The sequence below is a fragment of the Chelatococcus reniformis genome, assembly GCF_014640075.1.
GTDB classification, from domain to species: domain Bacteria; phylum Pseudomonadota; class Alphaproteobacteria; order Rhizobiales; family Beijerinckiaceae; genus Camelimonas; species Camelimonas reniformis.
Window position 1 is genome coordinate 1 of sequence record NZ_BMGG01000006.1, and the last position, 104,164, is coordinate 104,164.

Genomic DNA, 104,164 nt, shown 5'->3' on the forward strand with positions numbered 1-104,164 from the left:
GGCCACCCCATCCGCGACCTGGTGACGGTGAACGGCGTGCGGATCACCACCGACGACGGCACCTGGGGGCTGGTGCGCGCCTCCTCCAACAAGCCCGAGCTGGTGGTCGTCGTCGAGAGCCCGGTTTCCGAGCCCCGCCTCCACCAGATGTTCCACGCCCTCGACGCCATCCTCCGCGAAAACCCCGAGGTCGGACCCTACAACCAGACGCTCGGCCACTCATCGGAGACCACGCCTTGACCACCGGCCCGCGAAGGCTCCGCACACCATCCTCGCAACGCGAGCAAGCGCCATCGAACGGCGGCTGCGGCGACGGGAGCCTGCACGGAGGATCCAGCGGCAAGCGTGCTTGGGATCACGTCTGGCGTCCAGATGACGACCGAGAGCGCTTTCGAGCGAAGTGGACGCCGGTTCGCGTGACGAAAACGCGACAAATCAAACAGATAGAGCATTTTGGCGATTCGAAGAAACGCGGAATTGCTCTAGCGACAGACGCAGCCGCGAGCGACGCCCATTTCGTGTCGGCCAAGCGGATCGAACTCGACCTGCGCCGGCCGGGCCTCTCCGCGGGATCGTATTCTACCCACCTTGATGAGGCGACGAACCCAAAGCCGAGGCGCTCCTCCTACTTCGATAGGTTCGTACTTGTCACAACGCCCGCTCTATCGCGACGAATTCTATCCTCTTCCGCGTCGACGAAGGCAGGCTTCACACACCACGCCATCAAATGCATGCTCACCTGACATCGCCGGCGTCCAGCCGCGCCGCTCGCGGCGGCTCTCGGGGCTAGGCGGCTGATGACGATCAAACGCACCGCATCAGGCGCGGCCCTGCTGATAGCCGGTCGCATGATCGCGCGCATGCTCGACTTCATCACTCTACTGGTCCTCGCGCGGATTCTGAGCCCGGCGGACTTCGGCATCGTGGCGATCGCCACGACAGTCGTGGTCATCGTCGAGGCGCTCCTGGAGTTGCCGGTCGGGCTGGTGCTCGTTCGTCTGCCCAGGGTCGATCGAGCCGACGTCGACACGGCCTTCACCCTGGCAACCCTCCGCGCCATCACGGTTGCCGCGACATTGGCACTTCTGGCCTGGCCGGTTTCGGCGTTCTATGGCGACCCACGCCTGTTCGCTCTCATCTGTGCAATCGGACTTGCTCCGGCGGCGCGCAGCCTCTGCAGCCCGCGCCTGGCGCTCTTCGCGCGCGATCTCAACTTCAAGCCCGACTTCGCGCTCGAGGTCATCGGCAAGTCGACCTCGCTCGTCGTCGCCATCGGCTGGGCCCTTCTCACCACGAGCTATTGGGCCCTGGTCGCCGGCACGCTGGCGGCGCCGCTCGCCATGATCGTCGCCTCGTATGTCATCGCCCCCTGTCGTCCCCGGCTCTCATTGCGGAACTGGCGCCCATTCGCATCCTTCCTGGGCTGGACGAGTGCCTCGCAGCTCGCCAGCGCCATCAACTGGCAGTGCGACCGGCTGCTCCTGGCCCGCTTCGTCACGCCGACGCAGTTCGGCCAATTCTCGATGGCGACCGATCTGTCATACATGCCGACGCAAGCACTCGTGGTGCCGGCCATGCGTTCGGTCATGCCCGGCTTCGTGACGCTCAGCGCCGATGCCCAGGCGATCCGAACTGCCTATCAGAATGCCGTGTTCGCCATTTGCGCCATTGTGATGCCCGCCACGGTCGGTTTGGCGCTGCTGTCCGAACCTGTGATCCGCATTGCGCTGAGCGACAAATGGCTTCCCGCTGCGCCCATTCTCGTTTGGATGGCGCTGGCGACGATTCCCGAACTGCTGGTGGCGCCGCTGGGCGCATTGGCGATGGCCCTGAACCAGACGAATGTGTTGCTCCGCCGCAGTCTGGCCGAGCTTTCGATCAAGTTGCCGCTCACCGCAATCGCCGCTGCCTTCTACGGCATCTCCGGCGTCGTCCTCGTGCGTGTCGCGGTGTCAAGTATAATTTGCCTCGTCTCCATGGTATTGGTGCGCAAGCTCATCGCTCTTCCCGTCCGAAATCAGCTTGTCGGGCCGTGGCGTATATACTTGAGCTCCGGCCTCATGGCATGCGTTGTCCTGGTGGTGCGGCCATGGGTCCTTGACGCGTCGAGAGAACAACTACCGCTGCACCTCGCTGCCGCCGTCGCCTTGGGCGCCCTGGCATACGGCGCATCCCTCTTCGGACTGTGGCTGGCCGCGGGGCGCCCCGCAGGGGTCGAAGCCGCCGTCGTGAGGGGCCTTCAGCAGCAAATCCATACTCTGAAGCCAATTTATGATAAGCTTTTCGGACCGGCCACAGCGCGATGACTAAGCAGCAGTATCCCCATCGACAGATACAGAAAAACGACCAGGCGGACGCCTTTGCAATCGCGGCACCGACCTGCGCAATGAAGATCGTATCCGGGAGGGTCAGATGAGCACCTCGGCAATGAGTAATCCTCCGGTCGCGCCGGAAGCCCAGCCGGATATTCTCCACTTCCCGTGTTCCTCGTCGCAGCAACGTTGCTGGTTCATCGATGCGCTGGATCCCGGCAGCGCCGCACTCAACGTCGCGCTGCGCTGGGAGCTGACCGGTCTGATCAACGAGACACTCATCGAGCGGGCCTTCAACGTCATCGTCGAGCGTCACGAGGTGCTGCGGACGCGCTTCATCGAGGTCGACGGCGAGCCGATGCAGGAGGTGGTGCCCAGGCTGCGGCTGAAGCTGTCGAATATCGACCTGCGCCACCTACCCGAGGAGTTGCGGGACGGCGAGGCACGGAAGCTGGCCGAGCGCGAGGCGCATACCCCGTTCGACATCCACGAACTACCGCTGATCCGGGTCACGTTGCTGCGGTTAGCGGCCGATCGCGCCAACCTTTTGCTCACCGTGCACCAGATCGCCTTCGACGGCTGGTCGATCCGCATCGTCGCCGCCGAGTTCGGCGAGATCGCCGCGGCTTACGAGCAGGGCCGGTCCAGCCCGCTGCCGGAGCTACCGCTGCAATACGGCGACTATGCCCGCTGGCAAACGGAATACCTGGCAAGCCAGGCCAAGCGCTACGAGCGTTACTGGTACGACCAGCTGATCCATGCGCCTTATTTCGAGGTGCCCGGCGATTTCGAGAAGCCAGCCCGGCCGACCCACCGGGGCAACATACTGGCGGAGATGCTGAGCCCGGAGATGGGCGAGCGTATGGAGGAGACGGCGCGCCGTCTCGGCGTCACGTCATTCGCGCTCGGCTGCGCGGCGACTGTTGCGCTGCTCAAGCGCCTGACCGGCCACACCGACATCATCCTGGGCACGCAGGTCGCCGGGCGAGACGAGACCGACCTCGAGCCGCTGATCGGCGTCTTCATCAACAACCTGGTGCTGCGGGTCGATACGCGCCATGCGCACACGTTCGACACGCTGCTGGCGCGGACCAACGAGACGGTCAGTGAGGCCCTGATCCATCAGCGCATGCCGTTCCATCGGCTGGTCGAGCTGATCAATCCGCCGCGCGATCCGGCCAGGACGCCGCTGATCTCGATCAACTTCACGATGCTGAAGGAAGTGCTCGACCACAAGCAGTATGGCGGCCTGTTCCTGCATGGTCTGCCGTCCGTTTCGGCGGGATCGCTCTACGACCTCAATTTCTTCGTCGTAAAATGGCCCGACGGCTGGCGCATGGCCATGGAGTACAATCCGGACATCTTCCGCGATGACACCGCGCGCGCCTTCATCAAGCTCTGGCGGCAGGCGCTGGAGAGCGCAGTTGCCGATCCGGCCTTCCCGCTCGACAGCCTCGAGCCGCCGGCGCGGACCGCGCCTGTGCCCACATCGCCGCGCCGGGCCCTATCAGCGGCCGCCCTTCCCGTCGCGGGGGCGCGGCTAGGCCCCATGCCTGACCCGGCGACGGAACTGGCGCTGGCGGACATTTGGCGCGACGTCCTCGGAGCCGAGGAGGTCACCGCCGACTCCCACTTCTTCGAGCTTGGCGGACACTCATTGCTCGCTGTGCGCATGCTGGCGCGGGTTCACGCCAGGTTCGGTCGGCGCATCGACCCGCTCACGCTGTTCGAGGCCCCGACCCTGCGCCAGCTCGCACTCCGGTTGAGCGACGCGCAAGAGGCGGTCCCGGCATGGAGCCTTGTACCGATTCAGCCGCAAGGGACCGGAACGCCCGTCATCGCGATCAACAACACGCTCGCCTACTACAACGTGGCGCGGGCGATTGGCGCCGACCGGCCGTTCATCGGCGTTCAGCTGTTCGATCCGAATGCGCCCCGGGAATTGGAGGATCGTCCGCTCGAGGACATCGCACGTGACTATGTGAAGCTGATCCGCCGAGCTCGGCCGCGCGGACCGTATGTTCTGATCGGGCTGTGCGTGGCCGGCGCCATCGCCTATGAGGCGGCCCGCCAGCTTGAGGAGGATGGCGAGGACGTGCCGCTCGTCGTTCTGGCCGATCTGTGGCTGCCCGGCTATCTCGCCAACCTGCCGAAACGCCGAAAGGCAAGGTTCCGCCAAGCCTATCGTTGGCACGTGATCAAGCACCACCGCATGCAGTTGGCGACCGGCAACACGACGCTGCCGGATGTGCTGGCGACATACTCGATCGTCCGCAAAACGCGGCTGCTCGAGGCGGCAGCCGGCCTCGGGCTGATTGAGAACAGGCCCTACAATCAGGATGACTGGGGTAACCGCTGGTTCGTGCCTGCGCTGCAGCGGGCGCGTGAGGTCTATCGGGCGCGCCCGTTCCGAGGCCGCGTTGTGCTCCTGCGGAGCGACGAGATGATCCTCGCCGGCCTCGGCGAAGACATGGGATGGACGACAGTCCTGCCCAAGCCACCCTCGTCCTATGCCATCCCCGGATGGCATGCGGACATGTTCCAGGACGAGGGCGCGCGGGTGATCGCCGAGAAGCTCCGGCCCTTCCTCGAGGAGGTCGATGCCGAAGCGAAAGCGGCGGAGCCATCGGCGGCCACGTGATGGCCACGGTCTGGACGAATCGCGGAGCGTTGATCGCGGCGGGCGCGGCGACCGTCGCTTTCGTCGCGGCCGCTTGGCCGGGGACTTTCGCCATGTATGCGCATGCCCTGCGGGCAAGCACCGTCATCGCATCATCCCTCGTCTCCCGTCTCGGCACCCTGGTCGCGCCACCAGGCGCCGACGTGATCCACATCACTCAGATCCTCGCCGCGGACAGGGGAGAAGATCGCCTGCCGATCACCGTCGACGTGTGGTCCAGCAGCACTCAGGCGCCGGCCCCGCCGGCGCCATCGATGAATGGAACCACGGGCCCGCTGCGCACGCTCTTGCTGTATACAGCCGGCGGCGCTCACACACGGGCCGACAATGCCGCGACGGCTGCGGCCTTGGCGCGACGCGGCTACACCGTCGTCGCCCTCGACGATATCGAGCGCGCGCCCGAACATGAGGCCCGCAGGATCGAACCGCTGAGCTTCGATTTCAGTTCGGCGGAGGGGTACGAGCGTACGCTGCGGCGCAGCGACGCCAAGGTGCACCAGCAGGCCATTCGGCTCGTCGAGACGCTGAATCTGCTCACCGCGCAGTCGCGCCGACCGGGAGCGCCCGCATGGATGACGGGGCTGCGTCTTGACGCCGTGGGCGCCTTCGGCTGGTCGCTCGGCGGTGCGACGGCGGCGGAGGCCAGCATCCTGGACAGTCGCGTGCGGGCGGCCGCCAATCTCGACGGCTGGCTGTTCGGCCAGGCGGCGCGGGGGCGCGTCCGCGTACCCTACATGCTCGTCATGAGCGACTATCCCATCCCGAGCGACAACGAGCTCGACGATCCGGTCGCCAGTCGGCGGTATGAGGCCCGGCTCACGCGCCGCGACCTCACCGAGGAGCGACGGCTCATTGGCCGGCCCGGCAGCCTGGGGCTTCGCCTTCCGCATGCGGTGCATGAGAACCTCTCGGACAGCGCGCTCGGCCTTGCATTCTGGCGCACATGGTTCCGCGTCGATCCGATCCGCGCCAAGGCTCTGGTCAACGGGTGCCTCGACGCCTTCTTCGACCACCACCTCAAAGGCGCGGCGCCGCGTGGCTGCCTGGACGAGGCCTATGCAGCTCAAGGCATCCAGCGTCTGACCACGATCGAGTGGCCCGGCGCGGGCACCGCGACGGCGCCCATATAGCCGGCGGCGGGCTCAAAGTGGAAGAGTTCCCATTGGGACGATGCTTCGGGTGCACCGGCAAGACGCAGAAGGCGAGGCTCCTCGGAGGGCCCCAAGGTCACATCGAAAGCGTCGAGCGGTTGGGCAAGGCCGAGCCCGAGCGCCTTGATGACAGCCTCCTTTCGCGTCCAGCAACGATAAAAGCAGGCCAGCCATTCGGCGCCGCCATAGACGGCTAGCGCGGACCTTTCCGCTGGCGAGAACGAGATCTCCGCAACGCCGGCCTCGATCTGTACGATCTGCTCGATGTCGAGGCCGAACGGCACGCTCCGCCCTATGCCCAAAGCGGCAAGGGCGCCGGAATGGCTCAAGTTGAAGTGAGGCCCCGCGTCGCCGGCCAGCGTCGGCTTGCCGTGCGCGTTATAGGCGAAGCCAAGTGAAGCTGGATCCCGGTCGACCTCCGCGCCGAGAATACGCCGCAACATGCCCCTCGCCGCCGTGAAACGCAGACGATCCCGCGCACGGACGAAGCGAGCCGCCCTGTCCCGCTCGTCCGGGGACAGCCATCGTTCCAAATGGCACATCTCGTCGAGCGCGCGGTCCAGGCCGAAGAGCCACACATCGATCTGGCTGGTCACCCCACAACGCCTCGCATTGGCCCAACACCCCAGCTTGGCACTGTGCACCAGGCAAGGCGGCGCTGGCCAGCTGGCCGTTCACAAAGCGAACAGACCGGGGGCGGACTCGGCCAGTGACCTCATCGCGGCATATTGGGGTCCGAACGAGAAATGCCCGGCGAACGCGCGCGTGGTGACCACGCCCGGCCGAGACAGGCTGACAGCATTCCTGCAGATGTGCGCCTCGTCGGCACCAAGCGTGCTCTGCCCGGCCAGCAGCCTCCTGCGGAAGACGGGAAAATGACCTATCGCGTCCCACAGCGAGCGTTCGAACGCAATCAAGCCGATGCTGAACTGAATCGGGCAGAGCAGCGTCCGGGGCGTTGCAGAGAGCCGGGCCGCGGTCTCCTCGAGGGGGGCGGTGTGCTCCCACATCCAGATGGCTGCGGCCGGGTCCGTCTGGATCGGAACCCCCGAGGCCGCCACGCGAGCGCGACCGAACCGCTGTTCGAACTCGCCCAGCAATCCCAGCATTTTGAGCAGATAGCGATAGCAGAAACCGTTGACCGGAATCATTGGCGCCACGAACCCGGGATCGACAATACCCTCGGCTTTAATTCGGTGATATTCCTCGACCAACTTGGAGATCGTGTTCTCCAGCAAGAACATATCCTCATCCAGCTTGATGAAGAGCTCCGCCTTGTCGTGCAGGGCGAAACCAATATTCTGTGCCAGCGAAACATCGTTGGTCGCCGTACTGAGATAGCTCCAACCTTCACTCAGGCATAGGCTCGCCAATTCATCGCTGTACATGCCGGGCGACACGATGCAGACATCCGCATCGATCAGCGCCGCCTTGAAACGGGGCATGACGAAGGGCCACAAATCTCGTTTGTAGCCTGCCAGCATGCAGATGAGCTGGGTCGAACCACGGCTGCGATCCTCGAATCGCACGCGATCAAGAGAACCGAGCCGACGGTCGATGCCTTTCGCCCACGTCTTGAGACCACTATAGACCGATGGGATGACATTGCGCGCCTGGCGCGATGTCACGGTCCCACGCGCCACCAACTCAGCTGCCATTGTGGCCCCTTTGTCTCGCGCGCTTCACGCGGTCCTGTGCGGCTCCGCGTCCGACTCGATAACAAGGCGAGCCGACCTGAACCGGCCGACGGAGCGCGCGTCAGCTCATTGTCGGCCCCCGTCCCTATTTCGCTAGTGCGAAAACGACGGACACCCCGCCGTCATAATGAGTAGCCCAAACGGCGGCTCCGCTGGCTGCGGAATGCGAACGGCCAGCCGCCTGCACCGCCTATGTCCGCCGCAGCGCCAATGGCCGGGCCGTGCCTCGGCGTGGGCCTGACGTGTGGTCAGGCCCACGTTGTCGCCGCAGGAATGATGCCCGCCGTATTCGCCTTGCGGGGCCTGGAGGGACGTGCGGCGTCAACCGACCGCAGCGCGCGCTGAAGCCGGGCGCGCACGGGCCCCCTCCCTATTATCCGGGCGCTGCGCGCGGGCCGTTGAGGGGCTGGAGGCCCTGTGAATTTCGGTCCCGAAGAACAGCGCATCCTGCTCGGCCCGCAGTCGAACGCTCAGTCTTCCCGACGGCAGCTCCACATCATTGTACGTGACGACCTGATCCCTTGGTATGTCGCGCTTCAATCTGCATCCCTCGGCAATCCCCATCGGAAGCAGCCGCTCGGTAACCACCACGTCCGCCCTCTCGGCAAGGCCGTAGGTCATGTAATGGCCGATCCCGTCGATGACCTCACCGGCGCTGAGGTCGCGTTTCGCGGCAGCGACCACGTCGACGCACGGCGGCCCGATCGGTGCTATGGCCGCGTCGCCGAACAGGACCGCACGCGCGATCGTCGTTGGCACCTCGAAATGGCAAAGATGGTAAGGCCAGTAGAAGCAATAGAGCGGCCCCGGGCCCATCTTGTATAGCGAGAGGTAATGCTTCTCCGTACGATCGTCCGTGGTGCCGAGCACGAAGACCCCTGGATTTGGCATCGCGCCGACGACGTAGTCCACGATCCCGGGCCCTTCGAGGAGATCCTCGGCAGGATACCAACCGACCGCCCCCTGGATCGGCGTGCCCGGCTCGACGGTTGGCCCGTACATTCCCCTCTTGGCGACGGTCATCCCGGTCGCATTTGCCACAATGGCATTCTCGAACGAGATCTTCGTGCCATCGGCGAAGGAGGTTACCATCGGAGCCTTCATGCCCCAGGTCTTCGCGAAGCCCTCCTGCGTCGTCGGATTACGATATGGATCGTGCAGCCCCTTGATGTTGCCGCACAGCACCGGCCTGATCCCAAGCCCCCGGACCCAGCGGAAGAGATTCATGATTACGCCCGGCTGATCCCCCTCCGTGTTCGTAATCACGACCCCCGCGCGGTCGGCATAGACCTTGAGCAACGGGCCGATGGTGCTGTCGAGCTCCGCGTTCATCAGCGCGACATGCTTGCCCTGCGTGATCGCGCGCACCGCCACGAGCGCCGAGAATTCCACCGCGCCGGTTACCTCTACGATAGCATCTATGTTGCCGGCATCGCACAGGAGCATCGGATCGTCAGTCACGGCGCGGCGACCGGCCGCGATCGCGCTCTCGAGCTGCTGGACGCTGGACACCGAAACAATATCGGTGGCACCTGCATCGGAATAAGCGCTGCGCGCGTTCTCAACGTTCCGGTTGGAGATGGCGACCAGCTCCATGCCGGAGAAATAGCGCAGGAGCTGCATGGCGATCCCGCGCGCCATGAAGCCAGCTCCGACCATCCCGACCCGAATGGGCCGGCCTTCGGCCGCCCGCTTTGCGAGCGCGTTGTCAACGATGAACATCGATCTCTCCCGCCCCTATGAGGTCGCCAGCGCGTGGGGTATCGGCATAAGTTCCGGCTCTTCGGCGAAGTCCGGCCAGTTCGAATCCTTCGCCGAAATGACCTTCGGCTCGACCGGCCACGAGATCCCGAACGACGGATCGTTCCAGCGAATGCCTCGTTCAGCTCCGGGTGCATAGAACTGCGATACGAGATATGTGACTTCGGTGTCGTCCTCCATCGTGAGGAATGCGTTGGCACAGCCCTTGGGCACCAGAAGCATCGCATAGTTCGCGCCTGTCAGCGCGACGCTGATATGCTTCTTGAAGGTCGGCGATTGCGGCCTCAGATCGATCACGACATCATGCACGGCACCGCGCGTACAACGCAGGAACTTGTCTTCCTGGTGGGGCGCGAGCTGGTGGTGAAAGCCGCGCAGCGTATGCTTGCTCCGGTTGAACGAGATATTCGTCTGGGCCACCTCGCCGCTCAGCCCGTGCGCCTCAAACTCCTTCCTGCACCACCCGCGCGCAAAGAAGCCGCGCTCGTCGGTGAAGGGCTGCAATCGCACGAGCTTGACGCCCGCGATCGCCGTGTCTTCGAACTGCATGTAAGCTCCCTCTTAGCTGGGGCGGAGCCCTGAACGATCCGAAATCCGCCGGCAGCCGAAACGGCTCAGCACTGGACGACTTCGGAAGCGGCAGAGCGGCTTCGAGCACTTCGCCATTGGATGAGATCATCCAATTGCACCGAAACGCTCCGACTCGCTGAACCTGGAGCACTTCTTTTGCGATTGAGTGTTGCCGCCCAACCGCGAGGCATTCTAGAGCGTTTCCGCGTTTCTTCGAATCGCCGAAATGCTCTATCTGTTTGTTTTGTCGCGTTTTCTTCACGCGAACCGGCGTCCACTTCGCTCGAAAACGCTCTAGAGCCCGAAGAGTACGCGCGAACCGTGTGCTTCATATCCAAGGTGGACGAACTTCATGTCCGACAAGGCGCTGGCAACGCGCTCGCGGTGTTCGGGTCGAACGACGAACATCAGGAAGCCGCCACCTCCGGCGCCGCATAGCTTGCCGCCTTCCGCACCGGCGGCCATGGCCCGCTCGTACCGGTCGTCGATGAACGGATTCGAGACGGCCGACGCAAGCTCCCGCTTCATCTCCCAGTTCTTCTTGAGGGCACGGCCGAACTCAATGGGGTCGATGGCGTGATCCGTGCAACGCTCATGCAGCGCGTAGGCGTCATCGCGCATCTGACGCAGGACGTCGAGCTTCTTGCGCGTGTTCGCCTTCTGCTCGGTGAGGACGGAGCTCGCAGCCCGCTGATGACCGGTCCAGAACATCATCAGATGATCGAAAAGATGTACGACGGCCCGATGGGTGACGCGCTGCGGCTCGACCGAAACTGCGCCACCACGCCTGAAGCTAAGGAGATTGAGGCCGCCGAATGCTGCTGCGTACTGGTCCTGCTTGCCGATCGGCTCCCCGAGCACGTCCATCTCGATGTGACAAGCTTCTTCCGCCAGTTGGCCGGCAGTGATCCGCTCGCCCCTGAAAGCATGCAACGCGTTCAACAGACCAACCGTAAACGAGCTCGATCCGCCCATCCCTGATGACGCCGGCATGTCGCCGACCGAGCTGATATAGATCGGCGGGTCGACATCGAGATAACGAAGGCATTCGCGCGCGATGTTGTTCTTCAGCTCGTCGATGGTGTTCGCCTGCTCCGTCTGCGAGTAGTTCAAGCGGATCGGTTCGTTGAACAATTCACTGTGGCGTTTCACCGTCACGAAGACATATTTGTCGACGGACGCACTGAGTACGGCTCCGGTCTCAATGTTGTAGAAATCCGGCAGGTCGGTGCCACCGCCGGCGAAGCTGATCCTCAGCGGTGTCCGCGTCAACACCATCGAGGGTGTCGACTGCCGCAGGATGCTCGGCAGCTCGAGCCCGTGTCCCAGCGACACGGAGCTCGGTGCGTCTTCCACCAGGACTGCCATCGCGTCATCTCCCTCGAGCCGGGACCGGAGGCGCACCGGCCCCGCAGGCGGCATGCACACGCTACGCTTGAGGATCACGCCGCCATTGCGGCCCAGCGCAGCTGGCCGTCGACCTGCCCGCTGTCGATCAGATGCCGCAGCCAGTGCAGCCGTGTGAACCGCTTGTCCTTGAAGTCGGCAGCGGTCAGGCCGATCCTCGTAAAGGCCTCGTAAAGCTCTCGCGCGCCGTCCCGTGGGGTCCACAAGAATTGGAACGCGGGGAACGTTCGCTTGAACTTACCAAACCCGGCCTTGTACGTACGCTGGTCCGCGCCCGGTTGGGGCACCATCTCCAGCGTGCAGCCCGGCACGGTTTCGGTGACGATCCGGGCAAGGTCGGCGATCTGATGATTGAGATGGTCGGCGCCCATGTTGAACGCCTGGTCATGAATGTCGGCACGCGGCGCTTCGAGGATCGTCTGAAAGGACCGCGCCACATCCTGGACGTGGACAACCGGACGCCAGGGGGTGCCGTCGCTGAAGACCTGGACGCGGCCCGCGCTCACAGCCATGCCCATCAGGTTGTTCAACACGGTGTCGAAGCGCATGCGCGGGGAGAGGCCGTAGACCGTTCCGTTCCGGCAGAAGACTGGCGAGAAGCTGTCGTCGGCCAACTCGCTGAGCGCGGCCTCTGCCGTAACCTTGGACCGGGCGTACTCGGTCTGTGGAGCCAGCGGAGCATCCTCGTTCGCCTCGGCGACCTCCGACATCCCGTACATGATGCAGGACGAGGAGAAGACGAAGCGCTTGACGCCCGCTTGCTTGGCGCATCTGGCAAGGCGCACGCTACCGGTGTGATTGATGTCGCGGGTCCAGTCTTCCCTGAGGTTGCCGATCGGATCGTTGCTCAATGCCGCCAGGTGGACGATGGCGTCGAACCCATCGAGATCTCGCGGCGTCACCTCCCGCAGGTCCTTCTCGATTGTCGGGATGTTGTCCTTGTCAGGGACGAGCGAGCACTGCTGGAAGAGATTGCTGTCGAGGCCGACGACATCGAAGCCGGCTCTCTTGAACCACGGTCCCATGACGGAACCGATATACCCATTGTTCCCCGTTATCAGGATGCGTTCCGGCTTGCTGTCAACTTGGGTCATGGCGTCATCCGGCAGAGGCCAGGTTCGTCGCTGAGGCTCGACAATCTCGCTTCAAGACGTGGCTGGCGATGTGGAGCAGTGATCGATCGGCGGTCACTTGCAGGAAGGGGCACTCGGCCGCATCGGCGGCCAGCTTGTCGCGTTCATCGTCACCGATGAACAGCGTTCTACTCATGTCGAGGGAGAACTCCCTTTGCGCCTGAAACAACATGCCAGGCTTCGGCTTACGACAGTCGCAGCCCTCGTCCCAGTCGTGCGGGCAATAATAGATCGCATCTATACGCCCGCCTGACTGAGCGATGTCACGCTTCATCCGGTCATGGATGACCTCGACATCGCCCCTCGTCATCGCGCCCCTGTTGACGCCCGCCTGGTTCGAGACGATGAGCACCCGATACCCGGCCTGGGTAAACCGTGCGACCGCGTCCCTGGAACCGGGCAGCCACTCCCATTCATCCCAAGACCGGACATAGTGGGCGCGCGCCGGCTTCCTGTTGAGGACCCCATCGCGGTCGAGGATAACGGTCGGCTGCCGCATGAAGAATGTTTCGGTGGCCGGGAGCCGTTCGAGCGAACCGACGCTGTAGTAGCGGTGGTCGCTCACATAGGCGGAAAGCCTTCCCTGCGCGGCGAGCGGCGTGTAGACCGCTTCTTCGAACAGCAGATCCTCCTCCGGCAGCAGGTCGAGGGTGCGGTCGGTGAGAATGGCGTAGCTGATCTCGACGCCCTGAAGTCCCGGCGTTGTTCGAAGGCGGTCGAACACCGTGACGTTGTCGTCCTCGTCGAGGATCACGCTGCCGCGCGAATATGCGTCCTTGTTGCTGTACACTGTTATCATGCCCGGCTTTTGTGCCTGCAGGAACCGCTGCCACATGCGGTCCATGTTCATGGGCCAATAATTGTCGCAGTAAAGCATCAGAAAGCACGGGTCGATCAGGTGACGAGCGGTCCGCACACGACTACTGGTCAGATCGTCCGGTCCGGTCACGGAATACTCGATCTGCATGCCCCAGTCACGCCCGTCCCCGAAATAATCCTGGATCACATGCGGAAGATAGCCGAGCAGCAGCAGCACGCGTTCGAAGCCCTGATTGCGCAGCTGCTCGAGCTGGTAGGCGAGGAATGGACGCCCGAGAACCGGGACCATTGGCTTGGGCCGATCGGCCGTCAGGGGTCGCATCCGGGTCCCGCGCCCCCCGGCAAGGATGACTGCCTGGCGTGGCCGCTCGTAGTTTCGTCCTTCGATCAAGGTCACTGCATCCGCCCCCCGGATCGCTCGCGTCAGGCATTCACGGCAAGGGTTGCAACTGGGGGCAGGCGCACGATCACGTCCTCCTCGGTCACGACGTCGGCAATGAGATACTTGGTAATGGAATGCATCAGAGCCGAATGCACATCCTCGACAAGCTCGTAGGCACCTTTCTCGGAATCGACGAGAACGATGTCGTCACAGAGGCCCTTAAGCTTGCCGCCATCGAAGCCCAGCAGAGCAAGCGTCGTCATGCCACGGTCCTTCGCCAATTCGACCGCCGAAATCAAATTGGGAGAGTTGCCGCTGGCCGAGATGACGACCAGCACGTCGCCCCGCTCGGCGAAGTTCTCGAGCTGGCCTGAAAAGACCCGCTCATAGCCTTCGTCGTTGCCGAGCGCCGTCAGCCACGAGATGTTGTCGCTGAGGCTCGTGACGCGGAATGGAGGCCGTCCCGAGCGCTTGGCTGCCTTGCCGAGGTCGTTGACCCAATGTGATGCCGTCGCCGCACTGCCGCCGTTGCCCGCAATGAAGACGCGTGCGCGCCGGTCGCGCGCCTCGCGCAGGGTTTGGCAAACGCGTTCAACAGCACCCGTGTCGACATCAGCAAGCATCGCGCCCAGGGAGCGAAGGTAGGTGGTCGTTGCATGTCGAATGGATCGTTGCTGTTTCATGATGGCACTTTGGCTGCTTGCAACTGCGAAAGATCGTTGCGCTTTCCGCAAGTGAGAGCGAGACCGCCTATCGGCCAGGGGATTAACCATTTAGATGGATGCTCGAACTCAGCTTCCGAGTTGGACGAGCGTTCCCGTCGTCGCAAGTGGCGGACGCTCCCGCCAACAGTTCGCTCGCGCACCCTTCGACCGGTCCGAATGCAGCAACGCGCCGTCACCCATCTGATTTGACGATGCGGATACGTCTTTCGAACATGGGCACCTTCCTTTGAGAGGGAGACACTTGTCGCTTGAGACGCGCATTTTCATCATGATCTGCGCAGAATATTCGACGCCCATGCCGGGACGCATTGCCTACAAGGAGGCTCTCGGCAAATGCAAAGTTCCACGACCCCTTCATACATGCCGCGGAGCCAGAAGGGAGCCATACGATGCACGACCGGTCCGCTCGGCCCCTCGTCGCCATCTCCACTCCAGTTTACAATGGCGCGCGCTATCTTGCTGAGACGATGGCGTGCGTCCAGGCGCAGACGTATGGCAATCTCATTCACCTGGTCGTCGATAACGCCAGCACGGATGAGACGCCTCGGATTATCGACAGCTTCAAGGGCGGGCGAGTGCCGGTCGTCTCGCTGCGCAATCCCGTGACCGTGCCGATGACCGACAACTGGAACGCTGCCGCCCGCCTCGCACCGGCGCAGGCAGCCTATTTCCGGATCCTACCTGCGGACGACCTTATCCTTCCGCAAGGCATCGAGAAGATGGTTGCCGTCGGCGAGCGCCACCCGGAAGTGGGTATCATCGGCTGCCAGGAGTACATGGGAACCGCGCTTGTGGGCAACGGCCTGTGCCCCGACCACGAAGTGTTCGACGGGCGCGCGATCGTCCGCGGCTCCCTGCTCAACGCGATCCACGGCTTCCCTCACCTTCATTGCCTTTACAGAGTGCCGCCGGGAGGGCTCGCCGACCCGTTCTACGAGACGGAGTTTCGCGGCGCGGAGTTGTTGTGCATCGATTCCGACGCGGCCATGCGGGCGCTCGCCCGCGGTCCCTATGGCTTCGTTCACGAGCCACTGGTCGTCACCCGGCTTCACGAAGGCTCTCAAACGTCCACGGTGGTGAGCCCGACGCGCATGAAGATGTGGCAGGAATTGCAGTTGATCGATCGCTGGGGACCGATCGTCTTTGATAGCGAGCAGGCCTACCGTCGGTGCCGCGCAAAGCATTTGCGATACTACTACAGGTACCTCTTGATGTGGCGCGCAAAGCGACAGCGGGCCCACATAGAGCAGCATTCGGGCCTGCTGCGCTGTGCCGCCGCCGTTCCCCGGTTGATCGACTACGCCGCGGCCGTCGCCGAATGGCCGATACGGCACCTCGCGAAGGGGCTGCGTCGCGCCGCGGTCGGCACGGGCCTTGCCCCCCGATATCAGAGGTTCTGAAGGGAGCTCCTTAGATGGTCAGCGTTGACAAGCCGAGTCGTGGCGCGCCTGAGCTTAAGGCAGGCGCGCCACTTTCGAGACCCGACGCTGACCACGTGCCGACGCGAACGGAAGCGGTTCGGCCCGCGGACTATCCCGTAGGCTCGCACGCAGGGCCGACGGGAGCACACTCCCCTTCCCACGCCGTGCGAAGCAGCGCTCGCGTGCTGGAGGTCGATGGCCTGCGGGCGCTGGCGATGATCGCCGTCGTCGCTCAGCACTGCCTTATCTTTCCGCCTGGCTGGGCCGGCGTGTGGCTGTTCTACGTCATCTCTGGCTACGTCATCACGCGCGTTTTGCTGGAGGAGGTGGCTACCGCGGCTCCGGTCGCCCGTCTCAGGGCATTCGTATGGCGCCGCGTATTTCGCATTGTTCCGGTCTACCTTCTCTATATCGCGATCGCCGGGGTGATCGTCAGCGCCCTCGGCTACGCCTCATACCTGAGAGACCTGCCGGCGCTGCTTACGTTTCTTTACAACTGGCAAACAGCCATCGTTCCCGGGCAGCCGGTCTTCAATCACTTGTGGTCACTCAGCGTCGAAGAGCAGTTTTACTTGATTTACCCGCTGCTCTTTTTGTTTCTGCCGCGACGGACCTATCTTTGGGCCATCGCGGCCATCGTGTTATGTGGCCCACTGATCCGCGCAGCCACGGTTCTTCTCATATCGCAGACGGACCTGCCGGTGGAGCGATATCCGTGGTTCATCTATCACGGGTCCATCTGCCATTTCGATGCGTTTCTGGCCGGCGCGCTGATTGCGAACTTCGAGCCCAGATTGAAGAATGATCGCCGCGTCGTCCCCATATTGATCGCGGCGACGATTATTGCGGCGCTTTCGTATCTTGCATTCTGTACGTCGTGGGACCGCGTCGGACAAGTTGGGGTCTTCAAGCTGCTTACGGAGCACGCGTTCCCGGAGAATCTCATTGGCAGAGGACGCGAACTCTTCGCCTACTCAGTCATTAATCTTGCATCGGTAACGGCCTTGTGCTTCGCGATCAACGGGGCGGGGAAGGCTAAGTTGCTCGCATTCCGCTGGCTGGTTCAAGTTGGCAAGATATCCTATGGCGGATACCTCTATCATAATCTCGTGCTGTGGATCTTCATTACACTGATCATGCCATTTCCATTCAAGGACATGGGCGTGATGCAAAGACTCCCCTGGTTCCTCGTCGTCTTGGCAGTAACGGTCGCAGCTGCTTACGTATCGTTTTACAGATTCGAGCTGCCGATCATGCAGCGGCGCCGTCTGCGGATGGGGCCAAGGCCCGGGCTGGACGCCATGCCCGATGAACTGTCGGTAGGTCGAAGTGCCGACCTCGCCGGCGTTCCCCTGCCTCTTCGAGGCCGCTGACGGAAGCGCGGTCCTGGCCGGTCAGGAGGTCGCCAGGGCCGTGCGCAATGGGAGGCCGCTGGCGCGAAGCGCGATCGTGTCCCGCAAAGTGGTGTAGCTGGAGTGGGCATCGGCGGTTGCCGGTTAGGTTCGCGTTGCTAGGACCGGCACCCGACCGTAGCCCTGCGGCGCGGCACCGCCGTTGCGCTTCGGCCTCCGCGGCCTTCGCCGTCCGCTGGCCCTCGGCCCGCCTTCACGAGCGGGTCAATGCATCCTTCCGCCCGCGCTCTCACGAAGAGGTTGCGGTGATCGCCCCGGTGCGACGCGCGGCAGCGTGCAGGTGGGGCAGGATCGCCGCCAGGTGGTCGTCGGTCAGCCGCGCGTGGACGGCGACGACGCTGAGCGACAGCACCGGCGCCCCGGCCCGCGTCGGCACGGCTACGCCGATGCCTCGCACCCCCGGTATCGGCTTGTCGGAAATATCGGCGAAGCCGTCCCTGCGCGCCTGCGCGACGCGGGCGCGGAGCTCCGCGACCGGGATCGGCGTCGCCGCGTAGGCGGCCGAGCCGAGGATCTCCTCCGCCTCGTGCGGCCGCATCGCCGCGAGCAGCGCCACACCGCCGGTGCCGATGCCAAGCATCAGCCGCGAGCCCACCTCCCACACCGCCGCGCGGATCGGATAGCCGCCGTCCGCCCGATCGAGGCACACGGTCTCGATGCCCGTGCGCATCGCCAGGAACACCGAGTCGCCGGTCTCAAGCGCCAGCTGCCGCAGGCGCGGGCGGCAGCTCTCGACGAGCTGAGCATGCGAGCCGGCGGCGAGCCCGAGCTCGAAGGCGAGCGCGCCGAGCCGATAGAGCCTGGTGACGGGATCCTGCACGACGAACTGCTCGTGGACGAGCGCCTTGAGGATGCGGTGCGTCGTCGGTTCCGTCAGCCCCGCCGACAGCGCCAGGTCACGCAGCCGCCGCCCCTCCACCGCGCCGCGCGGAATGGCGCGCAGGATCTCCGCGGCCCTGGCGATGAGCTGTGCCCCCTGCGGGGCGCCAGCTGTTTCGGTCGATCCCACGAAAACTCCATAATGTGGAACTAACTAGGCCTGACGGTTCGTCCGCTCGATGGCCCCTATCAACAGTTACGCTTGAACTTCCAGCGAAAGTGGCACAGACTTAGCAACATAAACATCCACTATGTGGAAGTTGTCAATTCCCCGCGTTGGACGCCTTGGCCAACCGACGCGCGCCGGACCCCGGCGGGATCGTTGTGAGGAGGAGTTCGCCCGTGAAGGTGCATTGGTTCGCGGAGGCCAGTTATCCGCATCTGCCGCCGAATTTCCGCGAGACCGGCCTGTCGAGCTGGGTGACCACCCCGGCGCATCTGCACGATCCCTACGAGGTGGGCGAAATGTGCCGGATGTTCATCCGGCTGATGCAACAGGCGGATCGCGAGGGCTTCGACGGCCTGGCCGTCAACGAGCATCACCAGACGCCCTTCGCGGTGACGCCGTCGCCGAACCTGCTCGCCGCGACCCTGGCGACGACGACCGAGAAGGCGGCGCTGCTGATCATCGGCGACTCGCTCGCCCTCTACAACCCGCCGATGCGCGTGGCCGAGGAGATGGCCTGGCTCGATTGCCTGTCCAACGGCCGCGTCATCGCCGGCTTCGTCTTCGGCACGCCGATGGATTCGCTCTATTGCTACGGCGTGCCGCCGCTGGAACTGCGGGAACGCTTCCACGAGGCGCGCGATCTCATCACCCGGGCCTGGAGCGAGCCGGAGCCCTTCGCCTTCAACGGCAAATACACCAAGCTGCGTTACGTGAACCTGTGGCCGCGGCCGCTTCAGCCGCGCATGCCGATGTGGGTGCCCGGCTCCGGCAGCGTCGAGACCTGGGACCTCGCCCTCGACAACGACTATTGCTACGGCCACCTGTCGTTCTCGGGCCTGCATTCGGCCAAGCCGCTCGTCGACGCCTTCTGGGACTACGTCGACGAGAAGGGCATCGAGGCCAATCCCTACCGCATGGCCTTCACGCAGCTCATCTGCTGCGCGGAAACCGATGCCGAAGCCGAGGCGAAATACGCCGAGGCGGTGAAATACTTCTACCGCAACCGCTATGTGCATCCGGGCTTCGAGTCCGTGCCGGGCTACCGGACGGCGAAGTCGATGCAGTCCATGGCGCAGCACGCCCAGCAGACCACCTCGAAGCTGTCGCCGGAGGACAAGGCGCGTGCCGGCCGCGGCGAGATGGGCTTCTGGGAGTACGACAAGCACGGCTTCATCGTCGCGGGCTCGCCGGAGACGGTGCGCCAGCGCCTCGAGGAGCTCGCCAAGGACCTGAAGATCGGCCAGCTCATCGGTTGCCTGCACATGGGCAACCTCGCGGAGGAGGTTGCGGTGGAGAACACGCACCTGCTCGGCACGCGCGTCATCCCCAAGCTGAAGCACCTGTGGACGGAGTTCGAGGACCGCTGGACGCCTACGCCGCCCGCGCGGGGCGTGCGCGCATCCGCGACGCCGGCCCTGGTCCGCAACCGCGAGCTGGCGAGGGCATGATGCAGATCGTTCTGGAGACCATCGGCACGACACCCGTCCGCTCCTGGACCGGTGGCCAGGGCGCGCCGCTCTTCTACCTGCACGGCTTCGAGCAGCATCCGGGCGCCGCCTCCTTCCTGCGGCGCCTGACCGAGGACCGCGCCGTCCGCGCCCCCGAACATCCCGGCTTCGGCCGGAGCGGCGGCTTCGAAGCGCTCGTCGACATCAGCGACCTCGTCCTGCACTACCGCGCGGTGATCGAGGCGGCGGCCGCGCAGCACGGGTCGGTCGATCTCGTCGGGCATTCGCTCGGCGGCATGTTCGCCGCGGAGATCGCCGCCTTCTGCCCCGACTTGGTGCGCAAGCTGGTGCTCGTCGCGCCCTACGGCCTCTGGCTGGACGAGGCGCCGCTGCCGGACCCGTTCGCCATCACGCTGCCGGAACTCACCAAGGCCAAGTGGTCCGATCCCGAGGCCTGGACCGCGCGGGAGCCGAACGGCTTCGCCGCGGGAGACGCGCCGAGCTACGACGCCTATCGCCAGCAGAACCTGGGGGCCGCCACCAAATACATGTGGCCCATTCCCGACCGCGGCCTCGCCCGCCGCCTGCCCCGTGTGCGGGCGCAGACGCTCATCATCTACGGCGCCGACGACCGCCTGGTGCCGCCAGTCTACGCCGACGCTTTCAGCCGTCTGCTGCCGAACGCCCGCAGCGTCATCCTCCCCCGTTGCGGCCATCTGCCGATGATCGAGGCCGAGGATGCCTTCCTCGCCGAAGTCCGATCCTTCCTGGGCTGAGACGGAGGCAGAGAGGTGAGCGACCACCCCGATCCGGTTGCCGGCACTGCTCGGGTGAACGGCATCGAGCTGCATTTCGAGATCGGCGGCGACGGCCCGCCGCTGCTGCTCATCAGCGGGCTCGGGCAGCATTCGGGCGCCTGGGCCGGGGTGCTGCCGCGCCTGCGCCAGCGCTTCCGCACGTTGGTCTTCGACAATCGCGGCACCGGGCGCAGCGCCGTGCCGCCCGGGCCCTACCCCATCGACGCGATGGCCGACGATGCGGCGGCGCTGCTGGAGCATCTCGGCATTCCCGTAACCGCGGCCGTCGGCTGGTCGCTGGGCGGCTCGGTGCTGCAGTCCATGCTGATCCGCCACGGGCGGCGGCTCTCAGCCGCCGTCTTGCTCAACGCCTTCCCGAGCTACACCGAGCTCCAGCACATCTGGCTGGATGCGCTGATCGCGCTGCGCCGCAGCGACGCGTCGCCGGAGGCCAAGGCGGCGTTCGCCATGCCATGGGGGCTGACGCCGCTCGGGCTCGCCGACCACGCGCTCGCCATGCAGGGCGTGCGGGCGGCGGCCGCCGATCCCTACCCCACGAGCCATGCCGCCTTCGAGGCGCAGGCGGCAGGACTGCGCGTCTACGACGCCCGCCCCGGCCTGCCCACGGTAAAGACGCCGACGCTGGTGCTCGCCGGCGCCGAGGACGTGCTGACGCCGGTGGCACAATCGGCGGAGATCGCGTCGCTCATTCCCGGCGCGCGGCTGCACGTGATGGGAAAAGGCGGCCACCGCATGATCGTCGAGTATCCCGACGAGGTGCTCCGTCTCATCGACGGTTTCGTGCGGTAGGGCCCGATCCGCTCGAAACAGAGGCTTGGAGCGCGGCCGATCGGGTGGAGGCACCGGCAGGCGGCGCTGCAGACGACACGACGACCACAACGAAGGGCGGCCGGGGCCAACCGGCGCCCGCATCAGGAAACCAAGAGGAGAGCCATTCCATGAAGCGCAGGCAGCTTCTCCAGTCGGCCGCCGTGATGGCCGCCGGAGCCATGCTTCCCAGGAGCGCCTGGGCGAACAAGGCCGCCGATACGCTGAACGTGCCGCTGACCTTCGGCATCGAGAACATCGACCGCTACTACAACAGCGTCGTCGACGGCGGCATCCTGGCCCGGCACATCTGGGACACGCTGATCTATCGCGACCCCGTGACCTTCGCCTACAAGCCGGCGCTCGCCACGGCCTGGCGCTGGACCGACGACAAGACGCTGGAGTTCGACCTGCGCCAGGGCGTCAAGTTTCACAACGGCGACGACTTCAGCGCCGACGACGTGATCTTCACGCTGAATTTTGTCTCGAATCCCGCCAACAAGGCCACCGGCCAGGACAACGTCAACTTCATCGAGAAGGCCGAGAAGCTCTCCGACTACAAGGTGCGCGTGCAGCTGAAGCACTCCTTCCCGCCGGCGCTCGAATATGTCTCCGGCGAGTGGCCCATCTACCCAGGCAAATACTACGAGCGCGTCGGGCCGCGCGGCATGGGCGAGAAGCCGGTCGGCACCGGCCCCTATCGCGTGGTTTCGCTGGTGCCGTCGCGCGAATTCGTGCTCGAGCGCTTCGACGAGCACTATAAGGACAGCCCGAAGCTGGAGAAGGGCGGCAACATCCCCCGCATCAAGGCCCGGCTGCTGCCGGATATGGCGACGCAGGTGGCCGAGCTGCTCGGCGGCGGCATCGACTGGATGTGGTACGTGCCGGCCGACCAGGCCGAGCAACTGGCGCAGATGCCGAACCTCACCGTGGTCAACGAGGAGGTCTTCCGCACCGGCTCGCTGGTCATCGACGCCACCGGCCGCAGCGGCGTGCCGGCGCTGAAGGACAAGCGGGTGCGCAAGGCCATCGCCTATGCGATCAACCGCCAGGAAATGATCGACAACCTGGTGAAGGGCAAGTCGAAGCGCCTCGACGTGCCGTGCTACCCGACCCAGTTCGGCTGCAACGCTGCCAAGGCCGTGGTCTATGACTTCAATGTCCAGAAGGCCAAGGACCTGATGAAGGAGGCTGGCTTCGCCGACGGCTTCAGCGTCGACATGTACGCCTGGCGCAGCCGCGAATGGTCGGAGGCCATCGTCGCCTATCTCGCCGCCATCGGCATCCGTGTGAACCTGCAGCAGATGGACTATTTCGCCATCCGCGACCTGATGCGCTCCGGCAAGACGCCGATCACCTTCATCGACGACGGCTACTACCGGCTGAACGATTCCGCCACCATCTGGCAGCGCTTCTTCGCCAAGGCGCCGGACGACCAGGCCCATGACGACGAAGTGAAGGCGTGGGTCGAGGCGGCCGCCCGCATCAACGACCCGGCCAAGCGCCAGGAGTTCTACGACCGCATCATCGCCAAGGTGACGGACGAGGCCTACTGGGCGCCGCTGTTCACCTTCTCCACCAACTATGCCTTCACCAAGGATCTCGCCTTCACGCCGAACATCGACGAGATGCCGCGCTGGTATAATGCGCGCTGGACGTAAGCAACGCACGTACAGAGCGTGATCGAGACAGACGTGGAGCAGGATGGTTCGAAGCTGAATCATCTCGCTCCGGATGCCTGAGGGGAAGGACGGCGACCGGTCATGGCGCGCTATCTTGTGCAGAGGCTGCTGCTGGCGCTCGGCGTGATCGTCTTCGTGTCGGCGCTCACCTTCGCCCTGACGGAGGCGACCGTCGATCCGGCGCTCGCCGTCGCGGGTGAGGGCGCGACCGAGGAGGCCATCCAGCAGATCCGCCGGCAGTACGGCTTCGACCGCCCCCTCGTCGAACGCTACCTCGGCTGGCTCGGCGGCATCGCCTCCGGCGATCTCGGCGAGTCCTACCGCATGCGCCGGCCCGTCGCCGACATCATCGGCGAGCATCTGCCGGTAACCTTGAAGCTCGGCTTCCTCAGCCTGGCCTTCGCCATCCTCGTCGCCATCCCCCTGGGGGTGCTGGCGGCGGTGAGGCAGAACACCTGGATCGACCGCTTCGCCCTCTCGGTCTCGGTCATCGGCCAGGCCCTGCCCAACTTCCTGTTCGCGCTCCTGCTCATCATCGTCTTCGGCGTCAACCTACGCTGGCTGCCGATCTCCGGCTCCGGCACCTGGCAGCATTTCGTCATGCCGACCATCGCGCTCGGCTACTATGCCATGCCCGCGCTGATGCGCCTCACCCGCTCGGGCATGATCGAGGCGCTGGAGGCCGATTACGTGCGCACGGCGCTGGCCAAGGGCCTGTCGCCAGGCACGGTGGTCTTCCGCCACGCGCTGCAGAACGCCATCCTGCCGGTGGTCTCGCTTGGCGCGGTGCAGTTCGGCTTCATGTTGGGCGGCTCGGTCATCATCGAGGTGGTGTTCGGCCTCAACGGCCTCGGCTATCTCGCCCGCGAATCCATCCGCCGCGCCGACCTGCCGGTGGTCCAGTCCATCGTCCTGCTGATCTCGTTCTTCTACGTGGTGCTGATCCTACTCGCCGACGTCCTCAACGGCCTGCTCGATCCGCGCATCAGGAGCACCGGCGCATGAACGATGCCACCGCCACCGCCGCGCCGGCCCCTGCCGCCCCGGAATCGCCCACGGCGGCCACGCTGCACCGCATGCGGCGCCACAAGGGCTTCATGATCGGCGCCGGCATCCTCGCCGTCATGGTGCTGGTGGGACTACTGGCGCCGCTGCTCGCCCCGCACGACCCCTACCTGCAGAGCCTGGCCAAGCGGCGCATCCCGCCGATCTGGCATGCCTGGTTCTACGGCAGCCCGCGCGCCACCACGCTGCACCTGCTGGGGACCGACCAACTCGGCCGCGACTATCTCAGCCGCATGCTCTATGGCGCCCGCATCTCGCTTGCCATCGGCCTCTCCACCGCCCTTATCTCGGCCGTCATCGGCACGGCGCTCGGCATGCTGGCGGGCTACTTTCGCGGACACGTCGATGCGGTCGTCAGCTTCCTCATCTCGGCCCGGCTCTGCGTGCCCCTGATCCTCGTGGCACTCACCGTCGTGGCCCTGGTCGGCAGCTCGCTGATGACGCTGATCCTGGTGCTCGGGCTCCTGCTGTGGGATCGCTTCGCGGTGATCACCCGCACCGCCACCATGCAACTCGCCAACGCCGATTTCGTCCTGGCGTCACGGGCGGCGGGGTCGTCGTGGCTGCGCATCCTCGCTAGCGAGATCTTCCCCAACCTCGCCAATGCCTGGATCGTCGTGCTGACCCTGGAGATGGCCAACGCCATCGTCATCGAGGCGGCCCTGTCCTTCCTCGGGCTCGGCGTGCAGGCGCCGCTGCCGTCCTGGGGGCTGATGCTGGCCGAAGGCCGCAACGACATGTTCTTCAACCCGTGGATCATCGCCATCCCCGGGGCGGCGCTGTTCGCGCTGGTGCTGGCCATCAACCTGCTGGGCGACGGGCTGCGCGACGTGACCGCGCCGGAAGGGCGGGGAGGCGCGCTTGCTTGACGTGGCCAACCTCAGCGTGACCATCGCCGGACGAGGAGGCGCCATACGCCCGGTGCGCGACTTGTCGTTCAGCGTGGCGCGCGGCGAGACCTTCTGCATCGTCGGCGAATCCGGCTGCGGCAAGTCGATGACGTCGCTGGCGCTGATGGGCCTGCTGCCCCGCGCCGCCGCCCGCTCGGCCACGCGGCTGGCGCTCGACGGCACGGATCTGCGATCGCTGCCGCGCCGGGCCATGGCCGACATCCGCGGCAACCGCATGGCCATGATCTTCCAGGAGCCGATGACCTCGCTGAACCCGGTGCACACCATCGGCAGCCAGTTGCGCGAGGTGTGGTACCGCCACCGCGGCCGGAACCGCGCGGCGGGGGAGGCGCGGGCGCTGTGGCTGCTCGACCGGGTCGGCATGTCCTCGCCGCGCGAGCGGCTGGCGCAATACCCGCACGAACTCTCCGGCGGCCTGCGCCAGCGCGTGATGATCGCCATGGCGCTGATGTGCGAGCCGGCGTTGCTCATCGCCGACGAGCCGACGACCGCCCTCGACGTCACCATCCAGGCGCAGATCCTCTCCCTGCTGCGCTCACTCCAGGACGAACTCGGCCTCGCCATGATCTTCATCACCCACGACCTCGGCGTCGTCTCGCGCATCGCCGACCGGGTGGCGGTAATGTATGCCGGCCGCATCGTCGAGACGGCCGCCACCGCCGACATCTTCCGCCGCCCGGCCCATCCCTATACGCGCGGACTGCTTGAGTGCATCCCAGTGCCGGGGCGCATCGCCCGGCGCCAGCCGCTTCCGGCCATTCCCGGGCAGGTGCCCTCCCCCGCTCAGGACATCGCCGGCTGCGCCTTCGCCAACCGCTGCGACCAGGTACGGGACGCCTGCGCGACGGCCCGCCCGCCCGAGGCCGGTGTGGCCGCCGGCCATCTCGTCCAGTGCGTGCTCTATGGCCAGGCGGGGAGCGAGCTGTCATGCCCGTCGTGAGCGAGGGCCCCGCGCACGGCCATGCACCGGCACTGGAAGTGCGCGGCATCGTCAAGACCTATCGGCTGCGCGGCGCGCTGTTCCAGCCCAAGCGCACCCTGACGGCGCTCGGCAGCGTCGACCTGGCGGTGCAGCGGGGCGAATCGGTCGGCATCGTCGGCGAATCCGGCTGCGGCAAGTCCACCCTCGCCAAGATCATGCTCGGCCTGCTGGCGCCGGACAGCGGCGAAGTGCTGATGAACGGCCGGCCCCTCGCCGCCATGGGCCGGCTGGAGATCGGCCGCCATGTCCAGCCGATCCTCCAGGATCCCTATTCCTCGCTCAATCCGCGCAAGTGCCTCGGCGACATCATCGCCCTGCCGCTGGTGCTGCACAGCGGCAAGACCAAGACCGAGATCCGCGAGGAGGTGCTGGCCATGCTGGAGACGGTGGGACTGTCGCGTGGTTACGCGCAACGATATCCCAACCAGCTCTCCGGCGGGCAGCGCCAGCGGGTCGCCATCGCCCGCGCGCTCATCCTCAAGCCGAGCCTGGTCATCTGCGACGAGCCCACATCGGCGCTCGACGTCTCGGTGCAGGCGCAGATCATCAACCTGCTGATCGATCTGCAAAACCGGCTGGGGCTGGCTTATGTCTTCATCAGCCACAACCTCGCCGTCGTCGAACATCTGTGCACGCGCGTCGCGGTCATGCAGACGGGCCAGATCGTGGAAGAAGCCGATACAGACCGGCTCTTCCGCCGGCCGCAGCATCCGTATACGCGCACGCTGCTCGATGCCGCAATGACGCAGGTCGGCAGGGATGGTGCGTGCGCAGCGGCCCCGGCGCAGACGTCGCCGGCCTGACGTCGAGCGCCGCGCCCGCCCACCGCGGCTTTGCTCTCCTCGCCCTCAGAGCACGTCTACCCTTGGCTCAACGTCGACGAGAATGTGGCCGGTATCGCGGTCCCGGAGGAACCTCACGGCAAGGCTCTACACGACGTCAACACCCCCCGCCGTTCACCGATCAACCCACAGGCGTCCGTCCGCGTTGATGATCGTCTCGCCGCCGGAGAGGGCGTCCATGAAACGTGCGATCGCCGGTCCGAGCGCAGTGCGCTTCTCTGGCTGCCCTTCCAGCCAAATGTCCGCAAGGGCTGTGTTCCGTCGGTAGTGAACGCCCCGTGCCCACCGAGAACCGTATCATCGTCCAGGTCGAGTAGTCGCCTCTGGCCCTCCGATCGGCCGCGGCTCGATCCTGCGTGGATGGCCAGAAGCACCGCCGCGGCGTTGACGCGTACGAGACGCCTCACGCGGCACTGCCGAGGGTCTCCGGCATACGCCGATCATCCGACCCTCGCCATCGGGTGCACGTTGTCACGCCGGAAGCTGCTGAGCGACGGCGGAACCGGAAAGGCCTCGTCGTTCTCGGTCATCGCGTCGGCCACGCGGGCAAGCTCCGCTACCGTCGGGTGCCGGATCAGGTGCTTGGCCTCGAGGCCGAGGCCCTGGTCCAGCATACGTGCTGCGATCCTGAAGACGTGGATCGAATCGGCGCCGAGCATGAACAGATTATCTTCGACGCCAACGTCGTCGATCTGCAAGACGTCGCCCCAAATGCCCGCCAGGATTCGTTCCGTAGCATTGCGGGGCGCGACCGGTGTACGAATGTCACGCGGACGGGCTACCTCCGGCTTGGGCAGGGCCTTGCGATCGAGCTTGCCATTGGGTGTCAGCGGCAGAGCGTCCAGACGCACCCACTGCGCCGGCAGCATATAGTCCGGAAGGCGCTTGCTCAGGTGGGCCTGCAACTGGGCGATGTCCGCCATCGATCCCGGCTGTCCCACGTAGTAGCCGACGAGCCGCGTGGTCGAGCCTTCGCCGACAAGGCCCACCGCGGCCGCCGCGACCCCGGAGCAGTCCCGCGCGACACACTCGATGTCTTCAAGCTCGATGCGGAAGCCGCGCAACTTGATCTGAAGGTCGCGCCGGCCGAGGTGCTGGATGCGCCCGTCGGGCAACCGCCGCGCCAAATCACCGGTGTGGTAGAACAGACGCGGGAAGCCGCCGGCGATCGTCTCCTCGCGGAAAGCCGCCGCGGTCAGCTGCGGCTGGCCGAAATAACCATTCGCCAGCCCCTGGCCACCGATGATGAGCTCGCCTGGCACGCCGATGGGGGCGACCTGGCCGCTGGCGTCGAGCACGTGCAGCTCGGTGTTCAGCACGGGATCACCGATGGTGATCGGGCCGTCGTCGAGCACGACGCGTCCGGCGCTCGACCAGATCGTCGTCTCCGTCGGGCCATAGACGTTCCACAGCTCCCCCGCCCCGCTCCCGAGCTGCTCGGCCAGATCGCGCGGAAGCGGCTCGCCGCCGCAGAGCATGCGCAGCCCCTCGTACGGCCTGAAGCCGGCTTCCAGCAGCATGCGCCAAAGCGACGGCGTGGCTTGGATATGCGTCGGCCGCAGCCGGTCGATGGAGCCGGCCAGCCCAAAGCCGCTGCGCACCTCCTCCCGATCGGCGATCACGACGGTCCCGCCGGTGATCAACGGCAGGAACAGCTCGAGGAGGGCAATGTCGAACGTCACCGTGGTCACGGCCAACAACGTGTCGCCCGCCGTGAACCCGGGCCGCGCGGCAAACGACCACAGCAGGTTGGCGAGAGCGAGGTGGCTGACCTCCACCCCCTTCGGCGCGCCCGTCGAGCCCGACGTGAAGATGACGTAGGCGGAGTCGGCGGGCCGCACCGCCGGCAGATCGATCGGGCGCAGCTGCATATGGCTGCCGGCAGCCATGGCAAGATCCACGAGCGGCAGGCCCGGCGCGAGCGCACCGTGGCGGGCATCGTCGGTGACGATGGCGGCCAGGCCTGCATTGTCGGCGATCAGCCGCAGCCGTGCCTCCGGATGGTCCGGGTCGAGCGGTACGAAGGCGTGACCGGCCTTCATGATCCCGACGAGGCCGACCATGAGGTCGAGCGAGCGCTTGGCGAGGATCGCGACGCGGCTGCCGGCCTGCGGCACCAGCTCACGCAGGCGCTTGGCCAGCGTGTCCGATGCCCGATCGAGCTCCCAGTAGGTGAGCGACCGATCGCGCCATTGCACGGCCTTGGCATCGGGCGTGCGCCTGGCTTGGGCGTGGACGAGCTCGGGCAGCGCGCGCAGATCGAGCGCCTCGCGGACGGTGTCGTTGAGCTCCCTGGTCAACCAGCCGAGCGTGGCGGCGTTGTCGATGGCGACATCGCGAACGTGCTGTGCAGCATCCTCGGCCAAGGACCGCAGCGCCTGCTCGAAATGTCCGAGCCAACGCGCAATCGTCGCAGCGTCAAACAGATCGGTGTTGTAGTCGCAGTCGAGGCGCAGCCCGTCGGGGCCCTCGATTACGTTGAGGAACAGATCGAAATTGGTGAAGGCCTTGGCATTGGGCGCCACGCGAGCAGTCGCGTCGCCGAATTTCAGCGCATCGCCAAGCCGCTCCAGGTTGAATTGCACTTGGGTGAGCGGCAGTCGCGCCGGCTGGCGGGCGATGTCGAGCTTGCGCACCAACGTGCCGAACGTGAAATCCTGGTGCTCGTTGAGGTCCACCATCGCCCGCTGCACGGATTTGAGCAGGTCGCCTGCCGGCGCATTTGGATCGATTTGCGTCCTGAGCGGCAGGAAGTTGACGCAGTGACCGACGAGGGGACCGCCGTCCACCAGGCTTTGTCCGGCCGTTGGGATGGCGACCACCTGATCGCTCTCGCCGGTCAGGTGCCACATCACGATCTGAAAGGCGCTGGCGAGGGTCGTGAACAGCGTCGCCCCCTGACGAGCTCCCGCCTTCTTGACCGTGCGATAGAGCTCAGCGTCGATCTCGGCCCGGTAGGTATCGCCCTTGTAAGTCCTCATCGCGGCGCGGGGCCGGTCCGAGGGCAGCTCGGCGTCCGGCGGCAGGCGCTCGAACCGCTTCAACCAGTAGGTTTCACTCGCTGTCGGCGCCGTGCCCCCCCGCGCCTGGCCGAGGGCGTAGCGGCGGAACGGCAGCGCCGGCTCCAGCACCGGCAGCGCCGCCCCGCGCTCCGCCTCGTAGAGGTGCGCCAGCTCCTGGAGGATGATGTTCATCGACCAGCCGTCGCACACGATATGGTGGGCCGTCAGCACCAGCACGTGGCGCTTCGGCGCCAGCGCCACGAGCGTGGCGCGCACGAGCGGCCCGTCGATCAGATCGAACGGTGTAGCCGCATCCGCCGCCAGGATAGCCGCCAGCTCGGCCTCTGCGTCACTCGCCGCGCCGTCGCCTCGCTGCTCGATCGTAACCTTCAGGTCGGGATCGACCACGAACATCTCACCGGTTCGCTCGAAGCGACCGCGCAGCGCGTCGTGCCGCGACACCACTTCGTCGAGCGCGCGCTGCAGGGCCGCGGCATCCAATGCCCCGTCGAACCGGATGCTGACCGATTCGTTGAACGCGCACGAGATCTCGTCGCCGCCCTGGGCCGCCAGCCAGATCTCGCGCTGCGGCTCGGTCGGAGCGACCTCGTCCGGCAGCGGTCGCTCGGCCGGCGCGGCCGCAATCGTCGCCGCTGGCGCAAGGGGGGCGTCGGCGAGGATGCCCGCCGCCTGAAGCGCATCGAGGCTCTGCGAAAAGATGCGGGCGATGGTCTCGATCTCCTCGTCGCCGTGAGCCGTCGTCAGGAAGGCGGGGAAGCCGTCCTGGATATGCAGGCCGAGCGACCGCGCCTGCTGGAAGAACAGGCCGCCGAGACGATCCTCGTCGTTGAAGTTCAGGTAGAACCAGCTGCTGTAGGTCTCGGCCCGGCTGGTGATGCCGCGCCGCTCCAGGTCCGCGTTGATGCGGGCGACGAGGCGGCCGGTACGCGCCGCCAGTTGCTGCTGGAGCGCCGGCCCGGCGTCGCGCAGGTGCAGCAGCACGGCACGGGCGGCGGCCAGCGCCAGCGGGTGGCGCACGAAGGTGCCGGCGAAGAAGGTCGGCGCGACCTCGGGAACGGAATCGTCGCCGTAGCGCCATTGGCCGCCGTCGAGCGCATCCATGAAGCGCGCCGAGCCGGCCAGCACGCCGATGGGCAGGCCTCCGCCGACGACCTTGCCGTAGGTCGCAAGGTCCGCCTTCAGGCCGAGCACGGCCTGCATGCCGCCCGGATGGGTGCGGAAGCCCGTCACCACCTCGTCCAGGACGAATGCGGTACCGGACTGCTCCGTGACGGTGCGCAGCTCGCGCAGGAATTCGATGGGCAGCAGCCCGGGATGGCGGCTCTGCACCGGTTCGGTGATGACCGCCGCGATCGAGTCCGCGTTGGCCTTGATCCACTCAAGGCTGTCGGGCGCGGCGTAGGGCAGCACGACCATATTGCCGACCGAGCCGCGCGGGATACCCGGCGCCACGGGCAGAGCGCGAGGCGGCGCCGTACGGCCGCCGCCCTTCACCAGCACTTCGTCGAACTGGCCATGGTAGCCACCGCCGAACAGCACGACGCGGTCACGGCCCGTGACGGTGCGGGCGATGCGCATCGCCGCCATCACGGCCTCGGACCCGGTGTTGCAGAAGGTGACGCGCTCGTTGCCGGTGAGTTCGCAGAGCAGCTCGGCCACCTCTCCTGCCAGCGGCGATTGTGGGCCGATGGCGAAGCCCTCGCCCATCTGCGCCGCCACGGCATCGAGGACGAAGTCCGGCGCGTGACCGAAGGCGGTCTGGCCGTAGCCGTTGACCAGATCGATGTACTCGTTGCCGTCCACGTCCCAGAACCGGGCTCCCTTCGAGCGGGCGCAGACGATCGGAAATACGAGCTCCTTCCACTCGGCGCGAAAGCCGGCGGCGGCGCGCGGATCGGCCAGTGCGGCGCGATGCGTCTGGGTGTAGGCCTTGGAGCCCGCGGCCCGGCCGCTCAGCCGGCGCGCCAAGTCCTCGATGAAGTCCTGCTGCACGGGGCTCAGGGCGGCGGCCGCCGCCTTGCCCGGCCGATAGACCTGGAAGCGCGAGCCGGCGTCGGCCGTTGTCAGAGATGCCTCGGCCAGCTGCGCCTCGGTGGAGGACGGCTCGGCGGAGGTCGGCACGGCTGCGATCGCCGCGAGAGGTCCTCCGGCCGAGGACGGCTGCACCGCCGCGACCGCCGCGACCGCCGCGACCGCCGGTCGAGCCACCGTGGCGCTGGCAGAGCCGGCGGCCCCGTCGAGGCCCGCGCCCGCTCCTTGCAGAACGGCGATCTGCTGGCTGATGACCTGCTGCATCGCGCCGAGCTGCTGGCGAAACAGATCGGCGATTCCTCCTGCTGGCTCCGCCGCCGTCGCAAGGACCACGGGCGCCGGCGGTAGGGCGACGGGCTGAGCCTGCGCCGGCGCGGCGGCCGGAGCTTGCGTGGGCGTTGCTTGCCGAGCTGGTGCGGGCGCCACGACCGCTGCGGCGCGCGGCGGCAGGTGCGGGGCGAGGTAGGCGCCAAGGGCGGCGATGGACGGCAGATCGCCAAGCAGCTGCCGGAACGTCAGCGGCACCTTGAACGTCTGCTGTACGCGTGTCGCGACCTGGGCGAGAAACAGGGAATCGAAGCCGAGCTCCAGAAACGACGCATGGTGATCGTCGTCGGCGATCGGCTCGCCTGAGAGATCCTCGAGAATGGCGACGATCTCGGCCGCAAGACCGGTGTCTGCGATGGTGATAGGCGCAGGCGACGGCTCGGCCTGATCGGACATGGAGGGCGTTCCTTCTGTGCTGTTCGTATTGATCTCTGCAGACGGCTGCTGCACCGCAGCGGGCGGCTCGATCCAATGCCGCTGGCGCTGAAACCGGTAGGTGGGCAGGGAGACGCGGCGACGGCCGGTGCCGGTCAGCGCGTTCCAATCGGGCTCGCTGCCGTGGGCCCAGAGAGCGCCTACTGCGTCGCGCACCGCAATGACGTCGTCGCCGTCCGCCGGCAACGTCGTGAGGATGGCGGCATACTGCTCCTTACGGAGCGATTGCCGGGCCAGCGTGGCCAGCGTCTGGCCCGGACCGACCTCGAGCAGAATGGGCCTGTCGAGCTCCCCCAGCGTCGCCATCGCCCGGCCGAAGACCACCGCCGCCCGGCACTGGCGGCCCCAATAGTCGGGGGCGCCGGCCTCGGCATCGGTGATCCAGGTCCCGCTCACACTGGACACGTAGGGAATGGCAGGGCGCTCCGCCGGCATGGCGGCGAAGCGCTGGCGAAGCGGCTCGACCACCGGCTCCATCATGGCGGAGTGGAACGCGTGCGTCGTTCGTAGCTGCCGGCAGGCGATCCCGCGGCCGGCCAGCGACGCCTCCAAGGCCCCGATCGCCTCGCTGCTGCCGGCCGCGACGCTGTGCTTCGGCCCGTTGGCGGCGGCAATGTCCGCGCCCGGCGGCAGCAGCGCCGCGAGCTCATCGGCCGCCAGTCTGACCGACAGCATGACGCCGCGGGGCTGCGCCTGCATCAGGCGGCCGCGATCGGCGATCGCTCGCGCGGCGTCCTCATAGCTGAACACGCCCGCGATCGTGGCCGCCACGAGCTCGCCGATGCTGTGGCCGACCATGGCGTCCGGCTTGAGGCCCCAGCTCATCAGCAGGCGGGCGGTAGCGTGCTCGATCAGGAACAACGCCGGCTGGGTGTTCGCCGTGGCGTCGAGCGGATCGTCGTCGCCCACCGCGGCATCCGAGAACATCAGTTCACGTACGTCCGCCCCGGTCACCTCGGCCACGCAGGCCGCCCCCCGGTCGACGAAGTGGCGAAACAGCGCCTCGGACTCGTAAAGCCCCCGTCCCATGTTCCTTGCCTGCGCGCCCTGACCGGGAAACATGAAGACCAGCGGGCGTCCCGGCTCGGCCGTGGCAGTGACGGCCTGCTCACGCAGCCGCGCCGCCAGCTCGCCAGCCGAACGGGCGGCCACCGCCGAGCGGTGGGCGAAGGCGCGACGGCCAACCTGAAGGGTGTGAGCGACGTCGCCCAACCGCACCTCGCCAGGGCGCTCCATATGATCGGCCAGCGCTGCCCGAGCGTCGATCAGCGCCTGGTCGCTCTTGCCGGAGAGCGGGAAGACGAACGCCATTCCCTCCGGGTCGGGCGTCCGCGCCGGACCGGCCGGCGCCTCCTCCATGACCACGTGCACGTTGGTGCCACCGACGCCGAGGGCACTGGTGCCGGTCCGTCGTGGCGCCGCCCCGGCCGGCCATGCCTGGAGCTCGCGATTGACGTAGAAGGGACTTGCCGCCAGATCGATGCCCGGATTTGGCCGGTCGAAGTGGAGCAGCGGGGGGATCTCGCCGTGCCGCAGCACAAGCGCCGCCTTGATCAGGCCGGTCACGCCGGCCGCGGCATCGAGATGCCCGACGTTGGCCTTGACCGAACCGAGGGCGCAGAAGCCGCTCTTGTCCGTGCTGGCGCGGAAGGCCTTGCCGAGCCCGGCGAACTCGATCGGATCGCCCAGCGGCGTGGCGGTGCCGTGAGCCTCGACGAAGCCGATCGTGTCGGCGGTGATGCCCGCCTGCTGATGCGCCAGGGCGACGACGCGCGCCTGCCAATCGACGCTCGGCGAGGTGAAGCCGACCTTGCCCGAACCGTCGTTGTTGACGGCACAGCCGCGAATGACCGCATAGACCTGGTCGCCGTCGGCGATGGCATCCTCGAGCCGTCGCAGCACGACGAGCGCAGCACCGCTGCCGAACACCGTGCCGCCGGCAGCCGCATCGAAGGGCCGGCAGCGCCCATCGGGCGACACCATGCCGCCCTCCTGGTGCAGGTAGCCGCGCTGCTGCGGAAACGAGATCGAGACGCCCCCGGCGATCGCCATGTCGCACTGGTAGGTCTGCAGGCTTTGCGCTGCCTGGGCCACGGCGAGCAGCGACGTCGAGCAAGCGCTCGCGACGGTCATGGCGGGCCCGTGCAGATCGAGCTTGTAGGCGACGCGCGTCGCGATGAAATCGTGCCCGGCGCCGACCAGCAACGGATATTGGCCAACCTGAAATTCGTTGGTGAAATCCTCGATGACGCGGCGGTCGGCGCAGACGTTGCGAAGAAAGTAGGTGTTGAGCGAGCAGCCGGCGAACACGCCGATGGCGCCTGCGAAGGTAGCGGGGTCGTGGCCTGCGTCCTCGAGCCCTTGCCACGCGCACTCCAGGAAGACGCGGTGCTGCGGGTCGGTGAGCGCAGCCTCGCGAGCGTGCATGCCGAAGAACGACGCGTCGAACGTGTCCACGTTCGTGAGGATCGGGCGGGCGGCGACGTAGCTGGCGTCGGCACGCACTTGCGAAGCGAAGCTGTCGTCGATGTCGGCGGGATCGAAGCGGGAGATGGACTCCACGCCCTGGCGCAGGTTCTGCCAGAAGGCCTCCACCGACCCCGCCCCGGGAAAGCGCCCGGCAACCCCGACGATGGCGACGGCGCCCAGGTCGAGAAGCTCGCGCGCGGCGCAGTCGTTCGGCTCCGTATCAGCCACAGTCGTCATAGTGTCCGCTCCAGGCTGCGCCGGCGAAAGCGTTGCAGCGCCGCTTGGCGGGCGGCGCCACGCACCCCCGGATCGTCGACAAGCCGGTCGCGCGCCGGCTCGTCACCGCCGAGGCGCGCCGCCAAGCTTGCTATGGTGGGGTTCTCGAACAGCGCGACCAGCGGCAGGTTCGGCAGGCCGAGCGCCCGCAGACGCGCATGCACGTTCATCAAGAGCAGCGACGTGCCGCCCAGATCGAAGAAGTTCACGTCGCGCGGCACTTGCGCCCGCCCGAGCACGGCGGCCCACACGCCGCCGACGGTGACCTCCAGCTCTGCCGTCGGGACGGCGCCGGGCGCGACGCCGACAGGTGCGTCGAGGGCCGCGGGCGCCGCCGCGGCGAGCTTCGCGCGGTCGATCTTGCCGTTCGTGGTCAGCGGAAACCCATCCACCACGCTGAAGGCCGAAGGTACCATGTAGGCCGGCAGCGCCCGCCGCAGCCGCTCTCCCAAGCCGGCGGCAGCGATATCGTCGCGGGAGCCCCCCGCGGTGGCGTTGAGGAAGGCGACAAGGCGGCGGGCCCCCGCCGGCCCCTCGCACACCACGACGGCGGCATCCGCTACGCCGGGCTCGGCGCGCAGCGCCGTCTCGATCTCCTCGATCTCGACACGCTTGCCATCGAGCTTGATCTGGCGATCCATCCGGCCGAGGAACTCGTAGGCTCCGTCCGGCCGGCGGCGAGCCAGGTCCCCGGTGAGGTAGAGCCGCTTGCCGATGGCCGGCACATGGACGAACTTGCTGGCGGTGAGTTCGGGCGCATTCAGGTAGCCGAGCGCGAGCCCGTCGCCGCCGACGCACAGCTGTCCCGGCTGGTCGGCGGCAACGGGGCGTAGATCGTCGCCCAGGAGGTGGACGGTTCCGTGGGCGATCGGCCGTCCGATGGGGATCGGGCCGTCGTCATCCGTCCCGATCGCGTGGCAGCACGAGAAGGTGGTGTTTTCGGTGGGCCCATAGCCGTTGACGAAGCGACAGTGCGGCAGCGCCTGCCGCGCGCGCTGCATGTGGGACGGCGAAAGCACGTCGCCGCCGGCGAGGATCTGGCGCAGCGGGCGCAGCCCGTCGAGCCGTTGGTCGACCAGCAGGTGAAAGAGCCCTGCGGTAAACCACGCCGTCGTGGCGCCGTAGGCGGCGATCGCCGTAACGATGTCGTCAACGGACGGCCGCGTCTCGTGCACGATTCCGAGCTTTGCGCCGTTCAGCAGCGCCCCCCAGATTTCGAACGTGCTGGCGTCGAAGGCGAGCGGCGCCAGATGAAGAAAGGTCTCGTCCGCTTCGAAGCGCGCGTAGGTTTGGCCGCGAACCAGCCGAACGATGGCGCGATGCGGCACGACCACGCCCTTCGGCCGACCGGTCGATCCCGACGTGTACATGACATAGGCGGCGTCCCCCGGCCCTCCGACGTCCGGCTGCGTATCGCCCGGCAGCGACGCGGCCTCGGCCAGCGCCTGGTCGAGGTCTATGAAGCGGCTCCCTTGCGCCGGCGCCAGAGCCGCGCGTCCGACCACGAGCGCCGGCCTCGCGTCGTCCAGCATCGCCGCGAGGCGCGCGTGGGGATAGACGGGATCGAGGGGGACGAAGGCGGCGCCGAGCTTGAGCACCGCGAGCATGGCCACGACGGCGCCGGCCGACCGCTCCGCCAGCAGAGCCACCCGGTCGCCCTGCCCGACGCCCTTGATTGCCAGGTACCGGGCCAGCCTGTTCGATAGCTGTTCGATGTCCGCGTAGCTATACTGGCGTGAACACTCGATGACCGCCGTCGCAAATGGCGTTTCCGAAGCTTGCCGAGCGAAGGCGCCGTGGACGGTCGCCTCGCGATCGAAATGATGCATGTCTGAAATCTTCTGGCAGTCGTGGAACTCGGGAACGTCGTCGGACCGGACTCGCTCCGTTCTGGTTGCAGCCAGTGTGACTTCAATCGTGACCTGGGCGCTCGATGCAAACGGCGGATCGCCGACCCTCTTTCGGCGTAGGCCGATCCGCCTTAAGAGCCGCGCGATTTCCTCGTTTGGAGACGGCTCGAAATGACGTCGCTGCGGGCATCCTACGGTGCATGAACCGGGCCACGGCCCGGCGGTCCGCTTTGCCGGGAGACACGATGCTCCGTTACTTGCGCCGCGCGCTCTTCGTCGCCTGTACGACGGCTGCGCCCCTGCTCGCGCCTTGCGCCCACGCGGGCGATCTGCTCTGGGGCCTCAACGGCCACCCGCTCGTATCCTATCCGGGCGTGACGTTCGACCAGCAGATCGAGCTGGTCAAGCAGCTCGGCGCCAAGTCCTACCGCGTGGACGTCGTGCGGCTCGACGCGATGGAAGGCTTGGCGAGGCTGGTGGACACCGCGGCCGCGCGCGGCGTTGCAGTGCTGCCGGTGCTCCTTCCACCGCTTGATCTGAAAAGCGAGTCGGCTGGCGACCTGAAGCGCAAGAGTGCCCAGTTTGCCGAGGCCTTCGTACGGCGGTTTCCGCAGATCGAGGTTTGGGAGCTCGGCAACGAGCTGGAGAACTATGCTATTCTTCAGCCCTGCGAAACAATGGACGATGGCAGGAAGTATCCATGCGAATGGGGCCCCGCGGGCGGCGTCACCGCACTTGAGTATTATGGCCCCCGCTACGCCAAGGTCGCCGCGGTTCTCGGCGGGCTGGCGGAAGGCGTACGGGCCGCAAGCGCCACGGCCAAGCGTGCGATAGGATCAGCGGGATGGGGCCACCTCGGCATCTTCGAGCGCCTGAAGCAGGACGGTATACCTTGGGAAATCACGGTCTGGCACTGGTACGACGGCGACCCGGAGCCGTCGTTCAAGGCCCTGGCCCAATATGGCAAGCCCATCTGGGTCACCGAATTCAACCATTCGTACGGAAGCCAGCGTGACGGCGAAGACGGGCAGGCCCGCGGTCTCGCCGACAAGATGGCGTTGCTGCGCAAGCTGGCGCCCACTTACGGCATTCAGGCGGCGCACGTCTATGAATTGCTCGACGAGACCTATTGGGCGCCGAGCTTCGAGGCCTTCATGGGTCTGATCCGTCTCGAGCGAACGCCGGATGGCAAAGGCTGGATGCTCGGAAGCCCCAAGCCGGCCTTCTACACCTATCGCGACGCCGCCACGCAGAAGTAATCGGCGGTGCAGACCACGGGGTGGTAGATGGAAGCCGTACGCCTTACCTCTTCCTCCTTATCGGCGTACACGTTCGTTCCATTGGCTACCTCTTCTAAGCGCTTGGTCACGTGACCGTCTCAGGCGGAAAATCCATGGGCACGCTCGGAGGAGACCAGCTTCAAGTGTTGGACGATCAGCCATTCCCCGTCATGTCGGCGCCGCCTTTCGCCGGGCCGAGAACCCGCGACTCATCGGCCGCAAGGCATGCGCGCGGCGGTCTCGCCAAGCGCGCCTTCGACATTTGCGTCGCCGCAACGGCGATCATACTGTTGCTGCCGCTCATGGCGATTGTCGCGATCTTGATCATGGGGTCGATGGGAGCCCCCATCTTCTTCGGCCACCAACGCATCGGCCTCGGCGGCAAAGTATTTCGCTGCTACAAATTCCGAACCATGGTGCGTGACGGTGATCGCGTTCTCCAGGAGCACCTGCGCACCAATCCCGAGGCGGCTGCCGAGTGGCGGGATACCCGCAAGCTTGCCGACGATCCGCGCATCACCTTCGTCGGTCGGGTGCTTCGCAGCTCCAGCCTGGACGAGCTGCCGCAACTCGTGAATGTCCTGCGCGGCGACATGAGCTGCGTCGGGCCACGCCCTATCGTCCACGACGAGATTACTCTTTACGGCCCGAGCGCCGACGACTATCTGCGCACGCGCCCCGGCATAACCGGTGCCTGGCAGGTCAGTGGACGCAGCAGCCTGTCCTATGCGGAGCGCGTCGCCATCGATTCGGACTATGTGCGCAACTGGTCGTTCTGGACCGACTTGACGATCATCGTGCGGACGATCCCGGCGCTCGTCCGCACCCACCAGACGTCCTGAGCACAAGTGTCGGCGCCGCCGCGGGCCTTCCGCCAGGACGTCGCCTCGATCAGGGCATCCGGCCGGACTGGCGCGCTGCGCCTGCCTGAAGCCGGGACAGCTGTGCCGCAACCTCGGACATCGCCCGGTGCCGACGCACGCTCAGCGCCGCGGTCGCCGTTGCCTGAACTGCCGCCAGCCTGCCGAGATGAGCAGGCCTACGATGTATCCCGCCTGGAGGCACACGATGGCGACGAGCGATCGGCCCAAGGTCGGCAGGATGGGTTCGCCTGCCATCAAGCCGATCCCGACGCCCACCGCTGCGACAATGGCCGTCGCGGCCAGGAGGGCAGGCGCCCGGAACCGCAGCCCGATCGCTGCGCCGAGCAAGCCGGCCAGCCCCCACACTCCGCTCACCGCGGCGCTCCGCCGCCGCGGCGCCGACCCGGCCGCGGCGTGACATGACCCCGTCCCTTGAAGGGTTCCTGGTCTGCGGTGTGCTGCTCCTGGTCGGACACGCTCTGGGCTCCCCGGTCCTCGTCGCACTCATGGCATCCCTGGCCTTAGGCTCGACCGCGTTCGCCAGTTTGTCGAGCCTCGGCGGCTCGTCACCGCTGATCTATACACTGTTCTCGATCATTCTCATCGCGAAGCTCGTCCTTCGACCCGGAGGCCTGCGCGATGTCCACGCCGAACTGGTGCGCCATCCCATCAGCGTGATCATTCTACTGCTCGTTGTTTACACGGCCGGAACGGCATTGGTTCTGCCGCGGCTGTTTCAGGGCGACCATAGCGCAATCGTCCCGGTCAACGGGGCGCCTATGGAAGTCCCCCTGGCGCCCGTGTCGGGCAACATCACGCAACCGGCCTACTTTGCACTCGGTGCCCTGACCTGCATCACCCTCTGCATCGCCCTTCGCGAGCCAGGGGCCCTCATGACCATTCGACGCGCCTTCTTCGCGTGGGTCGTCCTGAACGGCGCTCTCGGCATTCTCGATCTGCTCGGCAAGGCGGCCGGCGCCGGCGACGTCCTGCTGCCCATCCGCACGGCGAACTACTCCCTGCTTACGGACGCGGAGCAGTCCGGGTTCTCGAGGATTGCGGGAGGCCATCCCGAGGCTTCCTCGTTTGCCGCAGCAATGTTCGCCGGACTGGCTTTCCTCGCGACCTATTGGCGGGTCACGCAGCAGCGCGTCGTCTTCGTCCTCACGATGATCGCCATCATCCTCCTCCTGCTGTCGACCTCGACGACGGCCTACGCCTGCGTCGGTGCCTACGCGGCCTTGCTGGGGGCTTCGGCCGGCCTGTCGCTGCTCAAGGGGCACATCCGCCGCACCGATCTGATCCTTGCCGGCACGGTGCTCGTGGGCGTGACAGCGTGCCTGGGCATCTATCTCGTCGACGATACCGCATTCGCTGATGCGCAGCGCCTATTCGAAACCACGGTGCTGACGAAGTCCCAATCCGCGTCCGCGATCGAGCGCAACTATTTCAACGCACTCAGCCTGCAGACGTTTTTCGATACGGGCGGTCTCGGTATCGGCATGGGAAGCTCCCGCGCATCGAACTGGCTCATCGCGGTGGTGAGCCAGATCGGCATCATCGGCGCGACGCTTCAGCTCGTGCTCGTCGGGGTGCTGCTGCGCCCTCCGCCGCGATCGGCACGCGTCGACGTGGGCCTCCTTGCCTTGCACGAAGGCGCCCGAGCGGCGGGCCTGGCATCGCTGTTCGGCAACCTGGTGTCCGGCGGCAGCGCCGACCCCGGCGTCTTGTTCTTCATCTGCCTGGCTACGGTGATCTCGTGCCGCGATGCTCTCGCTGTGCAGAGCCCGGCAAACCTGCCCCGGCTGCCGGCCAGCCGACCGCAAGCAATCTAGAACCCGTCGCAATTGAATGAGCACCACCCAATTGCAGATAGGCGCCCAACGTCTTCGAACTTGTGGAAATTTTCTTGCGATCGTGGGATTCCACCGAACGCGAAGCGCCTGAGAGCCGCAGAAGCGTGCACCGCTTCTGCGTCCGGGACTGCGCCAGAACAAAGTGATAGAGCACGTTCGGCAAAAGCGGGCTTCGCCGGACATGCTCCAGCGAGGGCGGCGCACCCCGCTCGCACGGAACTCCCCACGACGGATGGCTTGGCCGCCGCAAGTGCCGGTCTTCACCGGCACAGGGCCGGAGGCAGGCGCCCGTGCGCAGGCCGCCACGGCCGTGCCGCCATTCCCGTTTGGCCACCATCACGCTGTCACCCACCGCCCGATCCCAGATCGGTGGAAGCGCGGCTTTGGCTGGTCAAAGCTGGATCCGCACCACTCTCCAGGCCGGCAGGCCCCGGGGGCAAGCCAAGGAGCCCCGGGGCTCCGATCGGTCGCATCCAGGAGGGCTCCAGCTTGTTGAATCTGGAATGCTCTTCCCTCACTCGATTCCATCCGATCGGCAGACGCTCCGGCGTGGCGCAGAGCTCTCGCCCGATCACTTGATGGCGATCGTAAAGGCGTAGTTTGCCAGCGGCTTGAAGTTGGTGGATTTGCACCAGCGCGTCACCTGGGCCGAGATCTCCCGCAATATCGGCACCTTGCGGTAATATGCATGTCCATAGAAGGGTAGGACTGCAACATCCCGGAAGCCGAGCGCCTTGATTCTTGACGGCACATCGTCGGTGGCTCGGCACCACGAATACCAGGCGGGAAATTTGGGGTGCGTATCGTCATTGCGCTCATTGAAAACAAACCTGAGCACCGATCGCGACAACGTTTCAGGCATGAAACGATTCACGACAAATGGCGGACTATACAGTATCGGATGGAAGTTCAGAACGACTCCATTGGGATTTAGGAGTCGGCTCAAGTTCGAATAGGCCATTCGGGCATCACGGACGTGCTCGAAGACCATCTTCGAAAATATGAGGTCGAACTTCTCGTTGTGCGCAGCCGGCCCGGCGATATCGAAGCAGGACTTTTCCACATAGGCAGGTGCGCGGTCGAGCTCCTTCTGCTCGATGTCATTGACGGTGTAGGCGACGTTGAGATCGGCGATCTCCTGCTGCGAGAACAGGGGAAAGCGTCCTCCACCGATTTCCAACACCCGCTCCGGCCGATACGCCCGAACGAGTGACACGACGGAGGGCTTGTAGTTCGCCCAGGCCCAGCCAGCATCGTTCTCGTAGCCGATGCGCTTACGAATCTCCTCCACAGTGGCGACCGCCGGTGTCTCCCGCACGCTCATATCAGGTTGCCGGCGCAGGGCCTTCGACATGCTTATCTCCCATCCGTCGAGCCGTAGGGCCCAGGTAACATCGCCTCCCCGCCGATCGCCGACGGGGCCGCCGCTGTCCCGATCAGGTCGGTGCGGCCATCGATCCGCGCCATCAGCTCGAGGTAGGTCTCGGCCACGCGCCTCCAGGTGAACTGCCGCGAGCGTTGATAGCCGGCCCGGCGCAGCCTCGACCGCAGAGCGGGATTGTGGTGCAGCGATGCCACGGCGCGCACCCAGCCGGGCTCGTCGTCCGGATCGGCATAGAGCGCGGCGTCGCCACAGACTTCGGGGATCGCCGGCGCGGTCGACGCGACCACGGCGCAACCGCGTGCCATCGCTTCGGCCGCTGGCAGGCCAAAGCCCTCGATTCGGGAGGGAAACAGAAAGCACACGGCGTTCGACATCGCCGCCGCGAGCTCGTCGTCGTCAACGCGCCCGATGAAATGCACGTTGTCACTCGGCGTGGGCCCAGCGCTCCCGACGTCACCCGCCACCAGGACATCGAGCCCGAGTTGCTTCAGCGCCGGCGCGATGCGCCAGATGAGCGACATGTTCTTGTATGGCTGATCGCGCCCGATGCAGAGGACGAAAGGCTTCCGCTCGATGTAGCTGCGCGCGGAGCGCGCCGGCCGCCAGCGATCCGCATGATCACTGCCGTTGTACGCGACGACGATCTTGTCGCGCGGCACGATACCGAGCGTATCGAGGTGGTCGCGCGACAGCCCCGACACCGTCGTCACGAGTCGCACACGCCGCCCCAGCACCGGCAGAATGAGACGGTGAGCCAGCCTGAACATCCTTCCGTAGCTTTGAGGCATGACGTAGGTGTGGGCATCGTGAATGCAGAGCACCTGCTGCCTGACGCTCATCGGGGCCAGATTGCAGAAGCTGAGCAGCCCTCCCTCGACGTGCCTGGGCAACTGCAATTGCGACCAGACCTGCGGCAGGCGCGGCGTGCGGAACTCGGGCACCACCTTCACCGCCATCCGCCGGAGCGGCAGGTCGAGCGGCTCCCGCGGCGCGATGAGCGTCAGGTCCAGATCGCGCGCCAGTGGATGGCGCTCGGCGACCAGGGCGTCGAGCGCCGACGTCACCTCCCTGGCGTAACGTGCCACCCCTGTCGGCTTGAGGTTCACGAAGTCGCCATTGACGGTCCAAACGCGGCGCTCAGATGCCCTCGACCATTGGGCGTCGGCATTCACCTTCGAAAACCTCCATGCTCGCATCCGCCTTGATCGAGGCACTGGCGAACGGCGTCAACACGGCAATCGGAGGGTGGCTTTACGCTATGGATCGAGGTCATCGTGCAGAAGGGGTATGCTCTCTCGACTTCCTACGCCCAATGCTAGCTGGCGCAGAACTCGGCTGTGAAAGACATTCGCCGAGCGCGACTTCCACGTGCCCGCGCGCCTGTGAACAAGGCCAATTCAAAGAATGACCCGATGCTGGACGATCAACGGACGCTTCCTGACGCAACCGCTCACTGGCGTTCAGCGCTATGCTCACGAGATCGTCGCCAGCCTGGATCGTCTGATCCGTGATGGACATCCCCTCGCGCAGGGGCTCGATGTCGAGCTGGTCATGCCCAAGCACGGCAACCAAGTCTCGCTGGAGCAGATCGCAGTGCGTCGCGCCGGTAATTTCGGCGGCCACCTGTGGGAACAGCTGGTGCTCCCGGGCCAGGCGCGAGAAGGGCTGCTCAGCCTGTGCAATACCGGCCCCATCCTCGCCTCCAAGCAGATCCTGTGCATCCACGACGTCAACACGCGCGCCTTCCCGCAGAGTTACTCGCGCCAGTTTCGCCTGCTGCACAGATTGCTCATCCCGCTCATCGCCAAGCGGGCAGCGCGCGTCACCACGGTCTCAGCGTTCTCGGCAGCCGAGATTGTCAGGGAGGGAATCTGCCCGCCGGGCAGCGTCACCGTCATTCCCAACGGGCATGAGCATGCGTTGGCGTGGTCACCGAAACACTCCGACGAAACACGTCGGGTCGCAGGCCCCAATACGATCGTCGTGATCGGCAGCCCGGCGCCGCACAAGAACGTCGGCATGCTGCTGGCCCTGGCACCGCGGTTGGCCGCAGCGGGCTTCCGCCTGGCCCTCGTCGGCGGGCTGGACTCCAGGGTGTTTCAGGCGGGCGCCGGGCCGAGCGACGATGTCAATGTCGCCGCTCTCGGCCGACTGTCCGACAACGAGCTCGCGGCCTTGCTGTCGAGCTCACTGTGCCTCGCCTTTCCATCGTTCGTGGAGGGGTTCGGCCTACCACCGCTGGAGGCGATGGTGATCGGCTGTCCCGTCGTCGTCTCCGACCGGGCCAGCCTGCCGGAGCTCTGTGCCGATGCGGCGATTTACGCACCGCCGGACCAGCCGGACGCCTGGATCGAAGCGTTCAAGCGGCTGCGCGCCGATCCCACGCTCCGCTTCAGAATGGCGGCTACCGGCCGGGCTCGCGCCCAGGAGTTCAGATGGTCGGTATCGGCGGAGGCCTACCTCAAGGAGATGGCGGTCGCAGACGGCTTGATCACGGCGGCGGAGGCAGCCAGCATGACCGGCTCGAAATCCGCATCGCTGGGCGGCGGAGCCGAATTCAGGGCGACGCGCCCAGAGGCGCGCGTCGCTGCCGCGCGCGGTCTCTAGAGCGTTTTCGAGCGAAGTGGACGCCGGTTCGCGTGAAGAAAACGCGACAAACCAAACAGATAGAGCATTTCGGCGATTCGAAGAAACGCGGAAATGCCCTAGGGCGTTCCGAGGCCGAAGCAGGGCTGATCGGGCAAGGGATCGCTCCTGCTCAAAGAACCCTCTCGTTTCCATAGGTTTGGAAGATCTCATCCAATTGCCGCGTGCTCGCGCTGCGGCAGGCATGGGCCACGCCTACCGCTCGTCCGAGCAGATCGTGCCCGGCGCGAGATGGTCCGGGACGATGGAAGGGACGGTCATCGCGCCAAGTCGTAAACCAGGCGCAAAGCTGGGCCGTGTTGCCGCAATGGGGCGCGAACCACGCGTTGCCCCCGTCAGCGGAAGCTGGCGCGATGGACCTCCATGGTCATGTCGAAGGCCCGGGTGATGCCCTGATGGAAGCGCTCAGTGGAGAATCGGCTCGCGCGCTGGCGGCACGCGTCGGGCGAGAAATTGGCCCGGCACGTCTCGAAGGCGGCGACGGCATCGATCAGTGTGGCCTCGTCCTGACGGTCGAACAGGATGCCCGTGGGCTCATGCCCTCCCCCAAACGGGACGACGATGTCGCGGGCGCCGCCGCGGCCGAAGGCGACGAGGGGCGTGCCGAGCGCCTGGGCCTCGGCGAGCGCGATGCCGAAATCCTCGCAGCCGGCGAATACCAGTGCACGGGCCCGGGCGACGGTGCGCAGGTAAGCGGCGCGCGAGAGATATCCGGTGAACTCGACGTTAGGGCCCGCCATGGACCGAAGCGCACGCGACTGCTGACCTTCGCCGACCACGAGCAGCCGCCGGTTCGGCATCGCGTTGAAGGCGCGGATGACGAGATCGGTCCGCTTGTAAGGCGCCAGGAAGGATGCGGTGACGTAGTAGTCGTCCTTGTCGCGGCTGAATGCCTCCTGCGCGACGTCCACAGGCGGAAAGACGACCTCTGCGTCGCGACCGTAGATGCGCCGTATGCGCGCCCTGACGAAATTCGAGTTTGCCACCATCACGTCCGGCGCGTGAGCGGTGCGCGTGTCCCAGGTCCTCATGTGGTGCATGAGGATCCTGAACAGGAGCCCCCCGGCTTTTCCCATGCGCATCTGGTCGATGTAGGAGAACTGCTCGTCCCACGCGTACCGCATGGGACTGTGCACGTAGCACAGGTGCGGCTGATCGGGGCGTGTGATGATGCCCCGCGCGAACGCAGCCGACGAGCTCACCACGGCGTCGAAGCCGGTCACGTCGAACTGCTCCATGAGAAAGGGACAGAGGGGGAAGAGGTGGCGATAGAACTTGCGCACGCCGGGCCAGTTGTTAGCAGCCGACGTGTGAAACTCAGTCTCAGGGAAATGGGCGTCCAGGACGTCCCGCTCCAGAAACTGGAACAGCGTGAAGATATGGTCGGCCTCGAATACCCTGCGCAACTCCGCGAGCACGCGTTCCCCGCCGCGGAAGGAGGGGCACCAGTCGTGGACCAGAGCGACCGAGCCATAGGCATTCAACGACTTCGTGGGGGGAGCGGAACCAACATCACTGCTTCGCGTCGCCGCGTCCGCCGCCACAAACTGGTTCATTGCATGCCTCCGACCGGGCATCGCGATGCCCCATGCGCTCATCATCCGACGATACGCGCCTGCCCCCAATCCATTCTTTCGGAACAGGGTTGCGCCATGTGGTGCCTCGCCCCCGCGCGATCCGTACCAATTTTGAAGTAGCACCGGCTTGGCCTAAGACCGCGGGCATCGGATTTGGTACTGCAGGCTTGCAGTCATCTCACCTACTGTTCCAGCATTGATCGCCGCAGTTGCGTGGGGAGCAGCAGGGAAAGTATGCACATCACGCTGATCGTCCCGACGAATGGTCGACCGTCGCTCGTCTCGAGGCTATTGGCGCACCTGGAGCGCCAGACTCTGCACCCGGACCACGTCATCGTCTCGGCCACGACACCGAACGACATCGAGGTGCGTCCCGACATCAGCTTCAAGGTGTCATACGTCTTCGGCGATCCGGGCCTGTGCGCACAGCGCAATCGCGCGATGGCGCTGTGCGATGGCACGACCGACATTATCAGCTTCTTCGACGACGACTTCGTTCCCTGCGACTCATACCTGGAAACGCTGTCGCGGGTCTTTCGAGAGCACCCCGTGTACGCGGTGGTCACCGGCGATCTGCTGGCCGACGGTGCACAGGGGCCGGGCTTGGGCTTCGATGAGGCGGTCGCCATGCTCGACGCCTATCGCCCGTCCTCCTTGCCGGCGCACGTCAGGGACCATCCCGGCGCATACGGCTGCAACATGTCGATCCGCGCCCAGGTGATCGGCGATCTACGCTTCGACGAGCGGCTGCCTCTCTACGGCTGGCAGGAGGACATCGACTTCACCAGCCAGTTGCGGGCGCACGGGCGCATCGTCAACATCGGGCAGCTCTGGGGCGTGCATCTCGGCGCCAAGGGCGGCCGTGTCAACGGCGTGCGGCTCGGCTACTCGCAGATCGTCAACCCCATCTATCTCATCGGCAAGGGGACGATGCAGCGTTGGTTCGGCATCCGCCTGATCTGCCGCAATCTCGTCGCCAACACGCTGAAGAGCCTGAGGCCGGAGCCCTACATCGATCGCCGCGGCAGGCTGAAGGGGAACATGATCGGCTTTGCCCATGTCCTCACACGGCGCGCCGACCCCGAACACATCCTGAAACTGTGAAGAACCTCGCGATGAGAATCCCTTTGCCGAAGCCGCTTCGCGTGATCGCCGCCCTCGCGGCGTTCACCATCGCGTCCGTACCCCTCGCACGCGCCGCGGAGAGCTACACCCTAGGCCCGCAGGACAAACTGCGCATCAAGGTCTACGAGTGGCGCGCCTCCCAAGACAAGCTGGTGGAGTGGGAAGGGCTCAACGACGAGTTCATCGTGGCGGCGAACGGCACCATTTCCCTGCCGCTGGTCGGCGAGGTCATGGCGACCGGCAAGACGCCGTCCGAGGTCGCCAGCGCCATCGGCCAGAGGCTGCAAAGGCGGATGAACCTGGTCCAGCCGCCGGATACGAACGTTGACGTCATTTTGTACAGGCCCGTCTACGTGGTCGGAGATGTCACGAAGCCCGGCGACTTCCCCTTCCGTCCGGGCCTTACCGTCCTGCAGGCCGTCTCGCTGGCAGGTGGCGTCCTCAGGACCAGCGACCTGGCTCGCGATGCCCTGACGACGCAGGGCGAGCTCGCAAGCACCGCGCTCCAGCGAGACGGGCTGATCGCCAGGCAGGCGCGCCTGAAGTCCGAGGCTGCAGGCGGTGACGCGGTCACCTTCCCCCAGGCGCTGCTGGCGCGCCGATCGGCGCCGCAGATCGCCGCGCTGCTCGACCAGGAGGTCTCGATCTTCAAGACGCGGGCGGAGGCATACCGCACGCAGACCAATGCTCTGAGTGCGCTCAAGTCCTATCTCGAAAAGGAAGTCACCTCGCTGGTCGCCCAGATGGAGACCGAAACCACCCAGGCAGCGCTCATCAACAAGGAACTCGAAGGGATTTCGTCGCTCGTGGCCAAGGGCCTCGCCGCGGCGCCGCGGCAATACGCCTTGGAGCGCGCCAAGGCCGAAATGCAGGGCGCCCGCCTGCGCCTCGAAGCCAGCATGCTCCGCGCCCACCAGGAGATCAGCAAGGCTGACATCAGCCTCCTCGAACTCAAGAACAAGCGCGAAGGCGACGTCGCCATCGAGATCCGCGAGACCGACCAGAAGTTGCAGGAGCTAAGAAACCGGACCAGGGTCACTGAAGGCATCCTCAACCAGATGGGCCCGCTCGTGGACGGCGGCCCGCGCCGGCCTGAGCCGAGCTTCACGATTTTGCGCGCGGGACAACCGGATGCGGCGCCGGTTGCAGCCAGCGACGCCTCCGCCGTGCAACCGGGCGACACGATCAAGGTGATCCTGCCGACGTACGACATCCGGCAGACGGGCGAGGCCGTAGATTCGGCCGATACCCCCGCGCCGGGGTCCACGCCGGTCGCGTCGGCAAAGTCGAGCGCCTCGAACTGAGCATATCCCGCAAGAGGGAACGTCGGGCTTTGGAGGAACGGGAGCGCCGCGCCGTTAGCGCGGACGCGACGATCGCGAGCGGCGAGATCACCCGGCGAAGCCGCCTCGCAAGTCCGTATCTAGATCGCGCGTCAGGAAGGCGACTTCCGTCCTGTTTCGCGCGTTGAGCTTGCGCATGATGGTTCTGACGTGAACCTTGACGGTGCTCTCGCACATCGCCAACTCGTCGGCGATCACCTTGTTGGGCAAGCCTTTGCGCATGGCACGGGCAACGGCGAGCTGCCGTGGCGAGAGCAGCGTGGAGAGCTCGGCGGCCCGTGGAGCCCCCTCCTCGGCGGAGGTCATAGCCGCCAGGGTGCTCGCCGGGATGAAGCTGCCGCCTGCGCGCACGAGATCCAGGACTTTGACCGCCATCTCCACACCCATGCTCGTGGGCAGGAAGGCGCTCGCGCCACTGTGCATCACATAGACGACGCAGTCGGCGCTCTCGTGGTCGGACATCACCACCACCGGCGGCGCCTCAGGCAGCTGCAGCACTTGCTTCAGGCGAGAGGCGAAGACGTTATCGGGTTCCGGTGGCATGGATGGCGCCGACATCCACAGAACCAGCAGAGACGTGCGCGCTGCCGCCGCGCTCTGCTCCCAGGCAGCCACGCTCTCGAAGGCCTGGAATTCCTGATCGGATTCCATCGCGCTCAAAGACGCCAGGACGCATTCGCGGAAAAAGGTCCGGTCCTCGATCAGAACGGTGCACGGCAGGGCGTCGGCTGCCCCGCCATTGTCAGAGTTGCTCGATCTCCTGAGATCGTCGCGTTCGGAAGCTTCCGTGCTCAACTTAGCCCCCCGTTGAACTTGCGACCTCCGAGCGTTGCGAAGCCAATCCGAACGACTTTGGGGCGAATTTACGCTCCTGCTGAGTGTTCGGCTCGAACGTCCGGCGTCTGTTGCGTCCCTGTCTTCACCACCATTTCTTCCCCGCCGTCGTGCGCCCGACCGGCGTCTGCGAGCGGCCTTGTCATCAATGCGAGGCGCCCGCAGCCTTCCCCGTCGGCCCGGCATCAACCGCGTATCGCCGCCCCGCGCTCATGCCTGCAAAACTGACATCAAATTCGCAGCCCCTTGCCATGGGCCGCGACAGGGCGGAGGCACCTGCCTCACCCGGATCAACAGAAGGGCGCCAGTCAGCGCGCCGACCGTCAACGCGGCGCCAAATCGATGCGGAAATGGCGGCGGATGCGCTATTCAACTGGTTTATGACCATCATCAAAATTCCTTGAATTTTGATCGGTCGCCCAAACTCATCCACTGCGGCACTGCAACGAATATGGCAAATCAAATTTTGTTGCTCGCCGAATGATGAGCCCGCCCCGTCGGCAGCCGGCTCATCGGCAACGCGCCAGGCACCGTCCGCGCTCGGCCTCTCCCTGCCCGCTATGGACCTCAAGTAAGCCCAATCGACGCCAGGCCGGTAAAAGGCGCTTTTGAGGTCGCACCGTCGATCATCGGGCAATCCGCTGACTCGAGCACCAACGCCGTTGGCCAGGTCATTCAGAACATCCCGAAATGAAGCCGGATCAAGTGTTACTTCGTATAAGCGATCGGCGACGCCCTTCTCCGTCTGCTTCGGCTGAGATCGTCAGTCTTCATCGCCGATCTTGCACGCTAGAGCTCGTCCGTTCCACCCCCATTTGGGCGTGAGTCCGCGTTGCCCGGAAACCATTCGCGATTGGACACCCCCATCCAACGGCGAAATCGCCTGGCCGGAGGCCGAGCTTGCGCGGAGGTGGCGTGAGGCCGCCACGTGCGCGGTTGCGGCCGATTCCCTTCGAGCGGCTTTGCCAGCGTCGATACGGGCGATTGGGTATTGCCGGATCGTCGAGCGCCGGCGCACGCCGCCGGTCATCGACCGATCTGCGCGCCCTTGACGACCGGGATCTCAAGTTCCCGCAGCCGCAGCCGCGCCGCGCCGTCCGAGCCGTCGAGATCGAGGGACCGGCAGGCATCGTCGATCAGCACCGCTGCGAAGCCCAGGCGATGAGCATCTTCAGCCGACCAAAGGACGCAGACGTCGAACGCGAGCCCCGTCAGGAACACGCGCTCGAACCCGCGCTCGCGCATGTAGCCGGCCAATCCCGTCGGGGTCGTGCGGTCGTTCTCCATGAATGCCGAATAGGAGTCGATGCCTCGGTCACACCCCTTGCGCAGCACCAGCTCCGCCCTGGTCAGGTCGAGATCCGGATGGAACTCGGCGCCGCGCGAGCCTTGGACGCAGTGGTCTGGCCAAAGAATTTGAGGACCGTAGGCGAGCGCAACCGTGTCGTAGGGCTGACGGCCGGGATGGGCGGATGCGAACGACATATGGTCCGCCGGGTGCCAGTCCTGAGTGAGGACGGTATGATCGAAGCGGCCCATCAGGCGATTGATCGGGGCGACAACCTCGCCGCCGCCCGGCACCGGGAGGAGCCCACCCGGGCAAAAGTCGTTCTGCACGTCCACGACCAGCAACAGATCCGTATCAGGCTTCACGAGCATCAGGGCGTCCGTCCGTGCGAAAGGGCCGGCCGTATGGAAACACGCTGCCCAGGGTCATCCTCCGGGCGGACCTCGCAACGCTCGGCCGGCGGGGGAGGCTCCCAGCCGAAGACGCCGCGACCTCCGTACTCATGCGAGCGTCGTCGTTCAGCCGCGACGAACGCCGGCAGAGAGGGCCCGGTGGCGTCGCGTTCCATCGTCCGGGTCTGCGCATCGAGCCGGCGGATGGCCTCGAGCCGCTCGCCATTGCCGAGCTTGGCACTGCTGATCGCGGCCTTCAGGACCTCGATGGTCCTGTCGTAGACGAGGGTCGGCACGGGATAGGGATGCCGGTCCTTGCCACCCAGCGCCAACGCGTGGCGGGCCGGGTCGGCGAAGCGGCACGGCGCGCCGTGGATCACCTCCGCCACCAGGGCGAGCGAATGGACGGTGCGCGCGCCGACGCCAGGCACCAGCAGCAGCTCGGCGAAGTCAGCCGGGCCTCGGTCGGCTGCAGCAGCGAGCGCGCCATGCAGACGCCGGCTCATCACGTCCTTCGGCCGCACGTCGTGGTGGGCGGGCATGACGAGATGCGGTAGCAGCGGCTGCCGTGCCGCAGCCGCCGGCGCATCTTCCCCCAGGACGTCCGCCAGCAGCCGCAGGACGCGATCAGGCCCCTCCCGCACGAGATCCAGTTGCCCGCTGCGTGAGGCGGCCGCACGCCGATCGGTGAGATTGACGATCTTGCCAGCCGCCCTCCCCTCGATCGCGGCATGCGGCGCCTCCACGAAGCTGCTCAGGCCTTCCGACAGCCAATGGTATCTGCGCGCGAGACCGCTACCGCCGTTCATGCCCTGCTGCACGACCACCCATCGGCCATCGTCGGCAACGATGAAGCCGTGCAGATAGAGCTCGAAGCCGTCCTGTACGGCGGCGCTGTCCACCTTCGCCACGAGACGGCTCGCCCGCGCCAGGGCGACACCGTCGAAGCCCACGCGCTCACCCACGGCGAGCAGTTCGTGCGGCGTCTGGCGCGAATGGCTGCCGCGGCCGCCGCACACATGCAGCCCGAGTTCGCCGGAGAGCGGGCCGAGGCCGCGCTTCAGGGCGCCGATGACGCTCGTGGTGATGCCGGACGAGTGCCAGTCCATCCCCATGACCGCGCCGAAGGACTGGAACCAGAACGGATGCGACAGTCGGCGCAGGAATTCGTCGCGGCCATAGTGGTGAACGATCGCTTGGGCAATGACCGCACCGAGCCGCGCCATGCGTTGGCCGAGCCACGCGGGCACGCGCCCGTTGTGCAGAGGCAGATCGGCGCTACCGGCCCGTCGAGCCATCGGGTCCCCGCAAACAAAACAGGAACATCGGTGTACCACGGCCGCGGCCGCAACGCGAGCCCGAGGGCCACATCGGCATCAACCCGCGGCCTGGAGCACCATCGCCCGGCGGCGTGGGGCTGCCGAGCGCACGCAGAAGCGGGTCGAGGTACGTCGGCTTGACCAGGAACAATCGCCCGGTCTGCTGGCGCGGGCGATGCGCTTGGGCCGTATCCGTCTTGGCGGCTGCGCCCACGACGCTCGATCCATGCCTGCTCCCCGTCGGCGCCGACGGCGCGCGCCGCGGCCGCGATGGCCTCGAGCGGTCTTTCGGCCTTCCCAGCGCCGCCCGTCAGTGCCCGGTGCTCGGCATCGCGGCGGCCGGCGGCGGGCCGGCCTCGGCCGCGTCTTCCTGCGCGGCCGGCGGATCGGCCGCCACCCGCCGGCGCTGGAACATGCGCATCACGACGACGAAGAAGACCGGCACGAAGAACACCGCGAGCACCGTCGCGGCGATCATGCCACCCATCACGCCCGTGCCGATCTCCTGCTGGCTCTTCGATGCGGCACCGGTCGCGATGGCCAGGGGCACCACGCCGAAGATGAAGGCCAGCGAGGTCATGACGATCGGGCGGAAGCGCTGCGTCGCCGCCTGCACGGTCGCCTCGATCAGCGATGTGCCGGGCTTCCAGAGCTCCCGGGCGAACTCGACGATGAGGATCGCATTCTTGGCGGAGAGGCCGATGATGGTGATCAGGCCGATCTTGAAATAGACGTCATTGGGCATGCCGCGCAGATAGACGGCGGCGACCGCCCCGATGACGCCGAGGGGAATGACCAGCAGCACCGAGAACGGGATCGACCAGCTCTCGTAGAGCGCCGCCAGGCAGAGGAAGACGATCAGGATCGACAGCGCCAGGAGCAGCGACGCCTGGGATCCTGCCTCCTTCTCCTGCAGCGATTGGCCTGTCCAGGTGTAGCCGAAGCCCTTGGGCAGCTGCTCCATCAGCCGCTCCATCTCGGCGATCGCCTGGCCGGTCGTGTAGCCCGGCGCTGGCTCGCCCGTGACGCGGACCGACTGATAGCCATTGAAGCCGACGATCTGCGCCGGGCCGACGCTCCACTTCAGGCTGGCGAAGGACGACATGGGCACCACGGCGCCGTTGACGTTCTTGACGGTATAATTGAGCAGATCCGACGCATTGAGCCGTTGCAGATCCTCGGACTGCACGATCACGCGCTGCATCTTGCCGCGGTTGGGGAAGTCGTTGGTGTAGACCGATCCCAGGTTCACCTGGATGGTGTCGTTGATGTCCTTGAAGTCGACGCCGAGCGCCGCCGCCTTCTCGCGGTCGATGACCAGCTCGGCCTGCGGCGCCGGCGGCAGCCCCTCCACGTAGACGTTGCGGAGCACCGGGCTGCTGCGGGCAAGCCCCAGGAGTTGCTGCTCGGCGGCCATCAATGCGGAGTAGCCCATCTGCGCCCGGTCCTGCAGGCGCAGGCTGAATCCGGAGGCGTTGCCGAGATTGTCGATCGGCGGTGGCTCGAGCGCCTGGATGACCGCGTCGCGATAGCTGGCCAGCGCCTTGTTGGTGCCGCTCACCAGGGCCGCGGCCGAGTTGGCGCCGTCGCGCTCGCTCCACGGCTTCAGCGTCACGAAGGCCTGCGACGTCATCTGGCCCTGGCCGGAATACGAGAAGCCATTGACGACCGTGACCGTGGCGACGCCCGGCTGGGCCATCAGGTGTTCTTCGACCTTCTTCACGGCGGCCAGCGTGCGGTTGAAGGAGGAGCCGGGGGGCGTCTGGATGTCGACGGTGAAGAAGCCCTGGTCTTCCAGCGGCAGGAAGCCTTCCGGCATGCGCACGAAGGCATAGCCGAGCCCGCCCAGGAGGATCAGATAGACCATCATGACGCGCCCGCTACGCGCCAGCAGGCGAGAAACACCGCGTCCGTAACGCGCCGTCTCGCGGTCGACGAACCTGTTGAACCAGCCGAAGACGCCGCCCTTGGCGTGGCCGTGACCCCTGGCGATCGGCTTCAGCAGGGTGGCGCAGAGCGCCGGCGTCAGCGACAGCGCCAGCAGCGCCGAAAAGGCGATCGAGGTCACCATGGCGATGGAGAACTGCCGGTAGATGATGCCGACCGATCCCGGGAAGAAAGCCATCGGGATGAACACCGCGACGAGTACCAGCGTGATGCCGATGATCGCGCCGGTGATCTGGTCCATCGCCTTGCGCGTCGCCTCTTTGGGTGACAACCCCTCCTCGTTCATGATGCGCTCGACGTTCTCGACCACGACGATTGCATCGTCGACGAGGATGCCGATGGCCAGCACCATGCCGAACATGGTGAGCACGTTCACCGAGAAGCCGGCGAGCATCATCACCGTGCAGGTGCCGAGCAAGGCGATTGGCACGACGATGGTCGGAATGAGCGTGTAGCGGATGTTCTGGAGAAACAGGAACATCACGAGAAAGACCAGCGCCACCGCCTCGATGAGCGTGTGGATGACCTTCTCGATCGAGGCCTCGACCGCAGGCGTGATGTCGTAGGGAATGTCCCACTTCAGGTTGCTGGGAAAGAACTGGGACAGCTCCTGCATCTTGGCGCGAATGGCCTTGGCCGTCTCCATGGCGTTGCCGTCGGGCGCCAAGGTCACCGAGATGCCGGCCGCCTCGCCGCCGTTCAGCCGCGTGGTGAACTTGTAGTCCTCGCCGCCGAGCTCGATGCGCGCCACGTCCCGCAGCCGCACGGTCGAACCGTCTGGATTGGCCCGCAGGACGATGGCGCCGAACTCCTCGGGCGCCCGCATCTGGCCCTTGACGGTGATGGGGAAGTTGACGCCGTGGGTCGACGGGCTCGGCTGGGCGCCGACGGCGCCCGAGGCCACCTGGACGTTCTGGTTCTGGATCGCGGTCGAGACGTCGGACGCGTTGAGCGAGAAGCCGCGCAGCTTGTCCGGATCGACCCAGACGCGCAGGCTTCGCTCCGTCGAATAGAGCGTCGCGCGTCCGACGCCGGGGATGCGGCGGATCTCGTTGATGACGTTGCGAATCAGGAAGTCGCCGAGCCCCACCTCGTCCATGGAGCCGTCGGTGGAGACCAGGGTAATGATCACCAGCGTGGCGGCGGAGGCCTCCTCGACCAGGATGCCCTGCTGGCGGACCTCGGCCGGCAGGCGCGCCTCCACTCGCTTCAAGCGGTTCTGCACCTCGACCGAGGCGTAGCCCGGATCGGTGCCCGGCTTGAACGAGGCCGTAATCTCGACGACGCCGAAGGAATCGCTCGCCGATTCAAAGCTCTGGATGTTGGCCGCGCCGTTGAGCTCGTCCTCGATGAGGCGCGTCGTACCCGTGTAGAGATCCTCGACGGAGGCGCCCGGAAATGCGGTGGAGAGCGCGATCGAAGGCGGCGCAATGATCGGATATTGCGCCACGGGCAGGTTCGGGATGGCAATCAAGCCACCCAGGCAAATGAATAGCGCGAAGACCCAGGCGAAAATCGGCCGGTCAATGAAGAAGCGAGCCATGGAGACCGCAGATGTAGACGAGAACGGGGGTGCCGGCGGCGCAAGGCGGCACACGGCGTCGAAGGATGGTCAGGCCAAGGCCGGGCAGCCGCCGGCGAGCACGATGGCCCGCCGGCCGCTGCCGTTGGCTTAGCGGATCAGGGCCGAGCCGGCCGAGCTGACGTTGCCAGCGGCCTGAGCACTCGCCTGGCGCGTCCGCGCGGCGGTCGGAGCGGCCGTGGGCCTGACCTGCATGCCCGCGTTGATCCGCTGAAAGCCTTCAACCACGACGCGCTCACCCGGCTTGAGCCCCTGCCGGACAAGCCAGCTCGACCCGACCACGGGCCCCAGCTCGACCGGCTGGCGCATCACCTTGTCGTCCGCCTTCACGACCCAGACCTCGGCCTTGCCATCGACGGTGCGCTGGATCGCCTGCTGCGGCAGGGTGATGGCATCGACGTCCACCCCCTGCTGGAGGCGAGCCCGCACATACATGCCGGGAAGCAGTTCGTCGTGGGGGTTGGGAAACTGGACGCGGAGGGTCACCTGCCCCGTGCCGGGGTCGGTCGTGACATCGGAGAACAGCAGCTTGCCCGGGTGCCCATAGGGCGTCCCGTCGTCCAGGATCAGTTGCACGGCAGCTGCGGCCTCGTCCAGGCTGGCAAGCTCGCCGCTCGCCAGGTCCCGGCGCAGCCGGTTCAGCTCGCCGACCGATTGGGTGATGTCGACGTAGATGGGATCGAGTTGCTGGATCGTCGCGAGCACACCGCCGCCGGTCGCATCGATCAATGCGCCTTCGGTCAGCAGCGCCCGGCCGATCTTGCCGGAAATCGGCGCGCGCACGTTCGTGTAGTCCAGGTTGAGGCGGGCCCGGTCGCGCGAGGCCTTCGCAGCATCGACGTCGGCCTCGGCCTGCTTTTGTGTGGCGACGGCCACGTCGTACTGGGCCTGGCTGGCCGCCTGGCGGCTCAGCAGGGCCTTCAGGCGCTCGGCCTGCTGGCGCGTCAGCACCAGATTCGCCTCGGCACGGTCGAGCGCGGCCTCGGCGCTGGCGAGTTCGACGCGGTAGGGCGCGGGATCGATGGTGTAGAGGACGCTGCCCTCGGTCACCCGGCTGCCCTGCTCGAAGGTTCGCTTGACGACGAGGCCGCCGACGCGGGCACGCACCTCGGCGATCCGCGTGGGCGTGACGCGTCCCGGCAATTCGCGTTCGTAGGGAATGGGCTCCGGCGTCACCGTCATCACGGCGACCTCGGGCGGCGGGGCCGGCGGGGCCGCCTGCGCCTTGGCGCTGGGCTCGGTGCAGGCCGACAGGGCCAACGGCGCGATCAGCAGCAAGGGATAGGCGCAGCGTCTCGCTTTCGCGGCGCGACTTGAACGTTCAGACATGGTGACAATCGCCCCATTCGCTCCGACACGGCGCGCGCGACCTCGGTCAGCCAGCACTCCGGTGGGCGTCAATCGTGGAAAACCACTCGCTCACGAATCCATCGGGGATTGCGACAACGCTTCGGCGCGAACCGTCGCGTCGGGCAAATCCTAGGCTGCGTCAGCTTTGGGGGGGCGTTCGTCAGGGCTCAGACTGCGAGACCGGGCGCTCTCGTTGGTCGCGACCACCTTCGACCAGAAGGAGAATTCAGTGACCACCGCGGGGCACAACGCAAGCGTAATGTGGGACAGATCGGGGTCTGCCGCACAATTTGCGTTGCCGATGAAATGTCTCGGGACGCTGGCCGCCGCATTGTCGGGCGCTGCCGCGCTCACTACGGACTCGATGCTCGACGTCGGCTCGTAGTCGGGGACCGCCTGCTGAGTGGCGGGCAGGATAATGCCCATCCACAGCAGCAAGGCGATGCCGAGATATGAGATCGAGCTCCGATTCATAGCCATCAGTCTAAGAACGCCCTTGCTGCGTTGCAATACGACTGCGACATTCTGTCCAGAAGTATAGGAAATCTTCAGGATTGTGGCAACAAGATGAAAATGGGTAAGACGCTTCGAGTCGCGCCCTGCCGGGAATGGATCGCAGTCTAGCCGCAGGATTGACTGATAGCGCACCGTGGTCTATTTTTGTTCACTCGACTAAAATATGAGCGCGTCGGGGCTGAAGACTGCCTCTTCTGAGGTCATGAAATCCAGCGGCCTGTCGCCTAAGTTTATTGCATGGGTATTGCCTGGCGCACGATGGCGAGGTCGGTCGATTGCCGAACGACGGTTTGGCGCGTTCGGCTGAGCCGATTGCTGCTGCTCCTGGTCGCCGCGACCTCCATCGGCATGAAGCTGGACCTGGACCATCTCGCCGTCCCGCGCGACGCGGGCGTCACAGTCGAGCAGCGCTTAACCGCTGCGAGTCCGTCCCAAGCGCGGATCGAAGCGAGCGACGCCCCTTCGTGTCTCGACGTCGAATGTCCGCGGCTGGCGCCGCTCGCCTATTGCGTCGTAGGCCTTCGCGTCGCGCATCCAGTGACCTACCCCCGTCTCGCTGAGCCGCGCTGCGCGCATCAGAGCGAGAGCCCCCCTCTGCGACCGCCACGCGCCTGAGGCTCCGCCTCAGCCGCTGGTAGATCAGCCGCCCCGCCCTGCCGCCTCCAACGACGGCCAGGGTGAGCAGGCTGTCGGCCTCCACCGCACAACATTGCGAGCTGCCGTTCCCAGGCCGTAGCCGGCCGGCAGCAGCGCCCTTGGAGCACATATGTCGCTCGCGCACTCTATTCTGCTCGCCGTTCGCCTCCTCGATCCCGGCCTGAATCCGGAGTTTCCCCGTGCCGAGCCGGCCTTCACGTCCGAAGGTCGGCTGGTGAGGACATCGCGGGGAACGCTCTGCATCGACGGCCCGCATCACCCCCACCGCGTGCACAAGCTACCCTCCGCCCCGGCCACATCGTCGGGCCACCACCGCGAACCGACGCGGGATAGCTACGTCCACTGCTCGGCGGAGACACTCGAGCGCGAGCGGCTCGGCGCCAGGTGAGAGCGTTGCAGGTGAGAGCGCTGGAGGCCGCACGTGGCACGCTGCCGCCGCGGCACAGCGGCCAACGTCGAAGCCGTGGCGCCTTGTACCGGAGCCCGGGCGTCGCAGTTCGGTTGCAGCGGACACCCGGCGGCGAGAGGATGGAGCACGCCCGTCGCCGAGCAACGAGCCAGCCATGACGACCCTGGAAGACGTGACGATCGCGGTCGATGCCTACATCCGCGTCAGCGGGCTCTGGCAGCGGCCGGCGGCGGCGCGCGCCGTCCTGGTGCTGGCCCACGGCGCCGGCGTTGGCATGGCCCACAGAACGATGGCGGCGCTGGCCGATGGACTGGCGGACCGCAAGGTGGCCACGCTGCGCTATCAGTTTCCTTACATGGAGCGCGGCGGTGGCCGGCCCGACGGGCCCGCGCTCGCCCAGGCGACGGTGCGCGCGGCCGTCGCGGAGGCTGGCCGGCTGGCCGGTGCCCTGCCGCTGTTCGCCGGCGGCCGCTCATTCGGCGGCCGCATGACCTCTCAGGCACAAGCCGCAACGCCCCTAGCCGGCGTGCGCGGCCTGGTGTTCTTCGCGTTTCCGCTGCATCCAGCCGGCAAACCGGCGACCGCCCGTGCCGAACACCTCGGGACCATCGCCATCCCCATGTTGTTCCTTCAGGGCAGCCGCGACGCGCTTGCAGCGCTCGATTTGCTGGAGCCGGTCGTCGCCGGGCTCGGGACTTTCGCGACGCTCGTGCTGGCGCCCGATGCCGATCATTCGTTTCACGTTCCCGCCAGGACCGGGCGCAAGGACGCGGACGTGCTTGCCGACCTGCTCGACATCGCCGCGGCGTGGATGGCTGGCGCCGGCTGAAGGGCGGCCCCGACGACGCGGCGGGCACTGCGCGTGTCGGCACGGAACCGAGCCCGGAGTGGCTTGCCGGGCTCCCTTTCCCTCCAGCGCGGTCGTTCGGCCCGTGGGCACGTCCGGCCGGCAGAGCGATTGACAGTATTTTATAAAAAATACACGATCTGCCTCAGCCGACGCTGATCGGACAATAAATCGGGAGGAAACATGGCCCTGACGAGACGGTCAGTGGTGGCCGCAGGCGTTGCGGCTGCTGCGTTCACTGCAGCGCCCGTGCGGCGGGCGCGATCGCAATCGGCGCCGCTGCGCATCGGCATCATGTTCCCCATGTCCGGGATAGGGGCGGAAGCGGGAACGGCTTGGCTGCGCGGCGCCGAGCTGGCCGCGGCGCAATGGAATCGCTCCGGCGGCCTCCTCGGCCGGCAGATCGAGCTGGTGGTCCGCGACGACAAGTATTCGAGCGCCGGCTCGGTGGCCGCCGGGCGCGAGCTTGCCGGCATGGGCATCAACCTGCTGGTCGGCGCCGCGCAGTCGCCGATGGCGCTGGGGCTGTCGCCCGTGCTCGGCGAGCTCAAGGCCCTCTGCGTCGCGCCGACGCCGGCGGCCATGTCGCTCACCCACGAGAACTTCAACCGGAACTTCTTCCGTCTCTGTCCCAACGCCTACACGCTGTACAGCGGGCTCGCCAAGATCGTGGCGACCCGCCATCCCGACGTCAGCGAATGGGCGAGCATCTCCTTCGACAGCGAGTACGGCCGCGACTCGGTGCGCTTCTTCGAATATGGCGTGCGCCACGCGGCCGGCGGCCGCAGCATCAACTTCCAGCCGCCGATCTTCGTGCCGCCGACCAAGACCGACCTCAAGGTCGAGATCAATGCGCTGATGAACTCGCCGGCGCAGGGACTCTACCTCGGCCTCATCGCCGCCCCCTGCATCAGCTTCCTGCAGCAGGCCCGCGCCGTCGGCCTGAACCGCAAGCTCAAGGTGATCGGCGAGGCGGGCACCGACCTGCTCATCGGCCGGGCCATGCAGAAGTCGACCCCGACCAATCTGTGGTCCGTCACCTACTGGTTTCCCGAGCACGAACCGTTCAAGAGCAACCCCATCAGCGAAGCGCTCTTCAAGGACTACGTCGCCGCCACCAACGACCGCCATCCCATCGGCTTGCTGACCACCAGCCACCGCGCCTGCCTCGCCCTGTTCAACGCGGTGAAGAAGGCCAACGCCACGGACACCGACAGCGTCATCTCGGCGCTCGAAGGGCTCACCTTCGACACGATCGGCGGCCCCTACTCGATCCGCAAGGAGGATCACCAGGGCTACGGCACCTCCTTCTACGCCAAGGTAGGGCCCCGTGATGCGCAGCCGTTCTACGGCCTCGACACCCTGGAGCAGTTGTCCGACGCCGAGGTGATCGAACCGGCCACGCCCGGCCGGAAGTTCGAGTTGCCGAGCTGACGCGGTCGCCTGAGCCGGCACGCGGCAAGGCCGCCGCCGACGGCCGGCCGGCCCCAGGACGGGGATGACGCGATGAACCAGATCCTCTTTGCGGGTTTCAATGCCCTGGCCTTCGGCATGTCCATCTTTCTGGTGGCAGCGGGGCTCACACTCATCTTCGGCATTCTCAAGCTGCTGAACATGGCGCAGGGCGCCTTCTTCATGATCGGGGCCTACGTGGCCTTCTCGATCCTCGGAACGGGATCGTCCTCCTTCGGCTTCTTCCTGCTGGCGGCCCTGGGCGCCGGGCTCATCGTCGCGCTGCTCGGCCTCATCACCGATCGCCTCGTGCTGACGCGTCTGCGCCATGTCGACTACCACTACGTGCTGATCGCGACCTTCGCGCTGATGATGGTCTGCAACGGGCTGGTGAAGCTGATCTGGGGCGTCGAGTTCGTCAGCGTGAACCCGCCGACGGTGCTGGACGAGCCGGTCGAGCTCGGCTCGCTGTTCGTGTCCCGCTACACACTGTTCATCATCGCCGCCGGCCTCGTCGTGTACCTCGTCATGGAAGTGGCCTTGCACCGGCTGTGGTTCGGCAAGCTGATGCAGGCGCTCGCCGCCGACTCCTGGATGGCAGGCCTGCTCGGCCTCAACGTCCCGCTCGGGCTGGCGCTCAGCGTGATGGTGAGCTTCTTCCTGGCCGGACTGGCGGGCGGGCTGCTGCTCCCGAACCAGAGCCTGTCCCCCCAGCTCGGCGATTCCTACCTGCTGTTCGCTTTCTTCGCCGTCATCATCGGCGGGCTCGGCAACATCCGCGGCGCCTTCGTCGGCTCCATCCTGCTCGGCCTGGTGAGCAGCCTCAACACCGTGCTGCTGCCCGACATGCCGGGCATCGCCATCTACGTGGCACTCGCCGTCTTCCTGTTCGTGCGGCCGACGGGCCTTTTTCCGAGCCGCGCCACGCAAGCGGAGCCGGCTTCGGACGAGGGCGGCGGCAGCCTGGCGCGGTCGCGCATCGGCCGCGGCGTCTGGCAGGTGCTGGGGCTGGCCGTCGCCGCCTTCGCCGCGAGCATGCCGCTGTGGGCCAACGAGGGCCTGCTTTTCCTCGCCGGCTCTACCCTGGTGCAGGGCCTGTTCGCGCTGTCCTGGAACATTCTGTTCGGCTACGCCGGGCTGGCTTCGTTCGGCCACGCGGCCTTCTTCGCCCTCGGCGCCTATCTCGCCGGCGCCGTGCTGCGCTACTGGCCGGCCGTCCCCTTCCTTGCCACGCTGCTTGGCGCAGGTGCCCTCGGGGCAGCCGTGGCCTTCGTGGTCGGCGCGTTGGCGCTGCGCCGCATGAGCGGCATCTTCCTCGCCGTGCTCACCGTCGCGCTGAGCGAAGCCATGCGGGTGCTCATCAGCTACAGCCCGTTGCTCGGACGCGAGGACGGGCTCGTCAACATCCCCAGGCCGGTGCTGCACCTGCCCTTCGCCATCGACCTCACGTCCTCCGCCGCCTACTTCTGGTTCCTCCTGGTCACCACCGCGGCGATCGTCGCCGTGCTGTGGTGGGCCATGCACGGCCGCTACGGACGCAAGCTCCTGAGCGTGCGGCAAGATCCCGAGCGGGCCGCCTTTCTCGGGGTCAACGTCACCGGCGTGCGCATCGGCGCTTTCATGCTGTCGGGCGGGGTGGCTGCCGTCGCGGGCGCGCTCTACGCGCCGTGGGCCAGGATCGTCACCCTCGACGAAGTGCACTGGCTCGCCTCCACCCAGCCGGTGCTCAACGCCATGCTCGGGGGCGTCAACTCGTTCTGGGGCCCGCTCCTGGGATCGGCCGTGTTCACCGTCATCAACTACGGCACGCGCACGCTGATCGGCTTGTCGGAGCTGATCGTGGGGACGATCCTGCTGTTCATCGTGCTGGTCGCGCCGGGCGGCATCGTGGGCGTGCTGCGCTCCGCCGAGGCTGCCTGGATCCGGCGCCGCGGCGGCGCCGCCGCTCCAGCCGCGGCGGCCGCGGCCCCAGGCGCGGGGGCACGCCCATGAGCACCATTCTCATGAGCACCATTCTCGACGTCGCCGCGGTCTCGAAGAGCTACGGGCCGCTCGCCGTGCTCAAGGACGTCTCGCTCGATGTTCATCGCGGCGAGATTTTCGCCATCATCGGCCCGAACGGCGCCGGCAAGACGACGCTGTTCAAGGTCATGACCGGCGAGAGCCTCTGCGACGGCGGCCGCGTCAGGTTCGACGGCGCCGACGTGACCCGTGAGCCTTCGCACCGGCGGGTGCGCCGGGGCATGGGCCGGACCTTCCAGGTGGCGCGCGTGTTCCGCGATTTCACGGTGCGCGACAACATCGTCGTGGCGATCGAGGCGCGCCGCCGCAACGGCGGCGAGCGGGTGGGCCCCGCGCTCTCGATGGCACCGGCAGCCGAGGTCGTCGGCGAGGCGGACGAGTTGATCCGCGACATCGGGCTCGACCATGTGCGCCACAGCCAGGCCAGCCTGCTCTCCCACGGCGACAAGAAGCGGTTGGAATTCCTGATCGCGCTCGCCCTACGGCCGTCGATCCTGATGCTGGACGAGCCCACCGCCGGCATGTCGCCCAGCGACCGTATCGGCATCGCCAAGCTCATCCAGCGCATTCGCGACGAGCGCGGCATCACCGTGGTGATGACCGAGCACGACATGGACATCGTCTTCAGCCTGGCCAGCCGCATCATGGTGCTGAATTACGGCGAGGTCGTCGCAACCGGCTCCGTGGCCGACATCCGCGCCGATCAAGCCGTCCGCGAGGTCTATCTCGGCAAGGAGATGTACGGTGCTTGAGGTCGCCCATCTCGATGCCTTCTATGGGGACGGACAGATCCTGCACGCCATCGCCCTCGATGCGGCCGAGGGTGAACGTGTCGCGGTCCTCGGCCGCAACGGTGCCGGCAAGTCCACCCTGCTCAAGAGCCTCATGAACGCCGGTCCGCGCGTGGCGGGAGCGATCCGCTTCGATGGCCGGCTTCTCGCCGAGATGCCGTCGTACCGGCGGGCGCAGCTGGGCCTCGCGCTAGTGCCGGAGGATCGGCGCATCTACTCGCATCTCACGGTGCTGGAGAACATCGCCATCGCCCGCTACGGCGCCGCCGGCCGCAAGGCCATGGAGCCTCGCCAAATCCTCGAGCGCTTCAGCATGCTGAAGCCGCTGGAGGAGCGCTACGGCGGTCAGCTCAGCGGCGGCCAGCAACAGCTGCTCGCCGTGGGCCGGGCCTTCGCCGCGGGTCCGCGGCTCTTGCTGCTGGACGAGCCGACCGAAGGCCTGGCGCCCGTCATCGTCGAACAGATGGCGCGTGAGATCGCGGCCATCTGCGACGAAGAGAAGGTGGGCCTTGTGCTCTGCGAGCAGAACATCTGGTTCGCGCGCGCCTGCACCAGCCGCCTCTACCTCATCGACACAGGGCGGATCGTCTTCAGCGGCGGCTGGGACGAATTCGACCGCAACGCCGACCTGAAGCAGAGATATCTTGCGGTCTAGGGAGCCTCGATGAACACGACCGGGAACGCACCGCCGGCGCGCGGTCCGCTGGAGGGCATGCGCGTGCTCGATTTGTCCCGCTTCGTCGCGGGACCGTACTGCGCCATGATGCTCGGCGACATGGGCGCCGATGTCGTCAAGATCGAGCGGCCGGGCAAAGGAGAGACGGCGCGCGGCCTGGAGCCGGGCGTTGACGGAGAAAGCTTCTATTGCTTTGCCGTGCACCGGAACAAGAAGGGCCTGACCCTCGACTACGGCAGCGACGAAGGGCGGGCCCTGTTCCACGCCATGGTGGCGAAGGCCGACGTCGTGGTGGAAAACTTCCGCCCCGGGGTGATGGAGGCGATCGGCTGCGGCTGGGAGACCTTGCGGGCGCTCAACCCGCGGCTGGTCATGGCGCGCATCTCCGGCTTCGGCCAGGACGGGCCGCTGGCCCACCGCCAATGCTTCGACGCCGTCGCCCAGGCCATGAGCGGCCTCATGCACATGACTGGCCAGCCGGATCGCCCGCCGATGCTCACCGGCAGCACGATCATCGACTATACCACCGGCATGTATGCGGCCATGGGCGTGCTCGCCGCGCTCAACGCCCGTCACGTCACCGGCGAAGGCCAATTGGTCGACGTCGCTCTGCTGGACTCGGCGATCTCGCTGATGCTCAGCGCCATCCCCGATCGCGCCGTCGGCGGCCTCCCTCTCGAGCGCAACGGCAACCGCGACCGCTTTTCCGCCCCCGGCAACACCTTTCACACCGGCGATGACCGCTGGGTGCTGCTGACGGTGGCGGACGAGAAGATGTTCGAAAACCTCGCCCGGGCGATGGGCCGCCCCGACCTGCCGCGCGATCCGCGCTTCGCCGATCGCGTCAGCCGGGTCGCCCATGTCGAGGCGATCGAAACCGAGGTGACGGCTTGGACCCGTTCACTCACCGCCGACGAGGTCGTCATCGCCCTTGAGAAGGCGGGCGTGCCCTGCGCCAAGGTGGCGAGCATCGACGAGATGATCGCCAATCCGCAATTGCGCCACCGCGGCCAGATCGTGGAGGTGCCCCATCCCAGCGGAGCGCGCATCCCGATCCAGGGCGTCACCATGCGTCTGTCGCAGACGCCGCTCTCCATCCGGCGCGCCCTGCCCCATGTCGGCGAGCACTCGGACGAGGTGCTGCACGAGTGGCTGGGTCTGGCAGCCGCCGACATCGGTGCGCTGCGCCAGCGCCAAGTCGTTTAGGAGATCACGCATGTTCCTTCGCCTGCGCCAGCTCTGCCTCGTCGCGCACGATCTCGAGCCGGTCGTCACCGACCTCGAGGCCATCTTCGCCATTGCGGTGTGCCACCGCGATCCCGCCGTCGCCATGTTCGGACTCCATAACGCGCTGCTGCCGATCGGAACGAGTTTCATCGAGATCGTCGCGCCGGTGGAGGCCGACACCACCGCCGGACGCTATCTGGAGCGCCGGCAGGGCGACGGCGGCTACATGGTCATCCTCGACACGGCCGACGTGACGCCGTGGCAGGCGCATGTGGACAGGATCGGCGTGCGCGTGGCGGCGCCCCTGTCGATCGACATCTACCGCGGCCTGCAACTGCACCCGCGGGACACGGGCGGCGCGCTGCTGGAGATCAACTGCACCGAAGGCAACGGCCCGATCGACGGGCTCTACCATCCGGCCGGCCCGCATTGGCAGGGCTTCGTGCGCACCGGGGTGGTGAAGGCGGTCACCGGCGCCGAGCTGCAGAGCGCCGATCCGGCCCGCCTCGCCGCCCGCTGGGGCGAAATCCTGCAAAGGCCGGCGCAGCGTGCCGGTGACCAATGGCGAGTTGCCGTTGATAACGCCGAGCTGCGCTTCGTCCCGGCCACGGACGGTCGCGGCGAGGGCCTCGGCGGCATCGACGTGGAGGTGTCCGACCTGGAGGCGCTGCGCCGCCGCGCGGCGGATCGGGGGCGCGCGCTCGTGGACGGCCGCGTCGAGATCGGTGGTGTCCGCTTCAATCTGCACGGCTGAGCACGGCCCGCGCGGCCATCGAGAGGAACAAGATGGATCTCGAGTACAGCACCGAACAATCGCTTCTGCGCGACAGCGTCGAGCGCTTCGTCCGCGACGACTACGCCTTCCAGGCCCGCCAGAAGATCCTGGCCAACGGGGGCTTCAGCGCCCCGCACTGGACGACGTTCGCCGAGCTCGGCTGGCTCGGCATCCCGTTTGCGGAGGAGGACGGCGGCTTCGGCGGCTCGGCCGTCGACCTCGCCGTCATCATGGAAGGGGTCGGCCGCGGTCTCGTGCTGGAGCCGTTCCTGCCGACGATCATGGCCGGAGGGCTGATCGCGGCGGCCGCCAGCAGCGCGCAGAAGCAAGCCTGGCTGACGCCGCTCATCGCCGGCGAGTGCAAGCTCGCCGTCGCCTTCGCGGAACCGCAAAGCCGCTACGACCTGGCGGATTGTACGACCCGCGCCGCCGCCACCGGCGCCGGCTGGCGCCTGGAGGGCCGCAAGTGCGTCGTCGTCGGCGGCAAGATCGCCGATGCGTTCATCGTGGTGGCGCGCACCTCCGGCGACCGGCGCGATCGAACCGGGCTCAGCCTGTTTCTCGTGCCGGCCGATGCCGACGGCCTCACCGTGCGCCGCTACGACACCAACGACGGCCAGGGCGCGGCCGACCTGGAACTGGCAGGCGTCGCGCTCGGCCCCGATGCGCTGCTGGGGCCGGATGGGGCGGCGCTGGATCCTCTGGAGCGCGCGGTCGACGGCGCCACCGCCGCCGTCGCCGCGGAAGCCGTGGGCGCCATGGCGGCGCTATGCGACGCCACGCTCGCCTACCTCAAGGTGCGCAAGCAGTTCGGCAAGCCGCTGGGCAGCAATCAGGCGCTGCAGCATCGCATGGTCGACATGGTGATCGCGCTGGAGGAGGCGCGATCGGCGGCGCTCGCGGCGAGCCTCTCCATGACCGAAGACGACGCGGCGGCGCGAAGCCGCGCCATCTCGCTGGCCAAGATCGAGATCGGCCGCACCGCCACCAAGGTCGGCCAGGAGGCGGTGCAATTGCACGGAGCCATGGGCGTGACCGACGAGCTCGACGTCGGCCACTATTTCAAGCGGCTCACCATCATCGCCACGTCGTTCGGCAACGCCGACTGGCACATCCGGCGGGTCGCCGCGCTCGATGCGGCGACCCGCCGGTCAGCGCCGGAGCAGCCGGCCCCCGGCCGGACGGCGGCCTGACACGGCCTGGAGCGGAAGATCGTCATGGAACTCAAGCTGAGCCCGGCCGAACAGGCCTTCGCCGCGGACGTCCGCACCTTCATACGCGACAACCTCCCCCCCGACATTGCGGGGCGCGTGCGCCGGGGCGAGCACCTGGGCAAGGACGACCACATGCGCTGGCAGCAGATCCTCGGCCGGCACGGGTGGCACGCCTTCACCTGGCCGCAGGAGCACGGCGGACCGGGCTGGTCGGTGGTGCAGCGCTACCTCTTCGAGGTCATCTCGGCCGAGATGGATTGCCCGATCATCCAGCCGTTCGGCCCGCGCATGGCCGGCCCCGTCATCTACACCTTCGGCACGCCCGAGCAGAAGGAGCGCTTCCTGCCGGGCATCCGCCAGTCGACCGTGTGGTGGTGCCAGGGCTACTCGGAGCCCCAGTCGGGCTCGGACCTCGCCTCGCTGGCGACGCGCGCCGACGATGCGGGCGATCACTATGTGGTCAACGGCCAGAAGATCTGGACGAGCTACGCGCATCACGCCGACTGGATGTTCTGCCTCGTGCGCACCGCACGGGAGGAGCGGCCGCAACAGGGCATCTCGTTCCTGCTGATCGACATGACGAGCCCCGGCATCACCGTGAAGCCGATCCTGATGCTGGAGGGCACGCACTCGTTCAACGCCGTGTTCTTCGACAACGTGCGGGTGCCGAAGAACAACCGCATCGGCGAGGAGGGGCGCGGCTGGACCTACGCCAAGTTCCTGCTCGAGCACGAGCGGGTCGACAACGCCGCCATCGGCGTCACCAAGCAGGCGCTCAGCCAGGTCAAGGCGATCGCCGCAGCCGAGCGGGACGGCGACACGCCGCTGATCGACGATCCCCTGTTCCAGGCCAAGCTCATTGCCGTCGAGGCGCAGCTCATGTCGCTGGAGATGGCGGCCTTGCGCGTGCTGTCGCAGGTGGCATCCGGCGCCTCGCCCGGGCCGGTGTCGTCGCTGTTGAAGATCCGCGGCACCGAGGTGGCCCAGCGCATCAGCGAGCTCGGCATGGAGGCGACGGCCTATTACGCCCTGCCCTACCAGCCCGGCCTGATCGCCGGCCAGTCGAACGAGGAGCCGATCGGGCCCGACTATGCGGTCACCGCCGCCAACAACTACTTCTGGCGCCGCTGCATGTCGATCTATGGTGGCAGCAACGAGATCCAGCGCAACATCATCGCCAAGGCGATGCTGGGGCTTTGAGGGTGGGCCATCCGGCCGGCCCGGCCGTACACAGGGGAAACGCATGACCATCGGATGGAGCGCCGACGACATCGCCTTCCGCGACGAGGTGCGCGCCTTCGTCGAAGCCAATCTGCCCGCCGAGATGCGGGCCCGGGCGCACCAGGGCTTTCATCCCACCAAGGCGGACATGCAGGAGTGGACGAAAATCCTGCACCGGCGCGGCTGGACCGTGCCGCACTGGCCCAAGGAGCACGGCGGCACCGGGTGGTCGCCGCTGCGGCGCATGATCTTCGACAGCACCTTGGCCGAGATGGACGCCCCCCCCCGGCACGCCCTTCGGGCCGCAGCTGATCGGGCCGGTCGTCATCGCCTTCGGCACCGAGCAGCAAAAGCAGCGCTATCTGCCGCGCATCGCCGACGGCTCGGAATTCTGGTGCCAGGGCTATTCGGAGCCGAACTCGGGCTCCGACCTCGCCTCGCTCAAGACCCGGGCCGTGCGCGACGGCGACCACTACGTCGTGAACGGCCAGAAGATCTGGACCAGCGAGGCTCACTACGCGGACATGATGTTCTGCCTGGTGCGGACCGATACCAGCGGGCCCAAGCAGGGCGGCATCTCGATGCTGCTGATCGACGTCAAGAGCCCGGGCGTCACCATCAAGCCGATCATCAGCCAGGACATGGCCCATTACTTGAACGAGGTGTTCTTCGACGACGTCCGCGTCCCCGTCGAGAACCGCATCGGCGAGGAGAACAAGGGCTGGACCTACGCCAAGTTCCTGCTCGACAACGAACGCACCAGCAGCGCCTATCTCGGCGACAGCAAGCGTGACCTCAAGCGGCTGAAGGAGCTGGCCGCCGAGATGACGCAGGACGGCCAACCGCTCGCTGCCGACCCCGGCTTCGACGAGGAGATCGCCAAGACCGAGATCGATCTCGCCGCGCATGAAATGATGATCTACCGGCTGCTCAGCGGCGCACCCGGCCTCGATCCCGCGGTCGGCGCCTCCATGGTCAAGATCAAGGGCGCGGAGCTGCGCCAGCGCATCTCCAATCTCTGGCTCGATGCCCTGGGCCCGCACGCCCCGCCGCTCTACGGGCCGAAGGCCGAGACCAACTTCGGCTTCGGCATCGACGCCGCGCCGGGTCTGATGTCCCAGTTCCTGATCCGCCGCGCCGTCTCGATCTACGGCGGCACCAACGAGATCCAGCACGGCATCATCGCCAAGCGCGGGCTGCGGCTCTAGCGCCGGGAGGCCACGGCCCGGCGGCGGGAGGCGCGGAACAGCGCGCCCGCCCGTCGGGACAGTCATACGCATGCCATAACCAGGTGACCCCGATGGATCTCATCCCCTCCGAAGAGCTCAGCCAGTTCCGCGCCAGCGTCGAACGGCTCGTGGCGTCGGACTACACGTTCGAGCACTACCGCCGCACGGTCACGACGCGCGGCAGCTTCGATGCGTCCTTCTGGAAGCGCATCGGCGATCTCGGCTGGCTCGGCGCCTGCCTGCCGGAGAGCGCCGGCGGCTATGCCGCCTCGCCCGACGAAACGCTCGTCCTGCTGGAGGCGACCGCCCGCGGCCTGGTGGTCGAGCCGATCCTGGCGGGCCTCGTCGTGCCGAGCCGCGCCGTGCTGGCGGCGGCGCCCGACCGCGCCGGCTCGCTACTCGCGGCCGCGGCGGCGGGCGATACCGCGCTGGCGCTCGCCTGGGCGGAGGCCGACCGGCGCTACGACCTGGCGCCGACCGTGACGCGCGCGCGCCGCACCGGCGCCGGCTGGCAGCTCTCCGGCCGCAAGTTCGCCGTGCTCGGCGCGCCGGTGGCGTCCCATCTCGCCGTCTCGGCGGCGAGCGAGGATGGACCGGTGCTGCTGTGGGTGCCCGCCGGACTACCCGGGGTGGCACTGGCCGAGTTCGTGACGGTGGACGGCCAGCGCGCGGCCGACGTGGTGTTCGACGACGTCGAGCTCGGGGCGGAGGCGTTGCTCGGCTCCCCCCAAGGCGGCCTTGCCGCGCTCGAGGCCGCCTTCGACTGGGGCGCGGCCGGCGCCGCCGCGGAGGCGATCGGCGCCATGGACGCGATCCTCGCCATCACCCTGGAGTACGCCAAGACGCGCCAGCAGTTCGGCCAGACCATTGGCAGCCTCCAGGTGGTGCAGCACCGGCTCGCCGCCATGGCCGTGCAGATCGAATATGCCCGCTCGCTACTGCCGTTGCTCTCGGTCGCGCTAGCCGGCGATGCGGCGCGGCGCGGCGCGCTCGTCTCCGCCGCCAAATGGAAGATCGCCACGGCGGCGCGGCACGTGGCGGCGGACGGCATCCAGCTGCACGGTGGCATCGGCATGACCAACGAGGCGGCGATCAGCCACTATTTCCGCAAGGTACAGGTGCTCGAATACGCCTACGGTGACAGCCGCTACCATCTCGCGCGCTATCGGGCTCGCCGCTCGGGCGACGGCGACCTGCTGGCGGCGTGACGAACGATACAGTGCGCCCCGCGTCGGAGCCGACCCGGTCGGACGCGGCCCGGCCACGCGGTCGGCCGAAGCAGAGACGGCTGCGGTCGCCCCCCGGTGTCCCAGGCACTTCACCGCGGCTTGCGACGTCACGGGATCAGCCGGCTTCCCGAGGTCGAGGGGAGCGGGCCGGACCGGCGCTCGTGCAGGCGTTGTCCGGTCGGCCATGTCCACATCGACGTGGCCGAGGCTCGACAGAGCAAGGACCGGTTCTGCTCTGAACAGCCCTCGCTCGCCAGAACGCGAGGCGCCACACAACGACCCAGGAAGCGGCCCATCCGAACCGGCCGCAGAACGAGTGCGAGGGAGTAAGCGCAATGCCCACATTGTTCGATCTGACCGGCAAGGTTGCGATCATCACCGGCTCGTCCCGCGGCATCGGACGGGCCATTGCGGAGCGCATGGCCGAGCACGGCGCCAAGGTCGTCGTGTCCTCGCGCAAGGCCGGGCCCTGCGAGGAGGTCGCCAAAGTCATCAACGACCGGCACGGTGAGGAGCGCGCCATCGTCGCGCCGGCCAACATCTCCGAGAAGGAGGATCTGCAACGGCTAGTCGATGCCACCATGGCCAAATGGGGCCGGATCGACAGCCTGGTCTGCAATGCCGCGTCCAATCCCTATTACGGGCCGATGGCGGGCATCAAGGACGAGCAGTTCCGCAAGATCCTCGACAACAACATCGTCTCCAACCACTGGCTGATCGCCATGGTGGCGCCGCAGATGCAGGAGCGGAAGGACGGCTCGATCACCATCGTGTCGTCCATCGGCGGCCTGCGCGCCTCGACGGTGCTTGGCGCCTACTCCATCTCCAAGGCCGCCGACCTCCAGCTCGCCCGCAATCTTGCCGCCGAGTTCGGGCCGAGCAACGTGCGCGTCAACTGCATCGCGCCGGGGTTGATCAAGACGGATTTCGCCAAGGCGCTGTGGGACGATCCGGCAACCCTCGAGCGCAGCACGTCGACGGCGCCGCTCAGGCGCATCGGCACGCCGGACGAGATCGCGGGCGCCGCCGTGTTCCTCGCTTCGCCCGCCGGGAGTTTCATGACCGGACAGGCGATGGTCATCGACGGCGGCGTCACGGTCGTCTGAGCGCAAAGAGCCGAGTGGGCGCGGCAGAGGCGGATGCCTCCCGCTCCGCTTCTTGATCTCTGCTTTGCCGATTTCAGCGTGACGGACCCGTTGTCGACCGTCGCCCGTCAGCCCGACGGCGTCGCTGTCTGCCCAACGACATCAACCGCTTTCAACAAAAGGCGACATCATGAGCGAGAGCCGCGAAATACATCTGGTGCGACGTCCCAGCGGCATCCCGGTCGAGGAAGACTTCGCCGTCGTGACCGGTCCATCCCCGGAGCCTGCCGAAGGTGAGGTTCAGCTCCAGGCGGTCTTCGTCTCCGTCGACCCCTACATGCGCCCGCGTCTCGACGCCGACCAACCCCTCAACGCCCCTATGCTCGGCGGCGGCATCGCACGCGTCATCAAGTCTCGTCATGCAAGCCTCCGAGAGGGGCAGCTTGTGCGTCATGCACTAGGGATGAGGGAACGCTTCGTGTCCAACGGCGCGGGGCTCACCGCGCTGAACCCCGATCCGTCCCTGCCCCTCAGCGTCTACATGCATGCGCTCGGGATGACCGGCCTGACCGCTTACGCTGGTCTGCTCGAAGTTGGCGCTTTGAAGAACGGCGAGCAGGTATTCGTCTCCACCGCCGCTGGCGCCGTGGGATCGGTTGCGGCCCAGATTGCAAAGATCAAGGACTGCTATGTCGTGGGATCGACGGGATCGGAGGACAAGGCGGAGTGGCTTCGCACCACGGCGGGGCTAGACGCCGTCATCAACTACAAAGCAACGCCTATCGCAGCGGCTTTGCAGGCAGCGACTCCAAAAGGGATCGACGTTTACTATGAAAATGTCGGAGGCGATCATCTGGACGCAGCGCTGACACGAATGAATCTGCGCGGCCGAATTCCCGTCTGCGGCATGATTTCAACCTACAACGGAGGTCACGACGGTGTTCGAAACCTCTTCAACGTGATCTACCCGCGCATTCGGATCGAGGGCTTCCTGGTCGGCGACTTCGGCCACTTGAACGAGCGGTTCATCGAGGACATGACGGCGTGGATCAAGTCGGGCCGGATCAAGTATCAGGAGACCATCCTCGATGGCTTCGCGCGCGCACCAGAGGGCCTGATAGGTCTATTTCGAGGATACAACAGTGGAAAGATGCTGATCCGGGTGGCGGATTGAAGGAAGCGCACAGCCCGGGGCGATCCTGCTCGCCAGTGCTCCCGATCCAAGGGTTCCAGAGATGAATCGAAGCGAAGCCTTGGCGAGCCTCACGGCGGTGGGCCAGCCCTACGAGCTGGTCGAGCTCGACGTCCTGGGCCGGCGCATCCGCGCCTTTCGCAACGGCCCACTGAACTTGCGCGAGCTTTTTGAGGCCGCCCAGAGCGAGAGGACATTCCTCGTCTACGAAGACGAGCGCATGTCGTTCGCCGAGTTCTGGCAACGCGCCCATCGGTTCGCGGGACTGCTCCGCGACCGATACGGGGTGCGCCGGGGTGATCGTGTCGCGATCGCGCTTCGCAATTACCCGGAGTGGATGATCGCCTTCGCGGCAGCCGTCTCTGCCGGCGCGATCGCCGTGGCCATGAACGCACTGTGGACACGCGACGAGATCGCTCACGCCATCGACGACTGCGAGCCCAAGGTTCTCGTGGTCGACTGGGAGCGGCTGGAGCGGCTGCCCGCCGAGGGACCGCGCTCAGCGCCCGTCGTGCTCGTCGCGCGCAACCGATCGGCCTTGCCGGCTTGGGCGATGCCGTTCCCTCCGTTTGCCGACACATCCCCCGATGCCACGGCGGCGACGCTGGGCGACATCGCGCCCGATGACGATGCGATCATGCTCTACACGTCGGGATCGACCGGGCATGCGAAGGGCGTGCTGTCGACGCATCGGGCCGTGCTGAGCGCCCTCCTCTCCTGGGAACTCGACGGCGCAGTGGCGGTCCTGACGGGCATCGCAGAACGTCCCTCCGCCGAAGCGCCGCAAACCGCCGCCCTGCTCGCCATCCCCCTGTTTCATGTCACCGGCCTGCACGCCGTGTTCCTGTCGGCGGTCCGCGCGCAGCGACGCGTCGTCTCGATGTACAAGTGGGATCCGGCCGTGGCAGCCACGCTGATCGAGCGGGAGCGCGTCACCAGCCTCATCGCGCCGGCCGCGGTGACCGGCGACCTCGTGACCTATGCGCGGCGCACGGACCGCGACCTGAGCTCGCTCGAGATCGTCGGGGGCGGAGGCGCGCCTCGCGCGCCCGAGCAGGTCCGCGCCATCGACGCGGTGTTTGCAAAGGCTGCACCAGCCACGGGCTGGGGAATGACGGAAACCAATGCGATCGGCGCCGGCCTGGCCGGGCCCGACTACCTCGCCCACCCCGAGAGCTCGGGCCAAAGCTCCGCCGTCCTCGATTTGCGCATCGTGGCGGCCGACGGCCAGGTGGTGGGCCCGGGCGTCAGCGGCGAGCTGCAGGTGAGGGGCGCCTCCCTCATGCGGGGCTACTGGCGGCGCCCGGAGGCCAACCGCGAGGTCTTCCAGGACGGCTGGATGCGAACCGGCGACGTGGCGACGCTGGATGGCGACGGCTTCGTCTACATTGTGGATCGCATCAAGGACCTGGTGATCCGCGGCGGCGAGAACATCGGCTGCGGCGGCGTCGAAGCCGCCCTGCTCGAACATCCGGACGTTCTCGAGGTCAGCGTCTACGGCGTGCCGGACGATCGGCTGGGCGAGGAGGTGGGCGCAACCGTCTTCGTCAGAGCTGACGTCGACCCGGCGCATTTCGAGCCGTTCCTGGAAGGCCGCCTGCCCAGGCACGAACGGCCTCGCTACGTGCACGTCGTTCTCGCACCGCTGCCCCGCACGGCCTCGGGAAAGATCGCCAAGCGGCAGCTGCGGTCAGAGGCTCTCATCCGGCTGGGTCTTGCCGATTCGTAGGCGGCGCGGCTTTGCCTCACCCCCTCGCCACCGCCCTCGCGACGCCAGAATGGTAGCGAGATCGACCGGACGGAAGCCGAACACGTCGACGCCGACGTCATACTGACGCGGCATCGCCGCCAGCTTGCCGTGGGAGTGACCATGCAGGTCGAGAACACCGCGGCCCATGTGGTTCCAAGTGCGGAACGGATAGTGGCAGAGCACGAGCCGACGCCCGTCGATGTCCAGCTCCGCGTAATGCTGCACGCTGGCCCAGCCGGGAGCTTGAAGGGTGGCTGCCCCGTCGTTGTTGCCGACCATGAGGTGCTTGGTGCCGTTCAGCCGGTCGAGGAGGGCCTGTGGACGCGTTGGCGGACGCCCCAGGGCGAAGTCGCCGAGGTGCCAGACGACATCGTCCGGCGCCACGGCCGCGTTCCAGCGGGCGATCAGATCGTCATCGTGCTCCGCCAGAGAGCCGTAGGGCCGCCGGTCGAGGCGCAGGACGCGCGGATCCCCGAAATGCGTGTCGCTGGTGAAGAGGGTGGGCATGGCCCGTCACCCCGCGCCGACGGCTTGCGCGCAGCGACGCCGTCGCGGCCCGCGAGCCCGTTGCCCGCTCAGAGCAGCGCCCTTTCGTAGTCGGCCGGCCGGAAGCCGACGAGCAGGCGGCCGTCAACGTCGAGCACGGGCCGCTTGATCATGGAGGGCTGGGCCAGCATCAGTGCCACTGCCTTGGCCTCCGTCAAGTCCTCTCGATCCCCCTCCGGCAGTTTGCGGAACGTCGTGCCGGCACGGTTGAGCAGCACCTCCCAGCCGAGCTCGCGGGCCCAATTCTCGAGCCGACCGCGGTCGATGCCGGACGCCTTGTAGTCGTGGAACGCGTAGCCGATGCCATGGCCGTCGAGCCAGGCGCGCGCCTTCTTCATCGTGTCGCAATTCTTGATGCCGTAGATCGTCACAGCCGTGGCCATCGTCATCCCGGGGTCAGCCCATGATCGCGGGTCGCTTGGTGGCACAATCGCCGCGCCGACACACGTGGAATCGGCGGAGACCGCCGTCGCTGTAGCCGCGGGGCGCAGGGACCGCGATGGCAGTATTCGCGCCCAGCCATGCAAATAACGCCAAGCTACGCCCCCCTCAGCGCGCTTGCGGCGGGCCGTCGTCTCGCCCAGCATCGCCCAAAATGATGACGGTCGCCGCGGCGGCCCGAAGTTCATGGCGCCGGGAGCGAAACGAATGCCATTGTCACACCTGCACGTGGTCGAGATCGGCAGCTCTCCGGCATCCGCCTATTGTGCCCGCATGTTTGCGGATTTCGGAGCGCGGGTGAGCAAGGTCGAACCGCCGGGGGGCGACACGCTGCGCCGCGCAGCACCGCTGACGCCCGCCGGCCACAGCGCCTGGTTCGCCTTCCTGAACGTCGGTAAGGCGAGCGTGATGATCGACGCGGGCGCCCCCGATGCCGCGGCCCGGCTCGCGGCACTCATCGCCGACTGCGACATCCTCGTCGACGGCCGTGACATCGATGGCGCGCAGTGTCCCGCGCTCGACATTGCTGCCGCCAAGGACCGGAACCCCGGCCTCATTCATGTGGAGGCCAGCTGGTTCGGCAAGAGCGGACCCTACGCATCGTACAAGGCCACGGACACGGTGGTTCGGGCGCTTGCCGGCACGATCAAGCTGACCGGTGCGGTGGATGGTCCGCCCACATTCGCGCCGGATTTCCAGGCCGGCATCATGGCCGGCCTCTGGGCCTATATCGCCGCGTCAGCGGCGGTCGTCAGCCGCTCCATCGACGGCCGAGGGCGCACCAATACCGTCAGCATCTTCGAGGCAAACCTGGCCGTCAGCGAATACGTGATGTTCGAAGCCTTCACCCACGGCGACGTCATGCGCCGCATCGGGCTCAACCGCTTCTGGCCGACCTTCCCAGTCGGCATCTACGAAGCCAGCGAGGGCTGGGTGGGCGTCACCACGGTGACACCGGCCCAATGGCGGTCATTCTGCGACATGCTGGGGCTCATCGAGTTGCGCGACGACCCGACGCTGGTCATCGGAGTCGATCGCTTCGCGCGGATGGAGGAAATCGAGGCCACGTTCATTCCCAAGCTGAAAACGCGCACGGCGCACGAGTGGTTCGCCGAGGGACTGCGGCGGAACATCCCGATCGTCGTCGTGCCCGCCGTGGGCGAACTCATCGCCAACGCCGAAGCGCGCGCCCGCGGCGCCATCGTGCCCATCGCCGCGGGCGAAGAGGCAGGGTTCGCCGTCGGCTCGACGCAGCGCCTCACCGCAACCCCGCCCCGCCGGGGCGGACGCGTGCCGGCGCTCGGCGAACACGTCGAGACGACGACGGTGCAGCCACCGCGCGAACGGCCAGCGGCCCATGCGGTCAGCATTCCGCGCCTGCCCCTCGAGGGCATCCGCGTGGTCGACTTCTCGATGGGTTGGGCCGGCCCCGTCGCCACGCGCACGCTCGCCGACCTCGGCGCCGACATCATCAAGATCGAATCGTGCCAGTACGCTGACTGGTGGCGCGGCGTCGACCGGCGCCCCGCTTACGTGGCGGGGCGGGAATACGAGAAGATGGCGCGCTTCTGCATCATGAACCGCAACAAGCGCGGCATCACGCTCGACCTCACGCAGCCGGACGGCGTGCGGCTGGCCAAAGCGCTCATTGCCACGGCCGACCTCGTCGTCGACAACTACTCCGTCGAGGTGCTGCCCAAGCTCGGCCTCGGCTACGAGGTGCTTGCCGCGATCAATCCGCGGCTCGTGGTGATGTCGATGTCGGCGTTCGGCTCGGGCAGCGTCCACAGGACCTGCCGTGGCTACGGCTCGACCCTGGAGCAGGCATCGGGCCTGCCGACCGTGGTCGGGGCGCCCGGCCAGCCGCCGATCATGAGCCAAGTCGCCTTCGGTGACGCCGTCGGCGGCCTCAATGGCGCCTGCGCGGCACTGACCGCGCTCATTCACGCCCGGCGCACCGGCCAAGGCCAGTTCATCGATCTCTCGATGATCGAGTGCATGATGCCCTTCGCCGCGCCGTGGCTCACGGTCCATTCCGTCGACGGCAAACCGCCCACCCGCTACGGCACGCGCCACCCCGACCTCGTTCCCCATGGCTGCTTCCGCTGCGCCGGCGCCGACAGCTGGCTGGTGGTCGCCGTCAGCGACGACGCTATGTGGCCGAAGCTGTGCCGTGTGCTCGGCCGCGACGACTGGGCCAGCGATGGAGCGCTGGCGACCGCGTCCGGCCGCCGTGACCGCGAGGCCGAGATCGAGGCGGCCATCGCCGCCTGGGCTGCCGCGCGCAGCGACGTCGAGGCGTTGCAGGCGCTTCAAGCAGCCGGAGTCGCCGCAGGCGCGGCGCGGCTGCCGATCGAGCTGCTGAGGGACCCCCAGCTGCTGGCAACCGGCTTCATCCAGGAGGTCGATCGGCCGTTCATCGGCCGCCATCCGCAGCCCTCTACCGCCTTTCGCGAGGGCGACGCGCCGTTTCCCGTGCGCAGGGCGCCGCCCACTCTCGGCCAGCACAACCGGGAGGTGCTGGGCGGCTTGCTCGGCCTCACCGACGCCGAGCTCGCGCGGCTGGCGCAGACCGGCATCATTGGCACCGAGATGCTGGCCGAGACCCAGATCAACCGCCGGCGCGATCAGGCGGCGGGATGATCTTGCGGCCTGGCGGGCCGCGTTGGCTGGCCGCGCGCCGCAGAACATGTTCTAAGCCTCTCCGAACCGAAACCGGCAAGAATTCGATTGGGAAACGCACATGGCACGCATGCGATTTGGAGCTTTCCTCGCCCCCCATCACCCGATCGGCGAACATCCGATGCTGGTGTTCCGCAGCGATCTCGACCTCGCCGCCCACCTCGACCGGCTCGGCTTCGACGAATTCTGGTGCGGCGAGCACCACTCGTCCGGTTGGGAGATGATCGCTTCACCCGAGATGTTCCTGGCCGCGGCCGGCGAGCGGACGCACCGCATTCGGCTCGGTACCGGCGTCGTCTCCCTGCCCTACCATCACCCCTTCAACGTCGCCCAGCGCATGGTGCAGCTGGACTGGATGACGGGCGGACGGGCCATCTTCGGCTCGGGCCCGGGGGCGCTCGCTTCCGACGCACACACCTTCGGCATCGACCCTATGGTGCTGCGCGACCGTCAGGACGAGGCGCTCGGCGTCATCCTGCGCCTCTTCCGCGGCGAGCGTGTCACCTACGAGGGCGACTGGTTCACCCTGCGCAACGCCAAGCTCCAGCTGCTGCCGCAACAGGAGGAGATGGAGTGCGCGGTGGCGAGCCAGGTCAGCCCCTCGGGCATGACGCTCTCCGGCAAGCACGGGGTCGGCATCATCTCGCTGGGCTCCATGTCGACCGAGGGACTGCTCTCGCTGCCGACACAGTGGGGCTTTGCCGAGGATGCTGCGAAGGCGTCCGGCAAGTCCATCGATCGCAAGAACTGGCGCGTGCTGATGACCTGGCACATCGCCGAAACGCGCGAGCAGGCGCGCGACGAGGCGGCCAAAGGCCTGATGCGCTGGCACAACGAATACACGGTGGGCACTTTGATGCGCCCCGGCATGACGGCCTACAAGAGCCCCGAGGAGGCGGTGGAGCAATACGCCTGGGCGGAGGGCACGAGCGCCGTCATCGGCACCCCCGACGACCTCGTCGCCGGCATCAAGAAGCTGATCGACCTCTCCGGGGGCTTCGGCACCGTGATCGGCTTCGCCCACGACTGGGCCAACCGCCAGAACACTCAGAAGAGCTGGGACATGGTGGCGCGCTACGTGGTGCCCGAGATCAACCGCTATTGCGAGGGCCTGCACACGTCGCGGCAATACGTCATCGACCACCGCGAGGCGTTCGAGCGCGCCGGCGCGGCAGTGCTGTCGAAGATCATGGCCAACGAGAAGGCGGCGGCCGCCTTCGAGGTGACCCAGGCGATGAACGCGCCCATCCCGACGCCCAGCGCGCCGGATTTTCGGCGCAAGGCGTAGTCCGAAGTGCATATCCCGCCGCGCATGGGGCGCCGAGCGGTGATGGATTTGCTGAGTGGATGGGATGGCCGGGGTCAAGCCCGACCATCCATCACCTTGAAGAATCGAGCTAGAGCGTTTTCGGGCGAAGTGGACGCCGGTTCGCGCGAAGAAAGCGCGACCAAACAAATGATCTAAACGTTCCCGGTCCTTGTGCAGCCCTCTATGCCGGATAGGCCGTCGCGGAGGCGCTGGGCCGTTCCCGGATGCGCTCGAACCAGGCCCGCAGGTTGGTGGCCTCGGCGGGCAGGTTGGAGCCGCCCGCCGGCGCGCGGAACGCCATGAAGCAGTACAGCACGATGTCGGCGAGCGTGTAGCGGTCGCCGCAGATGTAAGTCCGCCCGGCCATCTGCTGGTCGAGCCAGAGCACGCGATCGGTGACGATGGCGTTCAGTTCCTTGGCGGCGGGCACTGACAGGAGCTTGATCTTGTCGATGTAGAAGTCGCGCGCCATGGTGGCCCGGCCGGCGCGCGAACGACCCTCCAGGATGTTGAGATCGATGCGGCGCATCCACATGCGTGTCTCGGCCCGTTCGCCGGCCGTGCGCCCGACCAGGGCCGGCTCGGGAACGATCTCCTCCAGATATTCGCAGATCGCGGTGATCTCGCAGATCACCTGGCCATCGTCGGCCTCGAAGGCCGGCGTCTGCATCATGACGTTGACGCGGTCGCCGTAGGGCGTGCGACGATGCTCCGAGCCCATGACGTCGACCTCCACCAGGTCGAGCGTGATCCCCTTCTCGGCCGCGAACATTCTGACGGCGTGCGGATTGGGGCCGAGCGAATTGTAGAGCTTCATGTGGTCCTCCCAGAGCCATAGGGCCTCAAGGCCGCCTTGTGGGCGATGCTCGGCCAGGGAACAAGCCGATCATCGTGCCCCTCGCAGCCACCACGATGTGCTCACCCTGGCAATAGCTTAACGGCTGCAAATGATAGGAAGCCAAGCGACCGGCATGCAGAGCGCTTCCTGACCGGTAGACCAGCTCCGGAACGCAGGGCTTCCGCTTCGAAGGCATGGCTCAGGGAGTCGAAATTCGTCACGCCGCGTCGCCTCGCGCCAGTGCGGCCGCCTGCTTCAGGCTGATGCCCCTTACGAGTGGATCGGCATGGCGATGCGCCAGCCGCCACGCCGAACCTTCGCGGCGATACACCAATGTGACGCGCAACGGCCAATCTTGGGTTGGGAGACCGCCGACCTCGACGTTTTGCCACTCGATGATGGCGAGGACCGCCATATCGGCGCAGCTGTAGGACTGCACCAACTCCTGCCCGAAGACGCCGTTCCTGAAGAATTTCCCCATCGCCTGCCACCGCTCATCCGTCATGTCGGAGGCGTGCGTAGGCGCTCCGCCGAATGGAGACATCAGGGTGAAATCATCGGTGTGCGTGATCAGCTCGCGATATCTGTCAACGTCGCCGCGCATCAGCGCGGCGTTGGCGTCGGACGATTGCCGGATGAGAATAGCGGTCGCTTCGTCGTTGTCCGCGGGGGCTCTGGCAAAGAGCGAACGTCGTGAGGTTGGCATGAGGTCCTCCAGTTGTAGCCACAGAGGAGACTTCGCTCGTGAAGGTCATGCGAGCTAGTGATATGATTTCAGAGATATGCTGAACGAGATTGATCTCTCACGCGCCGACCTCAACCTTCTGGTCGTGTTCGATATGGTCATGCAGGAGCGCCACGTGGGGCGGGCGGCGGAGCGCCTGAATCTCTCGGCCTCTGCCGTCAGTCATGGGCTCGGCCGACTACGGCAGCTGCTCAAAGACCCGCTCTTCCTTAGAACCCCTAAGGGCGTGGTCCCGACGATGCGCGCCCTCGAACTCGCCGCACCGGTCGCCGACATCCTTGCCAGGGTGAGGAGCGTCGTTTCGACCGCTGCGCCGTTCGACCCGGCCACGTCCACACGCCGCTTCACAATCGGCGCCCCTGACGGTGTCTCCAGCGTGGTCCTGCGCCCACTTCTGGCTGAACTGACGCGGGCCGCCCCCCGCATCGATATTGGCGTGCATCAGATCTTGCCGTCGCCAGCCCGCGTGTGGCGCTCGGCGATTGCTGACGTCGAAGCCGGGACGATGGATCTCGCGATCATTCCATCCGACGATATTCCGCCGCGCTTTCACCGGCGCTGCGTGTACGAGGAGGATTTCGTCATCGCCGTGCGCGCTGGACATCCGTTCGCGGACGATCCCAGCTTGGAGCGATACTGCGAAATGCAGCATCTGGTGGTGTCGCACAGCGGCGACCCTCATGGCTTCGTTGACGAAATTCTGGCGGAGCAGGGCCGGTCGCGACGGACCGCGCTGACTGTCCCGAACTTTATGCTGGCGCTTGCCGTCATCGCCGAGACCGACCTCGTCTCGGCTCTGCCGAGGCGGTTCGTCGCCACGTACGCGGCTCGGTTCGGGGTCTTGGGACTGGACCCGCCGCTGGCCCTTCCGCAGTTCCGGCTCAACGCCCTGATGCCGAAGGTCGCGATAATGGATGCCGGCTTGGCCTGGCTCTTCGAGCACGTCGCGCGTGCGGAGCAAACCGCCCCGAAGCGATAAGGGCGCTCGCCCTCGCTGTGCCATCCTTCTTAGCCGAACCGCCTTCATCCGTCACAGGCGCGCGGGGCTGCTGCGCTTGTCAGTGCCAATCCTGCGTGTAGACGAACTTCGGCATGTTCCAGCCGTAGCGGATGGCCAGCAGCCGCAGCGTCAGGCCGACGGCCATGGCGGCGATCATCACCGGATCGTGCGGGAGCCCTGCCGCCAGCCCGCCGACGTAGATGCCGCCGGCGACGACCGAGACGCTGGCGTAGAGCTCACTGCGGAACAGCAGCGGCACATCGTTGCAGAGCACATCGCGCAAAACGCCACCGACGCAGCCGGTGATCATGCCCGACATGATGACGATGAGGACCGGCAAGCCAAGCTCGAACGCGATATTGCAGCCGATGACGGTGAACACGACCAGGCCGATGGCATCGAGCACGAGAAAGACGTGGCGCAGGCGATGCATGATCCGGGCGATGGCGATCGTCAGCAGCGCCGCGCCCGCCGTCACCGCCAGATAGTAGGGATGCTGGACCCACGACAGCGGATAGTGGCCGAGGAGCACGTCGCGCACCGAGCCACCACCGAGCGCCGTGATGCAGCCGAGCAGGCAGACCCCGACCCAATCCATGCTGCGCCGGCCCGCCGCCAGGGCGGCGGTCATGGCCTCGGCAACGATCGCGATCAGATAGAGAACATGAAAGAGCATGGCCCTTGGTCCGCTCGCCGAGCCGCCCCGAGCGGCTTACCGACCGCCCCATAGCCCAGGGTGTTGCGGCGCGGCAATCGACTCGCGCGCGGCGTCAGAAGACGAAGCTGACTCCGGCGACCCAGGACTGCTCGGTGCAGGAGCCGCGCGCGTAGGGATCGACCGCTGCCGTGCACGTGTTCGACCTCGTGTGATCGAGGCCGAACTTGTTCTGCCAGTAGCGATAGGCTCCCCACACCTCGATGCGATGGGCCTGGGCCGGCCCCCAGAGCGAGCGGCTCACATCCCAGGTGAGGCGCTGCTCGCTGTTGAATTCTGTCTTGGTGTTGAGGTTGCCGGGAATGGAGATGCTGGTCCCCGCGCCCTTGGGACCGACCAGCGCGGCGCGCCCGCTGAGCGACAGCGGCAGATACGCGGGCAGGAAGCCCAGGTCCATATGGTAGTTGGCCTCGACGCTCCACGTCGGCCGAAAGTCCGCGTCCCCGCTCCACACGCCGATGCCGTTGTTGAACACCGGCTTCAGGAATTCGTTGTGGTTGATCTCCTTGTAGGCGAGTGCCGCCACGTTGAGGATGCCGCCGTAGGGCAGCCCGAAGTTGAGCTGCACCCCCACCACGCCGCTGCGCTTCTGGCCCGAGGCGGAGTTGTTGTCGAAGTTGGCGTCTCCGCCGATCTCCAGCGAGACGTTGCGCAGCGGCCCGAAGCTGAACGCCTTGGTGCCGAACAGCTCGTTCAAGCCGACGGTGCTGCGGAAGAAACCATAGATCTCGGTGGCGCCGGGACAGGTATCGTCCTCGCACTTGCGTATTGGATCGCGGGTGTCGGACTTGAGCACGTCCACGTTGACGAGATTGGTGCCGTAGGCCCAGGCGTCGATGTGGGTGAAGCTGAAGACGCTCTTGGCTGTATTGCCCGAGCCGGGATTGGTGGCGGTGAAGATGTATGAATAGCTGAAGCGGTTCTGGTTGAACGAGAAGAACGGGGCCGGATCGGGAGCCATACCGCCCGCAGCAGGCCTCTCAGCGGCGATCGCGCCACCGGCCACGCCGGCAAAGCATAGAGCCGCAGCCGCGAAGATCAACCGCAATGGCATGCATAGTCCTTGCAGTTAGAGTTCCGCAGGCCGCAGGACAGGCGTCAACTCACCCGAATAAAGACACCGATCATGACGAGATAGAGCGCAGCTAGAATCGCGGCGCCGCGCCAGTCGACTTGCGTCGATGGTCGCGCGGGACTGAGCCACCAGCCGAAGCGGCGGCTGATCCAGGGCACCAGGTAGGTCAGCAACAGTACGCTCGCGACATTGCCGATGAAGAGCGCGAGCGGAAAGGACAATCCCATCCGCCCCACGAGCAGCGGGCTCTGCACCGCAAATCCGAACAGAAAGACGACGGGGTAGAGCATGAGCAGAACGAGCATGTTCTGCTTCCACACCGCCTGCGGCGGCTGGCCTTTATCCGGTTCGGGGAACCACTGATCGAAGCCGGCACGCGCCACGCGGGCGTGAAACTCCTCGGTGAAGGCGTCGGCCTCCGCGAGAAGCATCTTGCGCTGTGGCGACTCGAGCCAGGCGTTGAGGTTGGCCTCCGAGTCGAAGCGCAGGATCGACAGCCAGTCCTCCTGCACCCCGGGGATCGGCGGCTCAAAGCGGTAGCCCTGGAAGCCCGGCGCCTTGCACTGGGCCGCGGCAATGCGCTGCTCCCAGGCGCGATAGGCCTTCTCCTGACCGGGCTTGATGCGAGTCGAAATCACTGCCGAGACCGGCGCCGGCAGCACGCCGCTGCTACCGTCCGGCACCACGTGCACGTCGTCGCGCCCGACGAGCATCGACTGCGCACCATTGATGCGGGCCATGCGCTCCGGCGAGTTGAGCCAGCCGATAGCGGCCGCGCTGTTCGCGAACCGCTGCAGGATCACCCAGTCGACCTGCGCCGGTGGGCTCGGCCGCATTACCGTCTGGCCCAGGAACCCCGGCAGCGCGGCGATCATGGCGCTGGTCTGCTCCTGCCAGACCGCGAAGGCATCGTCGAAGCCCGGCTGCACCCGTGTCTGGGTGACGATGGTGACGGCACCGGGCACGGGGGGCTGAGGCGACGGAGCGTTCACGGCCGATCCTGCGCCGGGGCGGCGTCCCGCGGGCGACAGCCCTGCAGCCGATCGAAGATGCGGTCGGGGGTGAAGGGCAGAGTTGCAAAGCGCACGCCGGTCGCATCGAGGAGCGCGTTGGAGATCGCCGGCGCAATCGGGTTGATGGCGCTCTCGCCCTGGGCCTTGGCGCCGAGCGGACCGATGCTGTCGTACGTGTCGGCGAACAGGATCTGGGTGCGCGGCACGTCGGCGAAGCTCGGGATGCGGTAGTTGCGCAGCGCCGCATTCTTCATGTGGCCGCTGTCGTCGTAGTCCATGTGCTCGGTCAGCGCCCAGCCCAGGCCCATTGCGATCGAGCCGTCGATCTGTCCTCGGCATTGCTGCGGATTGATCAGCCGGCCGATATCGGCGGCGTGCACGCTCTGCAGGATCTCGATGTCGCCGGTCACCCGGTGCACGGCGAGACGGATGCCCTGCACGTTGAAGGCGACCGTACGCGGTGCCAGGTAGGCCTTACGCTTGGCCTGGAAGCGATGGCCGGCTGCCGTGCCCTCTGCATACAGCTCGGTGAGGCCAATGCGCTTGTTCCCGGCGACGACGGCACCATCCTCCATCGTCCAGTCATCGAGCGCGGTTCCGGTGCTGCGCGCCGCATAGGCGAGAATGTTGTGGCGCAGCGCCGTGGCCGTCAACGTCACCGCCTGGCCGGCGACGACGGTGCCTGTCGAGGCGAAGGTACCGGTGTCGTAGGGCGTCTTGTCGGTGTCGGCGTTGATGATGTCGATGTCCTGGGCGCGCGAGCCGAGCACGCCGGCGGCCAGCTGGCGGTGAGAGGTGACGGAGCCGTTGCCCATCTCGGTCGAGCCCACCGCGAGGTGGAAGCGGCCGTCGGGCAAGAGTTCCATGGTGGCGCCAGAGCGATGCTCGGTCGGCGGACCGGACTCCAGCATGGTTAGCGCAACGCCGCGCCCCTCCAGCCAGTCCTCTCCGTCGGGTCTGGCGCGGCCGTCGCCTGTGGCCAGCGCCTCCTCCACCAGATCCAGGCATTGGTCGAGGCCGTAGCTGCCGAAATCGACATCGGAAACCTCGTCCCAGATCGATTCGATCCAGTCGTTTGGCCGCACCATATTCAGGCGCCGCATGGCGAACGGATCGAGCTTCAGCAGGCTGGCGAGATCATCGACGGCGCATTCGATGGCGAAGGTGGTCTGCGACGAGCCGTAGCCGCGAAAGCCGCCACCGGGGATCATATTGGTATAAACGGCGAAGCCGTCCGCCTTCTTGTTGGCGCAGCGGTACATGGCGATCGGGCTGGCGAGCGACGCCGCCAGCGTCTCGCCGGAGTGGCCGCCATAGGCCCCGGTGTTGGAGACGACGCGTACCTCGATGGCGGTGAGGCGCCCGTCCGCCTTGGCACCGAGCTTCACGTGCGTCGTCATCTGGTGGCGGGTGGTCGCCGCGATGAACTGCTCCTCGCGGGTGTATTCCCACTTCACCGGACGGCCAATCCTCAGGGTGGCCAGGACGCAGAGGTCCTCGGAGATGACCTCCTGCTTGCCGCCGAACCCGCCGCCGACACGCTCGGTGAACACATGCAGGTTGCGCGCCGGGATGTCGAACAGGTGGCTGAGCTTCTGCTGGGCGATGAATGGCGCCTGCGAACTGGTGCGCACGTGAATGCGGCCATCGTCGCCCCGCCACGCGATCGAGCCGTGCGTCTCCAGATGCACGTGCTGCACGCGGGAGGTGGAATAGGTGTGCTCGTGCACCGCGTCCGCCTCGGCGAACCCCCTGGCGACGCTGCCGACCTCGCCGTGGATCTCGGCATAGATGTTGCCGTGGGCCTCGCCGCCCTTGGTATGCAGGATAGGCGCACCCGGGCTCATGGCTTCGACGGGGTCGAACACCGCCGGCAGCGGCTCGTAGGTGACGACGAGCGCCCGGCAGCCGGCCTCGGCCGCGGCCTCGGTCTCGGCCACGACGGCCGCGACCCGCTGGCCGACGAAGCGGACGATATCATCGAGCATGTAGGTGTCGTCGGGGTCGACCAGATGGTCTTCGTGCGTCGCCGTGCTGTAGAGCTTGCGCGGCACATCCTCCCAGGTGAACACCTCAAGCACGCCCGGCACGGCCAGGGCGGCGCGGCGATCGATGCTGACGATGCGGGCATGGGCGTGGGGCGAGCGCAGCACCTTGAGGTGCGCCAGGTCGGCCACCGCGACGTCCATCGTGTAGCGCGCTTGGCCCGTGACGATGCCTGGACCGAACGGGTTGGGCAGGTTCGCGCCGCAGGCGCTGCCGGCGATGTCCTCGCCCACGTTGACGACGCCGTGGATGGCATCGTCAATGGACCGATAGCCGGTGCAGCGGCACAGGTTGCCCTTGAGGTTGCGCGGCAGGTCGGCGCGCTGCTCGCCGTCGAGCGCTGCGACGGTCATGATCATGCCGGCGGCGCAGAAGCCGCATTGAAACGCGGCGGCATCCAGGAAGGCTTGTTGGACGGGATGCAGTTCGTCGCCTCGGGCCAGTCCCTGGATGGTGGTGACCTCGCGACCCGCAGCGCGAAACGCTGGCATCAGGCAAGAATGAATCGGCTCGCCGTCGACCCATACGGTGCAGGCGCCGCAGTCTCCCTGATCGCAGCCCTTCTTGACGCCGAAGTCGCCACGCTCGCGCAGAAATGTGCGCAGGCACTGGCCAGGCCGCGGCTCTGCCGAGAAGGAGCGGCCATCGACGGAATAATTCATGCGCGCGACTCCAGTGCGGCCAGCTCCGCGCGAATTTCTTCGGCGAAATGGTAGGTCAGATGTCGGCGATAGGCGGGCGCGCCGTTCACGTCGTCGAAGAAGCCGTCCTGCTCGACCGCCGCGTCGATGGCGCGGCGCAAGGTGGCCGCATCGGGCATGTGGTCGAAGCGGAGCTGCAGGGGCCTGGGCGTCGCAGCGGTGATGGTCAGCAGCAGGTCCGTGCCCCGCCGCGACGTGCCGACCACCAATGTCGCCGAGCGTCCCTGGTGGACCAGTGACGAGCGGCGGAACGCGAAGTTCCTGGCAAGGGCCGATGCCGGCAGGTGGATGCTGCGCAGCAGTTCGCCCGGCGCCAGGACGTTGGCGTGATTGCCGGTGACGAAGCCGAGCGCCGGCAGCGTGCGCTCCTTGCCGTCCCGAGGCCAGAGCGTGTAGGTGCCTTCGAGCGCGACTGTCAGCGAAATCATGGCGCCGGCCGGAAGCGACATGCAGATGTTACCGCCGACGCTCGCCTCATTGGCCACCTTGAACGACATCAGCAGGGCGCGGCAGCAAAGCGACAGCAGCGGCCCGGCGACCCATTCGGGCGGCGGCACGAAACGGTCGAGCTCGCGGATGCGCGCCGTCGCCGCGATCTCGAGCCCGTCCGCCGTCACGGCCAGCGACGGCCAGTCGAATGCCCTGAGATCGAGCAGCGTGTCGAGGTTGGGCTGCGGCTCGGAGAACAGCCAGGTGCCACCCGACAACCAGGCCAGGCCCGGGCGCCAATGCGTGACGTCGGCCGGCCGGCGCGGCCGTTCGATCGCTCGAATTGTATTGATGTCCATGTCCGATGCCGTCTTTATACAGCTAACGATGACGCGGGCCATCGGCCCGCCCGAGTATTTCGCAATGGATAGGACCATCCAATTGCACAGAATTGCTCCAGGGCTTTGAATCCGGAGCGCTGCTCGGCGACCGGGTGGTTCCACCCACCCGCGGAGCGCGCTAGGCGGCGCGGCGTGCTGCACGCGGCCGCCATTCCGGCGCATGGAGATGCGAGCTCGGAAGGAAGGGAAGTCCGGATTGCGCAGGATATCCCCTGCGGCGGGCCGCTCGCGCCGCCCGCCGCAGGGGAGTCACCCCCCGGTGTCTCTTGATTGTGGAATTTACTGCCGGGTGCGCCGCAGTCCCGCGCCCCAGCGCGGCCCTGGGCCCGCACCCGCCCCCCGTCGGCAGTCGTCACCGGTTGCCCCCGCCCCCCTTGGCACCGTCAGCGACACCATAACCGTTCGAGACGAAGGGGATTAGGTCCGCCGTCTCATTCCGTTACGTCAATTGTTGATCCAGCGTCTCAACCCGCCCGGTTGTGTCGGGTACCCGTCAGACCGCCCCATGTCGCGCCCGCTGATCGGCCAGATGCTGCTCGCGGGCGTCGCTTGGCGTCATGCCGAACCGCCGCTTGAACATGCGGTTGAACGTCGGCGCATCGAGAAAGCCGCAGCGGAAGGCGATCTCGGCCACCTTGAGCCCATCCAGCGGGCGGGTGGTGAGCAATTGCCAGGCTCGCGTGAGCCGGCAGTCCCAGATCACCGCGGCGATCGTCTCGCCCCGCCGCGCGAAGGCGCGATAAAGGGAGGCGCGCGAACAGCCGATGGCGCGCGCCACCATGTCGGGAGAGAGAGCAGCGTCCGCACACCGGCGTTCGATCAGCTGCCGCGCAGCGGCATAGTGGCCACTCTCGAAACCGTCGGGCTCGGAGCCGCCAACCGCCTCAGCCTGCAATTGCGCGAGCGCCATGTCGGCGGCCGCCGTGAGGGCGACGACACGCTGTCGCTCGCTCAGCTCTGCCTCGTGGACCATCGTCGCGATCATGTGCGCGCGCAGCAGCGCGCCTATGCCCTTGGCCGGCAGGGTGAGCCCAGCCAGATGGTCGGGATCACGGCCAAGTGCTCGTGTGACCATCATCCGCGGCAAGACCAGCGCCACAGCCCGGTGGCGCGACCGGACCAGCGAACTAGGCTGGGCCTGGTCGATGATGCAGAGGTCTCCAGCCCGGTGCGGCAGCGAGCGGCCGGCATGGTCGAGCGTGCCGTGACGTGCGCCGACCATCAGATCGAAGACGATGTCGTCGACCCCATCGGCGGCGCAGCGTGCTGCGCTCCGCTCGCCGGCAATGCTGCTCGAAACGTGCTCGAGCAGCTGGATACCGTTCGCGTTGATGATGCGCAGGTGCGCATCGAACGGCCGGTCGTGCTCGAGTTGCGCCACCGGCTCGTTGCGGCGCATGACCTCGTCGCGCCAATAGGCGAAACGATCTCGCGGCGCCACGGCGGCGGTCGTCCATTGCAGCGCGGGAGGCGAACCGGACGGCTCCCCGCGCGAGTCCGCCAATGCGAAAGGCACTTCAGCGTCGTCAGCCCACGTGGCCATGGCGGCTACAACCCAGGTTGCAATGACGTCCAACTTAGAACCGTTCCGGGCGGGCGTCGATACGATCGACGGCGATGCGCTTGCGGTGTGAACGCCGGGCGCCGGGCGCAATGCTCACGTTCATCGCCCAGACGACGAGGACGATGCCGGCGTGCGTCATTCCCAGCGCCATCATGAGGTGAGATTCCATTCGCAGGTCCCCACGTGCACTCATCCAAGCCGGATGTGTTGATAACTTGAAGATGTCGATACTTTGGCGTCCCAATACCGGCAAGCACCGTCGTCTGCGAGAGCTGTCACATTCCCGCGCGCGCGAATATTCGCGTACCGCCCAAGCTTCATGCCCGGGCTAAGACAGTCGTCCGCGGGCACGACATTTCGCGCGCATGAAGGCCGTAGCCGATATGCCGAGGGCAATATGCGCTAAGATCATGCTGGAGGAGCGGGCATATGGCGCGGCTGCAAGCGTATTCGGGGCCGATGACGGCGCTCGCCTCGGCGGCCCTGTTCGGGGCGAGCACGCCACTGGCGAAGCTCCTGCTTGGCGGCGGCCTCGATCCGTGGCTGCTGGCGGGTCTGCTCTACCTCGGCTCCGGCATCGGCCTGGGCGCCCTTGAGCTGGTCCGGGCGGCCCGCGGGCGTCCGTCGGCCGAAGCCCCGTTGGAGCGGCGGGATCTGCCCTGGCTTGCTCTCGTCGTGCTCGCTGGCGGTATCGTCGGCCCGCTGCTGCTGATGGTTGGCCTCACGCACACGCCGGCCTCTTCGGCGGCACTGTTGCTCAATGTCGAGGGCCTCGCGACCATGGGCATCGCCTGGCTCGTCTTCAAGGAATACGTCGATCGCCGCTTGCTCGTGGGCGCCTTCGCCATCCTCTCGGGCGCCGTCGTGCTGTCGTGGCAGGGTGGGCCCACGGTCTTCGGGCCGGGCGCCACGGCCATCATCGGCGCTTGCATCGCCTGGGGCATCGACAACAACCTGACGCGCAAGCTCTCCTCCGCGGACCCGGTGCAGATCGCCATGATCAAGGGCCTGGTGGCCGGAACGGTGAACCTGATCCTTGCCGCGACCACCGGTGCGCGTCTGCCCGCCGTGCCCGAGATCGCGCTCGCCGGATTGGTCGGCTTCCTCGGCTACGGCGTGAGCCTGGTCCTCTTCGTGCTGGCGCTACGCCATCTGGGCGCGGCGCGCACCGGCGCCTATTTCTCGGCAGCGCCCTTCATAGGCGCGGTTCTGGCTGTCGCGCTCTTCGCCGAGCCGATTACCATCCAGCTCCTCCTGGCCGCCCTGCTGATGAGTGGCGGCCTCTCTCTGCACCTCGCGGAACGGCACGTGCATGAACATGCCCACGAGGCGATGGAGCACGCGCACCGCCATGTGCACGACGCGCATCATCAGCACGGGCACGGGCCGCAGGAGCCGGCCGGCGAGCCGCACACGCACGCCCACCGCCACCAGCCCATGGTGCATAGGCATCCGCATTATCCGGACCTACATCATCGGCACGGCCACGCGCATTGATGCTGCATGGCCGCCGACCGCTCGTCGGTCGGCCCCCTGGAGGCCGGGCGCCGAGCCTGAGCGTCCGGCGAGAGGTAAGACCGCCGGGCCAGGCGTCGGCTAGAGCGTTTTCGCCCGAAGTGGACGCCGATTCGCGTGAAGAAAACGCGACACATCAAACGGATAGAGCATTTCGGCGGAAATGCTCTAAGCGTCGGCCTGCACGTAGGGCGCGCGCAGCTCGCGCTTCAGCACCTTGCCGATCGGACTGCGCGGCAAGCTCTCCAGGAACACCACTTCGGAGATGCGCTGCGGCTTGCCGAGGCGCTCGTTGGCCCATGTCCGCAACTCCTCGGCCCCCTCGTCGGCGCCATCGCGCAGCACCACGAAGGCGAGCGGCGTCTCGCCCCATTGCTCGCTCGGCACCGCGATCACCGCCGCGTCGGTCACATCGGGATGGGACAGCAGCACCTTCTCCAGATCGGTGGCGTAGACGTTGAAACCGCCGGAGATGATCATGTCCTTCTTGCGGTCAGACAGGTGCAGGAAGCCGTCCTCGTCGAAATAGCCCATGTCGCCGGACTTGAAGAACTTGTTCCCCGCGGCGTCGTACCAGATCATGGCGTCGGTCGCAGAGGGGCGGTTGTGGTAGCCCTTCATCATGATGCCGCTGCGGCCGGCGATCTCGCCGATCTCGCCTTGCGGCAACTCGCGCCCGTCATCGTCGAGGATCTTGAACTCGGCGCCGAAGGCGGGCTGGCCGACGGTGTCCAGCTTGTCGGGATGGGCCGTGGCATCGAGGATGCAGGCGCCGCCGCCTTCCGTCATGCCGTAGATCTCGAGCAGTTGCCCCGGCCAGCGCTCGACGATCTCGCGCTTCAGCGCCGCGCGCAGCGGCGCCGAAGTGCACATCTTGTGTTGGAAGGCGGACAGATCGCGCTGCGCGAAGCTCGGGTCGCCGAGCAGGCGCTGATACTGCACGGGCACCAGCATCGTATGGGTGATGCGCTCGCGCTCGGCGAGATCGAGATAGCCCGTCACGTCGAATTTGCGCATGACCACGCTGGTGCCGCCGAGCCCGATGGTCGGCAGGAACGCGGCGATCGTCGTGTTGGAATAGAGCGGCGTTGCCAGCAAGGTGCGGCATCCCGGGCCGTAGCCGAGGGCCGCCAGGTTGTCGAGCGTCAGGGTGCGCGTCGCATGGTCGTGGACGATGCCTTTGGGCACCCCGGTGGTCCCTGAGGAATAGATGATGTTGAAGTCGAGCTCGGGCGTGATCGCAATGCCCGGATCTGCGGCCGATGCCTGCTCCATCAGGCCCTTGTAGGAGGCCCAGCCGTCGGCCGCGAAATCGATGCCAATGGCGTTGGCCGCGGCCAGCGGCAGGAGATCCGCCGGAAAGCCCGCAGCGAGATCGCGCATCCCCTCGGAGAGGAACAATACCTTCGCGCCGCTGTCGGCGATCATGCCGGCGAGTTGCTCGCTCGAGGCCATGGGCGACAGCGGCACCAGGCAGGCGCCGGCGCGCAGCGTGCCGACGAAGATCTCGACATACTCGGCGCTGGGCGAGGCGAGGATGGCCACCTTGTCGTTCGGCCGCACACCGCGGCCGACGAGCAGGTTGGCGAGCCGGTTGATCCGCTCGTTCAGCGTCCGCCAGTCGACCCGCTGGCCCTCGAAGACCAGAGCCTCGCCCGCCGGCTGCTGCCGCGCGTGCGCCGAGACGCGGCTGCTCAGGTCGAAGAAGACCGGTTCGTCCGGCGCCACCGCTGCCGCTGATGTCATGCCGCTCCTCCTTCAGATGGCCGTGCCGGGCGCCACGCGCAGCCCGCCCGCCATGTCAACGTTCCTCGGTTCGGGATGCAGACCTGTCGTCCGGGCCGTTCGCCCCTCGGCCTGCACCGACGGCGCCGAACCTAGCTCCGGCTCGACGCGATATCCATAAGATAATATATGTTACCGACCCGGCGGCGCAGCCTCGCCCTCGCCCGATGCGAGCGCGAGGACGCATGCGTGCGCCTGAGGCATTGTGGAGTGGACAATATCAGGGCGGGCGCGTTCGCGCGGCACCGCACCCAAACAGGGGAACACCATGGTCGAGCTTACCCGCCGCACGCTTCTGGCTGCCGGCACCGTTGTGCTGGCGGCGCCATACGTATCGCGCGCCCACGCCGCGACGCCGATCCGGATCGGCGTCCTTGCCGATATGAACGGCCCCTACTCGAACCTGTCCGGCATCAGCGCCGTGACCGCCGCGCGGCTCGCCGCCGAGGACTTCAAGAAGGAGAAGCCCGACCTGCCGGTCGAGATCGTCTTCGCCGACTTCCAGCTCAAGCCCGACATCGGGCTGGGCGTCGCGCGGAGCTGGTTCGACACCCAGGATGTGGATGCCGTGCTCGACATTCCGATGTCCGCCCTGGCGCTCGGCCTGACGGAGCTGGTCAAGTCGAAGAACAAGGTGGGCTTGTTCTCCGGCACGGCGACCGAGGACCTGACGGGCAAGTTCTGCAGCCCCAACCACGTGCACTGGAGCTACGACAGCTACGCGATGGCCAGCACCATCGCCAACGCCTGCATGCAGCGCGGCCTCGACACCTGGTTCTTCATCGCGGCGGACTACGCCATGGGCGCGTCCGTCGTTCGCGATGCCACCAAGCTGATCAACGCCGCCGGCGGCAAGGTGCTCGGCGGCGTCAAGCATCCCTTCCCCGGCCCCGGCGACTTCTCCAGCCTGCTGCTGCAGGCCCAGGGCAGCGGCGCGAAGGTGATCTGCTTCGCCAATGCCGGCGACGACCTGGTCAACTGCATCAAGCAGGCGAAGGAGTTCGGCATCACCTCCAAGGGCGCCGTGCTCACGGCGACCTTGATGGACGTGCCGCAGGTCAAGTCGATCGGCCTCGCGGACGCCGAGGGTATCCTTTATTCCAACGGCTTCTACTGGAACAGGGACGACGGCACGCGCGCCTTCACCAAACGGCTGCTGCCCTTCGTCAACGACCTGCATCCGTCGCAGAACATCGCCGGCGCCTATTCGGCGGCATTGCACTATCTGCGGGCGGCGGGTGTGGTTGGCCATGACAAGGCGAAGACGGACGGTGCGGCGGTGGTGGCGCAGATGAAGGCCATGACCGTCACCGATCCCCTCTACGGACCGGCCAAGATCGCGCCCAACGGGCGGCTGCAGAACAATATGTTCCTGCTCAAGGTCAAGTCGCCGTCCGAAGCGAAGGACCCGTGGGATGTGGCTTCGATCGTGGAGACAGTGCCCCCCGAGAAGGCCTTCCGGCCGCAGTCGGAAGGCGCTTGCAAGGCGGCCTGACAACGACCGCCTCCCGGTCGGGGTGCGCCCCGGCCGGCTGCGGCGCACAGAGCGCCTTGCCCTTCGGTCACACCGACAGCACGAGCTTGCCGGTGTGACCGCCGGCCTCCATGGCACGATGCGCGGCGGCGGCCTGCGCCAGCGGAAAGACGCTGTCGACCACGCAGGTGAGGCGCCCGGCCTCGAAGAGCGGCCACACGCGCTCGCGCACGACCTCGGCCAGGGCCGCCTTCTCCGCGATGCTGCGGCCGCGCAGCGTCGAGCCGGTCAGCGTCAGCCGCTTCATCATGACGGGGGTGAAATTGACCTCGGCCTTGGCCCCCTCCAGGAAGGCGATCCAGACGATGCGGCCCTCCAGCGCCGCGGCGGCCATGTTGCGCTCGATGTAATCGCCGCCGACCATGTCGAGGATCACGTCGACGCCGCGCCCCGCGGTCAGCCGCTTGACCTCGTCCACGAAATTCTGCGTGCGGTAGTTGATCGCCGCGTCGGCGCCCAGCTCGGCGCAGGCGGCACATTTCGCGTCGCTGCCCGCCGTCACGAACACGGGCGAGCCAAAGGCCTTGGCGAGCTGGATCGCGGTCGTCCCGATACCGCTCGCGCCGCCGTGCACCAGCAGGCTCTCGCCGGGCCTGAGGCGCGCCCGCTCGAAGACGTTGGTCCACACGGTGAAGATGGTCTCCGGCGCCCCGGCCGCTTCGACCATCGACAGCCCGGCAGGGATGGGCAGTGCGTGGCTCTCGTGGGCGAGGCAGTATTCGGCGTAGCCGCCGCCGCCCACCAGCGCGCAGACCCGGCTGCCGATGGGCCATGCCCTCGCCCCCTCGCCAACGGCGACGACGTCACCCGCGATCTCCAGGCCGGGCGTGTCGGGGGCCCCGGGCGGGGGCGGATAGAAGCCGCGCCGCTGCACCATGTCGCCGCGATTGATCCCGGCGGCATGGACCTTGACGAGGATCTCCCCCGGCCCCGGGACGGGCAGTGGAAGGCGCCGCGGCTCGAGCACCTCCGGGCCGCCGGGCTCACGTATCGCGATCGCCGTCATCGTCGAAGGCAGGCTGCCCTGTGGCATCGTTGATCTCCTCGTCTCCAGTCCCGCCCTGTACGCCAACCATCTTTACGGAGACGCGGCGTCAACATGGGTGTCGCGCCCCGAAAGTGCTCCTGCAGCAAGTACAGATGCTATTTGTGGATCGCTCAAATACTACAAGATTATGTTCTGCATAGTTGAGGTTACAGGGGGGAAGCCTGGTCAAACCATACTATCGATAGCTGTTCAATTTATCGCCGAACCCAGCCCACTAAAGTTGAGGCTCGGGGTCCGCTTAACGGCGCCCGTTGTCACGACAGAGCCCACACCCCTCGCGTTGGGCTGACTACGATCCCTTTGTCGAATAGGTCCTTCCGCGCCCAGCGGATCTCCTTCTCGAACAGGGTGTCTTTGCCGTCTGCCGTGGACCTCGCCAAGTCGGACGCGGGAACGGTCTCGTTGGTCCGCACCCAGGTGTAAACCTGGCCCGGCGTTGAGGGACCTAGCGCCTTCAGCGCCTTGATCACCCAGTTTCGGTACAGCTCGCGGGAGGCAGCAGTCGCCAAGGTCTCGTTTCTCCAACTTAGCCCGGCTCAACGCCAAGCCGATCTCTCAGCACTTCGAGCGTGCGAGGCTCGCACAGCTTGCATACGATGTTCTGATTGGCGAACATTCCCTCGAACCTGACTGGGTCGCTGACGGGAACTGTCCTCACCCAGTCCACCGCTACAGCATATTCGGCCACGTCCGGATCGTTCCGGTCATGTGCCAGGTTGGGCTGGGCCAACGGCTGATCCAGCAACGGCCCTGCTTCCGTGACGAAGTCTCGCACCATCACGACAGGCGCACTCACCTTTCCGTAGCCGACATAGCCCGCGCCCTTTTGATAGACCGCGATGGGGTCGCCAACGCTCAGACGCCGCAGTGGGCCGGACCACTTCTCACCGCCGCCCGCGGCTACGAACCCGTAACGGCGCATGTCCTCCCAAGAACGAGTATCCCCATCACCGGCGTTCACGTACCAGAGACCCTGCCATGGTGACTGGACCTTGGCCTCAGACCTGACAGCCACCTCTTGCTGGTCAAGCAGCCAATCCGTCGTGAGCAGTGTCTGCCCGGCTTCCTGAAAGACGGTGAAGAAAGCCGTGTTGATAGCGATGCCGTGCGTCTCGGACAGGTAGCGGACGATCCGCTGCGATGAAGGGTCCAGGGCGCTCGCCACGATGACTATGGAGTGACTCTGATTGAGTCGCTCGGGTGGACTCGAACTGAAGCGTTCCGCGAAAGCCGTCGTGAGACTTCTGCCAAGGTAGGTCTGCGCTCTCTCGTAAATCTGTGGGGTCGTAAGAGACTGGACCCAGCTCGCATAATCGAGCGCCTGCGCGACGACCTCACGGGGCGTACGGTCCCGCTTCAACTCGACGATGGAGAGGTTGCCCTCGGAATCGATCCCGAGGAGGTCGATCCGTCCGCCGAAGTCTGTGATGATCTGGCGGCCAATGACAAGGATATCGAGCCCAAGCAGGGAAGGCTGTTCGGCCACCCAGCCCTCGATCATGTCCTCGCTAACAAGTTGGCCCTGCGGGACGGGGACGAGCGCTCCATTGGCCAGCTTGTAGAGGCGGGTCATGCGTTAACTGCAGCGGCTGAAGGCCGCTTCCCTCTGCGCCAGCCGATTGCGCTCGGCCCGGCTGCGGTCAAGTGGGTTGTTTCGCGGGCCCGTCGTCTAGTCCTGCGGAACCAAGTCGCCGCGGAAGGCCCCGGCATGGAAGAAGTGCTCAGCGAGCTTTCCAGGATCGCACCCACGAGATAGTCGCAATTCATGTCCATGGGCTAACCCGAGCGAGCATGCGATTGATCTTCGGCGAAATCGACGCACCGGTCCAGCACGCTCGCTGCCGCCGGCGAGTGGCCGATCTTCGCGATGCAGAAAGAGTGGACGATGGGAAAATCGAAAGAACCCACCGTTTGTCTAGGCGGAAAGCTACCTCCCCGCGAGGACATCCGGTCTGCATAGCGCTGCCCACATCCGGCCGACGGAGGATGGCGGCTACCGAACCGATCTCCACGTCGAAGCGCTTCAGCAGCGTGCATCCAGGGCAATGATCTGGTCTAGCCGCGCACGGAACAGATCGCTCGGCCCATTCTCGACAGGCTCCTCGGCCGCATTAAAGCCTCCCCATCGCCGCCTACACCGGCGGTGGAATCAGGGCGAAGCGTTAAGCGTAAATCGCAAGAAAGCTGCCGGCACCCACGAAAATCCGGCAAATCGAATGCGTGGCCGTGCCCAGTCCTCACAGGATACGACTGGCTTGTTAGCTCCTCATAAGCGATGATTTGGTTGAATCCAGACAGCGTAAGGGGCGATGCCAGCCCTGGCACCATCTCCGCCCTGTCGGCCGGGCGGACTCGATCAGGCTTGCCGGGACCCTACATCATGAGGGTAGCGACCGCCGGCACACTCGATCAGAGGTCGCCGCAGGCGCGCCTTGGAAGGGGAGGACAGACCATGTCGGATCACACCTATCGCGTCACCGAGATCATCGGCTCCTCGCCGAACAGCAGCGACGAGGCCATCCGCAACGCGCTCGCGGATGCCTCCAAAACGCTGCGGCACATCGGCTGGTTCGAGGTGACCGAGACCCGCGGTCACGTCCACGATGGCAAGCTTGCGCATTTCCAGGTCACGCTGAAGCTCGGCTTCAGGCTCGACGACCGCTAGCTCGGCGCCGGCCGGCGCGGCCGGGAGACGATTCATCGCGTGTCCCGGCCATTACGGCGGCAGCAGCTTGCTCGCCCGAAACAATCCGAACCACTTGCGGAACATCGCTTCGGTGTCCATCGCCTCGCCGAAGCCCGCCTGGCGGATCTTGACTGTGGAGACGATCGAGATCTTGTCGCCCGCCTTGGCACCGTAAGCCATGAGATAGTCCGCATACTGGAACGACCAGCCCACATAGTCAGCCAGCGGCGGCGCGCGCAGACCGTATTTGGCGCGGATCTCATCCCAGAGGGCTGTCTCCCCGGACATCGTTTCGGCCAGCGCCCGCGGCCGTGCCGGCCCCGGCTCCATCCCGAGTGCGGACGCGATCGCCGGCCACACCCCGCTCCACATGAAGACGTCGCCGTTGGTGACGTTGAACGCCTCGTTGCGCGCCGCCTCCGTTTCGCCGCCCCAGGCGATGGCGCGCGCCAACAGGTCCGCGTCCACCGCCTGCAGCACGTTCGAGGGTCCGCCCGGATAGTAGAGAGGCTCGCCCCTCTCCTTGAGCACGGCCGCATAAGCGCCGAGCGCCGGAATGGGGTTCATCGCGCTGCCGAAAGACTGGCCGAAGATGATCTGAGGCCGGAAGATGGTCCAGCTCCAAGCCTGGCTGCGCTGCCGCTCGGCCAGATAGTCCTGCTGGTTCCAATAGAAATTGGCGACGTCCCGCGCCTCCGACCGGTCTTCCCGGGCCGGTGTATCGATACGGCGGACGTGGGCTCCGTAGGCCTTGGTGCCCTGCAGCAGCGCCACGTGCCGCAGCCCCTTGGCGGCCTTCAGCAGCGGCTCGAGCAGGTTGCGCAGCATGCGGTCGTTGGTGTCGATCTGCTCCCGGTCCTGCCAACCGGAGATGAGGGACGGGCGCTCGTAGAGGGCGGCGTAGACGACGTGGGTGACATCGCCCATACCCCCGAACAGCGCGCCGCATTGGTCTGCGTCGCACAGATCGGCGGCAACGAAGCGGGCGCCGAAGGTCTCGAACGGCGCCCGCCGCGACACCGCGGTGACCTGGACGCCCTCCTGCGCGAAGTGCTTCATGGCCGCGTAGCCGACGAGGCCCGATGCCCCGGCGACGAGCACGTGCTTGCGCGCCATCTCCCCTCCCTCCCCGTTGCTGGTTCGCTCATGCGCTGACCCGGCTCCTCGGGAGAGGCAGAGCCAGCCTCCCGGACCTAGCCCTTTCTGCTTGTCGGCGAAACCTCGTCCGTCGGGACGCGCGACGTGCAGGAGCCGCGCACGGCTCCCGACCCCTCACCGGCCGAGGCCGGCTCCTCCAGATTCTGGCGGCCCGAGAGCAGGCGCAGGCAATCCTTGAAGAATGCCCGCCGCTCCTCGCCCGGGGGCAGCCCCAGCGGCGCCACATTGCAGGACAGCAGCATGCGCGCCCGCAGCATCGAATCGGTCGGGCCGAAGCCGAGTTCGCCGAAGGCGTCGGCCAGAAACGCGAGCACCTGGGCTTCGGCTTCGCGCACGGTCTTCTCGGCGCGGGGATCCATCGTCGCCCAGATGCGCATCGCGTGGTCGAGCTCGAAGGTGCGCTGGCGGATGCTCAGGCGCGCGAGCCGGCGCATGCGCGCCAGGGGACCCGGGCCGCCCGCCAGCGTCGTGGCGAGCTCGCCCTTGACGCGCTCGAGGCTGTAGTGGTCGGCAAGGGCGCCGAGGTAGTCGTCGAAGTCGTTGAAATGGTGGTAGAAGCTGCCGGTGGAGACACCCAGGCGTCTGGTCAGTTGGGCGAGCTTGAGGCCCGCAATGCCGGCATCGCGCAAGACGTCCTGGCCGGCGTCGATCCAGTCCAGCCGCGTCAGGCGGCGGTCACCCTGCGATTTGCCGGGGTCCCGCTTCGACATCTTCGGCCGGGCGGCCGCCAGCTCGGCGGACCCGGAGCCGTCCTGACCCTTGCGGCGTCTCGCCAGCGAGCGGCCCCTCGGCATGATCGTGTCCATCGGTCCTGCCCCTCTCGTTCCGCCATGCCGGCAATTTGCATGCCAGCGCCGACGCCGAATCCAGGCTTGCGCCTCTTGCACGCCGGCACCATAACATAATATATGTTACATAGCGATGGGCGTCGCGCAGCCTGGTCCAAACGGCCTGCACATCACGAGCTGAGCGCCCATGTCAACGGAGGATCGAATGGTCGAACGCCCGTTCATTGTTGGTCTCGGGGGCACGATCCGCGAGAACTCCTCCACCGAGCTCGCCCTTAAGCATTGCCTGAGCGCTGCCGAGGCGCTCGGCGCCGATACCGTGATCTTCCTCGCCAAGGACCTCGACCTGCCCATGTACGGCCATGGCGGCAGCGCCCGCGGCGAGGCGGCAACCCGTCTGGTACACGCGCTGCGGCAGGCGGACGGTGTCATACTCGCCTCCCCCGGTTATCACGGTTCCATCTCCGGGCTGCTGAAGAACGCGCTCGACTATGTCGAGGATCTGCGCGCCGACGAGGCCGCCTACCTCGACGGGCGCGCCGTCGGCTGCATCACCTCGGCCTACGGCGCCCAGGCCATCGGCACCACCATCGTCGCCATGCGCACCATCATCCATGCGCTGCGCGGCTGGCCCACGCCGATGGCGGCCGGCATCAACTCCGCCGACAAGATCTTCGACGCCGAGGGGCGTTGCATCGACGGCAACGTCCGCAGCCAGATCGAGATCGTCGCGAACCAGGTTTTCGATTTCGCCACTATGCGCCGCGCTCATCTGGGCCGGCGACACCGGGAGCCCGTGTCGGCCGTCGCCTGACGGGAGCCCGCATGTCTTGAGGATCAAGGGAGGATACGATGGGTCTGAAGACACCTGAGCAATATATCGAATCGCTGCGGGACGGCCGCGTCACCTATTGGGATGGCGAGAACATCGCGGACATCACCAAGAATGCCCGCTTCAAGGTGCCGCTGGCCCTGGTTGCCAACGACTACAAATACGACGACCCGGATCTGGGTCACCTGCGCCGCTACACCACCGAGGACGGCAGCGAGGCGCACCGGATCTACGAGGTGCCGCGCACGGCCGAAGACCTGAACAAGCGCGTCGAGCTGCTGCAGCACACCTCGATCGGCACGGCCGTCTCCGGCGTGTTCATGGCCCTGATGCAGGTCAAGGACGCGATAGCCGAGGTCAACCCGATGTACGCCGAGAACATCGAGCGTATGTACAAGTATTGCCGCGACAACGATCTGCGCGGGGCCGAGGTGATCACCGACCCCAAGGGCGACCGCAAGCGCCGCGCCCACGAGCAGGACGATCCCGATCTCTACGTCCGCATCGTCGAGCGCCGCAAGGACGGCATCGTCGTGCGGGGCGCCAAGCTGCACATCACCGCCGCCTCGGTGATCCACGAGCTGGTTGTCATGCCGACCAAGGGCATGCGCCAGGACGAGACCGACTATGCCGTCTCGTTCTCGATTCCGGTCAATGCCCCGGGCGTCAAGATCATCAACCGCAGCTTCGCCCCGGCCGAGCTCAACGCCTTCGACTATCCGGCCAGCGCCCACCACAGCATGCCCGAAGG

General features: G+C 66.8%; 79 protein-coding genes and 3 pseudogenes. 44 read left to right on the top strand and 38 right to left on the bottom strand.

Going from position 1 to position 104,164, the window contains the following annotated elements; genetic code table 11:
• The 4 genes and pseudogenes from IEW34_RS16465 to IEW34_RS16480 form a co-directional block, all read left to right on the top strand.
• Nucleotides 1–240: pseudogene (locus IEW34_RS16465) on the top strand (phosphomannomutase/phosphoglucomutase); the annotation flags it as partial.
• 557 nt (nucleotides 241–797) lie between these two features.
• The gene (locus tag IEW34_RS16470) at nucleotides 798–2,306 is read left to right on the top strand and encodes a lipopolysaccharide biosynthesis protein (protein WP_188610317.1); all 1,509 of its coding nucleotides are present in this window, start codon (nucleotides 798–800) and stop codon (nucleotides 2,304–2,306) included.
• A 106-nt stretch (nucleotides 2,307–2,412) separates the two neighbouring features.
• Nucleotides 2,413–4,953, top strand: coding sequence for a condensation domain-containing protein (locus tag IEW34_RS16475; RefSeq protein WP_188610318.1), 2,541 nt, complete (start codon nucleotides 2,413–2,415; stop codon nucleotides 4,951–4,953).
• Nucleotides 4,954–5,045: 92 nt separating this feature from the next.
• Nucleotides 5,046–6,122: an alpha/beta hydrolase gene (locus IEW34_RS16480; RefSeq protein ID WP_188610319.1), complete on the top strand. Its 1,077-nt coding sequence runs from the start codon at nucleotides 5,046–5,048 to the stop codon at nucleotides 6,120–6,122.
• Here the strand turns inward: IEW34_RS16480 and IEW34_RS16485 are convergent.
• The 8 genes from IEW34_RS16485 to IEW34_RS16520 all read right to left on the bottom strand — a co-directional run bounded on the left by IEW34_RS16485 (nucleotide 6,056) and on the right by IEW34_RS16520 (nucleotide 14,595).
• Nucleotides 6,056–6,739 (bottom strand): 4'-phosphopantetheinyl transferase family protein, encoded by a 684-nt coding sequence (locus tag IEW34_RS16485; protein WP_188610320.1) that lies wholly within the window; start codon nucleotides 6,737–6,739, stop codon nucleotides 6,056–6,058. The two genes, IEW34_RS16480 and IEW34_RS16485, sit on opposite strands and share 67 nt — an antisense overlap.
• A 78-nt stretch (nucleotides 6,740–6,817) precedes the next feature.
• Nucleotides 6,818–7,801: a hypothetical protein gene (locus IEW34_RS16490; RefSeq protein ID WP_188610321.1), complete on the bottom strand. Its 984-nt coding sequence runs from the start codon at nucleotides 7,799–7,801 to the stop codon at nucleotides 6,818–6,820.
• Nucleotides 7,802–8,161: 360 nt separating this feature from the next.
• The gene (locus IEW34_RS16495) at nucleotides 8,162–9,562 is read right to left on the bottom strand and encodes an NAD(P)H-dependent oxidoreductase (protein ID WP_188610322.1); all 1,401 of its coding nucleotides are present in this window, start codon (nucleotides 9,560–9,562) and stop codon (nucleotides 8,162–8,164) included.
• A gap of 15 nt (nucleotides 9,563–9,577) precedes the next feature.
• Nucleotides 9,578–10,150 carry a dTDP-4-dehydrorhamnose 3,5-epimerase gene (rfbC, locus tag IEW34_RS16500; protein ID WP_188610323.1) on the bottom strand — a complete coding sequence of 191 codons (573 nt, stop codon included), beginning with the start codon at nucleotides 10,148–10,150 and terminating at the stop codon, nucleotides 9,578–9,580.
• Nucleotides 10,151–10,465: 315 nt separating this feature from the next.
• Nucleotides 10,466–11,539 carry a GHMP family kinase ATP-binding protein gene (locus IEW34_RS16505; protein WP_188610324.1) on the bottom strand — a complete coding sequence of 358 codons (1,074 nt, stop codon included), beginning with the start codon at nucleotides 11,537–11,539 and terminating at the stop codon, nucleotides 10,466–10,468.
• A gap of 74 nt (nucleotides 11,540–11,613) precedes the next feature.
• On the bottom strand, nucleotides 11,614–12,672 hold the full coding sequence (locus IEW34_RS16510) for an NAD-dependent epimerase/dehydratase family protein (RefSeq protein WP_188610325.1): 1,059 nt from the start codon (nucleotides 12,670–12,672) through the stop codon (nucleotides 11,614–11,616).
• Between the two features lie 4 nt (nucleotides 12,673–12,676).
• Nucleotides 12,677–13,927, bottom strand: a complete 1,251-nt coding sequence (locus IEW34_RS16515) for an HAD-IIIA family hydrolase (RefSeq protein WP_244642032.1) — start codon at nucleotides 13,925–13,927, stop codon at nucleotides 12,677–12,679.
• A gap of 26 nt (nucleotides 13,928–13,953) precedes the next feature.
• Complete coding sequence (locus IEW34_RS16520) at nucleotides 13,954–14,595, bottom strand: D-sedoheptulose-7-phosphate isomerase (protein WP_188610326.1); 642 nt, start codon at nucleotides 14,593–14,595, stop codon at nucleotides 13,954–13,956.
• Nucleotides 14,596–15,026: 431 nt separating this feature from the next.
• Between IEW34_RS16520 and IEW34_RS16525 the strand changes: the two genes are divergently transcribed.
• Together IEW34_RS16525 and IEW34_RS16530 are read left to right on the top strand one after the other, a co-directional pair.
• The gene (locus IEW34_RS16525; RefSeq protein WP_188610327.1) at nucleotides 15,027–16,037 is read left to right on the top strand and encodes a glycosyltransferase family A protein; all 1,011 of its coding nucleotides are present in this window, start codon (nucleotides 15,027–15,029) and stop codon (nucleotides 16,035–16,037) included.
• Nucleotides 16,038–16,240: 203 nt separating this feature from the next.
• Nucleotides 16,241–17,431, top strand: a complete 1,191-nt coding sequence (locus IEW34_RS16530) for an acyltransferase family protein (RefSeq protein WP_188610328.1) — start codon at nucleotides 16,241–16,243, stop codon at nucleotides 17,429–17,431.
• A 268-nt stretch (nucleotides 17,432–17,699) separates the two neighbouring features.
• On the opposite strand, the gene IEW34_RS16535 is transcribed toward IEW34_RS16530, so the two are convergent.
• On the bottom strand, nucleotides 17,700–18,479 hold the full coding sequence (locus IEW34_RS16535; RefSeq protein WP_188610329.1) for an IclR family transcriptional regulator: 780 nt from the start codon (nucleotides 18,477–18,479) through the stop codon (nucleotides 17,700–17,702).
• A gap of 212 nt (nucleotides 18,480–18,691) precedes the next feature.
• Here IEW34_RS16535 and IEW34_RS16540 point away from each other — a divergent pair, with 212 nt between their 5' ends.
• The 8 genes from IEW34_RS16540 to IEW34_RS16575 all read left to right on the top strand — a co-directional run bounded on the left by IEW34_RS16540 (nucleotide 18,692) and on the right by IEW34_RS16575 (nucleotide 27,034).
• Complete coding sequence (locus tag IEW34_RS16540) at nucleotides 18,692–19,966, top strand: LLM class flavin-dependent oxidoreductase (RefSeq protein WP_188610330.1); 1,275 nt, start codon at nucleotides 18,692–18,694, stop codon at nucleotides 19,964–19,966.
• Nucleotides 19,966–20,742, top strand: a complete 777-nt coding sequence (locus IEW34_RS16545) for an alpha/beta fold hydrolase (RefSeq protein ID WP_188610331.1) — start codon at nucleotides 19,966–19,968, stop codon at nucleotides 20,740–20,742. Before IEW34_RS16540 ends, IEW34_RS16545 begins: the two co-directional genes overlap by 1 nt.
• Before the next feature lie 15 nt (nucleotides 20,743–20,757).
• Complete coding sequence (locus IEW34_RS16550; protein WP_188610332.1) at nucleotides 20,758–21,573, top strand: alpha/beta fold hydrolase; 816 nt, start codon at nucleotides 20,758–20,760, stop codon at nucleotides 21,571–21,573.
• A 149-nt stretch (nucleotides 21,574–21,722) separates the two neighbouring features.
• A complete protein-coding gene (locus IEW34_RS16555; RefSeq protein WP_244642035.1) occupies nucleotides 21,723–23,252 on the top strand; it encodes an ABC transporter substrate-binding protein in 1,530 nt (509 codons plus the stop codon).
• 102 nt (nucleotides 23,253–23,354) lie between these two features.
• Nucleotides 23,355–24,278 carry an ABC transporter permease gene (locus tag IEW34_RS16560; protein ID WP_188610333.1) on the top strand — a complete coding sequence of 308 codons (924 nt, stop codon included), beginning with the start codon at nucleotides 23,355–23,357 and terminating at the stop codon, nucleotides 24,276–24,278.
• A complete protein-coding gene (locus IEW34_RS16565) occupies nucleotides 24,275–25,207 on the top strand; it encodes an ABC transporter permease (protein ID WP_188610334.1) in 933 nt (310 codons plus the stop codon). Before IEW34_RS16560 ends, IEW34_RS16565 begins: the two co-directional genes overlap by 4 nt.
• Nucleotide 25,208: 1 nt before the next feature.
• Nucleotides 25,209–26,189 (top strand): ABC transporter ATP-binding protein, encoded by a 981-nt coding sequence (locus tag IEW34_RS16570; RefSeq protein WP_244642077.1) that lies wholly within the window; start codon nucleotides 25,209–25,211, stop codon nucleotides 26,187–26,189.
• Nucleotides 26,177–27,034, top strand: coding sequence for an ATP-binding cassette domain-containing protein (locus tag IEW34_RS16575; protein ID WP_188610336.1), 858 nt, complete (start codon nucleotides 26,177–26,179; stop codon nucleotides 27,032–27,034). Before IEW34_RS16570 ends, IEW34_RS16575 begins: the two co-directional genes overlap by 13 nt.
• Before the next feature lie 156 nt (nucleotides 27,035–27,190).
• On the opposite strand, the pseudogene IEW34_RS30585 reads toward IEW34_RS16575, so the two are convergent.
• From IEW34_RS30585 to IEW34_RS16585, 3 genes and pseudogenes are all read right to left on the bottom strand, one after another.
• Nucleotides 27,191–27,307 (bottom strand): annotated as a pseudogene (locus tag IEW34_RS30585) (P-type conjugative transfer ATPase TrbB); the annotation flags it as partial.
• 206 nt (nucleotides 27,308–27,513) lie between these two features.
• The gene (locus IEW34_RS16580; protein ID WP_188610337.1) at nucleotides 27,514–35,595 is read right to left on the bottom strand and encodes a non-ribosomal peptide synthetase/type I polyketide synthase; all 8,082 of its coding nucleotides are present in this window, start codon (nucleotides 35,593–35,595) and stop codon (nucleotides 27,514–27,516) included.
• Complete coding sequence (locus IEW34_RS16585) at nucleotides 35,592–37,463, bottom strand: amino acid adenylation domain-containing protein (RefSeq protein ID WP_188610338.1); 1,872 nt, start codon at nucleotides 37,461–37,463, stop codon at nucleotides 35,592–35,594. The genes IEW34_RS16580 and IEW34_RS16585 overlap by 4 nt, the downstream gene beginning before the upstream one ends.
• Nucleotides 37,464–37,729: 266 nt before the next feature.
• On the opposite strand from IEW34_RS16585, the gene IEW34_RS16590 reads away from it, so the two are divergent.
• Nucleotides 37,730–38,743 (top strand): hypothetical protein, encoded by a 1,014-nt coding sequence (locus IEW34_RS16590; RefSeq protein ID WP_188610339.1) that lies wholly within the window; start codon nucleotides 37,730–37,732, stop codon nucleotides 38,741–38,743.
• Nucleotides 38,744–38,934: 191 nt separating this feature from the next.
• Nucleotides 38,935–39,606, top strand: coding sequence for a sugar transferase (locus tag IEW34_RS16595; RefSeq protein ID WP_188610730.1), 672 nt, complete (start codon nucleotides 38,935–38,937; stop codon nucleotides 39,604–39,606).
• 141 nt (nucleotides 39,607–39,747) lie between these two features.
• Here IEW34_RS16595 and IEW34_RS16600 read toward each other — a convergent pair whose 3' ends face one another.
• A complete protein-coding gene (locus tag IEW34_RS16600) occupies nucleotides 39,748–40,002 on the bottom strand; it encodes a hypothetical protein (RefSeq protein ID WP_188610340.1) in 255 nt (84 codons plus the stop codon).
• 80 nt (nucleotides 40,003–40,082) lie between these two features.
• Here IEW34_RS16600 and IEW34_RS16605 point away from each other — a divergent pair, with 80 nt between their 5' ends.
• Entirely contained in the window at nucleotides 40,083–41,462 is a 1,380-nt protein-coding gene (locus tag IEW34_RS16605) for a hypothetical protein (RefSeq protein ID WP_188610341.1), read from the top strand.
• 592 nt (nucleotides 41,463–42,054) lie between these two features.
• Here IEW34_RS16605 and IEW34_RS16610 read toward each other — a convergent pair.
• Together IEW34_RS16610 and IEW34_RS16615 are read right to left on the bottom strand one after the other, a co-directional pair.
• A complete protein-coding gene (locus IEW34_RS16610) occupies nucleotides 42,055–42,837 on the bottom strand; it encodes a class I SAM-dependent methyltransferase (RefSeq protein ID WP_188610342.1) in 783 nt (260 codons plus the stop codon).
• Between the two features lie 2 nt (nucleotides 42,838–42,839).
• Nucleotides 42,840–44,039 carry a glycosyltransferase family 4 protein gene (locus tag IEW34_RS16615; protein ID WP_244642036.1) on the bottom strand — a complete coding sequence of 400 codons (1,200 nt, stop codon included), beginning with the start codon at nucleotides 44,037–44,039 and terminating at the stop codon, nucleotides 42,840–42,842.
• 232 nt (nucleotides 44,040–44,271) lie between these two features.
• Between IEW34_RS16615 and IEW34_RS16620 the strand changes: the two genes are divergently transcribed.
• Entirely contained in the window at nucleotides 44,272–45,474 is a 1,203-nt protein-coding gene (locus IEW34_RS16620; RefSeq protein WP_188610344.1) for a glycosyltransferase family 4 protein, read from the top strand.
• Nucleotides 45,475–45,848: 374 nt separating this feature from the next.
• Here IEW34_RS16620 and IEW34_RS16625 read toward each other — a convergent pair whose 3' ends face one another.
• Nucleotides 45,849–47,138, bottom strand: coding sequence for a glycosyltransferase (locus IEW34_RS16625; RefSeq protein ID WP_244642037.1), 1,290 nt, complete (start codon nucleotides 47,136–47,138; stop codon nucleotides 45,849–45,851).
• 186 nt (nucleotides 47,139–47,324) lie between these two features.
• Between IEW34_RS16625 and IEW34_RS16630 the strand changes: the two genes are divergently transcribed.
• Complete coding sequence (locus tag IEW34_RS16630; RefSeq protein WP_188610345.1) at nucleotides 47,325–48,194, top strand: glycosyltransferase family 2 protein; 870 nt, start codon at nucleotides 47,325–47,327, stop codon at nucleotides 48,192–48,194.
• Nucleotides 48,195–48,217: 23 nt separating this feature from the next.
• Nucleotides 48,218–49,519, top strand: a complete 1,302-nt coding sequence (locus tag IEW34_RS16635; RefSeq protein WP_188610346.1) for a polysaccharide biosynthesis/export family protein — start codon at nucleotides 48,218–48,220, stop codon at nucleotides 49,517–49,519.
• Between the two features lie 87 nt (nucleotides 49,520–49,606).
• Here IEW34_RS16635 and IEW34_RS16640 read toward each other — a convergent pair whose 3' ends face one another.
• The 6 genes from IEW34_RS16640 to IEW34_RS16665 form a co-directional block, all read right to left on the bottom strand.
• Nucleotides 49,607–50,353 carry a response regulator transcription factor gene (locus IEW34_RS16640; RefSeq protein ID WP_188610347.1) on the bottom strand — a complete coding sequence of 249 codons (747 nt, stop codon included), beginning with the start codon at nucleotides 50,351–50,353 and terminating at the stop codon, nucleotides 49,607–49,609.
• 1,065 nt (nucleotides 50,354–51,418) lie between these two features.
• Nucleotides 51,419–52,051 carry a bifunctional nicotinamidase/pyrazinamidase gene (gene pncA, locus IEW34_RS16645; protein WP_188610348.1) on the bottom strand — a complete coding sequence of 211 codons (633 nt, stop codon included), beginning with the start codon at nucleotides 52,049–52,051 and terminating at the stop codon, nucleotides 51,419–51,421.
• Nucleotides 52,051–53,370 (bottom strand): DUF763 domain-containing protein, encoded by a 1,320-nt coding sequence (locus IEW34_RS16650; RefSeq protein WP_188610349.1) that lies wholly within the window; start codon nucleotides 53,368–53,370, stop codon nucleotides 52,051–52,053. Before IEW34_RS16650 ends, pncA begins: the two co-directional genes overlap by 1 nt.
• Before the next feature lie 331 nt (nucleotides 53,371–53,701).
• Nucleotides 53,702–56,881 carry a multidrug efflux RND transporter permease subunit gene (locus IEW34_RS16655; protein ID WP_188610350.1) on the bottom strand — a complete coding sequence of 1,060 codons (3,180 nt, stop codon included), beginning with the start codon at nucleotides 56,879–56,881 and terminating at the stop codon, nucleotides 53,702–53,704.
• A gap of 129 nt (nucleotides 56,882–57,010) precedes the next feature.
• Nucleotides 57,011–58,249, bottom strand: a complete 1,239-nt coding sequence (locus tag IEW34_RS16660) for an efflux RND transporter periplasmic adaptor subunit (RefSeq protein WP_188610351.1) — start codon at nucleotides 58,247–58,249, stop codon at nucleotides 57,011–57,013.
• Between the two features lie 150 nt (nucleotides 58,250–58,399).
• The gene (locus IEW34_RS16665; RefSeq protein WP_188610352.1) at nucleotides 58,400–58,918 is read right to left on the bottom strand and encodes a hypothetical protein; all 519 of its coding nucleotides are present in this window, start codon (nucleotides 58,916–58,918) and stop codon (nucleotides 58,400–58,402) included.
• 634 nt (nucleotides 58,919–59,552) lie between these two features.
• Between IEW34_RS16665 and IEW34_RS16670 the strand changes: the two genes are divergently transcribed.
• The 16 genes and pseudogenes from IEW34_RS16670 to IEW34_RS16740 all read left to right on the top strand — a co-directional run bounded on the left by IEW34_RS16670 (nucleotide 59,553) and on the right by IEW34_RS16740 (nucleotide 76,541).
• Complete coding sequence (locus IEW34_RS16670; protein ID WP_188610353.1) at nucleotides 59,553–59,831, top strand: hypothetical protein; 279 nt, start codon at nucleotides 59,553–59,555, stop codon at nucleotides 59,829–59,831.
• Nucleotides 59,832–60,006: 175 nt separating this feature from the next.
• A complete protein-coding gene (locus IEW34_RS16675; RefSeq protein ID WP_188610354.1) occupies nucleotides 60,007–60,681 on the top strand; it encodes an alpha/beta hydrolase family protein in 675 nt (224 codons plus the stop codon).
• 201 nt (nucleotides 60,682–60,882) lie between these two features.
• Nucleotides 60,883–62,133: an ABC transporter substrate-binding protein gene (locus tag IEW34_RS16680; protein WP_188610355.1), complete on the top strand. Its 1,251-nt coding sequence runs from the start codon at nucleotides 60,883–60,885 to the stop codon at nucleotides 62,131–62,133.
• Between the two features lie 72 nt (nucleotides 62,134–62,205).
• A complete protein-coding gene (locus IEW34_RS30295) occupies nucleotides 62,206–64,143 on the top strand; it encodes an ABC transporter permease (RefSeq protein ID WP_210324520.1) in 1,938 nt (645 codons plus the stop codon).
• A complete protein-coding gene (locus tag IEW34_RS16690) occupies nucleotides 64,140–64,925 on the top strand; it encodes an ABC transporter ATP-binding protein (protein ID WP_244642038.1) in 786 nt (261 codons plus the stop codon). Before IEW34_RS30295 ends, IEW34_RS16690 begins: the two co-directional genes overlap by 4 nt.
• Nucleotides 64,918–65,619: an ABC transporter ATP-binding protein gene (locus tag IEW34_RS16695; RefSeq protein WP_188610356.1), complete on the top strand. Its 702-nt coding sequence runs from the start codon at nucleotides 64,918–64,920 to the stop codon at nucleotides 65,617–65,619. Before IEW34_RS16690 ends, IEW34_RS16695 begins: the two co-directional genes overlap by 8 nt.
• 9 nt (nucleotides 65,620–65,628) lie before the next feature.
• Nucleotides 65,629–66,846, top strand: a complete 1,218-nt coding sequence (locus IEW34_RS16700; protein WP_188610357.1) for a CaiB/BaiF CoA transferase family protein — start codon at nucleotides 65,629–65,631, stop codon at nucleotides 66,844–66,846.
• Between the two features lie 10 nt (nucleotides 66,847–66,856).
• Nucleotides 66,857–67,621: a VOC family protein gene (locus IEW34_RS16705; RefSeq protein WP_188610358.1), complete on the top strand. Its 765-nt coding sequence runs from the start codon at nucleotides 66,857–66,859 to the stop codon at nucleotides 67,619–67,621.
• Nucleotides 67,622–67,653: 32 nt separating this feature from the next.
• Nucleotides 67,654–68,835, top strand: a complete 1,182-nt coding sequence (locus IEW34_RS16710) for an acyl-CoA dehydrogenase family protein (protein ID WP_188610359.1) — start codon at nucleotides 67,654–67,656, stop codon at nucleotides 68,833–68,835.
• A 24-nt stretch (nucleotides 68,836–68,859) separates the two neighbouring features.
• Entirely contained in the window at nucleotides 68,860–70,056 is a 1,197-nt protein-coding gene (locus IEW34_RS16715) for an acyl-CoA dehydrogenase family protein (RefSeq protein WP_188610360.1), read from the top strand.
• 124 nt (nucleotides 70,057–70,180) lie between these two features.
• Nucleotides 70,181–70,312: pseudogene (locus tag IEW34_RS31050) on the top strand (pimeloyl-CoA dehydrogenase large subunit); the annotation flags it as partial.
• Nucleotides 70,313–70,532: 220 nt separating this feature from the next.
• Complete coding sequence (locus IEW34_RS31055) at nucleotides 70,533–71,285, top strand: acyl-CoA dehydrogenase family protein (RefSeq protein ID WP_308424381.1); 753 nt, start codon at nucleotides 70,533–70,535, stop codon at nucleotides 71,283–71,285.
• Between the two features lie 92 nt (nucleotides 71,286–71,377).
• Nucleotides 71,378–72,514: an acyl-CoA dehydrogenase family protein gene (locus IEW34_RS16725; protein WP_188610361.1), complete on the top strand. Its 1,137-nt coding sequence runs from the start codon at nucleotides 71,378–71,380 to the stop codon at nucleotides 72,512–72,514.
• Nucleotides 72,515–72,870: 356 nt separating this feature from the next.
• Complete coding sequence (locus IEW34_RS16730) at nucleotides 72,871–73,641, top strand: SDR family NAD(P)-dependent oxidoreductase (protein ID WP_188610362.1); 771 nt, start codon at nucleotides 72,871–72,873, stop codon at nucleotides 73,639–73,641.
• Between the two features lie 169 nt (nucleotides 73,642–73,810).
• Nucleotides 73,811–74,794, top strand: coding sequence for an NADP-dependent oxidoreductase (locus IEW34_RS16735; RefSeq protein WP_188610363.1), 984 nt, complete (start codon nucleotides 73,811–73,813; stop codon nucleotides 74,792–74,794).
• Between the two features lie 61 nt (nucleotides 74,795–74,855).
• The gene (locus IEW34_RS16740; protein WP_188610364.1) at nucleotides 74,856–76,541 is read left to right on the top strand and encodes a class I adenylate-forming enzyme family protein; all 1,686 of its coding nucleotides are present in this window, start codon (nucleotides 74,856–74,858) and stop codon (nucleotides 76,539–76,541) included.
• Here the strand turns inward: IEW34_RS16740 and IEW34_RS16745 are convergent.
• Nucleotides 76,503–77,069, bottom strand: coding sequence for a metallophosphoesterase (locus tag IEW34_RS16745; RefSeq protein ID WP_188610365.1), 567 nt, complete (start codon nucleotides 77,067–77,069; stop codon nucleotides 76,503–76,505). The genes IEW34_RS16740 and IEW34_RS16745 overlap by 39 nt on opposite strands.
• 68 nt (nucleotides 77,070–77,137) lie before the next feature.
• A complete protein-coding gene (locus tag IEW34_RS16750; protein ID WP_188610366.1) occupies nucleotides 77,138–77,491 on the bottom strand; it encodes an ArsC family reductase in 354 nt (117 codons plus the stop codon).
• Nucleotides 77,492–77,756: 265 nt separating this feature from the next.
• Between IEW34_RS16750 and IEW34_RS16755 the strand changes: the two genes are divergently transcribed.
• Together IEW34_RS16755 and IEW34_RS16760 are read left to right on the top strand one after the other, a co-directional pair.
• Nucleotides 77,757–80,192, top strand: a complete 2,436-nt coding sequence (locus IEW34_RS16755; RefSeq protein WP_188610367.1) for a CaiB/BaiF CoA-transferase family protein — start codon at nucleotides 77,757–77,759, stop codon at nucleotides 80,190–80,192.
• Between the two features lie 100 nt (nucleotides 80,193–80,292).
• Nucleotides 80,293–81,519 carry an LLM class flavin-dependent oxidoreductase gene (locus IEW34_RS16760; RefSeq protein WP_188610368.1) on the top strand — a complete coding sequence of 409 codons (1,227 nt, stop codon included), beginning with the start codon at nucleotides 80,293–80,295 and terminating at the stop codon, nucleotides 81,517–81,519.
• A gap of 202 nt (nucleotides 81,520–81,721) precedes the next feature.
• Here IEW34_RS16760 and IEW34_RS16765 read toward each other — a convergent pair whose 3' ends face one another.
• Nucleotides 81,722–82,357: a glutathione S-transferase family protein gene (locus IEW34_RS16765; protein WP_188610369.1), complete on the bottom strand. Its 636-nt coding sequence runs from the start codon at nucleotides 82,355–82,357 to the stop codon at nucleotides 81,722–81,724.
• Between the two features lie 238 nt (nucleotides 82,358–82,595).
• The gene (locus IEW34_RS16770; RefSeq protein WP_188610370.1) at nucleotides 82,596–83,084 is read right to left on the bottom strand and encodes a nuclear transport factor 2 family protein; all 489 of its coding nucleotides are present in this window, start codon (nucleotides 83,082–83,084) and stop codon (nucleotides 82,596–82,598) included.
• A gap of 76 nt (nucleotides 83,085–83,160) precedes the next feature.
• On the opposite strand from IEW34_RS16770, the gene IEW34_RS16775 reads away from it, so the two are divergent.
• Entirely contained in the window at nucleotides 83,161–84,102 is a 942-nt protein-coding gene (locus IEW34_RS16775) for a LysR family transcriptional regulator (protein ID WP_188610371.1), read from the top strand.
• 79 nt (nucleotides 84,103–84,181) lie between these two features.
• Here the strand turns inward: IEW34_RS16775 and IEW34_RS16780 are convergent, their stop codons facing one another.
• The 6 genes from IEW34_RS16780 to IEW34_RS16805 form a co-directional block, all read right to left on the bottom strand.
• On the bottom strand, nucleotides 84,182–84,799 hold the full coding sequence (locus tag IEW34_RS16780; RefSeq protein WP_188610372.1) for a trimeric intracellular cation channel family protein: 618 nt from the start codon (nucleotides 84,797–84,799) through the stop codon (nucleotides 84,182–84,184).
• A gap of 94 nt (nucleotides 84,800–84,893) precedes the next feature.
• Nucleotides 84,894–85,799 (bottom strand): hypothetical protein, encoded by a 906-nt coding sequence (locus IEW34_RS16785; protein ID WP_244642039.1) that lies wholly within the window; start codon nucleotides 85,797–85,799, stop codon nucleotides 84,894–84,896.
• Between the two features lie 137 nt (nucleotides 85,800–85,936).
• A complete protein-coding gene (locus IEW34_RS16790; RefSeq protein WP_308424382.1) occupies nucleotides 85,937–86,905 on the bottom strand; it encodes an antibiotic biosynthesis monooxygenase in 969 nt (322 codons plus the stop codon).
• The gene (locus tag IEW34_RS16795; protein WP_188610374.1) at nucleotides 86,902–89,634 is read right to left on the bottom strand and encodes a molybdopterin-dependent oxidoreductase; all 2,733 of its coding nucleotides are present in this window, start codon (nucleotides 89,632–89,634) and stop codon (nucleotides 86,902–86,904) included. Before IEW34_RS16795 ends, IEW34_RS16790 begins: the two co-directional genes overlap by 4 nt.
• Nucleotides 89,631–90,461 (bottom strand): FAD binding domain-containing protein, encoded by an 831-nt coding sequence (locus tag IEW34_RS16800; RefSeq protein ID WP_188610375.1) that lies wholly within the window; start codon nucleotides 90,459–90,461, stop codon nucleotides 89,631–89,633. The genes IEW34_RS16795 and IEW34_RS16800 overlap by 4 nt, the downstream gene beginning before the upstream one ends.
• A gap of 535 nt (nucleotides 90,462–90,996) precedes the next feature.
• Complete coding sequence (locus IEW34_RS16805; RefSeq protein ID WP_188610376.1) at nucleotides 90,997–92,157, bottom strand: helix-turn-helix domain-containing protein; 1,161 nt, start codon at nucleotides 92,155–92,157, stop codon at nucleotides 90,997–90,999.
• Between the two features lie 339 nt (nucleotides 92,158–92,496).
• On the opposite strand from IEW34_RS16805, the gene IEW34_RS16810 reads away from it, so the two are divergent.
• Nucleotides 92,497–93,564, top strand: coding sequence for a DMT family transporter (locus tag IEW34_RS16810; protein WP_188610377.1), 1,068 nt, complete (start codon nucleotides 92,497–92,499; stop codon nucleotides 93,562–93,564).
• A 186-nt stretch (nucleotides 93,565–93,750) separates the two neighbouring features.
• On the opposite strand, the gene IEW34_RS16815 is transcribed toward IEW34_RS16810, so the two are convergent.
• The gene (locus tag IEW34_RS16815) at nucleotides 93,751–95,328 is read right to left on the bottom strand and encodes a class I adenylate-forming enzyme family protein (RefSeq protein ID WP_188610378.1); all 1,578 of its coding nucleotides are present in this window, start codon (nucleotides 95,326–95,328) and stop codon (nucleotides 93,751–93,753) included.
• 307 nt (nucleotides 95,329–95,635) lie between these two features.
• On the opposite strand from IEW34_RS16815, the gene IEW34_RS16820 reads away from it, so the two are divergent.
• Nucleotides 95,636–96,862 (top strand): ABC transporter substrate-binding protein, encoded by a 1,227-nt coding sequence (locus tag IEW34_RS16820; protein WP_188610379.1) that lies wholly within the window; start codon nucleotides 95,636–95,638, stop codon nucleotides 96,860–96,862.
• Nucleotides 96,863–96,929: 67 nt separating this feature from the next.
• On the opposite strand, the gene IEW34_RS16825 is transcribed toward IEW34_RS16820, so the two are convergent.
• The 3 genes from IEW34_RS16825 to IEW34_RS16835 form a co-directional block, all read right to left on the bottom strand.
• A complete protein-coding gene (locus IEW34_RS16825) occupies nucleotides 96,930–97,934 on the bottom strand; it encodes an NAD(P)H-quinone oxidoreductase (RefSeq protein ID WP_188610380.1) in 1,005 nt (334 codons plus the stop codon).
• Between the two features lie 269 nt (nucleotides 97,935–98,203).
• Nucleotides 98,204–98,419, bottom strand: a complete 216-nt coding sequence (locus tag IEW34_RS31115; protein ID WP_373288266.1) for a winged helix-turn-helix domain-containing protein — start codon at nucleotides 98,417–98,419, stop codon at nucleotides 98,204–98,206.
• 56 nt (nucleotides 98,420–98,475) lie between these two features.
• Nucleotides 98,476–99,522, bottom strand: coding sequence for a DUF8606 domain-containing protein (locus IEW34_RS16835; protein WP_188610382.1), 1,047 nt, complete (start codon nucleotides 99,520–99,522; stop codon nucleotides 98,476–98,478).
• A gap of 879 nt (nucleotides 99,523–100,401) precedes the next feature.
• Between IEW34_RS16835 and IEW34_RS16840 the strand changes: the two genes are divergently transcribed.
• Nucleotides 100,402–100,614, top strand: coding sequence for a dodecin (locus tag IEW34_RS16840; RefSeq protein WP_188610383.1), 213 nt, complete (start codon nucleotides 100,402–100,404; stop codon nucleotides 100,612–100,614).
• 51 nt (nucleotides 100,615–100,665) lie between these two features.
• Here IEW34_RS16840 and IEW34_RS16845 read toward each other — a convergent pair whose 3' ends face one another.
• Together IEW34_RS16845 and IEW34_RS16850 are read right to left on the bottom strand one after the other, a co-directional pair.
• The gene (locus tag IEW34_RS16845) at nucleotides 100,666–101,751 is read right to left on the bottom strand and encodes an SDR family oxidoreductase (RefSeq protein WP_188610384.1); all 1,086 of its coding nucleotides are present in this window, start codon (nucleotides 101,749–101,751) and stop codon (nucleotides 100,666–100,668) included.
• Nucleotides 101,752–101,828: 77 nt separating this feature from the next.
• Entirely contained in the window at nucleotides 101,829–102,599 is a 771-nt protein-coding gene (locus IEW34_RS16850) for a TetR/AcrR family transcriptional regulator (protein WP_188610385.1), read from the bottom strand.
• A gap of 187 nt (nucleotides 102,600–102,786) precedes the next feature.
• Between IEW34_RS16850 and IEW34_RS16855 the strand changes: the two genes are divergently transcribed.
• A complete protein-coding gene (locus IEW34_RS16855) occupies nucleotides 102,787–103,395 on the top strand; it encodes an NADPH-dependent FMN reductase (RefSeq protein WP_188610386.1) in 609 nt (202 codons plus the stop codon).
• A 38-nt stretch (nucleotides 103,396–103,433) separates the two neighbouring features.
• Nucleotides 103,434–104,164, top strand: a 731-nt coding sequence (locus IEW34_RS30300) for a 4-hydroxyphenylacetate 3-hydroxylase N-terminal domain-containing protein (RefSeq protein ID WP_280516301.1), incomplete at its 3' end; no start/stop codon positions are given.

Excerpts from the sequence above, each read along its gene's own strand:
- IEW34_RS16470 (WP_188610317.1), top strand. The coding sequence starts at position 798 with ATGACGATCAAACGCACCGCATCAGGCGCGGCCCTGCTGATAGCCGGT.
- IEW34_RS16475 (WP_188610318.1), top strand. The coding sequence starts at position 2,413 with ATGAGCACCTCGGCAATGAGTAATCCTCCGGTCGCGCCGGAAGCCCAG.
- IEW34_RS16480 (WP_188610319.1), top strand. The coding sequence starts at position 5,046 with ATGTATGCGCATGCCCTGCGGGCAAGCACCGTCATCGCATCATCCCTC.
- IEW34_RS16490 (WP_188610321.1), bottom strand. The coding sequence starts at position 7,801 with ATGGCAGCTGAGTTGGTGGCGCGTGGGACCGTGACATCGCGCCAGGCG.
- IEW34_RS16495 (WP_188610322.1), bottom strand. The coding sequence starts at position 9,562 with ATGTTCATCGTTGACAACGCGCTCGCAAAGCGGGCGGCCGAAGGCCGG.
- rfbC (WP_188610323.1), bottom strand. The coding sequence starts at position 10,150 with ATGCAGTTCGAAGACACGGCGATCGCGGGCGTCAAGCTCGTGCGATTG.
- IEW34_RS16505 (WP_188610324.1), bottom strand. The coding sequence starts at position 11,539 with ATGGCAGTCCTGGTGGAAGACGCACCGAGCTCCGTGTCGCTGGGACAC.
- IEW34_RS16510 (WP_188610325.1), bottom strand. The coding sequence starts at position 12,672 with ATGACCCAAGTTGACAGCAAGCCGGAACGCATCCTGATAACGGGGAAC.
- IEW34_RS16520 (WP_188610326.1), bottom strand. The coding sequence starts at position 14,595 with ATGAAACAGCAACGATCCATTCGACATGCAACGACCACCTACCTTCGC.
- IEW34_RS16525 (WP_188610327.1), top strand. The coding sequence starts at position 15,027 with ATGCACGACCGGTCCGCTCGGCCCCTCGTCGCCATCTCCACTCCAGTT.
- IEW34_RS16545 (WP_188610331.1), top strand. The coding sequence starts at position 19,966 with ATGCAGATCGTTCTGGAGACCATCGGCACGACACCCGTCCGCTCCTGG.
- IEW34_RS16555 (WP_244642035.1), top strand. The coding sequence starts at position 21,723 with ATGAAGCGCAGGCAGCTTCTCCAGTCGGCCGCCGTGATGGCCGCCGGA.
- IEW34_RS16560 (WP_188610333.1), top strand. The coding sequence starts at position 23,355 with ATGGCGCGCTATCTTGTGCAGAGGCTGCTGCTGGCGCTCGGCGTGATC.
- IEW34_RS16565 (WP_188610334.1), top strand. The coding sequence starts at position 24,275 with ATGAACGATGCCACCGCCACCGCCGCGCCGGCCCCTGCCGCCCCGGAA.
- IEW34_RS16575 (WP_188610336.1), top strand. The coding sequence starts at position 26,177 with ATGCCCGTCGTGAGCGAGGGCCCCGCGCACGGCCATGCACCGGCACTG.
- IEW34_RS16580 (WP_188610337.1), bottom strand. The coding sequence starts at position 35,595 with ATGACGACTGTGGCTGATACGGAGCCGAACGACTGCGCCGCGCGCGAG.
- IEW34_RS16585 (WP_188610338.1), bottom strand. The coding sequence starts at position 37,463 with ATGCATCATTTCGATCGCGAGGCGACCGTCCACGGCGCCTTCGCTCGG.
- IEW34_RS16590 (WP_188610339.1), top strand. The coding sequence starts at position 37,730 with ATGCTCCGTTACTTGCGCCGCGCGCTCTTCGTCGCCTGTACGACGGCT.
- IEW34_RS16595 (WP_188610730.1), top strand. The coding sequence starts at position 38,935 with ATGTCGGCGCCGCCTTTCGCCGGGCCGAGAACCCGCGACTCATCGGCC.
- IEW34_RS16610 (WP_188610342.1), bottom strand. The coding sequence starts at position 42,837 with ATGTCGAAGGCCCTGCGCCGGCAACCTGATATGAGCGTGCGGGAGACA.
- IEW34_RS16620 (WP_188610344.1), top strand. The coding sequence starts at position 44,272 with ATGACCCGATGCTGGACGATCAACGGACGCTTCCTGACGCAACCGCTC.
- IEW34_RS16630 (WP_188610345.1), top strand. The coding sequence starts at position 47,325 with ATGCACATCACGCTGATCGTCCCGACGAATGGTCGACCGTCGCTCGTC.
- pncA (WP_188610348.1), bottom strand. The coding sequence starts at position 52,051 with ATGCTCGTGAAGCCTGATACGGATCTGTTGCTGGTCGTGGACGTGCAG.
- IEW34_RS16650 (WP_188610349.1), bottom strand. The coding sequence starts at position 53,370 with ATGGCTCGACGGGCCGGTAGCGCCGATCTGCCTCTGCACAACGGGCGC.
- IEW34_RS16655 (WP_188610350.1), bottom strand. The coding sequence starts at position 56,881 with ATGGCTCGCTTCTTCATTGACCGGCCGATTTTCGCCTGGGTCTTCGCG.
- IEW34_RS16660 (WP_188610351.1), bottom strand. The coding sequence starts at position 58,249 with ATGTCTGAACGTTCAAGTCGCGCCGCGAAAGCGAGACGCTGCGCCTAT.
- IEW34_RS16670 (WP_188610353.1), top strand. The coding sequence starts at position 59,553 with ATGTCGCTCGCGCACTCTATTCTGCTCGCCGTTCGCCTCCTCGATCCC.
- IEW34_RS16675 (WP_188610354.1), top strand. The coding sequence starts at position 60,007 with ATGACGACCCTGGAAGACGTGACGATCGCGGTCGATGCCTACATCCGC.
- IEW34_RS16680 (WP_188610355.1), top strand. The coding sequence starts at position 60,883 with ATGGCCCTGACGAGACGGTCAGTGGTGGCCGCAGGCGTTGCGGCTGCT.
- IEW34_RS30295 (WP_210324520.1), top strand. The coding sequence starts at position 62,206 with ATGAACCAGATCCTCTTTGCGGGTTTCAATGCCCTGGCCTTCGGCATG.
- IEW34_RS16690 (WP_244642038.1), top strand. The coding sequence starts at position 64,140 with ATGAGCACCATTCTCATGAGCACCATTCTCGACGTCGCCGCGGTCTCG.
- IEW34_RS16700 (WP_188610357.1), top strand. The coding sequence starts at position 65,629 with ATGAACACGACCGGGAACGCACCGCCGGCGCGCGGTCCGCTGGAGGGC.
- IEW34_RS16705 (WP_188610358.1), top strand. The coding sequence starts at position 66,857 with ATGTTCCTTCGCCTGCGCCAGCTCTGCCTCGTCGCGCACGATCTCGAG.
- IEW34_RS16710 (WP_188610359.1), top strand. The coding sequence starts at position 67,654 with ATGGATCTCGAGTACAGCACCGAACAATCGCTTCTGCGCGACAGCGTC.
- IEW34_RS16715 (WP_188610360.1), top strand. The coding sequence starts at position 68,860 with ATGGAACTCAAGCTGAGCCCGGCCGAACAGGCCTTCGCCGCGGACGTC.
- IEW34_RS16725 (WP_188610361.1), top strand. The coding sequence starts at position 71,378 with ATGGATCTCATCCCCTCCGAAGAGCTCAGCCAGTTCCGCGCCAGCGTC.
- IEW34_RS16730 (WP_188610362.1), top strand. The coding sequence starts at position 72,871 with ATGCCCACATTGTTCGATCTGACCGGCAAGGTTGCGATCATCACCGGC.
- IEW34_RS16735 (WP_188610363.1), top strand. The coding sequence starts at position 73,811 with ATGAGCGAGAGCCGCGAAATACATCTGGTGCGACGTCCCAGCGGCATC.
- IEW34_RS16740 (WP_188610364.1), top strand. The coding sequence starts at position 74,856 with ATGAATCGAAGCGAAGCCTTGGCGAGCCTCACGGCGGTGGGCCAGCCC.
- IEW34_RS16745 (WP_188610365.1), bottom strand. The coding sequence starts at position 77,069 with ATGCCCACCCTCTTCACCAGCGACACGCATTTCGGGGATCCGCGCGTC.
- IEW34_RS16750 (WP_188610366.1), bottom strand. The coding sequence starts at position 77,491 with ATGGCCACGGCTGTGACGATCTACGGCATCAAGAATTGCGACACGATG.
- IEW34_RS16755 (WP_188610367.1), top strand. The coding sequence starts at position 77,757 with ATGCCATTGTCACACCTGCACGTGGTCGAGATCGGCAGCTCTCCGGCA.
- IEW34_RS16760 (WP_188610368.1), top strand. The coding sequence starts at position 80,293 with ATGGCACGCATGCGATTTGGAGCTTTCCTCGCCCCCCATCACCCGATC.
- IEW34_RS16765 (WP_188610369.1), bottom strand. The coding sequence starts at position 82,357 with ATGAAGCTCTACAATTCGCTCGGCCCCAATCCGCACGCCGTCAGAATG.
- IEW34_RS16770 (WP_188610370.1), bottom strand. The coding sequence starts at position 83,084 with ATGCCAACCTCACGACGTTCGCTCTTTGCCAGAGCCCCCGCGGACAAC.
- IEW34_RS16775 (WP_188610371.1), top strand. The coding sequence starts at position 83,161 with ATGCTGAACGAGATTGATCTCTCACGCGCCGACCTCAACCTTCTGGTC.
- IEW34_RS16780 (WP_188610372.1), bottom strand. The coding sequence starts at position 84,799 with ATGCTCTTTCATGTTCTCTATCTGATCGCGATCGTTGCCGAGGCCATG.
- IEW34_RS16785 (WP_244642039.1), bottom strand. The coding sequence starts at position 85,799 with ATGGCTCCCGATCCGGCCCCGTTCTTCTCGTTCAACCAGAACCGCTTC.
- IEW34_RS16795 (WP_188610374.1), bottom strand. The coding sequence starts at position 89,634 with ATGAATTATTCCGTCGATGGCCGCTCCTTCTCGGCAGAGCCGCGGCCT.
- IEW34_RS16800 (WP_188610375.1), bottom strand. The coding sequence starts at position 90,461 with ATGGACATCAATACAATTCGAGCGATCGAACGGCCGCGCCGGCCGGCC.
- IEW34_RS16810 (WP_188610377.1), top strand. The coding sequence starts at position 92,497 with ATGGCGCGGCTGCAAGCGTATTCGGGGCCGATGACGGCGCTCGCCTCG.
- IEW34_RS16815 (WP_188610378.1), bottom strand. The coding sequence starts at position 95,328 with ATGACATCAGCGGCAGCGGTGGCGCCGGACGAACCGGTCTTCTTCGAC.
- IEW34_RS16820 (WP_188610379.1), top strand. The coding sequence starts at position 95,636 with ATGGTCGAGCTTACCCGCCGCACGCTTCTGGCTGCCGGCACCGTTGTG.
- IEW34_RS16825 (WP_188610380.1), bottom strand. The coding sequence starts at position 97,934 with ATGCCACAGGGCAGCCTGCCTTCGACGATGACGGCGATCGCGATACGT.
- IEW34_RS16835 (WP_188610382.1), bottom strand. The coding sequence starts at position 99,522 with ATGACCCGCCTCTACAAGCTGGCCAATGGAGCGCTCGTCCCCGTCCCG.
- IEW34_RS16840 (WP_188610383.1), top strand. The coding sequence starts at position 100,402 with ATGTCGGATCACACCTATCGCGTCACCGAGATCATCGGCTCCTCGCCG.
- IEW34_RS16845 (WP_188610384.1), bottom strand. The coding sequence starts at position 101,751 with ATGGCGCGCAAGCACGTGCTCGTCGCCGGGGCATCGGGCCTCGTCGGC.
- IEW34_RS16850 (WP_188610385.1), bottom strand. The coding sequence starts at position 102,599 with ATGGACACGATCATGCCGAGGGGCCGCTCGCTGGCGAGACGCCGCAAG.
- IEW34_RS16855 (WP_188610386.1), top strand. The coding sequence starts at position 102,787 with ATGGTCGAACGCCCGTTCATTGTTGGTCTCGGGGGCACGATCCGCGAG.